Source organism: Tsukamurella sp. NPDC003166, assembly GCF_040611135.1.
Classification (GTDB): domain Bacteria; phylum Actinomycetota; class Actinomycetes; order Mycobacteriales; family Mycobacteriaceae; genus Tsukamurella.
In genome coordinates this window covers 1-91362 of the sequence record NZ_JBEXNL010000018.1, presented here as the reverse complement: position 1 = coordinate 91362, position 91362 = coordinate 1, and the positions used below count along the sequence as shown (strand labels likewise).

At 70.7% G+C, this 91362-nt stretch carries 92 protein-coding genes and 1 pseudogene; 47 read left to right on the top strand and 46 right to left on the bottom strand.

Annotated features, from left to right (window positions below; all coding sequences use genetic code 11):
• Positions 1-393: 393 nt before the first annotated feature.
• Positions 394-1647, bottom strand: a complete 1254-nt coding sequence (serS, locus tag ABZX10_RS18480; protein ID WP_355543111.1) for a serine--tRNA ligase — start codon at positions 1645-1647, stop codon at positions 394-396.
• An 86-nt stretch (positions 1648-1733) separates the two neighbouring features.
• Between serS and ABZX10_RS18475 the strand changes: the two genes are divergently transcribed.
• Genes ABZX10_RS18475 through deoD form a run of 3 tightly spaced genes read left to right on the top strand, consistent with a single transcriptional unit; the run spans position 1734 to position 3807 of the window.
• Positions 1734-2741 (top strand): septum formation family protein, encoded by a 1008-nt coding sequence (locus tag ABZX10_RS18475; protein WP_355543108.1) that lies wholly within the window; start codon positions 1734-1736, stop codon positions 2739-2741.
• A 2-nt stretch (positions 2742-2743) separates the two neighbouring features.
• Positions 2744-3088, top strand: coding sequence for a metallopeptidase family protein (locus ABZX10_RS18470; protein ID WP_068573609.1), 345 nt, complete (start codon positions 2744-2746; stop codon positions 3086-3088).
• A gap of 11 nt (positions 3089-3099) precedes the next feature.
• Positions 3100-3807: a purine-nucleoside phosphorylase gene (deoD, locus tag ABZX10_RS18465; RefSeq protein WP_355543103.1), complete on the top strand. Its 708-nt coding sequence runs from the start codon at positions 3100-3102 to the stop codon at positions 3805-3807.
• Between the two features lie 6 nt (positions 3808-3813).
• Here the strand turns inward: deoD and ABZX10_RS18460 are convergent, their stop codons facing one another.
• Both ABZX10_RS18460 and pheA read right to left on the bottom strand, forming a co-directional pair.
• Positions 3814-4443, bottom strand: a complete 630-nt coding sequence (locus tag ABZX10_RS18460; RefSeq protein WP_355543100.1) for a histidine phosphatase family protein — start codon at positions 4441-4443, stop codon at positions 3814-3816.
• The gene (gene pheA, locus ABZX10_RS18455; protein WP_355543097.1) at positions 4440-5372 is read right to left on the bottom strand and encodes a prephenate dehydratase; all 933 of its coding nucleotides are present in this window, start codon (positions 5370-5372) and stop codon (positions 4440-4442) included. The genes ABZX10_RS18460 and pheA overlap by 4 nt, the downstream gene beginning before the upstream one ends.
• 94 nt (positions 5373-5466) lie before the next feature.
• On the opposite strand from pheA, the gene ABZX10_RS18450 reads away from it, so the two are divergent.
• The gene (locus tag ABZX10_RS18450; protein WP_355543094.1) at positions 5467-6438 is read left to right on the top strand and encodes a hypothetical protein; all 972 of its coding nucleotides are present in this window, start codon (positions 5467-5469) and stop codon (positions 6436-6438) included.
• 8 nt (positions 6439-6446) lie between these two features.
• Here ABZX10_RS18450 and ABZX10_RS18445 read toward each other — a convergent pair whose 3' ends face one another.
• Complete coding sequence (locus ABZX10_RS18445) at positions 6447-6851, bottom strand: hypothetical protein (RefSeq protein ID WP_355543091.1); 405 nt, start codon at positions 6849-6851, stop codon at positions 6447-6449.
• A 90-nt stretch (positions 6852-6941) separates the two neighbouring features.
• Here ABZX10_RS18445 and ABZX10_RS18440 point away from each other — a divergent pair, with 90 nt between their 5' ends.
• Both ABZX10_RS18440 and ABZX10_RS18435 read left to right on the top strand, forming a co-directional pair.
• A complete protein-coding gene (locus tag ABZX10_RS18440; RefSeq protein ID WP_355543088.1) occupies positions 6942-7676 on the top strand; it encodes a DUF2470 domain-containing protein in 735 nt (244 codons plus the stop codon).
• 620 nt (positions 7677-8296) lie between these two features.
• Positions 8297-8890: a DUF559 domain-containing protein gene (locus ABZX10_RS18435; protein WP_355543085.1), complete on the top strand. Its 594-nt coding sequence runs from the start codon at positions 8297-8299 to the stop codon at positions 8888-8890.
• Between the two features lie 16 nt (positions 8891-8906).
• Here ABZX10_RS18435 and ABZX10_RS18430 read toward each other — a convergent pair whose 3' ends face one another.
• Together ABZX10_RS18430 and ABZX10_RS18425 are read right to left on the bottom strand one after the other, a co-directional pair.
• A complete protein-coding gene (locus ABZX10_RS18430; protein WP_355543082.1) occupies positions 8907-10436 on the bottom strand; it encodes an MFS transporter in 1530 nt (509 codons plus the stop codon).
• Positions 10433-10999, bottom strand: a complete 567-nt coding sequence (locus ABZX10_RS18425; RefSeq protein WP_355543079.1) for a TetR family transcriptional regulator — start codon at positions 10997-10999, stop codon at positions 10433-10435. Before ABZX10_RS18425 ends, ABZX10_RS18430 begins: the two co-directional genes overlap by 4 nt.
• Before the next feature lie 78 nt (positions 11000-11077).
• On the opposite strand from ABZX10_RS18425, the gene ABZX10_RS18420 reads away from it, so the two are divergent.
• Positions 11078-11773 (top strand): hypothetical protein, encoded by a 696-nt coding sequence (locus tag ABZX10_RS18420; protein WP_355543076.1) that lies wholly within the window; start codon positions 11078-11080, stop codon positions 11771-11773.
• Here ABZX10_RS18420 and ABZX10_RS18415 read toward each other — a convergent pair whose 3' ends face one another.
• Entirely contained in the window at positions 11774-13234 is a 1461-nt protein-coding gene (locus ABZX10_RS18415; protein ID WP_355543073.1) for an NCS2 family permease, read from the bottom strand.
• A gap of 68 nt (positions 13235-13302) precedes the next feature.
• Here ABZX10_RS18415 and ABZX10_RS18410 point away from each other — a divergent pair, with 68 nt between their 5' ends.
• Entirely contained in the window at positions 13303-14079 is a 777-nt protein-coding gene (locus ABZX10_RS18410) for a CPBP family intramembrane glutamic endopeptidase (protein ID WP_355543070.1), read from the top strand.
• 13 nt (positions 14080-14092) lie between these two features.
• On the opposite strand, the gene ABZX10_RS18405 is transcribed toward ABZX10_RS18410, so the two are convergent.
• Positions 14093-14272 carry a hypothetical protein gene (locus tag ABZX10_RS18405; RefSeq protein ID WP_355543067.1) on the bottom strand — a complete coding sequence of 60 codons (180 nt, stop codon included), beginning with the start codon at positions 14270-14272 and terminating at the stop codon, positions 14093-14095.
• 56 nt (positions 14273-14328) lie between these two features.
• Between ABZX10_RS18405 and ABZX10_RS18400 the strand changes: the two genes are divergently transcribed.
• Positions 14329-15750 (top strand): LCP family protein, encoded by a 1422-nt coding sequence (locus ABZX10_RS18400; RefSeq protein WP_355543064.1) that lies wholly within the window; start codon positions 14329-14331, stop codon positions 15748-15750.
• 10 nt (positions 15751-15760) lie between these two features.
• Positions 15761-16420 carry a TetR/AcrR family transcriptional regulator gene (locus tag ABZX10_RS18395; RefSeq protein WP_355543061.1) on the top strand — a complete coding sequence of 220 codons (660 nt, stop codon included), beginning with the start codon at positions 15761-15763 and terminating at the stop codon, positions 16418-16420.
• Position 16421: 1 nt separating this feature from the next.
• On the opposite strand, the gene ABZX10_RS18390 is transcribed toward ABZX10_RS18395, so the two are convergent.
• The 7 genes from ABZX10_RS18390 to ABZX10_RS18360 all read right to left on the bottom strand — a co-directional run bounded on the left by ABZX10_RS18390 (position 16422) and on the right by ABZX10_RS18360 (position 21240).
• Entirely contained in the window at positions 16422-17324 is a 903-nt protein-coding gene (locus ABZX10_RS18390) for a DUF5926 family protein (protein WP_355543058.1), read from the bottom strand.
• Between the two features lie 9 nt (positions 17325-17333).
• A complete protein-coding gene (locus ABZX10_RS18385) occupies positions 17334-18092 on the bottom strand; it encodes a glycerophosphodiester phosphodiesterase (RefSeq protein WP_355543055.1) in 759 nt (252 codons plus the stop codon).
• On the bottom strand, positions 18077-18910 hold the full coding sequence (locus ABZX10_RS18380) for a DUF4328 domain-containing protein (protein WP_355543052.1): 834 nt from the start codon (positions 18908-18910) through the stop codon (positions 18077-18079). Before ABZX10_RS18380 ends, ABZX10_RS18385 begins: the two co-directional genes overlap by 16 nt.
• Positions 18910-19257 (bottom strand): rhodanese-like domain-containing protein, encoded by a 348-nt coding sequence (locus tag ABZX10_RS18375; RefSeq protein ID WP_355543049.1) that lies wholly within the window; start codon positions 19255-19257, stop codon positions 18910-18912. The genes ABZX10_RS18380 and ABZX10_RS18375 overlap by 1 nt, the downstream gene beginning before the upstream one ends.
• A 165-nt stretch (positions 19258-19422) precedes the next feature.
• Positions 19423-20331 carry a S49 family peptidase gene (locus tag ABZX10_RS18370; RefSeq protein ID WP_355543046.1) on the bottom strand — a complete coding sequence of 303 codons (909 nt, stop codon included), beginning with the start codon at positions 20329-20331 and terminating at the stop codon, positions 19423-19425.
• Positions 20332-20378: 47 nt separating this feature from the next.
• Positions 20379-20798 carry a DUF2752 domain-containing protein gene (locus ABZX10_RS18365; protein WP_355543043.1) on the bottom strand — a complete coding sequence of 140 codons (420 nt, stop codon included), beginning with the start codon at positions 20796-20798 and terminating at the stop codon, positions 20379-20381.
• Positions 20799-20841: 43 nt separating this feature from the next.
• Positions 20842-21240: a hypothetical protein gene (locus ABZX10_RS18360; RefSeq protein ID WP_355543040.1), complete on the bottom strand. Its 399-nt coding sequence runs from the start codon at positions 21238-21240 to the stop codon at positions 20842-20844.
• A 300-nt stretch (positions 21241-21540) separates the two neighbouring features.
• On the opposite strand from ABZX10_RS18360, the gene ABZX10_RS18355 reads away from it, so the two are divergent.
• The 6 genes from ABZX10_RS18355 (at position 21541) to ABZX10_RS18330 (ending at position 25552) form a co-directional block, all read left to right on the top strand.
• Positions 21541-21693 (top strand): hypothetical protein, encoded by a 153-nt coding sequence (locus tag ABZX10_RS18355; RefSeq protein WP_355543037.1) that lies wholly within the window; start codon positions 21541-21543, stop codon positions 21691-21693.
• A 152-nt stretch (positions 21694-21845) separates the two neighbouring features.
• Positions 21846-22448, top strand: coding sequence for a superoxide dismutase (locus ABZX10_RS18350; protein ID WP_068573585.1), 603 nt, complete (start codon positions 21846-21848; stop codon positions 22446-22448).
• A 137-nt stretch (positions 22449-22585) separates the two neighbouring features.
• Positions 22586-23056, top strand: a complete 471-nt coding sequence (locus ABZX10_RS18345; protein WP_355543033.1) for a hypothetical protein — start codon at positions 22586-22588, stop codon at positions 23054-23056.
• Between the two features lie 38 nt (positions 23057-23094).
• Positions 23095-23700 carry a class I SAM-dependent methyltransferase gene (locus ABZX10_RS18340; protein ID WP_355543030.1) on the top strand — a complete coding sequence of 202 codons (606 nt, stop codon included), beginning with the start codon at positions 23095-23097 and terminating at the stop codon, positions 23698-23700.
• Positions 23701-23988: 288 nt separating this feature from the next.
• Positions 23989-24714 (top strand): TMEM165/GDT1 family protein, encoded by a 726-nt coding sequence (locus tag ABZX10_RS18335; protein ID WP_355543027.1) that lies wholly within the window; start codon positions 23989-23991, stop codon positions 24712-24714.
• A gap of 79 nt (positions 24715-24793) precedes the next feature.
• A complete protein-coding gene (locus ABZX10_RS18330) occupies positions 24794-25552 on the top strand; it encodes an SDR family NAD(P)-dependent oxidoreductase (protein ID WP_355543024.1) in 759 nt (252 codons plus the stop codon).
• On the opposite strand, the gene ABZX10_RS18325 is transcribed toward ABZX10_RS18330, so the two are convergent.
• The 3 genes from ABZX10_RS18325 to ABZX10_RS18315 all read right to left on the bottom strand — a co-directional run bounded on the left by ABZX10_RS18325 (position 25549) and on the right by ABZX10_RS18315 (position 27744).
• Positions 25549-26661: an MAB_1171c family putative transporter gene (locus ABZX10_RS18325; RefSeq protein WP_355543021.1), complete on the bottom strand. Its 1113-nt coding sequence runs from the start codon at positions 26659-26661 to the stop codon at positions 25549-25551. The two genes, ABZX10_RS18330 and ABZX10_RS18325, sit on opposite strands and share 4 nt — an antisense overlap.
• Complete coding sequence (locus ABZX10_RS18320; RefSeq protein WP_355543018.1) at positions 26652-27155, bottom strand: hypothetical protein; 504 nt, start codon at positions 27153-27155, stop codon at positions 26652-26654. Before ABZX10_RS18320 ends, ABZX10_RS18325 begins: the two co-directional genes overlap by 10 nt.
• A gap of 106 nt (positions 27156-27261) precedes the next feature.
• Positions 27262-27744 (bottom strand): helix-turn-helix transcriptional regulator, encoded by a 483-nt coding sequence (locus ABZX10_RS18315; protein ID WP_068573578.1) that lies wholly within the window; start codon positions 27742-27744, stop codon positions 27262-27264.
• 198 nt (positions 27745-27942) lie between these two features.
• Between ABZX10_RS18315 and ABZX10_RS18310 the strand changes: the two genes are divergently transcribed.
• The gene (locus ABZX10_RS18310; RefSeq protein ID WP_355543014.1) at positions 27943-29037 is read left to right on the top strand and encodes a hypothetical protein; all 1095 of its coding nucleotides are present in this window, start codon (positions 27943-27945) and stop codon (positions 29035-29037) included.
• Here ABZX10_RS18310 and ABZX10_RS18305 read toward each other — a convergent pair.
• The gene (locus ABZX10_RS18305; protein ID WP_355543011.1) at positions 29034-30620 is read right to left on the bottom strand and encodes a TM0106 family RecB-like putative nuclease; all 1587 of its coding nucleotides are present in this window, start codon (positions 30618-30620) and stop codon (positions 29034-29036) included. The two genes, ABZX10_RS18310 and ABZX10_RS18305, sit on opposite strands and share 4 nt — an antisense overlap.
• 97 nt (positions 30621-30717) lie before the next feature.
• On the opposite strand from ABZX10_RS18305, the gene ABZX10_RS18300 reads away from it, so the two are divergent.
• Positions 30718-31413 (top strand): DUF6474 family protein, encoded by a 696-nt coding sequence (locus ABZX10_RS18300; protein ID WP_355543008.1) that lies wholly within the window; start codon positions 30718-30720, stop codon positions 31411-31413.
• A 73-nt stretch (positions 31414-31486) separates the two neighbouring features.
• Here ABZX10_RS18300 and ABZX10_RS18295 read toward each other — a convergent pair whose 3' ends face one another.
• Positions 31487-31978, bottom strand: a complete 492-nt coding sequence (locus tag ABZX10_RS18295; RefSeq protein WP_355543005.1) for a hypothetical protein — start codon at positions 31976-31978, stop codon at positions 31487-31489.
• Between the two features lie 85 nt (positions 31979-32063).
• Here ABZX10_RS18295 and ABZX10_RS18290 point away from each other — a divergent pair, with 85 nt between their 5' ends.
• The gene (locus ABZX10_RS18290) at positions 32064-32990 is read left to right on the top strand and encodes an SGNH/GDSL hydrolase family protein (protein WP_355543002.1); all 927 of its coding nucleotides are present in this window, start codon (positions 32064-32066) and stop codon (positions 32988-32990) included.
• On the opposite strand, the gene ABZX10_RS18285 is transcribed toward ABZX10_RS18290, so the two are convergent.
• Complete coding sequence (locus ABZX10_RS18285; protein WP_355542999.1) at positions 32973-33734, bottom strand: helix-turn-helix transcriptional regulator; 762 nt, start codon at positions 33732-33734, stop codon at positions 32973-32975. The two genes, ABZX10_RS18290 and ABZX10_RS18285, sit on opposite strands and share 18 nt — an antisense overlap.
• A 93-nt stretch (positions 33735-33827) precedes the next feature.
• A complete protein-coding gene (locus ABZX10_RS18280; RefSeq protein ID WP_355542996.1) occupies positions 33828-35378 on the bottom strand; it encodes a succinic semialdehyde dehydrogenase in 1551 nt (516 codons plus the stop codon).
• A gap of 138 nt (positions 35379-35516) precedes the next feature.
• Between ABZX10_RS18280 and rraA the strand changes: the two genes are divergently transcribed.
• Entirely contained in the window at positions 35517-36008 is a 492-nt protein-coding gene (rraA, locus tag ABZX10_RS18275) for a ribonuclease E activity regulator RraA (protein WP_355542993.1), read from the top strand.
• Positions 36009-36079: 71 nt separating this feature from the next.
• Here the strand turns inward: rraA and ABZX10_RS18270 are convergent, their stop codons facing one another.
• Positions 36080-36298 carry an RNA-binding S4 domain-containing protein gene (locus ABZX10_RS18270; protein ID WP_355542990.1) on the bottom strand — a complete coding sequence of 73 codons (219 nt, stop codon included), beginning with the start codon at positions 36296-36298 and terminating at the stop codon, positions 36080-36082.
• 31 nt (positions 36299-36329) lie between these two features.
• Here ABZX10_RS18270 and ABZX10_RS18265 point away from each other — a divergent pair, with 31 nt between their 5' ends.
• Both ABZX10_RS18265 and ABZX10_RS18260 read left to right on the top strand, forming a co-directional pair.
• The gene (locus ABZX10_RS18265; protein WP_355542987.1) at positions 36330-37163 is read left to right on the top strand and encodes an alpha/beta hydrolase; all 834 of its coding nucleotides are present in this window, start codon (positions 36330-36332) and stop codon (positions 37161-37163) included.
• A gap of 333 nt (positions 37164-37496) precedes the next feature.
• A complete protein-coding gene (locus tag ABZX10_RS18260) occupies positions 37497-38024 on the top strand; it encodes a DUF937 domain-containing protein (RefSeq protein WP_355542984.1) in 528 nt (175 codons plus the stop codon).
• Between the two features lie 87 nt (positions 38025-38111).
• Here the strand turns inward: ABZX10_RS18260 and ABZX10_RS18255 are convergent, their stop codons facing one another.
• Positions 38112-39578 carry a glutamate synthase subunit beta gene (locus tag ABZX10_RS18255; RefSeq protein ID WP_355542981.1) on the bottom strand — a complete coding sequence of 489 codons (1467 nt, stop codon included), beginning with the start codon at positions 39576-39578 and terminating at the stop codon, positions 38112-38114.
• Positions 39571-44178, bottom strand: a complete 4608-nt coding sequence (gene gltB / locus ABZX10_RS18250) for a glutamate synthase large subunit (RefSeq protein ID WP_355542978.1) — start codon at positions 44176-44178, stop codon at positions 39571-39573. The genes ABZX10_RS18255 and gltB overlap by 8 nt, the downstream gene beginning before the upstream one ends.
• Before the next feature lie 228 nt (positions 44179-44406).
• Here gltB and ABZX10_RS18245 point away from each other — a divergent pair, with 228 nt between their 5' ends.
• On the top strand, positions 44407-45189 hold the full coding sequence (locus ABZX10_RS18245; protein ID WP_355542975.1) for an ABC transporter permease: 783 nt from the start codon (positions 44407-44409) through the stop codon (positions 45187-45189).
• 45 nt (positions 45190-45234) lie between these two features.
• Here the strand turns inward: ABZX10_RS18245 and ABZX10_RS18240 are convergent, their stop codons facing one another.
• Positions 45235-46107 (bottom strand): aldo/keto reductase family oxidoreductase, encoded by an 873-nt coding sequence (locus tag ABZX10_RS18240; protein WP_355542972.1) that lies wholly within the window; start codon positions 46105-46107, stop codon positions 45235-45237.
• Positions 46108-46237: 130 nt separating this feature from the next.
• Here ABZX10_RS18240 and ABZX10_RS18235 point away from each other — a divergent pair, with 130 nt between their 5' ends.
• Together ABZX10_RS18235 and ABZX10_RS18230 are read left to right on the top strand one after the other, a co-directional pair.
• Entirely contained in the window at positions 46238-47572 is a 1335-nt protein-coding gene (locus ABZX10_RS18235) for an AAA family ATPase (RefSeq protein WP_355542969.1), read from the top strand.
• 44 nt (positions 47573-47616) lie between these two features.
• A complete protein-coding gene (locus ABZX10_RS18230) occupies positions 47617-48279 on the top strand; it encodes an HNH endonuclease (RefSeq protein WP_355542966.1) in 663 nt (220 codons plus the stop codon).
• A gap of 78 nt (positions 48280-48357) precedes the next feature.
• On the opposite strand, the gene ABZX10_RS18225 is transcribed toward ABZX10_RS18230, so the two are convergent.
• A complete protein-coding gene (locus tag ABZX10_RS18225) occupies positions 48358-48819 on the bottom strand; it encodes a MarR family transcriptional regulator (RefSeq protein ID WP_068573562.1) in 462 nt (153 codons plus the stop codon).
• 65 nt (positions 48820-48884) lie between these two features.
• Here ABZX10_RS18225 and ABZX10_RS18220 point away from each other — a divergent pair, with 65 nt between their 5' ends.
• Both ABZX10_RS18220 and ABZX10_RS18215 read left to right on the top strand, forming a co-directional pair.
• Entirely contained in the window at positions 48885-49781 is an 897-nt protein-coding gene (locus ABZX10_RS18220; RefSeq protein ID WP_355542962.1) for an ABC transporter ATP-binding protein, read from the top strand.
• A complete protein-coding gene (locus ABZX10_RS18215) occupies positions 49778-51358 on the top strand; it encodes a hypothetical protein (RefSeq protein WP_355542959.1) in 1581 nt (526 codons plus the stop codon). The genes ABZX10_RS18220 and ABZX10_RS18215 overlap by 4 nt, the downstream gene beginning before the upstream one ends.
• Before the next feature lie 179 nt (positions 51359-51537).
• Here the strand turns inward: ABZX10_RS18215 and ABZX10_RS18210 are convergent, their stop codons facing one another.
• Genes ABZX10_RS18210 through ABZX10_RS18195 form a run of 4 tightly spaced genes read right to left on the bottom strand, consistent with a single transcriptional unit; the run spans position 51538 to position 55066 of the window.
• Complete coding sequence (locus tag ABZX10_RS18210) at positions 51538-52335, bottom strand: aspartate/glutamate racemase family protein (RefSeq protein WP_355542956.1); 798 nt, start codon at positions 52333-52335, stop codon at positions 51538-51540.
• A gap of 9 nt (positions 52336-52344) precedes the next feature.
• Complete coding sequence (locus ABZX10_RS18205) at positions 52345-53733, bottom strand: ATP-binding protein (protein ID WP_355542953.1); 1389 nt, start codon at positions 53731-53733, stop codon at positions 52345-52347.
• Positions 53734-53757: 24 nt separating this feature from the next.
• Complete coding sequence (locus tag ABZX10_RS18200) at positions 53758-54444, bottom strand: response regulator transcription factor (RefSeq protein ID WP_355542950.1); 687 nt, start codon at positions 54442-54444, stop codon at positions 53758-53760.
• Positions 54416-55066, bottom strand: coding sequence for a hypothetical protein (locus ABZX10_RS18195; protein ID WP_355542947.1), 651 nt, complete (start codon positions 55064-55066; stop codon positions 54416-54418). Before ABZX10_RS18195 ends, ABZX10_RS18200 begins: the two co-directional genes overlap by 29 nt.
• A gap of 136 nt (positions 55067-55202) precedes the next feature.
• On the opposite strand from ABZX10_RS18195, the gene ABZX10_RS18190 reads away from it, so the two are divergent.
• Complete coding sequence (locus ABZX10_RS18190) at positions 55203-55868, top strand: DUF998 domain-containing protein (protein ID WP_355542944.1); 666 nt, start codon at positions 55203-55205, stop codon at positions 55866-55868.
• On the opposite strand, the gene ABZX10_RS18185 is transcribed toward ABZX10_RS18190, so the two are convergent.
• The gene (locus ABZX10_RS18185; RefSeq protein ID WP_355542941.1) at positions 55816-56160 is read right to left on the bottom strand and encodes a helix-turn-helix domain-containing protein; all 345 of its coding nucleotides are present in this window, start codon (positions 56158-56160) and stop codon (positions 55816-55818) included. The two genes, ABZX10_RS18190 and ABZX10_RS18185, sit on opposite strands and share 53 nt — an antisense overlap.
• A 104-nt stretch (positions 56161-56264) precedes the next feature.
• Here ABZX10_RS18185 and ABZX10_RS18180 point away from each other — a divergent pair, with 104 nt between their 5' ends.
• Complete coding sequence (locus ABZX10_RS18180) at positions 56265-57482, top strand: MFS transporter (RefSeq protein WP_355542938.1); 1218 nt, start codon at positions 56265-56267, stop codon at positions 57480-57482.
• Between the two features lie 523 nt (positions 57483-58005).
• Here the strand turns inward: ABZX10_RS18180 and ABZX10_RS18175 are convergent.
• From ABZX10_RS18175 to ABZX10_RS18160, 4 genes are read right to left on the bottom strand one after another with little or no spacing between them, the layout of a single operon-like run.
• Positions 58006-59343: an Ig-like domain-containing protein gene (locus tag ABZX10_RS18175; RefSeq protein ID WP_355543117.1), complete on the bottom strand. Its 1338-nt coding sequence runs from the start codon at positions 59341-59343 to the stop codon at positions 58006-58008.
• Between the two features lie 34 nt (positions 59344-59377).
• Positions 59378-60019 (bottom strand): 5,6-dimethylbenzimidazole synthase, encoded by a 642-nt coding sequence (gene bluB / locus ABZX10_RS18170; protein WP_355542935.1) that lies wholly within the window; start codon positions 60017-60019, stop codon positions 59378-59380.
• On the bottom strand, positions 60019-60564 hold the full coding sequence (locus ABZX10_RS18165; RefSeq protein ID WP_355542932.1) for a GNAT family N-acetyltransferase: 546 nt from the start codon (positions 60562-60564) through the stop codon (positions 60019-60021). Before ABZX10_RS18165 ends, bluB begins: the two co-directional genes overlap by 1 nt.
• On the bottom strand, positions 60561-61187 hold the full coding sequence (locus tag ABZX10_RS18160) for a TetR/AcrR family transcriptional regulator (RefSeq protein WP_355542929.1): 627 nt from the start codon (positions 61185-61187) through the stop codon (positions 60561-60563). The genes ABZX10_RS18165 and ABZX10_RS18160 overlap by 4 nt, the downstream gene beginning before the upstream one ends.
• Before the next feature lie 139 nt (positions 61188-61326).
• Here ABZX10_RS18160 and ABZX10_RS18155 point away from each other — a divergent pair, with 139 nt between their 5' ends.
• The 6 genes and pseudogenes from ABZX10_RS18155 (at position 61327) to ABZX10_RS18130 (ending at position 68840) form a co-directional block, all read left to right on the top strand.
• Positions 61327-61722, top strand: coding sequence for a DUF5313 domain-containing protein (locus tag ABZX10_RS18155; RefSeq protein ID WP_355542926.1), 396 nt, complete (start codon positions 61327-61329; stop codon positions 61720-61722).
• Between the two features lie 80 nt (positions 61723-61802).
• Positions 61803-62885 (top strand): alpha/beta hydrolase, encoded by a 1083-nt coding sequence (locus ABZX10_RS18150; RefSeq protein WP_355542923.1) that lies wholly within the window; start codon positions 61803-61805, stop codon positions 62883-62885.
• A 227-nt stretch (positions 62886-63112) separates the two neighbouring features.
• Positions 63113-63937 carry an IclR family transcriptional regulator gene (locus tag ABZX10_RS18145; protein ID WP_355542920.1) on the top strand — a complete coding sequence of 275 codons (825 nt, stop codon included), beginning with the start codon at positions 63113-63115 and terminating at the stop codon, positions 63935-63937.
• 130 nt (positions 63938-64067) lie between these two features.
• Positions 64068-65593, top strand: a pseudogene (locus ABZX10_RS18140) (aldehyde dehydrogenase family protein).
• Positions 65594-65654: 61 nt separating this feature from the next.
• On the top strand, positions 65655-66491 hold the full coding sequence (locus ABZX10_RS18135; protein ID WP_355542916.1) for a mycofactocin-coupled SDR family oxidoreductase: 837 nt from the start codon (positions 65655-65657) through the stop codon (positions 66489-66491).
• A gap of 66 nt (positions 66492-66557) precedes the next feature.
• Positions 66558-68840 carry a heavy metal translocating P-type ATPase gene (locus ABZX10_RS18130; protein ID WP_355542913.1) on the top strand — a complete coding sequence of 761 codons (2283 nt, stop codon included), beginning with the start codon at positions 66558-66560 and terminating at the stop codon, positions 68838-68840.
• Here ABZX10_RS18130 and ABZX10_RS18125 read toward each other — a convergent pair.
• From ABZX10_RS18125 to ABZX10_RS18095, 7 genes are all read right to left on the bottom strand, one after another.
• Positions 68837-69667: a DUF3800 domain-containing protein gene (locus ABZX10_RS18125; protein WP_355542910.1), complete on the bottom strand. Its 831-nt coding sequence runs from the start codon at positions 69665-69667 to the stop codon at positions 68837-68839. The genes ABZX10_RS18130 and ABZX10_RS18125 overlap by 4 nt on opposite strands.
• 163 nt (positions 69668-69830) lie before the next feature.
• Positions 69831-71669: a cytochrome c oxidase assembly protein gene (locus ABZX10_RS18120; RefSeq protein WP_355542907.1), complete on the bottom strand. Its 1839-nt coding sequence runs from the start codon at positions 71667-71669 to the stop codon at positions 69831-69833.
• Positions 71670-71679: 10 nt separating this feature from the next.
• Positions 71680-72402: a hypothetical protein gene (locus ABZX10_RS18115; RefSeq protein ID WP_355542904.1), complete on the bottom strand. Its 723-nt coding sequence runs from the start codon at positions 72400-72402 to the stop codon at positions 71680-71682.
• Positions 72403-72458: 56 nt separating this feature from the next.
• Positions 72459-72914, bottom strand: coding sequence for a hypothetical protein (locus ABZX10_RS18110; RefSeq protein ID WP_355542901.1), 456 nt, complete (start codon positions 72912-72914; stop codon positions 72459-72461).
• 10 nt (positions 72915-72924) lie between these two features.
• The gene (locus ABZX10_RS18105) at positions 72925-74298 is read right to left on the bottom strand and encodes an O-antigen ligase family protein (RefSeq protein ID WP_355542899.1); all 1374 of its coding nucleotides are present in this window, start codon (positions 74296-74298) and stop codon (positions 72925-72927) included.
• Positions 74295-75044, bottom strand: a complete 750-nt coding sequence (locus tag ABZX10_RS18100; RefSeq protein WP_355542896.1) for a hypothetical protein — start codon at positions 75042-75044, stop codon at positions 74295-74297. Before ABZX10_RS18100 ends, ABZX10_RS18105 begins: the two co-directional genes overlap by 4 nt.
• 75 nt (positions 75045-75119) lie before the next feature.
• A complete protein-coding gene (locus tag ABZX10_RS18095; protein WP_355542893.1) occupies positions 75120-75836 on the bottom strand; it encodes a hypothetical protein in 717 nt (238 codons plus the stop codon).
• A 174-nt stretch (positions 75837-76010) separates the two neighbouring features.
• On the opposite strand from ABZX10_RS18095, the gene ABZX10_RS18090 reads away from it, so the two are divergent.
• A complete protein-coding gene (locus ABZX10_RS18090) occupies positions 76011-77450 on the top strand; it encodes a hypothetical protein (protein ID WP_355542890.1) in 1440 nt (479 codons plus the stop codon).
• 30 nt (positions 77451-77480) lie between these two features.
• On the opposite strand, the gene ABZX10_RS18085 is transcribed toward ABZX10_RS18090, so the two are convergent.
• Positions 77481-78782 (bottom strand): lipase family protein, encoded by a 1302-nt coding sequence (locus tag ABZX10_RS18085; protein WP_355542887.1) that lies wholly within the window; start codon positions 78780-78782, stop codon positions 77481-77483.
• Between the two features lie 269 nt (positions 78783-79051).
• Here ABZX10_RS18085 and ABZX10_RS18080 point away from each other — a divergent pair, with 269 nt between their 5' ends.
• Together ABZX10_RS18080 and ABZX10_RS18075 are read left to right on the top strand one after the other, a co-directional pair.
• The gene (locus ABZX10_RS18080) at positions 79052-79552 is read left to right on the top strand and encodes a hypothetical protein (RefSeq protein WP_355542884.1); all 501 of its coding nucleotides are present in this window, start codon (positions 79052-79054) and stop codon (positions 79550-79552) included.
• 79 nt (positions 79553-79631) lie between these two features.
• Positions 79632-79775, top strand: coding sequence for a preprotein translocase subunit YajC (locus ABZX10_RS18075; protein ID WP_139058039.1), 144 nt, complete (start codon positions 79632-79634; stop codon positions 79773-79775).
• Between the two features lie 12 nt (positions 79776-79787).
• Here the strand turns inward: ABZX10_RS18075 and ABZX10_RS18070 are convergent, their stop codons facing one another.
• On the bottom strand, positions 79788-80414 hold the full coding sequence (locus ABZX10_RS18070; RefSeq protein WP_355542880.1) for a TetR/AcrR family transcriptional regulator: 627 nt from the start codon (positions 80412-80414) through the stop codon (positions 79788-79790).
• An 82-nt stretch (positions 80415-80496) separates the two neighbouring features.
• On the opposite strand from ABZX10_RS18070, the gene ABZX10_RS18065 reads away from it, so the two are divergent.
• From ABZX10_RS18065 to ABZX10_RS18025, 9 genes are all read left to right on the top strand, one after another.
• A complete protein-coding gene (locus tag ABZX10_RS18065) occupies positions 80497-81378 on the top strand; it encodes an SDR family oxidoreductase (RefSeq protein ID WP_355542877.1) in 882 nt (293 codons plus the stop codon).
• Positions 81375-82292, top strand: coding sequence for a patatin-like phospholipase family protein (locus ABZX10_RS18060; RefSeq protein ID WP_355542873.1), 918 nt, complete (start codon positions 81375-81377; stop codon positions 82290-82292). Before ABZX10_RS18065 ends, ABZX10_RS18060 begins: the two co-directional genes overlap by 4 nt.
• On the top strand, positions 82289-83755 hold the full coding sequence (locus tag ABZX10_RS18055; RefSeq protein WP_355542870.1) for an NAD(P)/FAD-dependent oxidoreductase: 1467 nt from the start codon (positions 82289-82291) through the stop codon (positions 83753-83755). The genes ABZX10_RS18060 and ABZX10_RS18055 overlap by 4 nt, the downstream gene beginning before the upstream one ends.
• A gap of 139 nt (positions 83756-83894) precedes the next feature.
• A complete protein-coding gene (locus tag ABZX10_RS18050; protein ID WP_355542867.1) occupies positions 83895-84779 on the top strand; it encodes an SDR family NAD(P)-dependent oxidoreductase in 885 nt (294 codons plus the stop codon).
• Entirely contained in the window at positions 84776-86347 is a 1572-nt protein-coding gene (locus tag ABZX10_RS18045; RefSeq protein WP_355542864.1) for an AMP-binding protein, read from the top strand. Before ABZX10_RS18050 ends, ABZX10_RS18045 begins: the two co-directional genes overlap by 4 nt.
• Complete coding sequence (locus tag ABZX10_RS18040) at positions 86344-87123, top strand: MBL fold metallo-hydrolase (RefSeq protein WP_355542861.1); 780 nt, start codon at positions 86344-86346, stop codon at positions 87121-87123. The genes ABZX10_RS18045 and ABZX10_RS18040 overlap by 4 nt, the downstream gene beginning before the upstream one ends.
• Positions 87120-87851, top strand: coding sequence for a dienelactone hydrolase family protein (locus tag ABZX10_RS18035; RefSeq protein WP_355542858.1), 732 nt, complete (start codon positions 87120-87122; stop codon positions 87849-87851). Before ABZX10_RS18040 ends, ABZX10_RS18035 begins: the two co-directional genes overlap by 4 nt.
• Positions 87848-88645 carry an MBL fold metallo-hydrolase gene (locus ABZX10_RS18030; RefSeq protein ID WP_355542855.1) on the top strand — a complete coding sequence of 266 codons (798 nt, stop codon included), beginning with the start codon at positions 87848-87850 and terminating at the stop codon, positions 88643-88645. The genes ABZX10_RS18035 and ABZX10_RS18030 overlap by 4 nt, the downstream gene beginning before the upstream one ends.
• Positions 88642-89250, top strand: coding sequence for a TetR/AcrR family transcriptional regulator (locus ABZX10_RS18025; protein ID WP_355542852.1), 609 nt, complete (start codon positions 88642-88644; stop codon positions 89248-89250). The genes ABZX10_RS18030 and ABZX10_RS18025 overlap by 4 nt, the downstream gene beginning before the upstream one ends.
• Positions 89251-89490: 240 nt before the next feature.
• Here ABZX10_RS18025 and ABZX10_RS18020 read toward each other — a convergent pair whose 3' ends face one another.
• The gene (locus tag ABZX10_RS18020) at positions 89491-90306 is read right to left on the bottom strand and encodes an MspA family porin (RefSeq protein ID WP_355543114.1); all 816 of its coding nucleotides are present in this window, start codon (positions 90304-90306) and stop codon (positions 89491-89493) included.
• Positions 90307-91362 lie beyond the last annotated feature (1056 nt).

Here is a 91362-nt window from a genome sequence, read left to right as displayed (position 1 = left end):
TTCAGATTCCAGATCAGTACCCGCCGGATCGGCCAAACCATCCACGCCCACTGGGACGAGGCGAGAGTCGTCTTCGCCGACGTTGATCACGTCGTGCTCGCCGAGCACCCCTGGCCACCCGCAGGGACCGTCTACGTTCGCAGCGGCATACCCCAAGGACGACCCCGCAAGCCGAAACCGTCACCGAAGTCCTGAGACACCAACCGTCACCAATGTCCTGATGCAGAACTGTCACCCATGTCCCGAGACATCACACCCTTTCCGGACGACCCTCGGATTCTGTCCGCAACGGACACCTCGTCCGAATCGGACAGGAATCGAGGGTCGACGGCGTGAGCCTACCCACATGACGCCGGCCTCCTGGTCGGCGGCTTCGGCAGATCCGGCCGGGCGCTACGGGCGCAGCACGTCCGTCCCGATGAACGGCTGCAGCGCTGCGGGGACGCGCACGGAACCGTCGGGCTGCTGGTGGTTCTCCCAGATCGCGACGAGCCAGCGCGTGGTGGCCAACGTTCCGTTCAACGTGGCCGCGACCTGCGGCCTACCGTCGGAATCGCGGTACCGGATGCCCAGGCGGCGGGCCTGGAACGTGGTGCAGTTCGACGTCGACGTGAGCTCGCGGTAGCGCCCCTGCGACGGCACCCAGGCCTCGCTGTCGAACTTCCGCGCCGCCGACGAGCCCAGGTCGCCCGCGGCCACGTCGATCACCCGGTAGGGCACCTCGACGGCGGCGAGCATCTCCTTCTCCCAGTTCAGCAGGCGCTGGTGCTCCGCCTCCGCGTCCTCGGGCTTGCAGTAGACGAACATCTCGATCTTGTCGAACTGGTGCACGCGGATGATGCCGCGCGTGTCCTTGCCGTACGAACCGGCCTCGCGCCGGAAGCAGCTCGACTGCGCGGCGTAGCGGACGGGGCCGTCGGACAGGTCCAGGATCTCGTCCATGTGGTAGCCGGCCAGGGGCACCTCCGAGGTTCCGACCAGGTACAGGTCGTCGGCCTCGAGGCGGTAGATCTCGTCGGCGTGCGCGCCGAGGAAGCCGGTGCCGGCCATGACCTCGGGCTTGACCAGCACGGGCGGGATCATCAGCGTGAAGCCGTTCGCCACGGCCTTCTGCACCGCGAGCTGCAGCAGCGCCATCTGGAACAGCGCGCCGTGGCCCTTCATGAAGTAGAACCGCGAGCCCGAGACCTTCGCGCCGCGCTCCATGTCGAGCAGGCCCAGGCCCTCGGCGAGCTCGAGGTGGTCCTTCGGGTTCTCGATCTCGGGGATCTCGCCCACGTGCTCGAGCACCACGAAGTCGTCCTCGCCGCCGGCGGGCACGCCGTCGATGATGATGTTGCCGATCCTCCGCGCGAGAACGTCGAAGGCCTCGTCGGCGCGGGTCTGCTCGGCCTCGGCCTCCTTGACGCGCGCGGCGAGCTCGCCGGCCGCGGCCACGAGGGCCTTGCGGTCCTCGGGCGCCGCCTTGCCGATCGACTTCGACGAGGCCTTGTGCTCGGCCCGCAGGGTGTCTGCCGCCAGCACCGCGGCCCGACGGTCCGCGTCCGCGGACAGCAGGGCGTCGACCAGCGCCGGGTCCTCTCCACGAGCGCGCTGCGAGGCGCGGACACGGTCGGGGTTCTCGCGTACCAGCTTGACGTCGATCACGATCACCAGCCTATTACGGCACCGTCGCCCCACCCCAATTGATATCTGCGCGCCCGCCCGGCCCGGGCCGGGCATGATGGGAGGCGATGGCCGATGACACCGATACCCAGTCCGCGCCCGCCGAGAAGCGCAGCCGCGCCGGAGCCCTACCCGTGCGCGCCGTTCTGGCCGCGGTGATCGTGGGCGCCGTCGCGATCGGCGGCGTGCTCTTCCTCACCGGAGCGTTCGAACCGAAGAACGAGGAGAAGGGACCGCGGCTCGTGGCGAGCGGCACCGTCCTCGCCCGCTCGAAGCCGGGTACGTGCCTGACCTGGGACAAGGATCCGACGACGATGGCGCCGGTCGACTGCCTCGAGTCGCACAGGTTCGAGGTCGCGGGCGAGCCCGCGCGCACGCTGCCCGAGAACGCGCCGTACCCCACGGAATCGGCGATTGCGGCACAACGCGACCAGCTGTGCCCGCCCGTGGTCACCGAGTACCTCGGCAAGCGGCTCGACCCGATGGGACGGTTCCAGACGAACCTGCTCACCGCCGGCCAGAAGGCGTGGGAGGCGGGCGATCGCACCATGCGCTGCGGCATCCAGGTGGCCGACGGTGCCGGCAACGCGCTCGAGACCAAGGGCAAGGTGGTCAACCAGGACCAGTCGCTGACCTGGCCCCCCGGCACGTGCATCGGCCTGAGCGATCGAGGGAAGCCGACCGGCCCCATCGAGTGCACGAAGCCGCACGCGCTCGAGGTCACGTCCGTGATCGACCTGCGGCAGGCGTTCCCGGACGCGTCGTGGCCCACGAAGCAGCAGCAGGAGGACTACCTGGGCCGGATCTGCCCGTCGCGCACGACGGGCTGGTTCGGGTCGCAGGACGGGCTGCGCACGTCGGGGCTGCAGCTGGCGTGGAACACGCTGTCGCAGCCGTCGTGGACCGCGGGTTCCCGCTCGGTGATCTGCTTCCTGGCGTCGTCGAAGGACACGGTGACGTACACTCCGATCACCGGCTCGGCGAAGTCCCCCGGCCTGCTCATCGACGGCAAGCCGCCGGTCATGCCCACCTTCCCCGGCGCGAAGCCGGCCGCGCCCTCGACCGGGCCGAGGTAGCCGTGCACGTCTCCCGCCGCGCGTTCCAGGAGTGGGTGTCCGACGCCCTCGACGATGTTCCACCCGAGCTCGCGACGGCGATGGACAACGTGGTGGTGCTGGTCCGCGACCGCAACGAGGACGAGCCGACGCTGCTCGGCCTGTACGAGGGCATCGCCCTCACCGAGCGCGACTGGAACTACGTGGGCACCCTGCCCGACACCATCACGATCTACCGCGAGGCGCTGATGGACATCTGCGACACCGAGGAGCAGCTCCGGCGCGAGATCCGCGTGACCGTACTGCACGAGATCGGCCATCATTTTGGAATAGACGACCACCGACTCCACGAGTTGGGCTGGGCCTGAAAGGAATCCACATGCCGACCCCGCACAACTCCGCCGCCCCGGGCGACTACGCTCCCGCCGTCCTCATGCCCGGCGACCCGCGCCGCGCCCGCCGCATCGCGGAGACCCTCTTCGACGACGCCCGCCTCGTCAACGAGGTCCGCGGCATGGAGGCCTACACGGGAACCGTGGGCGGGCGGCCGATCTCGGTGATGGGCTCGGGAATGGGCCTGCCCACCATGACGATCTACGCGACGGAGCTCTACCGGGAGTACGGCGTGCGGCGCATCATCCGGGTGGGTACCTCCGGCGGCTACCAGGACGACATGACGCTCGGCGACGTGATCATCGCGACGGCGGCGCACACGGATTCGGCGATCAACGACCCGCGCATCCCCGGGGTGCGGTTCGCGCCCGCGGCGTCGTACCCGCTGCTCCGCGCCGCCGCGGACGCCGCCGACCGAGCGGGCACTCCGGTGCGGGTGGGACCGGTCTACTCCTCGGACCACTTCTATCTGGCCCGCTCGGGCCTGCACGATGGCCTGCGCGATCACGGTGTGCTCGGCGTCGACATGGAGACGGCCGCGTTGTACGCCGTCGCCGCGGCGGAGGGCCGCGAGGCGCTCACCGTCCTGACGGTGACCGATCACATGTTCCGCGACGAGGCGCTCGCGCCCGAGGACCGCGAGAACGGCTTCGCCGCCGCAGCCGCCATCGCGATCGCGGCCGCGTTCAGCTGACGTGCCCTAGCCCATCGGGTCCAGGTGCGACGGGGCGTCGGCCCAGCTCACGAGCTCCCAGCCTGCCTCCCCGACAGGGCGGAGCACGATCTCGCCGGTGTTCGGCAGATGATGCTTGTGGGCGTAGGCACCGTCGACCCCGGACAGGCGGAAGCCGGCGAGCCGGATGGCGGCCCCGTGGCTGACCAGGTAGGCGTCGCCGTGCGGGAGGTGCTCGGTGCGGATGGCGTCGACCGCGGGGAGGTAGCGGGCGAGCAGATCGTCGGCGGATTCGCCGCCGGGCATCGCCGCCGTGGATTCGCCCGAGTACCAACGCTTCACGACGTCCTGGAAGACCGCGATGGAGTCCTCGTCGTTGAGCCCCTCCAGGTCGCCGGCCTGCACCTCGTGCACCCCGTCGACCACTGCCGTCGACACGCTCCACACCTCGGCGATGTGCCCGGCGGTCTGCTGCGCCCGGCGCGCGACGGAGCTGAGCAGCACGGCGGGCGCCGCGTCCGGCCGCGCGGCGCCGAACGCCCGCGCCTGGTTCACACCCTCGGGCGTGAGCGGCGCGCCCGGCGGGCGGGTGTCGAGGATCCGCGCCACGTTCGCGGTGGTCTGGCCGTGCCGGACCAGGTGCAGCAGCCCCGTCATCGCTCGCCCCTGCGCAGCCCGTCGAACCAGGCCTCGGAGTCGCCCGGGTCGACGGGGGCCGTCCCCGGCCCGCCCGGCCGGGGCCAGGACCCCAGGAATCGGAGCTCGTCGCACACCCGGTGCAGGGCGCGCAACGCCTCCCCCACCGCGGGGTCGTCGACGTGGCCGACGCAGTCGAAGTGGAAGACGTAGCTGCCGAAGACCGTCCGCTTCGGGCGCGACTCGATGCGGGTGAGATCGACGCCGCGCAGGGCGAACTCGGCCATCGCGAGGGCGAGCGATCCGGGCCTGCTGGGCACGTCGATCACCACGGCCGTGCAGTCGCTCCCGGTGCGCTCCGGAGCGGGGCCGGGCTTGCCGCACAACACGAACCGGGTGCGGGCGTCCGCCACGTCGGCCACGCCCGTCGCGACCTCGGGCACTCCGTACATCCGCGCGGCGAGCGCGGTGGTCACGCCCGCGTCGACGCGCCCCTCGGCGACGTCGAGCGCGGCGGCGGCGTTGGAGGCGGCCGGAACCACCTGCGCCTGCGGCATGTTCGCGGCCAGCCACGCGCGGACCTGCGCGGCGGCGACCGGGTAGGCGCCCACCGTGCGCGCCTCGGTGAGCGACCCCCGCGAGGCGATCGAGAAGGCGACCGCGAGGTCCGTCTCGGCGAAGATCTGCAGCGGCGCACCGAAGCCCAGCGCGTCCAGCGTGGGCGTCACCGGACCCTCGACGGACGACTCGATGGGCACGCAGGCGAGGTCGGCGGCACCGTCGGACACCAGCTGGAGGGCGGCCACCTGACTGGGGGCGCTGATCCGCTCGGCCCCCACGAGGTCGAACCCGGGCACCGACATCGCCCCCCGCGCGGCGAGGTCCTGGCACTGGAGCAGCGCCATCTCGGTGAAGGTCCCCTCGGGTCCGAAGTAGGCGATGCGCGTCACGCCACGAGCCTAGCCGAGAACCCCCGCCACCCGCGGTGACCGACCTGCACCCAATTCAGTATAGTGACTCAGTTCTTGCAGAAATGGGGGCGAGATGTCGCACGACGACAACCCGCTGGATCGGATCAGTTCCGGGCCGGCGCCGACGGGGCCGAGCCCGTGGCGGTCGAATCGGATGCCGACCGGCAGTCCGTACGCGAACGGGCTCTACGGCACGGGCGAGGTCCGGAACCCGCGGCGCCTCGGCCGTTCCGGGTGGATCACCCTGATCATCGCGGTCGTGCTCATCGCCGGCGCCGTCACCTGGGCCGCCGTGTCGACGCCGGACCGGTCGGATCTCGCCTCGCCGATCGGCACCGCGACGTCCCCGCCCCGACCCCCGAGCGTCGGCCAGGTGACGGGGAGCTCCGTCTTCACCACCGCGCTCGTCTCGCCGCCGGGCTGCGCCCTTCCTCCGCTCGCGACGACCCGCGAGTCGATGGAGGCCTTCGCGCGCGCCGGCACCGTCTGCCTCGAGGCGGTGTGGGGCCTGCGGGCCGCGACGGTCCGCCCGTTCAGCGCCCCCGACGACGTGCCACCCGGCCCCGGCTGCTTCGCGGGCGAGCCGATCACCACCTTCGGGACCTGCAACGATGACATCTACCTGAACGTCGACGCCGCGATCGAGGGCGCCGGCAACCAGGGGCCGCACCTACTGCAGTGGCTCTCAATGGCCGTCGCCGACCGCGCCGAGAACCGCGCCGGCACCGCCGCCGACGCCGCCGCGCTGATCCGCTCCGTCGACGGCGCGAGCCCGCTCGGCATCGAATACCGCAAGCGTGGCCACGCGCAGACCCTGTGCCTGGCGGGCGCCACGATGCAGCGCCTGGTGGACCACGGCATCACCCGGGCCGACATCGGCCAGGCCTCGGCGCAGTCGCGGACCTGGACCCTGCTCGGCGACGGCACGGACGGCCCGAAGGTCCGGGCGGCGACCGCGCAGCAGTGGTTCGACCGCGGCAGCCTGTCGCCGACGCAGGAGGTCTGCCGGACCGCGTGGACGGTCCCCGCCGACCAGGTCTCCTAGCTCGGCCGCTACCGCAGCCCGAGCGCGCGCAGGCGGTCCGTCACGGCCTGCGGGTCGGGCGCGACGATGTGCCGCAGTCGCTCCCGGACGGCGTCCTGCGCCATCGGGTTCAGCGCGGCCAGGCGCGCCTCGTCGGGGGCGGTCGCGGCGGCTTCGATGTCGTCGCCCGTCAGCGCGGCGACGGTCGCGCACAGCACGGCGATCGCCTGCTCCGCGTCGAGTACGGCGATCTCGAAACCCGGCCCGTCGTCGTGCACGCCGCGCACGAGGAACTCCGCGAGCGCGGTCTTCCCGCCGGGCCCGTCCGGCGCGTAGGCGCAGCTCTGCAGGCCCGACGGTGCCGCCACGGCCAGCCCGTCGACCAGGGACATCGGCTCGCGCGGCGGCGCCAGCAACTCCAGTTCGATTGCCATCTCCTCGACCCTAACCCTTGCCCGGGGTTGCCTCCAGCATTAGGTTAGGGTTACCTTCATGGCCACAGTCATCGAGCGAGAGGAGCCGTCATGAGTGCCCCCACCATCGTCGAGCCGACCCCGGCCGAGCGCGTCCGCACCGTCGCGGCCGTCCCCCACGCCGCCGTCCTCGTCGCGGACGGCTACGAGCCGATCACGCTGGCCCTGCATCACGTGCTCGGTGACCGACTCGTCGTGGCCGTCCCCGACGACGCGCCCTGGCTCGAGGGCGTCCGCGCCATGGTCGAGATCAACGACATCTCGCCGCTGGCGCTGCGCGAGCGCACCCGCTCCCTCGTCTGGCTCTCCGGCCGGCTGTCCGAGGTGGCCGACGGTGCCGCGCTCGCCGCCCGGGTCGCCGTCGAGAATCCGCTCGAGGCACTGCTCGACGTGGGCAACGGCACCCGCCTGCTGGTGCTGCCGATCGAGAACGCCGTGCTCGCCGACACCGCCGGCGCGTCGTCGGTGTCCGGCTCGGAGCTGGCGCAGGCGCAGCCGGATCCGTTCGCCGGCTACGAGTCCGCGTGGCTGGCCCACGTCGAGTCCGGGCACCCCGAGATGGTCGGGCAGCTCGCGCGCCGCCTGCCGGGCAAGCTCCGCAACCACCGCATTCGGCTGCTGGGCATCGACCGGTTCGGCATCCGCCTGCGCGCCGAGCACCACGAGCTCTCCGATGTGGACGTGCGCCTGAACTTCGCGCAGCCCGCCGACGACATGGTCGCCCTGCAGCGCGGCATCCGCATCCTGCTGGGCTGCCCGTTCCTCAACGGCCTGCGCGCGAGCTGATTCGCCTCACGATGTCGGGTTGTCGTGCGCGGCGAGCGCACATACCACTTCCGCCCCGCAGAAACCCGAGATTGTGAACCACCTCGGCGCTCGAGGACGTTTCATACGCGAACTGGGGATGGCCGGGCATCTCGGCGGCGTTGCGGTGTGACCGACGGGGCACCGTTGCGCCATGGATCTGATCGCACTCATCGCCGAGCACGCCGACGCCGGCGTCATCTCCCGGACACGGCTGATCGCGCTCGGTGCCGACGCGCGCGAGATCAGCAAGCTGCGGCACGCCGGCATTCTTCGTCGTGATCCGTCGGGGCTGGTACGCGACCGCCGGAGCGGACCCCGCAGTCGTCGCCGCGGTGCGCAGCGGAGGCGCCCTGACCTGCGTCTCCGCGGTGAAGTTCACCCCGGGCGTGTGGGTTCCGCCGGGGATCACGCGAACTCACATCCGCTGGCCGGAACACCTCGCTCCGCCTGCTCGGGCGAAGGTGGGCCGAGCAAAGGCCGGCCGGGCGGCGGCTGGGCGGACGAAGGCAGGCCGCGGAGTGCGACAGCGAGCGAGCCACGGGACGGCGGCCTCGCCGGGTACGACAGACAGGCGTGGCCGCTGCCACTCGCACCGAGGGGTGAGCACGCCGACACGGGCGATCGACCCGCTGGCCGTGGCGCTGCAGCACGCGGCGCACTGCCTCTCGGACGACTACGTGGTGGCGGTCCTGGACTCCACGCTGCGGATGCCGAACCCGTACAGCGAGGCGGATCTGCGGGAGATCTTCGAGGGCGCACCGCAGCGGGTGCACAGGCTCCTCGACCGGCTGGATCCGCTCGCGGGCTCAGGTACCGAATCCGTCACCCGGATCCGGCTGCAGAACGCGCACCTCACGGTGCGCAGCCAGGTCGAGATCGAGGATCTCGGCCATGTCGACCTCCTCGTGGGCGAGCGACTGATCGTGGAGTGCGACAGCAAGGAGCATCACAACAACGAGCAGCGCACAGAGGACAACCGGCGCGACAGGATCGCCGTCCTGGCCGGCTACCGGGTGCTGCGGTTCGACTACGACGACCTGCTCTTCCGCTGGGACGCGGTGTTCGCGGAGATCATGACCGTCGTGCGCGCACGTCGCCACCGCGCGCCGCGGCGCAGGCCGCTCACGATGTCGGCGTCCAGCGCGTCGGACGTGCTCCTGCCACCTCCGGATCACCAGGACCCGACATCGTGAACACCTGGGCCCGCGATCAATGCGCCTGCTGCGTGATGTCGGTGCCCTTCGGGGTCAGCGCGTACACGCCGACCGCGACCGCGAGCAGGATCACCCCGCCGACCAGGCCGGTGGTCTGCAGCGAGGCGGTGAAGCCGGTGGTGGCGTGCTCGGCGAGCGCGGGCAGGTGCGCCTGCTGCGCGATCGCCATCGCGGCGCCCAGGGATTCCCCCGCCGCAGAGGCGATCGCCGCGTCGACGCCGGGGATCGAACCGAAGTCCGCGTCGGCCGTGTAGAGCATCGCCGCCACGCTGCCGAGGATCGCGACGCCGAGCACGTTGCCCAGGTCGTACGAGGTCTCCTCGAGTGCGGCGGCATTGCCCGCCTTGTCCTCGGGCGTGCCGGACATGATCATCGCGGACGCCACCGTCATGCCGCCCATCCCGATGCCGACCAGGATCAGCGGCGCCACGAGGGCACCGTAGTCCAGGTTCGTGGGAGCCGCGAGGAGGACCATGCCGACGGACGCCGCCACCAGGCCGCCGGCGAGCACCACCCGCGCGCCCCGCACATTCGCCAGCAACGGCGCGGCCAACGACGCGACGACCGCGGCCAGCGCGACGGGCAGCAGCCGCACCCCCGTCTCGATCGGCCCGTATCCCGCCACCAGCTGCATCCACTGCGCGAGCAGTAACAACGCCGCGGCCATCGCGAACATGACACCGAGCGCGGCGACGATCCCCGCGGAGAACTGCCGCCGCCGGAAGAGCCGCAGGTCGAGCAGCGGGTGCTCCCGGTGCAGCGACCGCCGGACGAACAGCGCGAGCACCACGACCGCGAGCAGCAGAGCCGCCAGCCCCGGACCCGACAGCAACGTGTGGTCCTTCGCGAACCGCTTGATCGACCACACCAGGGCCACCATGCCGGCGATCGACATGAGCGCGCCGAGCCAGTCCCAGCCGCCGCGCGCGGGGACCCGCGACTCGGGCAGCAGGAAGACGCCGATGATCAGCACGGCCACCATGATCGGGACGTTCACCATGAAGGCAGCGCGCCACGAGAAGTTCTCCAGCAGAACACCGCCCACGATCGGGCCGACCGCGGCACCGACGCCCGAGACCGCGGCCCACAGGCCGAGCGCCTTGGCCCGCTCGGCGGGATCAGTGAAGATGACCCGCAGCATGGTCAGCGTGGTGGGCATGATCATCGCGCCGCCCACGCCGAGGGCCGCGCGCAGGACGATCACCTGCGCAGGGGTCTCCGCCCACAGCACGAGCGCCGAGGCGACGCCGAAGACGACGTAGCCGAGCAGCAGCATCCGCTTGCGCCCGAACCGGTCCCCCAGAGAGCTGGTGGAGACCAGGAGCCCGGCCAGCACCAGCGAATAGACGTCGATGATCCAGAGCTGTTGCGCCGCACTGGGTCGCAGGTCGGCCGCCAGGTCCGGCACGGCGATGTTGAGGATCGTCATGTCCACGGTGATGACGAGCAGGCTGGCCGAGAGCAGCAGGGACGCGGCCCAGCGGCGGGCCGCGGAAGCCACGATCGGGGTCTGGAGGTCGGTCATTGCGTCGTCTCCTGTCGTGGGATCCACAGCGCGGTGATCGCGCGGTCGAGCAGTTCCTTGGCAACCGGCTGCGCGGTCAGGGCGGTGTGCATGGTCGCGCCGTCGGTGAACATCGCCACCGCGTCGGCGCTCTCCGGGGTGATGTAGCGAGCGAGCATCGCGATGAAGTTCGTCGACCAGTGGACCCCCAGCGCTGTGAACTCCGGATGCAGCGGCCCCGCGCACGTCACGGCGAAGTCGGCCCCGACGAGCTGGGGGTCGCACAGGTACCGGTGCAGCGCCGCGACATAGGCCGACGGGGACGCCCCCTCCCGGACGAAGACGGCCTCCAGTTCCGCGAGCCACTCCTCGGCCTCAGCGATGAGCGCGGCCAGCGCCGCGGCCCGCAGGTCGTCGAGGGTCGCGAAGTACTGGGTCGTGGATCCGAGCGGGACGCCCGCGCGGGCGGCCACCTTCCGATGGGTCAGCGCATCCGGCCCCTGCTCGACGACGATCGCAGCAGCAGCATCGACGATCTCGCGCCGCCGGCGCTCGGGGTCCCGGCGACGCGGTGCCTCGGTCATCTCCACCCTCCTGACGTACGTTTGTACATGTACTTTTGTACATTAGCGGCCTCGGCGGACGCAACCTACACTGGCGAAATGAGCGACGAACCGGGGCACGAGACGCCCACGCCGGCCCCCGCGACCGGCGGCAAGCCCGCACAGAGGTCCTGGTCGGATCATGCGAACGAGGTCGGCCAGTACGCCGGTGAGGTGGCCGGGCGCGCGGGCGCCGCCGCGAAGGTCGGGCTGCGCCGGCTCGTGGGCGTGATCGGCGTCGTCCTGCTACTGGTGATCGTGTACTTCGTGGGTGCGGCGTTCATCCCGCGCTGGTGGGGTAACACCGTCGGGAACTGGGTGGACAACAGCTTCTCCCGCGGCATCGGCTACGGCCTGGCCTTCGGGCTCGTGTGCACTGCGGTCCCCGTCTGGCTCCTCGCGTACGGACTCAAGCAGATCCGCAACCACCCCGCCGTGTCCGCCGTGTGCGGGTTCCTCGCCGTGGTGGTCGCGATCCCGAACCTGATGACCGCGAGTATCGCGATGGGCATCAGCGGTGCCGCGCACGCCGGCCAGCGCTCGATGGACGTGCGCGCGCCCGGATTCCGCGGCGCCACGCTGTGGGGCTCGATCATCGGCGCGATCGTCGCGCTGGCCGTCGTCATCGCGATCGTCGTCTGGACGCGCGGCCGTGAGCAGCGCAAGATCCAGAAGGCGGCCGACAAGGCCGCGGCGAAGCAGGCGAAGGCCGACGCCAAGGCCGCCGCGCGCGCCGAGAAGCGCGGCGGCGCCTGATCAGATCCCGAACAGGTTCTCGATCGGCGTCTTCGCGAAGTACAGCAGGAACAGCGCGGCCACGATCCACAGCAGCGGGTGGATCGCTCGCCACTTGCCGCGCGCCACGGCCATCACCACCCAGGTGATGAAACCGATGCCGATGCCGTTCGCGATCGAGTAGGTGAAGGGCATCGAGACCACGGTGAGGAACACCGGCAGGGCGATGTCGAACCGCGACCACTCGATGTCGCGGAGCTGGCCGATCATCATGGCGCCCACGATCACCAGCGCCGGCGCCGCGGCCTCGGACGGCACCACCTCGTAGAGCGGGGTGAAGAACATGGCGAGCAGGAACAGCACGCCGGTCACGATGTTCGCCAGGCCCGTCCGCGCGCCCTCGGCGATGCCGGACGCCGACTCCACGAACACGGTGTTCGACGACGCCGAGGCGCCGCCGCCGACGATCGCGCCCGCACCCTCGACCGCCAGGGCCTTGCCGATGTTCGGGACGGAACCGTCGTCCTTCATCAGCCCGGCCTCCTTGGTGAGGCCGGTGATGGTGCCCATGGCGTCGAAGAAGTTCGACAGCACCAGCGCGAACACCAGCACCGACGCCGCGAGCACACCGATCCGGGTGAACGCACCGAACAGGTCCACCTCGCCGACCAGCGAGAGGTCCGGGGCGCCGCCCAGCGAGGACGGGAGTTCGGGGATGTTCAGGCTCCAGCCGTGCGGATCCTTGAACGACGGTCCGAGGCCCGCCACCTTCTGCACGATCAGGGCGACGATCGTGGTGACGACGATGCCCAGCAGGATCGCGCCCGGCACCTTGCGGACCACGAGGATCCCGATGAGCAGGACGCCGAAGACGAACACCGCCGTCGGCCACGCGGCCACGGAGTTGCCGATGCCGAGGCCGACGGGCACCGTCGTCCCGGCGGCGTCGGGGATGCGCCGGACGAAGCCCGCGTCGACCAGGCCGATGAACGCGATGAAGCAGCCGATGCCCGCGGCGATGGCCGCCTTGAGCTCGGCGGGGATCGCGCGGAACACCGCGGTGCGGAAGCCCGTGACACCGAGGATCACGATGATGACACCGTCGATCACCACCAGGCCCATCGCCTCGGGCCAGGTGACCTGCGGCGCGATGGTCACCGCGAGCAGGCTGTTGACGCCCAGGCCCGCGGCGATGCCGAAGGGGTAGTTGACGATCAGGCCGAAGGCGATGCTCATGACACCCGCGGCGAGGGCGGTCACGGCGGCGACCTGCGCGGTCGGCAACACATGGCCGAGCACGTCGACGTTCTTCGTCTGCCCGACGACGCCGCCGATGATGATCGGGTTGAGCACCACGATGTAGGCCATCGTGAAGAACGTGACGAGGCCGCCGCGGAGCTCGCGGGGCACCGTCGAACCGCGCTCGGAGATGTGGAAGAACCGGTCGAGCGGTCCCAGGCGGGACTCGGTGGGAGCGGACACGCGTGTTCCCCTTCGGGCGGTGGGCTTCGATCGCGCGAATCGTACAACGCCCCCGCTAGGGTGGCCCCGTGACCGTCCCCGAAGCCGCGCCGCGCGACCGCCGTCCGCTGCGCGCCGAGGTCGCGATCGTGCTGACGGTGACCTTCGCCTGGTCGGGGCTGTATTCGCTGGTCCGGCTGATCGGCTATCAGCTCGGGGCCGGGGTCGGGTCGACGACGGTGACCCTCAACCCCGTCCGCAGCCCGCACGCGGTCATCGACTTCCTGCTGCAGGTGCTGGGCGCGGTCCAGCTGTTCGGGTGGGCCGCGCTCGCCCTGTACCTGCTGGTCCGGTCGGGCATCGGGTTCGCGGACATCGGCCTCGCGCTGCGCGGCCCGCGCGCCGCGCTCGCGCGCAACATCGGGCTCGGCACGGGTCTCGCTGCGCTCATCGGGATCCCCGGCCTGGCGCTGTACGCCACGGGGCGGGCGCTGGGCGTGACGGCGAGCGTGGTGCCCGCGTCGGGCGACGTGCAGTGGTGGCGGATCCTCACCTACGTCCTGCTCGCGGCCGGGAACGCGGTGGCCGAGGAGGTCGTGGTGGTGGGCTACTTCATGACGCGACTGCGGCAGCTCGGGATGGGGCGCGCGGGCACCGTCGCGTCGTCCGCGCTGCTCCGCGGCAGCTACCACCTGTACCAGGGCTTCGGCGCCGGCCTCGGGAACCTGGTGATGGGCCTGGTCTTCGGCGCCGCCTACGACCGCTGGCGCAGGCTGTGGCCGCTGGTCATCGCGCACTTCCTGCTCGACGTGGTCGCGTTCGTCGGGTACGCGCTCCTGCGGCCGCACCTCGGCTTCCTGCGGTGATCACCGCCCCCGCTCACGCGAACGGATTGCGGACGCGGACACCGAGGATCGTCTGACCGTCGTTCAGATCCTCGGTCCACAGCTCCTCGCACTCGCCCCGCGACGCCGCAACGACCACCAGCGCGTCGACGATGCTGAGCTGCTGCTCGTCCGCTGCCCGGGCTGCGCGCAGGAGTAGCTCCCGATCCGCCATCACGGTCTCGGCTTCCTACGCTGAATTCTCAGTCACGGCCCGTACAGTCGGACGACGTGAACGACGAACGACCGCGCGGCCGGGACCGGCAGCAGCCGAACCTCGCCTGGTCGCAGGTGCCCGACGGCGATCCGCGCTCCCGCGGGCCCCGGCACCCGCAGGGCATACCGCGCCCGCCGCAGGGCGGGCGGCCCGTGCCGCCCCCGCCGCCGCAGCCCCGTCGCCCGCTGCCTCCGCAGGGCGCGCAGCGGGACGCATCCCAGCCCCGGGCCACCCGCGTCGAGCGGCCCGCGCCGCAGCCCCGTCAGGACTGGGCGCCCCGTCAGGCTCCCGAACCGCTCCCCGCGGACGAGATCAAGCGCACCGTCGGGGCCCGGGGCAGCAGTGGCGGACGCGTCCCGCCGCCCCCGCGCCCACCGCGCGCCACGGACCGGGGTCGACGGTCCGCCGCCGCCCCCGAACCGCAGGCACCGGCGCCCAAGAAGGTGCGCCGCAAGCGCAAGCTGCACCCGTTCCGGTGGCTCGGGGTGCTCGTCGTGCTGCTGCTCGTGGGCACGGTCGCGGGCACCTTCTACTTCGACGGCAAGCTCAAGCGGATCGACGCGCTCGCCGCGTACTCCGGGCGGATCGCCGACACGCCGGGCACGAACTGGCTCCTCGTCGGCACGGACGCGCGCGAGGGTCTCACCCCCGCGCAGCAGAAGGCACTCGCCACCGGCGGCGACCTCGGCGGCGCCCGCACCGACACGATCATGCTCGTACACATCCCGGAATCCGGGAACGCGACGCTGATCTCGATCCCCCGCGACCTGTTCGTGCAGATCCCGGGCCAGGGCGGCTACAAGATCAACGCCGCCTACTTCTTCGGCAGCACCTCCGGCGCCGGCGACGCGGGCGGCGCGCAGCTGTTGGTGAAGACCTTCGAAAAGGCCGCCGGCGTGCACATCGACCACTACGCGGAGATCGGCTTCGGCGGCTTCGCGAACATGGTGGACGCGGTCGGCGGCGTCGAGATGTGCCCGAAGTACCCGATCAACGACCCCAAGGCCGGCATCCGACTCAAGGCCGGCTGCCAGACGCTCGACGGGGCGCAGGCCCTGGGCTACGTCCGCACCCGCGCGACACCGAACGCCGACCTCGACCGCGTCGTCCACCAGCGCGAGTTCATGTCCGCGCTGTTCAAGGAGGCGACCTCACCGACCACGCTGATCAACCCGTTCGAGCTGTGGGGCCTGTCGAACGCCGTCGCCGGTGCCCTCACCGTCGACACCGACACGCACCTGTGGGACCTGGGACGCCTCGCGTGGGCCCTGCGGTCCGGCACGGTCACGACCACCACGCCGACGGGTGGCAGCGAGTCGACCAGCGACGGCGACGCGCTCGCATGGGGGAAGAACACGACCGAGTTCTTCGGGCTCATCGCCGCCGATCAGCCCATTCCCGCTCGCCTCCTCAGTGGGACCCCCGGAACCGGATAAGGTGACTCACATGACTGAACGCGGCCGCATCGGCCGTCCGCCGAAGGTGAACCGCGAGCAGGTGGTCGCCGCCGCCGCGGACATCCTCACCAACGAGGGGCCGCTGAAGTTCTCCATGCGGACCCTCGCCGCGCGCCTCGACATCAGCGCGATGGGGATCTACCACTACTTCGACTCGAAGAACGACCTCCTGGGCGCCGTGCTCGAGCACCAGTCGTGGAACACCCCGATCCCCGACCTGTCCGACGACCCGCGCGAGCGCCTGGTCCAGCTGCCGCTCGCCGTCGTCGAACACCTCACGCAGCATCCGTGGGTGATCGACGTCCTCGCGGGCGACGAGATCATCGACGCGTATTCGGCGTGGTCCTTCGACGAGTTCCTGCAGACCACCGACTGCCTGGGCATCCCCGAGGACGAGTCGCTGCACCTGCTGCTGGGCCTGTGGCGCATCGTGATCGGCGAGGTCACCGTCCGAACGAACCACGCCCTGCGGGACGCCCGCCCGACGTCCAGCGCCTGGTACGAGCGGGAGATCCCGCAGCACGTGATCGACCGGCCGCGGCTCGCCCGCACGCTCGGCGCCCTCGACCCCAGCAGCGCGACCTACGACATCCGCGGCACGATCACCGCGTACCTCCACGGCGCCCTCGGCGACCGCTTCCCGGGCTGAGCTACAGCGACACCTGACGGCCGCGCAGGCCGTCGCGCGAGCGCCGCTGCGCGGCGGTGAGCTCGCTGTCGTCGGCCAGGGCCTCGGCCAGCCGCTTCGCCAGCTCGACGGTGCCCGGCACCCACTCGTCGGGGTGCGACTCGCGGTCGAGGTCGAAGACGGGGACCAGCAGGCCGTCGGACCGGAACGAGCCGGCGAACCGCGAGCCCTCGCCCACCGTCAGGCCACCGGCGGCGTGCACGCGGGCCAACGCGGCCATGAGCTCGTCCTCGGGAGCGGGGTGCACCCAGCGCAGGTGCGCCTTCGAGCCCGTGTCGGCCCACCACGGCGCGCCGATCCCGTCGACGCCCAGGTCCAGGCGGGCGGCGGGCGTGATCAGGGAGTTGGCGTGCTCGACGAGCTGCTGGGTCTGCGCGTCGGTTCCAGCGGTTCCCGCGAGCCACCAGTCGAAGTCCTTGTGCACGGTGATCTCGAGCGGCGCGGCGGCGTCGAGGACCTCGAGCAGCGCACCGTCGGGCGTCTCGGACAGGGCCTCGCCGACGGGCGCGTCCGCGGCGAACCGGGCGGCACCCGCAAGGGCGGCGCCGGGCGCCTCGGGGCGGGCGGCGGTCTGCAACGCGGCGTAGCCGACGACACCGTCGGCCTCCTCGCGGACCAGCGCGTACGCGGCGCCGGGAAGCACCGTCGCGAGGCGGACCTCGCGGTTCGCGCCCGCGACCGTCAGCGGTGCGGTAGCGCTGGGGACGAAGTTCCGCAGCGCGACGATGTCGCACTCCGCGGCGAGGCCCTCGAAGGGCCGTGCGGCACCAGCGTCCGCGGCCTCGGTGCGGGCGCGCTGGGCGGCCAGCTTCTCGGCACGGTTGGATCCCTCGCGGGGAGTGGCATTGCGTTCGCGTCTACCCATGCGGGAAGCCTATCCGCGCAGCCAGGACCGCGTGCGCGCCGGGTGGTTCGTCGCGATCCACTCCACGCCGAGCCCGTTGCACAGCGCGACGTCGACCTCGGAGTCCACGGTCCAGCAGTAGGTGAAGCGGCCTGCGGCCCGCGCCTTGGCGACGGTGTCCGGACGCTCCCGCAGGGATTCCACCGACGGGCCGATGCCCTGCGCCCGGACGGCCGTCGCCGCGCCGCCGCCGAGCAGCCGCGAGGCCTCGCCGAGCAGGACCGCGGGCACGCCGGGGGCGTTGCGGCGCACGCGCCAGATCGCGGAGCCGGAGAAGGAGATGACGGTGACCGGCGCGTCTCCCAGGTCTTCCGGCTTGGCCAGCCCGTGTCGTTGCAGAGCGGCGAGGAGCTTCTGCTCGACCATGCCGCCGAACCGGACGGGATGCTTGGTCTCCACGAACAGCTTGCGCTCGGACGTGCGCGCCAGCTCGATCAGCTCGTCGAGGGTGACGACGGGCTCGGGGTGCCCCGGCCGCTTCCACGAGCCGAAGTCCATGGCCTTGAGGTCGGCCAGGTCGAGCTCGGAGACGGCGCCCGTGCCGTCGGAGGTCCGCTCGACCGTGCGGTCGTGCAGGCAGACGAGGTGCTGGTCCTTGGTGAGCCGCACATCGCACTCGATGGCGTCGGCGCCCTCGGCGACGGCCGCCTCGAACGCGCTCATCGTGTGCTCGGGGTACTCCCCGCTCGCCCCGCGGTGCGCCACGACCCCCGCTACGCCGCCAACCATCGCGTCTTCTCCTCCCGGTGGTGAGCCGTCGGCCACCCGTCGATCGTGCGCACCAACCGCGCGGTCACCAGCAGGAACGCGCCGGACAGCAGGTAGGTCAGCGTGGTGTAGACCATCGCGTCGGCGTCGTGCTGCAGGCCGCCGGCCGCGCGGGAGTACGCCACGCACCCCACGGTGACGATAGTCAGCGCGACCCACGCGCCCCACCAGCGCCGGATGAACATCGCGCGACGATCCGTCCTCGCGCCGGTCGCCCGCCGCTGCGCGTCGACCAGCTCGAGGACCAGCACCGGCGCGGCCACCAGATTGACCACCGGGACCAGGCAGTACACCCACAGTTGCCAGACGGGCCGTGGCTCACGGGTGCCCAGCGCATCGAACGCACGGGCACGGGCCGCCTGCAGCCACAGCGCGAGAACCGCGACCAGCGCGAGCACGGCCAGCACGGCGAGCCACCCGGTGGCGAACACGGCGACCGTCGCCGCGATCGCGAGCCACCCCGGCACCGGGCCCGCCCGGTTGATCACCAGCAGCAGGTAGGCCAGGGCCTCGGCCGCGGCGGCGACGAAGACGATCACCGTGGTCAGCCGGAGCACGAAGGGCGTCACGTCCGCGGCGGCCTGCGCCGCGCTCACCGGCGCGGCCGGCGCGGGCGTGAAGTCCTGGCGCAGCCCCCACCGCGGGACGGCCGGGTAGCGCGGGGTCGGTTTCGGGCCCGACGGTGCCCGCCTCGGCACCGGGAGCGTCTCGGGAGGGCGGCGCGCGAGCCAGCGGATGCGCCGGCGCGGGGCCTCCGTGCGGGCCGGGGTCGGATGCATCAGACGGCCCCCGGCGTGCCGTCCGGGCGCACGACGGGACGCTCCGACGACGCCCACGCGATCATTCCCCCGTCCACCACCACGGCCTCGACGCCGACGGTCTCGAGGTACCGCACCGCCTGCTCCGACCGCCCGCCGCCGCGGCAGATCACGAGCACGTCGGAGTCGAGGTCGAGTTCCTCGAACCGGACCGGCAACTCGGCCAGCGGGATGTGCAGTGCACCGGGCGCGTGGCCGAGGTCCCATTCGTCCTGCTCACGGACGTCGAGCAGGGTGATCGCCGCGGCGGCCACGTCAGCGGGAAGCGCGTCGACGGGAATCGGGCCGTCGCCGGAGTAGTCCGTCATGACACCAGTCTTCCACGCACGAAGGGGCGTTCCCCGGAGAAATCACCGCGCAGGGCACGCCCCGGCGAGGCTCCATCCACAGTTTCCACAGGCTCATCCACAGGTTGAGGGTTGTGCTGTGCACGCTTCACCAGCGCGAATCCTTCGCCCTGTGGATCGATCACGTCACGATCCGTAATTCGCCCACAGGCCGCGGCGCTGGAGGCCCGACAGCGCACCGTCGAGCACCCCGGATGTGAGCGACGCGGCGAGCCCCGCCCCGTCGATCGCGGTGCCGCCGCCGAGCAGGCGGGCGAGCAGCGGCTTCGGGGTGTGCATGGCCTCGACCTCCGCGTCGGGGAAGCGGTCGGCGAGGACGCCGCGCAGGGTGCCGACGCCGTCGGCGAGGCCCACGTCGACGGCCTTGCGGCCGATCCAGACCTCACCGGTGAACAGCGCCGGGTCCTCCCGCAGGCGATCTCCGCGGCGGGCCTGCACCCACTCCCGGAAGGCGGTGTGGATGTCGCCCTGGATGCCGTGCAGCCACGCGAGATCGCCCTCGCGGACGTCCTCGAACATGTCGAGGCGGTGCTTCGCGTCCCCCTCGGTGAACACGCGCCGCTCCAGGCCGATCTTGCCGATCAGCTCCTTCGCACCGAAACCCGCGGAGATCACGCCGATCGATCCGACGACGGACGTGCTGGTCACGAAGATCTCGTCGGCGGCGCAGGCCAACCAGTAGCCACCCGACGCGGCGACGTCCTCGCAGAACGCCAACACCGGCAGGTCGTGCTTCTCGGCGAGCTGCCGGATGCGGGCACCGATGAGCTCGGACTGGGCGGGCGACCCGCCGGGGCTGTTGAGCGCGAGCGCGACGGCGACGGCGTCGTCCGTCGCGAAGGCACGGCGCAGCACCGGCTCGACGCCGGCCAGGTTGAGCGCGCCGCGGCCGAGCCCGCCGGACATCGCGGGCGCGGCGATCGGGCCCTCCAGTCGCACGACGGGGACGACGCCGCCGGCCTGGCCCAGGGCGGCGCGTACGCGGTGGCTCGCGGCCTTGGCCGCGTCCTGCAGATCGGTCACGAGGGGACTCATGCCCCCGACGGTAGCGGGCGGCACCGACACGTCGATGTCAGCGCAGGTCAGGGTGCCAGCGGGGAGCCCGGGAGGTTGCGGGCCACGGTCCACACCGCGACCAGGACGCCGACGGTGACCCACAGGTAGGTGTTCGTCGGCAGCGACGGAACCCGGAACCCGACCTTCCTGCCGAGCCAGCCGATCCACAGCCACACCACGATCGCGGCCGCGGGGTAGACGAGCGCGTTCGACCCGAAGGCGGCGCCGAATGCACCGTTGGTGATGTCGTTGACGGCGCGGAGCCCGCCGCAGCCCGGGCAGTACAGTCCGGTGACCGCATACAGCGGACAGACGCCCCAGCTCCCCTGTTGATGCGGGTCACGCAGATGCAGGGCGAGCGCGGTCGCGCCCACGGCCGCCGCCGTGGCGAAGGGGCCGGCCGCGGCGCGCAGGCTCCACCGGGCGGGCGAGGTGGTGGCCGTCATGGGGTCCAGGCTAGCGCCCCGCGGTCGACGGGGCCGGGCCCGATCAGGCTGCGGCGATCCAGGCCATGCCGCCGAACAGGCAGCCCAGCGAGACGAGCGCGTCCAGCGCCGCGTAGCCCCAGGCGTTGCGGCGGTTGAGCAGGTTGAGCACCGCGTGGGCGCCGAAGGTGGTGCCGAGCAGCATCGAGGTCAGGAACGTGATCGCCAGGACGTCGAGGTCGCCGCCGTAGCTGCAGGCCATCGCGGCGCAGTCGCGGAACGAGGGCAGCGCGCGGACCGCGAGCACGAGGTTCGCGATGGTCGCGGTGAACGAGGCGACGAGCAGTGTCATCGACACGACGATGTCGGCGCGGGTCTGGCGGCCGCCGACGAGGGTGCGAATGCGGCCGGCCCGACCAGCGTGCGGGTGCTGGGTGCGCACCCCGATGCTGAATCCGGTCATGACAACCATGATCCGCCCGAGCACGACGGATGCCAAGCATGCGCGATAGGAACCGCTGTCGATCCTATCGACCGTCGGACCCGCGCCGCAGGTGAGCGCCGTAAAGCAATACTGCGGTCTAATACGTCACATTCATTGACGTGAACAACAAACATCGGACAAACCGGGATCTCAGTCCCCGGTTCCGGATTATCGGGGCGCGACATCAGATCCGATTTCCTACGTCCGTGTAGGTCGGCTATAGTGGTGCACACCACACCTGTGACAGAATTCACAGTTGCAAGCACGGGAGGCGGCGCGATGACGGTCAAGCACACACGATCCATCACGACGGGCACCGATGCCGCGGCCCGCAGTGCGTGCACCGTGTACTTCTCGCGTTCGCTGACCCGCACCGGCCTGACCGTCGCCGCGCTCATGCTCGCCCTCGTGCTCATCATCGCCCTGGGCTGACGCCCCGGTGGGCGGCTCGGCCCTCGCGAACCTCAACAGCACTTCATGCGCATTCGGCCATCCTTATTGCGGAACCATTCCAGATAAGAAAAGCTGGACGAGTACGTAGGACCAATCAGAGGACGATCGTCCTCGCAATCGAAGGGAAAGACGTGGCCGTCTACACTCTGCCGGACCTCGACTACGACTACAGCGCTCTCGAGCCCTACATCTCGGCCGAGATCATGGAGCTGCACCACAGCAAGCACCACGCCGCGTACGTCGCCGGCGCCAACCAGGCCCTCGAGCAGCTCGCCGAGGCCCGCGAGGACGGCTCGATCGCCACCAAGGCGCCGCTGCTCTCGAAGAACCTCGCCTTCCACCTGGGTGGCCACACCAACCACTCCATCTTCTGGAAGAACATGTCGCCCAACGGCGGCGACAAGCCGGTCGGCGACCTGGCCGCGGCCATCGACGACCAGTTCGGCGGCTTCGATAAGTTCCAGGCGCACTTCAACGCCGTCGCGATGACGCTGCAGGGATCCGGCTGGTCCGTGCTCGCGTACGACCACATCGGGCAGCGCCTCGTGATCCAGCAGCTGACCGACCAGCAGGGCAACATCTCGGAGGCCCTCACCCCGCTGCTGCAGCTCGACATGTGGGAGCACGCCTTCTACCTGCAGTACAAGAACGTCAAGGGCGACTACGTCAAGGCCTGGTGGAACGTCGTGAACTGGGACGATGTCGCAGCGCGCTACGCCGCCGCCACCGCCTGAGTCCTCACCTCCTCAGCCTCGGAACCCCGTCCAGCGCACAGGCGCCGGCGGGGTTTCGTCGTCTCCCGAGCCCCGACTGCGAGCACACCGAGTCTTCGCTATCGTGATGATCACCCTGCATTCACGAAAGGCACACCGTGTTCACTCGCACCGCGTCCACCCTCCTGATCTCCGCTTCCCTGGCGCTGTCAGCGCCGGCGCTGGCACACGCCGCCCCCGCGCCGGGTGACGCGGCGACCGCCCGGCGGATCGCCTGCGAGCAGTACGCGGTGAACGCCGCGACCTTCGACTACCGTGACCTCGGCCCGTGGCGGGTAGCGCTCACGCGCGGCACGAGCCCCGAGCTGTCCGCGAAGCTCACCTCGACCGTCCCGTCGATGACGCAGCTGCTCCAGCCGCTGAAGTGGGTCTCGACGGCGCGGCTGTCCGGCGCCGAGGTCACGCCCGTCGGCGACGACGTGTGGAAGGCGAAGTGCTTCGTCGCCGTCCACGCCACGAACGTCCAAGCGCCGAACGGCCGCGACGTGCTCACCGTCTACAACGTCACGCTCGACAAGAAGCGCAACTGGCTGATCACCGACGTGGGCGGCACCCCCAACGGGAAGTAGCCCCCGCCGCGTCGCTGGCGCCTGGCACAGTGGCCGTCATGACCCAGCCCGGCTACGACGCGATGGCGGACCTCTACGCGGAGACGTTCCCGGACCCGTACCAGTTCCCGATCGAGGCGCACGCCGCCGCGGCCTTCGCGGAGGCGGCCGCGGGGCGCCCGGGCCGCACCGTGGACGTCGGGTGCGGTGTCGGGCACGTCGCCGCCGACCTGGCCGCCCAGGGGCTCGACGTGATCGGCGTCGACCCCAGCCCCGGCATGCTCGCCCACGCGCGCAGGCTGCACCCGCACGTCCCCTTCTCCGACGGCGGCGCCTCCCTCGGCACCCTGCCCGCCGGCCCGATCGCCGCGATCCTCGCCCGGTTCAGCCTGATTCACGTGGAACCGTCCGAGGTCCGTTCGACGGTGCGCCGCTGGGCCGCCCTGGTATCCGCCGGAACTCCGGTGCTCGTCGCGTTCCAGGCGGCCGACGAGCCCGGCCCGCCGATCCCCTTCGACCACGCCGTCGCGCCGGCCTGGCGGTGGCATCCGGACGAGTTCAGCGACGTGATGGCCGCGGCGGGTTTCGACGAGGCCTGGCGGATCGTGTACCGCGACAAGAGCTACCGCTTCCCCATGGCGCAGCTGCTCTCCCACCGGCGCTGAGCGGGGCACCGGCACCGTCGGATACGGGTAACCGAAACCCTCGCACCGGAGCCCTGAAGAACCCCGTCAGGGAACCAAAATTATTGCGTTACTTGCGATTCCGGTACGACCTCACTATTCTGGACGACGCACGAAGGGGAGTAGCCCCCAATCGCGCGGTCGACACACTGGCACCCCGATGGCGCCCGGCCCCGCGAACCGCACGTCGCGGTGGGCGAGACCTTTGTGCCACTTGCGCGGTCCGCGAACGTGGATCCGTGTGGCACAGGTCTTCTCGGAGGTTCCATCGTGTTCAACGCCCTGATCGTCGGCTTCCTGGTCGTCTTCCTCGCCGAGCTGGGCGACAAGTCCCAGCTGATGGCGCTCACGTTCGCCATGAAGCACCACTGGGCCACCGTCCTCGCCGGCATCACCGTGGCCACCGTCGCGATCCAGGCCGCATCGGTGGTCATCGGGGCGACGGTCGGCGCGGCACTCCCGACGCACGTCCTGGCGGTCGGCGCGGCGCTCACGATGCTCGCGTTCGCGTTCTGGACCTGGCGCGGCGAGGGTCCCGACGACGAGGAGCAGCCCGACACCGCGGCGTCCGCGCGCTCGAACTGGGCGGTGTTCTTGGCCGTGACCTCGGCATTCGTCCTCGCCGAGCTCGGCGACCGCACCATGCTCGCCACGATCACCCTCTCCACCGGCCACAACGCGCTGGGCATCTGGATCGGCTCGACGGTGGGCATGATCCTCGCCGGCGGCATGGCGATCGCGGTCGGCGCGCTGTTCGGGCACCGCATCCCCGAGCGCGCGGTGCACGTCATCGCGACGGTGCTGTTCTTCGGCTTCGCCGGGTGGATGCTCGTCGATGCGATCGTGGGGCTGACCAGTGGTACAGCGGTGGCCGTGGCCCTCGCACTGACGGCGGCCGTCACCGCCTTGGGCCTGTACGCGGTCCGGCGCGCCCAGGTGGCCCGACGGTCCGCCCCCGCCCCCGTCGACGAGCTGTCCGGCACCCCCGCGCCCTGAAGAACGTCCGCTCACTACTGTGAGACGGGTCGCCCCGCCCACCGGCGAGGGCGCATGTCACCACAGAAGGGAAACAGCCATGGACGTGTCCGGCTCCTCCGTCATCGTCACCGGCGCCGCCTCCGGCCTCGGCGCCGCCACCGCGAAGCGTTTCGCCGAGGCGGGCGCCACCGTCTTCGGCCTCGACCTGCAGCCGTCGATCGACAAGGCGACCCCCGCCGAGAACGTGCACCTCATCGCCACCGACGTGACCAAGGAGGACGAGGTCCTCGCCGCGATCGCCGAGGCCGTCAAGGCCGGCCCGCTGCGTGTGGCCGTCAACTGCGCCGGCGTCGGCTGGGCCGGCCGGATCCTCTCGAAGAACGGCCCGCACGCCCTGGACCTCTTCCAGACGGTCATCAACATCAACCTGGTGGGCACGTTCAACGTCATGCGCCTGGCCGCCGACCAGATGAGCAAGCAGGAGACCGCCGACGCGCAGGGCTCCCGCGGCCTCATCGTCAACACCGCGTCCGTCGCGGCGTTCGAGGGCCAGATCGGCCAGATCGCCTACACCGCCTCCAAGGGCGGCGTGCACGCCATGACCATCACCGCCGCGCGTGACCTGGCGCAGTTCGGCATCCGCGTCAACACCATCGCCCCCGGCATCATCAACACCCCGATGCTCGCCGGCGTGACCCCCGAGTTCAAGCAGACCCTCGAGGCGGGCGTGCCCTTCCCGCAGCGCCTCGGCGAGCCCTCCGAGTACGCCGACCTCGCGTACTTCATGTCGCAGCACGACTACCTCAACGGCGAGACGATCCGTATGGACGGGGCCATTCGGATGGCTCCGCGCTAGATCTGCAGTTCCTCCGCCGGCGTCGCCCCGACCGCGTCCGACAGGGCGAGGAGCGGGGCGGCGTCGTCGTCGATCGAGGTGCCCTCGGGTGGCAGAACCATGCTCGACGGTGCCGGCGCGGCCCTGGCCTCGTTGCGCAGGTCGATCGCCACGAGCAGGTTGTGGACGTTCTCCTCGGGGATCCCGTCGCCAAAGTCGTCCGGCAGGTAGGGGCTGAGCTGGACCAGTACGTCCCGGATCTCGACGACGCGCCGCTGGAACCGCAGGTGCGGGTCCTTCGCGGCGGACCGCGCGTCGAGCACGACCTCGGGCACCGCGGTGGTCAGGAGCTGCCAGAGCGGCTCCAACCGCTTGTAGTCCCGACGGTGCCGCTTGCGGTAGTCGAGCTGCACGAAGAAGCCCCGGACGCCGGGATAACTGAGCCCGATGACGAACAGCACGATCCCCACCGCGGTGCACCCGCGCGAGACCGTGAGTAGGACCGGCCAGGACACGGCGTGCACGATGCTGGTGAGCACGAACACGACCTGCGTGAGCGAACCGATCGACGTCAGGGCGAGGCCCGCGGCCATGAGCCGCAACGAGGTCACGAGGTAGCCGTCCGCGAAGGGCATCAGCCGTGTGAGGGACAGGACGCAGTCCGCGAGGCCGTACATGAGGTAGCCGCCCGCGATCGCGAAGAACACGGCGAAGCCGAGTTCTTGCACGGTGAGCGTGTCCAGGGTGGCGTCGCGCAGGGACGGCGGCATGACCGTCATCGCGACGGACAGGCCGATGACGGACGCGAGGAGCGGGACCGCCTCCATGCCGGCGCGACGCTGGCGCGCGGACTCGGTGGGGCCGTAGAAGAAGGCGACGGCGAGCGCGGCCACGCCCAGTGCGAGGGCCGCGTAGCCGCCGAGGCGGCTGGAGCCGCGCCAGAGGGCACCGTCGATGCTCGAGGCGAGGGGCGAGTTCAACAGGAGCACCGCCATGGTGAGCGCCGCGATGGCGACGGTCACGGCGACGGCCTGGATTCCGGCCTTGGCGCGGTAGAGCCGGTCGACGCGCCAGCACAACACCAGGGTGAAGAACGCGACGCCGAGTACGTTCACGATCTTCACAGCCACCGGGAATGTCCTCCCAACGCGCGCTGGATGCCGCGCAGGCTGTCATGTTTCGCGGTGCGGCCGGCGAGCGCTCCGGCCTCGGACGCCCAGCCGAGGATGATGGAGGCGATCATCTCCGCCTCCCACTCGTTCGCGTCGTCGTAACAGGTCCGGTGCAGGGCGGCGTCGGCCTCCTCGGCGGGCATCTGCTCCGCTCGCGCCGAGGGGCCAGCATTCTGATGACCGGCGATGAGATGGCCGAACTCGTGGATGATGATCTGGTCGCGATGGGTGCGTGAGGTGTTGGCCTGATAGAAGAAGTAGTCCGCGTCGTCACCGACGAGCCACAGCCCGTTCGGCATGCCGACGGGAAGCGGCTGCGAGATCACCAGGATGTCCCGACCGCGGCGCTTGCCGTACTTCTCGCACAACTGCACGGCGTCGAAGGGCAGATCGAGATCGAGACTGCGCACCTCGTTCTCACAGAGGCGGCGAAGGGACTTGACGGAACGCACGCACGCCCCTCCTTCGACGGATCCGGGAGGGACGGCGCGAACCGGCGGCATGCGCGCCCGCGGCCCGTTCTACGAGCCGCCGAGCGGCGAGGTCAACCGGAGAAGGTTACAGTCCCTCAGTTTCGCGCGAGTCTACGGGAAGTTCCGGCGGATCGGCGGGGAGACCCTGCTGCACCCGGAGCACCTTGATGAGCTCGTTGACCATGTTCACCGAGTCGGGCGAGAGGCCTGCCAGGCGGAACGCGGCCATCTGCACCTTGGTGTCGGCCTGGAGCCGCATGAGGTGAATCTGGTCACGCGTGCGCTGCGCCGCCTCGTCCTCGAGGAAGTAGTGCACGTCCACACCGAACGCCGCGGAGATGCCCTCGACGGTGCGGAACGACGGCGACTTCGCCTTGCCCGAGCGCAGCTGGCTCAGGTAGGACTCGCCCAGGCGGAAGCCCAGGGCCGTCGACCGCTGGGCGATCGCCTTCGCGGTGAATGCGCGACCGTTGGGGCCGGGCACCGTGCGGAACAGCTCCTCGAGCCGACTGGCGAACAGACCCTGACCCACCAGGGCGTCGCTGTCGTACTTATTACCTGTGTCCACTTTGTGCCATCCCTCTCTATCACCGGCACGACCTGTCACCCGTGGACCCACCCCGTATTGTTGCGAGTCCACCAAGCTTCGTCACACTATAGCGCACTTTGCCATTAGCCACGACCTCTTCGTGATCGCCTATCGGATCAGTGCATCCATGCTGTATTCTTACTCATAACTATGTGACAACTGCCGAAGGGGTGCGTTGTGTCTCGCCCTACGCATCTTTCCCGCCGCATCCGGGCCCTCGTCGTAACGGCCCTGGCAGTCGGTGCAATCGCATCCGCACCGGCCTGGGCGGACCCGGGCGACGGCAACTCCCCCTCCGGCTCCTCGGACGGCGGCTCGTCGACCTCGCAGAGCGACGGTTCGTCCTCGTCGGGCGACAATGACGGCTCGGCCTCGCGCGGCTCCGGCGGGACGAGCCTCCACACACCGTCCGACGATTCCCGCAGCGGCGGCCTCCGCGGTGACGGAAGAGGCAACCGTCACGGATCCTGGGGCAACGACAACGACAACGGCAACACCGGCACCGGCACCGGCACCACGGGAAACGACAACACCGGCACCACAGGTAGTGGCGGTGGAAACAACGGCCACACCCACGGCGGTGGCATCATCGGCGGAATCCTGGGCGGCATCTTCGGCGGATCGGGCAGCGGATCGACGGGCGGCACGACACCGGCACCGTCCCTCCCAACCGGCTCGACCGGCGGAACCGGCGTCGGGACGGGCGCAACAGGTACGACGGGCACGGGTTCGGGCGGTACGACCGGCGGCGCATCCGGAACCGGCAGTCCGACGAACGGCGCCACGAGCGTCGGCGGCGACCACGACCGTCCCAGCCCGGACGAGGCCGAGGCCGGTGCCCCCGCTGCGGCGCCGCCCGCCCCCGCCGCCGACGTCCCCGCACCGGTCGTCGTCCCTCCCCTCGTGGCGGGTCCCGTCGCTGCACCGGCTCCGGCCGCACCGGCTCCGGCCGCACCGGCTCCGGCCGCACCGGCTCCGGCCGCACCGGCTCCGGCCGCCCCGAAGCCGGCTCCCGCACCGGCTCCGGCCGCGCCGGTGCCGGCACCGTCGGACACGGACCGCCCGACGAGCAACGAGAGCACCCGCCCCCAGGAGACCACGGTGTTCGCGTCGGCGGTCACGTCCGCGCAGCGCGTGGCGCCGGTCGCCGCGGAGACGGCGCGCCAGCTCTCCCCCGCGATGATCGCGATCCTGGGCGGCGTCGCCCTGCTCGGCAGCGGCAGCTTCGCGGACGCGCTCCGGCGCGCCCACCTCCGCCAGGCACAGGCCTAAGCGCCCACCACCGGCAGCGCGAGTACGCGGTCGCTCGACATGAACGCGCGGAGCGCGGCCGTGGCCTTCACATCGTCCTCGTTGTACTCGAGGATCCGCTGCCGCTGCGCCGCGCGCTCGGCGTCGCCGAATCCCACGTCGATCCCGACGCCCACGCGGTACCAGAGCATCGAGGCCTCGCCGCCGGCTTCGGCGTCACGCCAGTGGAATCCGGCGACGGGCGCGACCTTCTTCAGGCCCCGGCCCTCCAGGGAGAGGAAGGAATCGCCGACCGCGTCGAACATGTCGACCCACTCGGGCGAGGCGATGAACTCCTCGACGGCCCGGCGCGCGGGCACGCCGGGCTCGCCCGCGAACCTGTCCGCCGACGCCAGGAGCCACTTGTTCTCGGCGTTCTGCGAGTAGCAGTACGCCGCGAAGGTCCTGCCCGTGGCGTGCGCCTCCGCGCGCCGATCCATCAGGAAGGCCCAGAATTCGGCGAACGAGCGCGCCTCGTCGCGCGTGGGCACCGGATCCCAGGTGACGAACGGCCGGTACCCGAGCTCGACGCCGTCGCTCCGTAGCCAGGTGCCCCAGAGGTACGCGCCGTACTCCTGGTAGCTCTCCATGTCGACATCCACCTCGACATCGGCCCGGCGCACCGTCACCTCCGGGTACCGCCGCACGAGTACCTGCCCGTCGCGCCAGGCGCGAGCCATCGCGCGCAGGTCGGCGATCGGGACGGGTACGTCCTCGGGTTGGGGACCCTCGTACTCGGCCAGCTGGTCGACGGTGACGACGCCCGCCGCGCGCAGGCCGGGTGCGGAGCGGCCGTCGGCCACCAGGCTCACGTCCCGCGCCAGGGTCAGGGTCTGCGCGCACTGCGGCCACCAGGGGCACCGCCGGCACTCCGCCACGCGCACGGGCTCCGTCTCCACCGTTCCGGCGAGCACTGCCCGACGGTCCGCGAATCGCTCGTCGTAGGCTGGCAACAGCGGGCCGACCTCGTGCACGACGATCCGCGCACCGTCGACCCCGATGCTCCCGCCGAGCAGCGTGCGCGACGCGAACCCCGTGTCCTGCAGCATGCGGGTGAGGTGGGCCAGGCGCATCTGGTCGCCCCGGTGCTGGCGGACCCGCACCGTCTGGTCTTCGCGGGGCTCCCAGCGCTCCAGCGGCGAGGTCACGGGCCCGCGGGGCGCGCCGTCCGGTCCGGCTGCCGGGCGCGAACCGGCGACGGGGTCGCAGGTCTTGTGGTTGACGACGATGACGGGGATGTAGCCGTCGGCGAGGCGAACCAGGAGTTCGCTGTGGCCGCGGCGATCGTGTGCGGTGGGCAGCACGGCGTTCCAGATCCGATCGGCGCCCGCCGCCATCGCGGCCAGGGTGCGCCGGACCGCTCCTTCGCCCTGCTCGATGATCGTCAGTCCCGGCAGACCGTCCCGCACCGATGCGCGGAACACGGCGGCCGCCTCGACCCGCAACTCCATGCCCGGGTCCGGCTCGCCCTGCGGGGCGCGGGCCTCGAGCGCCAGACGGTGCCGGCAACCGGTGAGCGACCGTGCGCTCACCGGATTCGTCGTGGTTGCCTCGTTGATGTTCACTTCCCTAGCAGTATGGCGGGCGGCACCGACAACTCGCGGAGCCGCGCTGTGCAATGCTGTACCGGACGGCAGTACTGACCTACAAGGACGTGCACTGATGGGTTTGTTCGGCAAGAAGAAGAAGTCCTCCCGCGCGGAGCGCCGCGCGCAGGCCAAGGCGCTCAAGTCCAAGGCGCGCCTCGAGGCGAAGCTCGCCGCCAAGAACGCGGATCGCGACGCCAAGCGCGTCGTGAAGAGCGCGTCGAAGAGCGAGCGCAAGGCACTGAAGGCCGATCTGCAGCGCTCGAAGATCGTGGCGAAGGCGCAGGGGAAGGCCGACGCTGCGAACCTCAAGATCGCGGAGACCAACGCTCGCGCGGCGGTCGAGGGCAAACTGCTCTCCGAGGCGCGGCTCAAGCGGTACATCTCCACCGCGCGCCTGCTCGCGCCCGTCGTGGTGCCGATCGCGTACCGCGCGGCGCAGGCCGGCCGGAACCAGCTGGACGCGGCGAAGGCCTCGCGCCTGGGCGTGCCCGTCGACGAGGTCGCGGCGTTCGCAGGCTACGGCGGCGGGCTCTCCGCCCGCGTCGCGGCGGCACGCCGCTCGCTGGACCAGCTCGCGGCCACGCATCCCGACGCCGAGACCAAGTCCTTCACGGCCTCCGTGGCGCAGCGCCTCGACGACCTGGGCACCGCCATCACCGCGTCCGAGTCGATGCCGCCCGCGCGGCGCCGCCCGGCGCACCAGGCCATCGCCCGCGAGCTGGACGGCATCGACGCCGACCTGCTCAACCGCCTCGGCGTCAGCTCCTAGCTCACCGCTGCCGCTCCGAGGCGTCGGCGACGGTCCGCCGCCCCGTCCCGGTCGGTCGTGCCCCGATCCGGTCTCACCACTGCAGTACGAGTTCACCGCCGTCCGGAAGGGCCGCCCAGCGCGGGGCGAAGTCGTCGTAGCGGGCGAAGATCCGCTCTCGCAGGGTGGGTTCGACATCGGCGTCCTCGAGCGCACCGGGCCAGGCCGGCTCCGCCCTGCGGTGCCCCCGCTCGACCTCCCACAGCGCCGCGGTCAGCGAGGCCAGATACTCGGAGCGCGCCATATCCGCGGACTGTGCCGGGGTAGGCCGCCTGTTGCGCCGGGAGGCCTTTCGGCGCTCCGCCGGATCCGCCGGCCAGAACAGCCCGTCGAGGCCGTTGGCGTCGGCGAGCCGCCCGAACACCCCGCCGCGCAGGCCCGCCTCGGACTCCACGATGAGGTGCGCGGCGTCGTGCGGCACCGGCGGCCTGCCGCCAGGACCGCCGCGGGGCGCGAGTTCCGGCCCCCTCGCACGGGCGATCCGCACGTCGTATCCGTTCCGGCGCTTGACGAACGTGACCTCCATGCCCTCATGGTCGCGCCGTCGGCGCCGCACCGCAACGGGATTTCGACGGACTGCGGTCGACGGCCGCGCACAATACAGTGACGGCATGTCGATGCGCATCCGTCCGTCCCTGTTGCTGGTCGGCGCAGCGGTTCTCGCCTCGACGGCCGTGCTCGGCGCGGCACCGGCGGTGGCGGCCACGCCCGCGCCGGAATATGTCGCGCTCGGGGATTCCTACTCATCGCTCCCCGCCGACGCCACCGTCGGCGCCTCCCAGCAGGAGCGTGCGTGCGGGCGGTCCACGCACAACTACCCGAAGCTGGTGGCAGCGTCGCTGGGCCTGTCTCCGGACGCACTGCGGGACAACACCTGCGGCGGCGCGAAGACACGGGACGCCTTCGCGAGCCAGCGCGCCGGGTCCGCGAAGACCGGCTACTACTCCGCCGCACCGCAATTGACCGGCATCGGCGCGGAGACGGAGCTGGTGACGATCTCCCTCGGTGGCAACGACGGCGACCTGTACTCGAGCATCCTCGAATCCTGCGCGGTCGCACCGCGATCGACCGCGGGGCGGTGCGCCGCCGACGAGCGCACCCGGCCCGCCCGTCTGTCCGACGGTGCCGTCGCCGCTCGGCTCGCCCGGATCACCGCGGCGAACGAGCGCATCATCCGCGCCGCGCGCGAGCGGTCGCCACGCGCACGGATCCTGGTGGTGGGCTATCCCTCGGTGTTCGCCGGCGACCGGACCTGTGCCGCGATCCACCCCTTCCGGTCCGCCTCGATCCCGTGGATGCGGAGTGTCCTCACCGAGCGGCTCAACCACGCCGTCCGGCAGGCCGCCACGAACACCCGGGCCGAGTACGTCGACATGGAACCCGTGTCGAAGGGCCACGAATTGTGCAGCGCCCGACCGTGGATCAACGGCGTCGACGACGATCCCCGCGCCGCCGAGATGCACCCCTTCCCCGAGGAGGGGCGCGCCGTCGCGGCGGCGATCACCACCGCGCTGCGAGCGTCAGGGCCGCGCCTGTAGCCGTTCCCGGGTCGCCTCGTCGGCGGGCAGGAAGGTCTCCAGGTGCAGCTCGTCGACGCAGGCGTCGTGCGGCGTGAGCACCGCGCTGAGCACGCTGAACAGCCGCAGGTGCGGCGCACCGTCGGGCATGCGGAGCACGAGCTCGACGACGGGGCCCGAGGGCTCGGGACCCGATGCACCGGCCGGGTACTCCCGACACTCCGCGAGCAGCGCCGCGAGTCGCGGGTCGGCGGTCCGGTCGGCACGCGCGGACACCTGGTGCAGCAGGTGCGCGCGCCACGCCCCGAGGTCGACGATGCGCGACGCCAGCCCCTGCGGGTGCAGGCTCAGCCGGACGACGTTGATCGGCGGCTCCAGCAGGTGCGCCGCACATCCATCGAGGAGCGGCGGCACCGCGTCGTTGGCGTCCACGAGATCCCAGTACCTGTCGAGCAGCACCGCGGGATAGGGCGCGTGCGCGTCCAGGAGGGTCCGGAAGGACGCGAGCACCCCGACTGCGTCGACGGGGCTGTCGTGGCGCGGCGCGAAGCCGCCCGCGACGAGGAGCGCATCACGTTCGCGCGGCGGCACGTCGAGGTGTTCCGCGAGCCGCAGGATCATCTCGGCGCTCGGGCGCGAGCGGCCGGTCTCCACGAAGCTCACATGCCGCCCGTTGACCTCGGCGCGGTTCGCGAGCTCGAGCTGGCTGAGCCGTCGTCGCTGCCGCCAGGCGCGCAGGAGCGGGCCGACCTCGGTGGTCGTCATGGACGCGAATCTAGCCGCGCGGGGGAAGCACCACCATGACCTCGGAGGTAATCGTCACGTGTACCGCGTCCCCGCCTGACGAGAAACGGCGGACTACCGGCCGAGCAGCTTGAGCGCCTTGACCGCCGAGGGCATGACATTGAGGAAGAGGTTACGGGGCACGCCCTTGATGCCGCCGATGCCGATGACCCGCTGCTGCGCGATGGTCTTCGACTCGCAGTACTTGAGCAGCCCCTCGGTGCCGTGGCGACGCCCCACGCCCGAGATGCCCATGCCGCCCATCGGCGCAGCAGTCGAGCCCCACGCCGCGGCATAGCCCTCGTTGATGTTGACGGTGCCGGCGTTGATCCGCTCGGCGATCTGCTGCGCCTGCTTCGTCGTGCCCGCGAAGACCGACGCGTTGAGGCCGTACTCGGTGTCGTTGGCCTTCTCAATGGCCTCGTCGACCGAGTCGACGGGGTAGATCGAGACCAACGGGCCGAAGGTCTCCGACTTGAAGCAGACGGCCTCTTCCGGCACGTCCTTGAGCACCGTCGGCTCGTAGAAGAACGGGCCGAGGTCGGGGCGGGCCTTGCCGCCGGCGAGCACCGTCGCGCCCTTGGCGACGGCGTCGTCGACGTGCGCGGCCACGGTGTCGATCTGCGACTTCGATGCGAGCGAGCCCATCTCGTTGGTGAAGTCGTAGCCTGCGCCCAGGGCGAGCGTGGCGGTGCGCTCGGCGAAGGCGCGGGCGAACTCGTCGGCGATCTCCCGCTCGACGTAGATCCGCTCGATCGAGATGCACAGCTGGCCCGAGTTCGAGAACGCGGCGCGGGCGGCACCGTCGGCCGTGTGCGCGATGTCGGCGTCCTTGGTGACCACCATGGGGTTCTTGCCGCCCAGTTCGGCGGAGAAGCCGATGAGGCGCTTGCCGCACTGCTCGGCGAGGGTGGCGCCGGTGGCGGAGGAACCCGTGAACATGAGGTAGTCCGCGGCCTCGACGATCGCGGTACCCACGACGCCGCCGGGGCCCGGGACCACGGCGAACAGGTCGCGTGGCAGGCCGGCCCTGTACAGCAGCTCGACGGCGGCGAGCGCGCAGTACGGGGTCTGCGAGTCCGGCTTGAGTACCACGGCGTTGCCCGCGGCCAGCGCGGCGATGCCGTCCGACACGGCGAGGGTGATGGGGTAGTTCCACGGCGCGATCACGCCGACGACGCCCTTGGGCTGGTAGCGCACGCGGGTCTTGGTGAACACCGGCAGCATGCCGTCGGTGCTCTTCTCCGCCAGGATCTTCGGCGCGTTCTTGCCGTACCAGCGGGCCGTCATCGCGACGTCCAGCGCCTCCTCCTGCGCGTACTGGCGGGCCTTGCCGGTCTCCAGCTGCACCATGTCCATGAGTTCGGCGCGGTTGTCCCCCACCAGCTCCGCGAACTTCAGCAGCACCTTCGCGCGGTCCTGCGGCGTGCGGGCCGCCCACTGCTTCTGCGCGAGGCGGGCGCGCTCGAAGGCCTTGGTCACGTCCTCGGCGGTGCCGACGGGGATCGTGGTCACCTTCTCGCCGGAGAACGCCTCGAGGACGTCGCGCGATGTGCGCTCCTCGGGGTGGTCGATCGCCGAGAGGGCGCGAAGACGGTCGAACGTGGCCTGGGTGGGTGCTGGCATGGGCCCAGGCTACCCGCTTGTTGATGACCACTCAATAGCGCGTTTCTTCAGGATCTCGGGTTCTTCGCAATCGGACGTGCACCCCGACGTGTCCACCGCATCAGATGGCGAAATCGTGAGCGCCGTTATGATCGCGGCATGAGCAACGTGCAGTTCACCCCCACCGCGGACCTGGTCGACGAGATCGGCCCCGACGTGCGCAGCTGCGACACGCAGTTCCGGCAGTTCGGCGGCCGCAAGCAGTTCGCCGGCGAGGTCGTCACGGTGAAGTGCTTCCAGGACAATGCCCTGCTCAAGTCCGTCCTCGGCGAGCCCGGCGAGGGCCGCGTGCTGGTCATCGACGGCTCGGACTCGAGCGGCGTCCCGTCGCTGCACACCGCCCTGGTCGGCGACCTCATCGCGGAACTGGGCCGCTCCAACGGTTGGGCCGGGATCGTGGCCTACGGCGCCGTGCGGGACGCAGCGGTGATCGGAACGCTCGACATCGGCGTCAAGGCGCTGGGTACCAACCCGCGTAAGTCGACGAAGACCGCCGAGGGGCAGCGGGACGTGCCGGTCACGTTCGGCGGGGTCACGTTCACCCCGGGCGACACTCTCTTCAGCGACGAGGACGGCATCGTCCTGAGGTAGGGCCTCTCACCACCGGAGCCACCCACGTTCAGCGCCGCGACGACATCGTCCTCATGTGACGCGGGACGCGATCACCGCGCGACGCGGGCGGACCGACCGAAGACCTCCACCACATCGCCGACGGCGAGTTGCCGGCCCCGCCGGAGGTCGACCTCGCCGTTCACCGTCACCTCACCCTCCGCGATCACGGCCTTGGCCTCCGCTCCGGAGTCGATCAACCCTGCGAGCTTGAGGAACTGACCCAGGCGGATCACCTCGTCGGAAATGGCCACGTCGATCGCATTGTTCACGCCCTCATCATGCCCGACTACTCTTCGTATCGTGCTGCTCGAACTCGCGGGTACCCGCACTCACGTGGTGGTCGACGGTCCGCGCGGACCCGCCTCCGGGCCGCCCGTCGTGCTCAACTCCGGCCTGGCCGGCAACTGGTTCGACTGGGACGCCGTCACCGAACTCCTGACCGTGGGCCGCACCGTCGTCCGCCTGGATCGGCCGGGCTACGGCCTCTCCGACCCCTGGCCCGACGGTGCCGTGCCCACCCTGGAGTCCGAGGTCGCACGGCTGCGCGAGCTGCTCGACGCGCTCCGACTGGAGTCCGCGGTCATGGTGGGGCACTCGATGGCGAGCTTCTACGTCGAGGCCTTCGCGCGCGAGCACCCCGCGCGCACGGCGGGTGTGGTGATCCTCGACGGCAGCGTCGAGTCCTCGCCGCCGCGGTGGGTACTGCCCGGCGACCTTCGAAACGAGCTGCTGCTGCGGTCGGCGGAGGCGGGGGCCGCGGTGGGCCTGAACCGGGTGGGCCCGGCCGCGCACCGATTGCTCGGCGGCGCGACCCCGCCCCGCGAGTACGCGGACATCCTGAAATCGGACGGCTACTTCAAGGCCGCGTTCCTGGAGAACGGGCGGTACCCGGTGCTGGCGCGCGACCTGGCAGCACTGCGCGAAGGCCGGGAGCTGCCGCCGGGGATCCCGATCACGGTGGCCGCGGCGTACGGCGGGCACCGCACTCCGCTGTCGGCGTCGTGGCTGAAGGAGCAGCGGGGTCTCGCGGACCTGCTGCGAGCCCGCTACGCGGTGATCTCGCCCAGCGGACATCAGGCGATGGTCGATCAGCCCGCACAGGTCGCGGCGCTGGTGCTCGACACCGTCAGCTGACGCGCAGACTCCGCAGATCAGAGGGGGTGACGAGGCGCTCGCCGTCCTCCGTGAGCAGGAGCGCGAGACGCCGATTCCGCAGGCGGGTGAGGGTTCGTGAGCCCAGGAGCGAGGGGCGGCGGGTCAGCTTCACGGCGATCTCCGAGGGTGCGATCTCAATGCGGAACGATTGGTTACGGATACTGTATTCCTTCCTGGGAGCGGGGTCCAGCGCTACGGCCGCACGCGTGTCCCGCCTCACAGCCGGGTACCGCGAAGACCGTCCGGCGGCGCGGCTAATCTGTCATTGTTCGATCGCAGTTTTGCTTCCCCACACATCCGCCAAGGAGAACCGTGTCCGATCTCGACGACCTGCTCAAGTCCATCCCGCTCGCCGACATCGCGGCTCAGCTCGGCGTCTCCGAGGACGTCGCCTCGGAGGCCGTGAACCAGACGGTGCCCACCCTCCTCGCGGGCCTGCAGCACAGCGACGCCACCGATGCCCCCGCCGATCTCGCCCAGGCCGCCGACAACGGTGACGGCCAGGAGATCGTCGCCAGCCTCTTCGGCGAGAAGACCGACGACGTGGCGGCGGCCGCGGCCGCTCCGCTGTCCTCGGGCGTCACCGACGGCCTGGTCAAGCAGCTCCTGCCGATCCTGGCGCCGATCGTGATCAGCTTCGTCATGAAGAAGCTCACCAGCGGCGGCGCCGCGGCCCCCGAGCAGCAGCAGGCCCCGGCCCCGCAGCAGGGCGGCGGCGACCTGCTCGGCAGCATCCTGGGCAACATGCTCGGCGGCGGCAACTCGGGCGCGAGCGCCGGCGGCAACGCCGCGGGCAACGTGCTCGGGAGCATCCTCGGCGGCCTGCTCAAGGGCAAGTAGGCCCCGCGAACGCAGAAGGCCGGCTCCCGTGCGGGAGCCGGCCTTCTGCGTGTTCCGGGGCGTACCGTCGGGCGGCCCGACGGTGCCCTACCGCTGCGGGGCGGCGGTGGGCACGATCGGCGCGGGCAGCGCGGTGTCGCCCATGAGGAAGCGGTCGACGGCGGCCGCGGCGCTGCGGCCCTCCGCGATCGCCCACACGATGAGCGACTGGCCGCGGCCGGCGTCGCCCGCCACGAACACGCCCGGCACCGTCGACTGGAAGTCGTCGCCGCGCGCGACATTGCCGCGCTCGTTGTACTCCACGCCGAGCTTGTCCAGCAGGTCGTCGCGCTGCGGGCCGACGAAGCCCATCGCCAGGAGCACGAGGTCGGCCTCGAGGGTGAAGTCGGTGCCCTCGACCTTCTCGAACCGGCCGCCCTCCATCGTGACCTCGTAGGCCTTGAGGCCGGTGACCTTGCCGTCCTCGCCGATGAACTCCTCGGTGCTGACGGAGAACTTGCGCTCGCCGCCCTCCTCGTGCGCGGAGCTGATGCGATACATGAGCGGGTAGGTCGGCCACGGGGTCGACTCGGCGCGCTCGCGCGGCGGGGTCGGCATGATCTCGAACTGGTGCACGATCTCCGCGCCCTGGCGCAGCGAGGTGCCCAGGCAGTCGGCGCCGGTGTCGCCGCCGCCGATGATGACGACCTTCTTGTCCTTGGCGTGCAGCGGCGGCAGGCCGTTCTCGTCGAGGACGTCGTCGCCGACCGCGGCGCGGTTAGCCCACGGCAGGAACTCCATCGCCTGGTGGATGCCGTCCAGCTCGCGGCCGGGGATCGGCAGGTCGCGCCAGACCGTGGCGCCGTTGGCGAGCACGACCGCGTCGAAGTCCTCGCGGAGCTGCTCGACGGTGACGTCCACGCCCACGTTGACCCCGGTCTTGAAAACCGTTCCCTCGGCGTTCATCTGGGCGAGGCGGCGGTCGATGTGCCGCTTCTCCATCTTGAACTCGGGGATGCCGTAGCGCAGCAGGCCGCCGATGCGGTCGGCGCGCTCGAACACGGTCACGGTGTGCCCGCCCCGGGTCAGCTGTTGCGCGGCGGCCAGGCCCGCCGGGCCCGAGCCGACGACGGCGATCTTCTTGCCGGTCAGCTTGGTCGGGTGCTGCGGGGAGACCCAGCCCTCGTCGAAGGCCTTGTCGATGAGCTCGACCTCGACCTGCTTGATGGTGACGGGATCCTGGTTGATGCCGAGCACGCACGACGCCTCGCAGGGCGCCGGGCACAGCCGCCCGGTGAACTCCGGGAAGTTGTTCGTGGCGTGCAGCCGCTCGATGCCGTCGTGCCAGCGGTCCTTGTACGCCAGCGTGTTCCACTCGGGGATCAGGTTCCCCAGCGGGCAGCCGTTGTGGCAGAACGGGATACCGCAGTCCATGCACCGGGACGCCTGCTTGCGCAGCGAGGTCCCGTCGAAGGGCTTGTAGACCTCGTTCCAGTCCAGCAGACGGAGCGGGACCGGCCGGCGGACCGGCAGTTCGCGGGAGTTGTGCTTGAGAAAGCCTTGCGGATCAGCCACGAGCGGCCTCCATCACTGCGTCGTCGATGTCGCGGCCGTCCAGTTCGGCACGCTTGATGGCGGTGAGCACGCGCTTGTAGTCGCGCGGCATCACCTTGGCGAAGAGCTGGCGCTCCCGGCCCCAGTTGGCCAGGATCCGCTCCGCGATGGCGGAGTCGGTGTACTCGTAGTGCTTGGTCACGGCCTCGAGGACGAACTCGATGTCGTCCTCGCCCAACGACTCCAGCTCCACCAGCTCGGTGTTGAGGTCGCGCTCGAACTGACCGTCGGCGTTGTAGACGTACGCGACGCCGCCGGACATGCCGGCGCCGAAGTTGCGTCCCGTGTCGCCGAGGACCACCACGCGGCCACCGGTCATGTACTCGCAGCCGTGGTCACCCACGCCCTCGACCACCGCGACCGCGCCCGAGTTGCGCACGGCGAATCGCTCGCCGGCCTTGCCGCTGAGGTACACCTCACCGCCGGTCGCGCCGAACAGGATCACGTTGCCCGCGATGATGTTCTCCGCGGCGACGAAGCCCTCGGGGGCGTTGCGCGCCGGCCGGACCACGATCTTGCCGCCGGAGAGGCCCTTGCCCACGAAGTCGTTGGCGTCGCCCTCGAGGCGCAACGTGATGCCCTTCGGCACGAACGCGCCGAAGCTGTTGCCCGCACTGCCCTTGAAGGTGATGTCGATGGTGTCCTCGGGGAGCCCGTCGGCGCCGTGCGCCTTGGTCACCTCGTGGCCCAGCATCGTGCCCACGGTCCGGTTGACGTTGGAGATCGGCGTCTCGATCGTGACCGGGGCGCCCGTCTCCACCGCGACCCGCGCCTGCGAGATCAGCTGCTGGTCCAGGGCCTTCTCGAGGCCGTGGTCCTGCGGCTGGCTGCAGAACGGATCCTGCTTCATGAACGGCGAGTCGACCTGCGCCAGGATCGGCGAGAGGTCGAGCTTGCCCGCCTTGGCGTTCGCCCAGTGGGCCTGCGCCGCCGCGGTGTCGAGGATCTGCGACTGGCCGACGGCCTCCTGCAGGGTGCGGAAGCCCAGCTCGGCGAGCAGCTCGCGCACCTCCTCGGCGATGTAGAGGAAGAAGTTCTCCACGAACTCGGGCTTGCCGGTGAAGCGCCGGCGCAGCACCGGGTTCTGGGTCGCCACGCCCACCGGGCAGGTGTCCAGGTGGCACACCCGCATCATGATGCAGCCGGAGACCACCAGCGGGGCGGTCGCGAAGCCGAACTCCTCGCCGCCGAGCAGCGCCGCGACGATGACGTCCCGGCCGGTCTTGAGCTGACCGTCGACCTGCACGACGATGCGGTCGCGCAGACCGTTGAGCAGCAGCGTCTGCTGGGTCTCGGCGAGGCCGATCTCCCAGGGCGCGCCCGCATGCTTGACGGAGGTCAGCGGGGTCGCGCCGGTGCCGCCGTCGTGGCCCGAGATGAGCACCACGTCGGCGTGCGCCTTCGAGACGCCTGCCGCCACGGTGCCCACGCCGATCTCCGAGACCAGTTTCACGTGAATCCGCGCCTGCGGGTTCGCGTTCTTCAGGTCGTGGATCAGCTGCGCGAGATCCTCGATCGAGTAGATGTCGTGGTGCGGGGGCGGCGAGATCAGGCCGACACCCGGCGTCGAGCCACGGACCTCGGCGACCCAGGGGTACACCTTGTGCGGGGGCAGCTGGCCGCCCTCGCCGGGCTTCGCTCCCTGCGCCATCTTGATCTGGATGTCGGTGCAGTTGCTCAGGTAGTGCGAGGTCACGCCGAACCGGCCCGACGCGACCTGCTTGATCGCGCTGCGCCGGAGATCGCCGTTCTCGTCGGGCGTGAAGCGCGCCGGATCCTCGCCGCCCTCACCGGAGTTGCTGCGGCCGCCGAGACGGTTCATGGCGATGGCGAGGGTCTCGTGGGCCTCCGCCGAGATCGAGCCGTAGCTCATCGCGCCGGTCGAGAACCGCTTGACGATCTCGCTGGCGGGTTCCACCTCGTCGATGGAGATCGACGGGCGGTCGGAGGCGAAGCGGAACAGGCCGCGCAGGGACGCGAGCCGCTCGCTCTGGTCGTTGACCAGCGCGGTGTACTCCTTGAACACCTTGTACTGCCCGGTGCGCGTCGCGTGCTGCAGCTTGAAGACGGTGTCCGGGTTGAACAGGTGGTACTCGCCCTCGCGGCGCCACTGGTACTCGCCGCCCACCTCGAGCTCGCGGTGCGCCAGCTCCTCGGGACGGTCGTTCATGGCGCGCTTGTGCCGCGCGGCCACGTCGGCGGCGATCTCGTCCAGGCCGACACCGTCGAGCTGGCTCTGCAGCCCGGTGAAGAACTCGTCGACGATCTCCTGCGAGAGGCCGATGACCTGGAACAGCTGCGCGCCGGTGTACGAGGCGAGCGTGGAGATGCCCATCTTGGACATCACCTTGAGCACGCCCTTGCCGGCCGCCTTGACGTAGTTGGCGTTGAGCTTCTCCAGCGGCGTGCCGTTGAGCTCGCCGCGGATGTGCATGTCCTCGATGGTCGCGAAGGCCATGTACGGGTTCACCGCCGCCGCGCCGCAGCCGATGAGCGCGGCCATGTGGTGCACCTCGCGGGCATCGCCGGACTCGACGATGAGGCCCACCTTGGTGCGGCTGCGCTCACGCACCAGGTGATGGTGCACGGCGGAGGTCAGCAGCAGCGACGGGATCGGCGCCAGCAGCCGGTCGGAGTTGCGGTCCGACAGGATGATCAGGCGCGCGCCACCGGCGATGGCCTCGGAGACCTGCGTGCGCACGGTGTCGAGCGCCTCGCGCAGGCCCTTACCGCCCTCGGCGACGTGGTACAGGCCCGGGATGACCACGGACCGGAACTCGGGCAGCGTGCCGTCATCGTTGACCTTGACCAGCTTGATCAGCTCGTCGTTGTTGAGGATCGGCTGGTCCAGGTGGATCTGACGGCAGCTGCCCGGCTGCGGGTGCAGCAGGTCGCCCTCGCCGCCGATGGTCCCACCGAGGCTGGTGACGATCTCCTCACGGATGGCGTCCAGCGGCGGGTTGGTCACCTGCGCGAACAGCTGCTGGAAGTAGTCGAACAGCAGACGCGGGCGCAGCGACAGCACGGCCACCGGGGTGTCGGTGCCCATGGAGCCGATCGCCTCGGCACCCGTCTTCGCCATCGGCGTGAGCAGCAGGTCCAGTTCCTCGGTCGTGTAACCGAACATCTGCTGCCGCTGGGTGACCCGGTCGTGCGGCATCACGGGGTGCGGGCGGTCCGGGAGCTCCTTGAGGCGCAGCAGGCCCTCGTCGAGCCACTGCTGGTAGGGCTCCGCCGCAGCCAGGTCGCTCTTGATCTCCTCGTCGGAGACGATGCGGCCCTGCGCCGTGTCCACCAGGAACATGCGGCCCGGCTGCAGGCGGGTCTTGTAGACCACCTCGGAGTGATCGATGTCGAGCACGCCGACCTCCGAGCCCAGCACGACGAGGCCGTCCTTGGTGACCCAGATCCGCGACGGGCGAAGGCCGTTGCGGTCCAGCACGGCGCCGATCAGGGTGCCGTCGGTGAAGCAGACCGACGCCGGCCCGTCCCACGGCTCCATCAACGAGGAGTGGTACTCGTAGAACGCCCGGCGCGCCGGGTCCATGTCCTGGTGGCGCTCCCACGCCTCGGGGATCATCATCAGCACGGCGTGCGGCAGGCTCCGACCACCCAGGTGCAGCAGCTCGAGCACCTCGTCGAAACGTGCGGTGTCGGAGCCGCCCTCGGTGCAGATCGGGAAGATCTTGTCGGCCGCGTCCTCGCCGAACGCCGAGACGTCGAGCAGCGCCTCACGGGCCCGCATCCAGTTCTCGTTGCCGCCGACGGTGTTGATCTCGCCGTTGTGGGCGACCCGCCGGTACGGGTGGGCCAGCGGCCAGCTCGGGAAGGTGTTCGTGGAGAAGCGCGAATGCACCAGGCCCAGCGCCGATTCCACCCGCTCGTCCTGCAGGTCCAGGAAGAAGCCGCGCAGCTGCGGGGTGGTCAGCATGCCCTTGTAGACGAAGGTCTGGCCGGACAGCGACGGGAAGTACACCGACTCCTCGCCCTGCGAGCCGGCGCCCGCACCGTCGGTGCCGAGCTCGCGCTCGACCCGCTTGCGGATCACGAAGCAGCGACGCTCGAGGTCCATGCCGGAGAGCGGCGCACCGTCGGAATCCGTTCCGGCGATGAAGATCTGCCGCATGGTGGGCATCGCATCACGGGCGAGTGCGCCCAGCGAGCCGTCGTCGGTGGGCTGATCGCGCCAGCCCAGGACCGTCAGGCCCTCCTCGGTGACGATCCGCTCCACGCCCTCCGCGGCGGCGGCCGCCTCCGCGGCGGCCTGCGGGAGGAAGGCGATGCCGGTGGCGTAGGCGCCCTGATGCGGCAGCTCGAAGTCCACGACCTCGCGGAAGAAGCGGTCCGGCACCTGGATGAGGATGCCCGCGCCGTCACCGGTGTTGGGCTCGGCACCCGCGGCGCCGCGGTGCTCGAGGTTGACCAGGGCGGTGATGGCCTTGTCGACGATGTCCCGGGACTTGCGCCCGTGCATGTCCACCACGAAGGCGACGCCGCACGCGTCGTGCTCGTTCGCGGGGTGGTACAGGCCCTGCGGGCCCGGGGGGACGAATCGGCTCATCGAATACCTGCCTTAGCGCAGCGCCTCACGGCGGAACGGACGGATCAAGGGCGGCGATCGGCTCGCATCCATCGGACACGGCTCGCCTCAGGCATCGTTGGCTGTACGTAAAACTGTAGTTTCCCCCGCCCGGATCACCAAATGAAAGGCCATCCTTACCGGCCGTGACCTGCGGGAATCCGCAGTCACATCGCCGCGGGCAGCGTGTTTCGACTAGGTTTCCTGCACGTGACCGGTGGTAGTGATCCGGGCGAGCTGCTGAGCGTCGGGCCGGGCCTCGCCGTCGCGCTCGTGGCCCTCGCGCTGACGGGCGCCGCAGTGGCCTGGCTCGGGCGCACCGGCTACGGGCCGGCGGTACTCGGCGCCGCGGCGCGGGCCACCCTGCAGCTGGCCGTCCTGGGCACGGCGCTGAGCCTGATCGTGCGGAGCCTGTGGTTCACGGCGGCGTTCACCGTGCTGATGGGGTGCACGGCGGGCTGGACCGCGGCGGGACGCATCGTGGGGCGCCGGCCCCGCTGGTCCGAGTTCGCGGTGACGACGGTGACCGTCGCCGGCCCGGCAGCCGTCCTGACGGTCGCGCTGATCCTCTCCGGCGTGCTTCCGGCGCGCGGGATCGCCGTGATTCCCGTGGCGGGCAGCGCGATCGGGGCGGCGATGGCCGCGGCGGGGTTGGCGGGCAAGCGCGCGCTGGAGGAGCTCGCCGCGCGGCGCGGCGAGCTCGAGGCGGGCCTGTCGCTGGGGCTGGACCCGATGTTCATCCGTCTCGACCTGACCCGCTCCGCCGCGGCGACCGCGCTGATCCCCGCGCTGGACCAGACGCGGACCGTCGGGCTGGTGACGATCCCGGGCGCCTTCGTGGGCATGGTGCTCGGCGGTGCCTCGCCCGTGGCGGCGGCGGTCATGCAGCTCTACGTGCTCGTCGCGATCCTCTGCGTGACCCCGATCGCCGTCGTCGCCGTCACGGGGCTGGTCGCCGACGGCCGGTACGAGACGGGGCCGCGGAACTACTGAGCTTCTGTGTGATCGACCCCGCTCAGCGGGGTCGATCACACACACCTACTGGGCGCCGATGGCGTTCAGCTCGGCGAGGGCGTCTCCCGGGAGTTCCAGCGCGGCGCCGGCGTAGTTCTCGCGCAGGTGCACCACCGACGATGTCCCGGGGATGAGCAGGATGTTGGGCGAGCGCTGCAGGAGCCAGGCCAGTGCGACGGCCATCGGGGTGGCCTCCAGCCGCGCGGCGACGGCGTTCAGCGCGTCGGACTGCAGCGGGCTGAACCCGCCCAGCGGGAAGTACGGCACGTACGCGATCCCCTGCGCCGCCAGCGAATCCACGAGCTCGTCGTCCACGCGGTGCGCGATGTTGTAGAAGTTCTGGACACACGCGACCGGCGCGATCGACTGCGCCTCACGCACCTGCTCGGCGGTCACCGTGCTGATGCCGAGGTGTCGGATCAGCCCCTGCTGCTGCAGTTCGGCGAGCACGGTGAAGGGCTCCGCGATCGAGCCGGGAGCGGGCGTGTCGAAATCGCCGACGCGGAGATTCACCACGTCGATCGCGTCGAGCCCGAGCCGCTCGAGGTTCTCGTCGACGGCGCGGCGCAGATCGTCCGGCTCGAGGGCCGGCGGCCAGCCGCCCGTGGCATCGCGGCGGGCCCCGACCTTGGTGACGATGTGCAGCGAGTCCGGGTAGGGATGCAGCGCCTCGCGGATGATCTCGTTGGTGACGAACGGCCCGTAGTAGTCGCTGGTGTCGATGTGCGTGATGCCGAGGTCGATCACGTCGTGCAGGACCTCGATCGCGGCCTCACGGTCGGCCGGCGGGCCGAAGACGCCCGGGCCGGCCAGCTGCATCGCGCCGTAGCCGAAGCGGGTGACCGTGAGGTCACCGCCCAGATCGAAGGTCCCGCCGGGCGGGGTGGGTGCGGTCATGAGGGGGACTCCTTCGTGGCGAGGACGTGCGACCCCTCCAGGATTCCAGTTTCCCGCCCCCGCCGCCGAATATGATCGCGCCCTTGTTGACCACTGCGCCCAAGCGACACGGTCGACTACCCTGAACAGTGTGAAGATCACCCAGATCACGATCGAGGGAATCCGAGGATTCCCCACGGGCGACGACGCCACCGACCTCGTCTTCGATGACGGCGGCGACGTACCTCAGTGGATTGTGATTGCGGGACGAAACGGGGCAGGCAAGTCCACCTTCCTCCGCGCGGTCGCATCCGCTGTGGTTGGGCCTACCGCCTCTCGGGTCCTCGCGGGATCGTTCGCCGACTGGATCCGCGTCGGCGAGAACACCGCACGTGCGGGCGTCCGGCTCGAGTTCGACACCGAGTATGACCGACTGACCGGCCCAGGCCGCCGCCCGACCAAAGACACATGGACTGGCCTCAGCTGGTCACGCGACGGTGGCCCTGAACCCACCGTCGGAGCATACGTGGCGGGCACAGGATGGGACCCCGAGCGCGGGCCGTGGTCCTCGAATCCACAGGGTTGGTTCATCGCCGGGTACGGCCCTTTCCGGCGACTGTCGCCGGCACCAACGGACGCACAACGCTTGATGATGTCTCCTGGACGCCCACCCGCACTGGCGAGCCTGTTCCGCGAGGACGCGTCACTGTCTGAAGCGATTCAATGGCTGAAGGAGATATACCTCCGCAGGCTGGAGAACCGTCCGGGCGCAGAAGGTATTGAGAATCTACTGCTCCAAGTCCTGGACGACGGACTCCTACCCGAGGGAGTCCGGGTACGGAAGTTCGACTCCGATGGCCTCTGGGTATCAACACCGGAGGGGCACGATCTCAAACTCACCGAGCTCAGCGATGGCTACCGTACCGTCGCCGGTCTCGTGCTCGACATCATCAAGCAACTCGACGCTGCCCACGGCGACGTGTGGTGGGACGAGAAGGACGGCGATCTGCAAATCCTCAACAGTGGTGTCGTCCTTATCGATGAGGTCGATGTGCACCTGCACGTTGAGTGGCAGAAGCGGATCGGCTTCTGGCTCAAGAGCCACTTCCCTCAGATCCAATTCATCGTTACGACACACAGCCCGTTCATTTGCCAAGCGGTGGACGAAGGCGGTCTCGTCCGACTCAGCCCAGCCTGGGAGGACGGACCCGCCGCGCAGATTGTGACGGGCGAACAGTTCAATCGTGTTGTCCGCGGAACACTCGACGATGCCGTGATGTCCGATATGTTCGGGCTCGACCACGTCCTTTCAGAAGATGCGACCTCCGTACGAGAACGGCTGGCCGACCTCGAATCCATCGCAATGGACCGTGATCTCACAAAGAGCGAGCAGGCAGAGATCGCCAGTCTCCGGCGAGAGCTTCCGCACACCCAGTCCGAACGGGCGCAGGCGGTCGCCCGAGCACTCCAGGCGAGTAACGGATGATCAGCTTGGAGCGGCTCGGCCTGCTCCCCCGCACGGTCACTCGGATGGCAGAGAACCAACGTAAGGTCGATTCCGCGACGGAACCCGCCAAAGTTACGGGAACGCAATGGAAGACATTCAGTCGCACGCAGGCAGCCTCGAATGTTCGCGAACGGCTCGCAGAGATGTGCTCGGGGTACGAACGCTGCATGTACTGCGAGGACGGCCAGGCAAGCCACATCGATCATTTCCGGCCGAAAGTGCACTATCCCGGAGCCTGCTTCGCATGGGAGAACCTCCTGCTTGCCTGCGAGCGATGCAACAGCAACTTTAAACGCGACGTGTTTCCACTCGGTCCGGGCGGCCGTCCCCTCCTAATCGATCCCACTGTGGATGATCCGACAAACCACCTCAGGCTTTCACTAACCACCGGACGATACGTCGGCATTACCGCGAGAGGCACTACGTCGATCGACGTATTCGGACTCAATCGCGAGATCTGCATCAATGGCAGACTGGACGCATGGGAGGTGTTCCAAGCGATGGTCCACTTCTACCAAGCGAGCGATGTCCGACACCGCGAATTCATCCTACGCGCAATCCGAAATCACCCGTTCCAAGGCGTCCGCGCTACCGTTGCAGCGACTCGGGAAGCGGGAGATCGATCCGGCATGATTCCCATCACTGTCGGGAGCCTGCTCGATCAATATCCGGAAGTCTTGGAATAGATCGCTCAGCAGGCGAGCCGGTGCGGTGCCAGTCAGCGGCCGCGATACCCCGATGGACCTGGTCCGGTGTCCCACAGCTCAGTACCCGTGCTTGTCCTGCCGCACCTGCCGCCAGCGCTCCATCATTTCGGGGAGCTCGGTGATCATGAAGTCGAAGAAGTCCCGCATCACGGACAAGCGCTCCGCGGCGGGACCACCCGCGGGGAGTTCCTCGATGCCCTCGATCGCCACCTCGCGCCACCGCTCCAGGATCGGGTTGCGGGAGGCGAAGGCCTCGTACCAGATGTCGTCGCCGAGCGTGATCAGGCTGTGCCGCGACCCCGGGACGTGGGTGCGCCGGATCATGGACGTCTGCTCGAGGTACCCCACCGCGCCGGACACCGCACCCGCGGACACCTGCAGCTGCGCAGCGATCTGCGACGGGGTCAGTGCGGCCTCTGGCGAGGTCAGGACCGCGGCGAACACGCGGGAGGCCATCCGCTGCATCCCGGCTTCCACGAACGCGGCGGCCATGTTCTCCACGAAGTTCGGCGCGTCCATATCGCGCAGATTATACGAATTTTTAACACTTCACAAATTTGTGAAACCCGCGTAGCGTCAGCACCATGACATCCGACGTCATCCGCGCCGAGGGCCTCACCAAGACCTTCGGCAGCGCCCATGCCCTCAACGGACTCGACCTGACCGTGACCCCCGGCGAGGTGCACGCCTTCCTCGGACCCAACGGCGCCGGCAAATCCACCACGATTCGAATCCTGTTGGGGCTCCTGAAGAAGACCTCGGGCACCGTCGAACTGCTGGGCGGCGACCCGTGGCGGCAGGCGCCCGAACTGCACCGTCGCCTCGCGTACGTCCCCGGCGATGTCACCCTGTGGCCCAACCTCTCCGGCGGCGAGATCATCGACCTGATGGGCCGACTCCGGGGCGGCCTCGACGAGGCCCGCCGCGCCGAGCTCATCGAGCGGTTCGCCCTCGACCCCGCTAAGAAGGCGCGCACCTACAGCAAGGGCAATCGGCAGAAGGTCGCGCTCGTCGCGGCGTTCGCTGCTCGGGCCGAGCTCATGATCCTCGACGAACCGACCTCCGGCCTCGACCCGCTCATGGAGGAGGTGTTCACGCAGTGCCTCACCGAGGCGAAGGCCGCGGGCACCTCGATCCTGCTCTCCAGCCACATCCTGTCCGAGGTGGACCGGGTGGCCGACACGGTCACCATCATCAAGGACGGTGCGACCGTCGAGACCGGTTCCCTGGCCTCGCTCCGGCACCTGTCCCGCACGCGCGTCGAGGCGACCCTCACGCGGACCGTCGACCTGTCCGGCGATCCGACGGTGCACGACCTGCAGACCGACGGTGACCGGATCTCGTTCAGCGTCGAATCCCGCGATCTGGGCCGGGTTCTCGGAGAGGTCGCGGCCGCCGGCCCCACGTCGCTGACGAGCCGCCCGCCCACGCTCGAGGAACTGTTCCTGCGGCACTACGACACCGCGGCGGCCGTGCGATGACGGGCCTGGCCCCCACTCTCCGACTGGTGCTGCGGCGCGACCGCATCCAACTGGTGGTGTGGCTGTTGCTGTACGTGGCCATGGCCGCGTCGGCGTACTCGACGGCGAAGACCAACTACGCCGACCCCGAGTCCCTGCGATCGGCGGCGCGCGCCGCGAGCGAGAACCCCTCCCTCGTCGCCATGTTCGGCCCCGTGTACTCGGCGACCGTGGGCGCCGTCGGGATGATCAAGATGGTCGTCATGATGGCGGCCGCGCTGGGCCTGCTCACCGGCCTGCTCGTGATCCGGCACACCCGCGCCGACGAGGAGTCCGGCCGCCGGGAGATGCTGGGCGCCTCCGCGATCGACCGCACCGCTCCCCCGATCGCCGCGCTCGTCGAGTCCATCGCGCTGAGCCTGGCGATCGGCGTGCTCAGCGCGCTGGTCCTGATCGGCATGGGTGCGGACGCGCGCGGCAGCCTGAACTTCGGTGCGCTGTGGGCGTTCACGGGCATCGTGTTCGCGACATGGGCACTGCTCTGCGCGCAACTCACGGAGGGCGCCCGGGCGGCCCGCGGGCTGTTCGCCGTGGGCCTCGGCGCCGCCTACCTGCTCCGGGCCGTCGGCGACGTCTCCGTCATCCGGACCGACGGTGCGCTGCCGGCCGAGCCCGGCTGGGCGTCCTGGCTCTCCCCGCTGGGCTGGGCGCAGCAGATCCGGCCCTTCGCCGAGGACCGGCCGTGGCCGATCCTGCTGCTGCTGGCGCTGTCGGTGGCGTTCGCCGCGGTGGCGCTGCGGCTCGCCGCGCAGCGCGACCTGGGCGCCGGGCTCATCCCCGTGGGCCGCGGAAAGGCCCGCGCCGGGGCCCTGCTCGGCACCGTCCCGGCGCTGACGTGGCGGCTGCACCGGGGTCAGGTGGTCGGCTGGAGCGTCGGCTTCCTCGCCGTCGGCCTCGCCTTCGGCGGCATGGGCAGCGCGATCGACTCCCTGGCCGGCAACAGCGGCACGCGCGAGATGCTCGAGCGGCTGGGCGGATCCGGCTCGAGCCTGCTCGACGTGTTCTTCGGCGCCGAGTTCTCGATCATGGGCATGGCGACGGCCGCGCTGGGCATCTCGATCGTCAACACCGCGTGCGCCGAGGAGACCTCGGGCCGGGCCGAATACCTGCTGTCCGCTCCGGTCCGGCGCCTGCGCTGGTACGCCTCGCACCTGACGGCGGCCGTGATCGCGACCTCCGTCGCGACCTTCGCCCTCGGCGTCGGGGTCTCGCTCACCGCGGGGCGCCAGCTGATCCTGCCGGCCATGGGCGCCCTGCCCGCGGTCTGGGTGATCACCGCGATCGCCGCCCTGGCCGGCGCGATCTCCGCGCACTGGTCCTCGGTCGGCTGGGTGGTCCTCGCGCTGTGCGTGCTGACCATGGTCGCCGATGTGCTCAAGCTGCCCGACTGGGTGGCGAAGGTCTCGCCGTTCAAGCACGTCGCGACGCAGCCGGGAGCGACGGTGCTCACAGGCGCCACCCTCACACTGGTCGTGATCGCCGCGGCCGCGCTCATCGCCGCAGCGTTCTCCGAATCGCGACGGGACCTGGCGTCGTAGGGCCGGTTCTCACGCACTGAGACGCTTGAGCTTTCACCTGAGAGACCCGGGGCTAACTTGAGAGATCAAAAGCCCTGCAAATGACTACTGACCGCAGCGAGCGAGTCAGCTGCGGTCAGTGCACTCTCAGGATAACAGGACAGTTGCGATCATGCATATATCCCGTCGCGATATTTCTGTCACGTGTTTTTCGCACCGCGAGCGCAACGCTCCAGCAGCAGCCGGCCCGCGGGGTAGGCGGCCAGCGCGGCGGGCAGCGTCCCGACCCGGCCCGATTCGAGCACGGCCACCACGTCGCCCAGTTCCGACGGTCCGCCGGGCTCGGCACCGAGCCGTCGGAGTGTCTGCCGCGCGACCGGCTCCGGCGAGTCGAAGACGGCCACGTCGCGCCCCGTCCGTTCCCGCAGGGCGGCCACGATCGGCTCCCTGACCAGGCCGTAATGGGTGCAACCGAGCACCACGGACTCGATGTCCGCGGGCGTCGCGGCGGCCGCGGCCGTGATCGCCGCCGCCACGCGAGACGGCTCGCCGGAGTCGATCGCCTCGGCCAGGCCGTAGCAGGGGATGCGGTGCGCGAGCGCCGGGTCGGCGAAGGCGTCGATGAGCGAGGTCTGGTAATCGCTCACCGTCGCGGCCGCGGTGGCCCACACTGCGAAGGGACGCCCCGTCGACCCCGCCGGGCGGATGGCCGGCACCACCCCGACCACGGGGATCGCGGGTTCGAACCGGGCGCGGGCCGCTTCCAGCGCGTACATGGAGCCGGTGTTGCAGGCGACGATGATGGCGTCCACGTCGTAGCGCGCCGCGGCGCCGGCCATCGCCACGACGCACTCGGAGATCCGCGCGGGTTCGAGCAGCCCGTAGGGCATGTTGTCGGGGTCGCGCGCCAGGACGAGCTCGGTGTCGGGGCGTACGCGGGAGAGAGCGTCGGCGTAGTTGACCATCCCGAAGCCCGAGTCGATCACCGCAACACGCATGCCTCGAATTTACCGGGCGAGCCGCAGCCGGAAGACGGTGGTCGCGCCGTCGCGGCGGTAGTCCACCTCGCCGCCCAGCAGCCGCGCGTTGTCCCGGGCGATGGCCAGCCCGAGCCCCGCTCCCCCGCCGCCGCCCCGCGACCGCGCCTCCTGCCCCTTGGCGAACCGTCCGAACACCCGCTCGGCGTCGCCCTCCGGCACGCCCGGGCCCGCATCGCGCACCTCGACGACGACCTCCCCGGGGGCGGTGCCCACGGTCACCGCCACCGGCGGCGCCCCGTGCCGGATCGCGTTGCCCACCAGATTGGTCACCACCGCGACCACCCTGCGCCGGTCGGATTCGACGGTGAGCGGTGCACCGTCGAGCTCGACGGACCGCCACCCGCGCGCGGTGAGCGCCTCGCGCAGGGCCCCGACGAGCTCGAAGGGCTCGCTCCGCACCTCCGCCGCACCCGCGTCGAGGCGGGTCATCTCCAGCAGGTCGTCGACGAGGCCCGCGAGGGTGTCGACCTCGGCGGCGACCAGCTCGGACGCGCGCCGCAGGTCGTGACCGGGTTCCAGCGCGGCGGCCTCCTCGCGCAGCACCTCGGCGGCGGGGACCAGCGCGGCGAGCGGGCTGCGCAGCTCGTGCGAGACATCGCCGACGAACCGCCGCGACCGCTCGTCCTGGCGGCGCAGTACGTCGATCGACTCGTTCTGCCGGTCCAGCATGGAGTTGAAGGTCTGGGTCAGGTCCCGCAGCTCGGTGACGGTCGTCCCGGGCAGACGGGCCTCGGGGTCGCCGTCGGTGACCCGCGCCGCCACCGACTGGATCCGGCTGAGCGGCCGGATCACGATGCGCGCCACGACCAATGCCACCAGGATGCCCAGCAGCGCACTGCCGCCCACGGCGACGAGCACCACCAGCGTGAGCCGGTCGAGCCGCTGCTGCACATCGTCGAGGGGCTGGACGCTGTACACGACCAGGGTGTCGGCGTCGACGGCGTTCGGCCGGTTCATGCTGTGCGCCACCAGCACCCGGCCGCCGGAGAGCCGCTGGAAGCGGTACAGGGAGGGCACCCGCTCCAGCTCGGCGCGCATCTGTGCCGGGATGTCCTGCGGGCGCACCGTGCCGGCCTGGACGGTCCTGCCGTCGACCTCGACCGCGTAGTCGGACGGCAGCCCGAGGGACTCGGAGGGCGTGGCCCACTCCTGGCCGCCGCTCCCCGGCACGGGCCGCATCGGCCGGCCCTCGAAGCTCTGCATGTCGTGTCGGAAGGCCGTGAGCACCGCGTCCTGCGCGTCCTGGTACACCCAGTCCCGCACCACCACCGTCACCGCGATCCCCGTGACGCCGGCGGTCAGGCAGGTGACGACCGCGATGATCGCGAGGATCCGGGCGCGCAGGCCCTTCAGCACGGCGCCCGCCTCATGGCACGCGCCTCACGGCGACGTCCGGAACCGGTAGCCGAAGCCGCGCACGGTCTCGATGTGGCTGGGGCCGTCGTCGGAGTCGATCTTCGGGCGCAAACGCAGGATCGCGTTGTCCACCAGGCGGGAATCGCCCAGGAAGTCCTGGTTCCAGGCCAACGCGAGCAACTGCTCACGGCTGAGCACCTGGCCCGGATGGTCCGCGAAGGCGTACATCAGCCGCTTCTCGGTGGGCGTGAGCGGCAGGGGCACGCCGTCGCGCAGCACCTCCGCGCCAGCCCGGTCGATCACGAGCGGACCGTCGTTCGACGGTGCCGGGCCCGCTTCGGGCGGCGCGACGGGCACTGCGCGGCGCAGCGCGGCCTTGATCCGGGCGTCGAGCACCCGGGGACTGACGGGTTTGACCACGTAGTCGTCGGCGCCGGCCTCCAGCCCGGCGACCGTGTCGATGTCGTCCGAGCGCGCCGTGAGCATGAGGATCGGAACCGTGCTGGAACGCCGGATCCGGCGGCACACGGCGAAGCCGTCGTCACCGGGCAGGCCCACGTCGAGGATCACGGCGTCGACGGCGGCGACGCGCTGCTCGAGGTCGTCGGTCGCGGCGCCCAGGTGCTCGACGACGTGGTCGAGGCGGCCCAGCGACAGCACGAGGGCGCCGACGATCGACGGATCATCCTCGATGAGCAGCAGCCTGACCACCCGTGAGGCCCCCTTCCACGTCGGACGTCCAGGCCCAGGCGGCCTGGCCGACCCGGACCACCGCGGCGGTCCCCACCGCCACCAACCATGCTCCCAGGACATCGCCCGGGCGGTGCCACTGCTGGGCGACGACGAGCACGGACACAACGACGCCCGCGCTGCCCGCGATCAGGATCGCGAGGCCGCGATAGGGACGCGCCGCCGAACCGACCAGGATCACCGCCAGCGCGGCCACCACGGCCACGGTGTTCGACGGGAAGGAGTTCAGTTCCGGGCCGATGCCGAACGACGGGCGGTCCAGCAGGGCCTTCAGGACGAAGGCGACCGCCACCGTCGCCGTGAGGACGAGTGCGGCGGAGACGGAGACCGTCTTCGAGCGGCGGCTCGCGACGACCGCGGCCACGAGGAGACCGCCGACCGCGAGCATCGGGAGCTGGTAGCGGCCCAGCGCGCCCTCGACCGGGTTCTCCACCCCGAACGCCGCGGACACGATCCGCATGAGTTCGTGGTCGACCTGCTGTCCCAGCGGGGTGCCGACGACCGCGAGATAGAGCCCGCCGAGCGCCAGCGCGGCGACGACGGCCGTCGTCGCGGCGGTCCAGGGGCGTGTGGTTGCGAACATGACGCCGAGCATTCTCCCCCATCGTCGCCTGCTCTCCTCCGTTTCGCCCCACGAATGTCACAGCCGTGTCGCAATCCGCTGCGCACGCCGAACCGGGACGCGGCTGAGATCCGATCGCCGACGGTAACCTGGCCCCATGCGCCGCGCCCGCCTCATCCTGATCGGTGGCGCCGTGCTCTATTCGGCGTGGTTGATCGCGCCCGTGCTCGGCTCGGAGCTGAGTCCGCTGACCTCCTTCGTCAGCGAGGTCGGCGCGTCGGGACAGCCCTCCGCCAAGCTCTTCCGCGCGACGGACCTCCTGGCCGGCACCGCCGTCGTCGTGGCCGCGGCCCTCGCGTGGCGCGCCGCACGTCCGGCCCCGTGGGCGGCCCGCGGGGCGCTGCTCGGCCTGCTCGTCCTGGGTGCCGCCACCATGTGCGACGCCCTGATGCCGCTGTCGTGCACCCCGACCGCGGACGCCGCGTGCGCGGCTCGCGAGCTCGCGGGGCAGGTGCCCTTCACGCACCTCGGGCACGCGGTCTCCTCCGGGATCGCGGGATTCGGCGGTGTGGTCGCCGTGCTCGGCTGGGCGCGCTGGCGCGGGACGGAGGGGGCCGGCGGGCGCAGCCCCCTGCTGCGGCGGTTCGACGGTGCGCGGCTCGCCCTGGGCGCCGGCGCCGCGTTCCTGCTCGCGACGGGGTGGACGCTCCTCGCGATGCTCGCACCGGCGCTCTACCTGGGCTTGGCGCAGCGGGCGCAGATCCTCGCGCTCACGCTGTGGTTGGTGCTGGTGGCGCTGCCGCCTCGCGCTCGGCCGCGCTGATCACCGAGTCGAGCAGGCCGGGGTAGGCGCGCTCCACGTCGTCGACCCGCAGTAGCTGCCGGGTGTGCGCACCCACGTCCTCGCGGCCGGTGATCCCGGCCTCGCGGAGCACCTTGAAATGGTGGCTCGCCGTCGCCTTGGTCACGCCGTCGTACAGATCCGCACAGGCCATGGGGCCCCGCTCGCGGTGCAGGCGCCGGACCATCTCCAGGCGCACCGGATCGGCCAGCGCACTGAGCACGGTGTGCAGCGAGGCGACCTCGATGCCGGACGCGACTGTGACCTCGTTCATGGTTCTCGTTCCCTGAGATAATGGTTTGATCTCCGTCGAACCGGGTGTAGTCTACGACATGGTTCGATGATCGTCGAACCCAACCGTACACCGGAGGCGTCCCGATGAGCATCACCGAGCAGATGGCACCATCGTCGACCCATGCGCACCCGCAGCGCTGGGCCTTCGCGCTCCTGCTCACCCTCCTCGCGCTGGCGCTGGGCGTCTCGGGCCTCCCCTCCCCGCTGTACCCGCTCTATCAGGAGCAATGGCACCTGTCGGCGCTGTCGACCACGGTCGTCTTCGCGGTCTACGCCATCGGTGCGCTCGGCGCGGCGCTCACCGTCGGGCCGATCTCCGACGCGATCGGCCGTAAGCCCGTGCTGCTCGTCGCGGTCGCGACGATCCTGCTCGGGCTGGTGTTGTTCCTCTTCGCGGGAGCCGAGTGGCAGCTGATCCTGGCACGGTTCCTGCACGGCGCGGCGATCGGCTCGATCACTGTGGTCGCCGGCGCCGCCCTCCTCGACGTCCGGCCGGACGACGGTGCCCGCAACGGCATGCTCTCCGGCGTCGCGCTCAACGTGGGCATCGCCGCCACCGCGCTCGGCGCGGCGGCGGTGGCCCAGTACGCGCCGCACCCGCTGCGCACGCCGTTCGTGACGATGGGCGTCGTCGTGCTCGCGATCCTGCTCGGCGTGATCGCGCTGATCGAGCCGCACAGCGGGCGCACCGGCGGCCGCGTGCGGCTGAGCCGGCCCAGCGTGCCGGGCGAGATCGCCTCCGACTTCTGGTTCTCCGGCATCGGGATCATCACCGCATGGTCGGTGCTCGGCGTGTTCCTGAGCCTGTATCCCGCTCTCGTGCAGCACGTCACCGGGCACCACTCCGTGATGTTCACCGGCGGACTCGTCGCGGTGATGGCCATCGCGTCCGCGATCTCGCAGTACATCGGCGGCCGCTACCCGGCGCGGCCCACCGCCGTCGTCGGCGACATCGGTCTGGCGATCTCGCTCGCGCTGGCGGTGTTCGCCGTGCGCGACGGGCAGACCTGGCTCATCGTCGTCGACACCCTCCTGCTCGGCGCCACCTTCGGCCTCGCCTTCGGCGGTTCGCTGCGGCACCTGGCCGCCGTCGCTCCGGCGCACGCCCGCGGCCAGGTGATGAGCGCGTACTACCTGCTCGGGTACCTCGCGATGGGCGTCCCGACGGTGATCGCCGGCTACCTCGCCACCACCTACAGCACCGCCACGATCTTCCCGTGGTTCGCCGCCGCCGTCGCCGGTGCGTGCCTTCTGGCCGCCGCCATCGGTGTCCGGGGCCGACGGTCCGCCGTTCCCGCGTAGGCACCGAACGTGGTCGTCGGCCGCGCCGCTCGACGGCTGGCGGCACACGGACCGTGGGATCGGGTTCGGCGGGGGGAAGACGAACGCGGGGACTCGACGATCCGCTGACTCTCGGATTCTGACCGACTCGGACACGCTCCCGGATCGCCCTGCACTGCACGGTATCTGGAGTTGCATGAGGGAATCGGCGCCTCATGGGGGACTGCGTCTCCCACACCGAACGCCGCGGCGCGACATGGGGGACACGGCGCCGCGTGAGGGACAACGCGTCCCTCGTGAAACGCCGGGCGTCCGATGGGGGTACTAACGCCCGGCGCTCCTTTCGGCGCTGCGCGGGGGACGAAACAGAACCGCGTGATCCCGCCCCGTGCCGACCCACCGGCGCTGTCCAACTCGGTCAGGATCCGAGAGTCGCGAGATCGGCTGCGTCTCTCTGTCGGCGCGGAACGCACGAAGCTATCGCGTGGGTCGCGGAAGAAGCACCGACACCTGCCTCGCGGCGGCCGCCGGCGGAGTCCGCGGATCAGCCGCCGGGCGTGCTCGTCCCCGGCTCGCCGGTGGGCGGCACCGTCGACGACGGCGCGGCGGACGAGGTCGGCGCGAGCGGGACACCGTCACCGTCGACGGGCACGGCGCTGCCGGCGATCCAGGTGGACCACGGGACGGACCAGTCGCCGTTCTGCCACTGCTCGAGCGCGGGGCCGCCGGTGTTGCGGACCTCCACCACGTCCCCCGGCTGGGAGAGCCCGAAGAACCACTGCGCATTGGCCGGGCTCAGGTTGAGGCAGCCGTGCGACTGGTTGCTCACGCCCTGCGCCCAGATGTTGTCGAGCGCGTGCAGGTAGATGCCGTCGTTGCTGATCCGGGTGGCCCAGCCGATCGACTGCTTGTAGCCCAGCCGCGAATTGATCGGCAGACCGTACGTGGACGAGTCCATGATCACGGGATTCGCCTTGTCCAGCACCGTGTAGACGCCGCGCTGCGTCCAGAAATGGAAGGTCTTGCCGTTGATCACCTGCTCGCCGCCCTGCCCCATCGACGTGGGCATCGACCGGACCATCTGACCGTTCACGAAGACCTGCACCTGCTTGGTGGTGTCGTCGGCGATGGACACGTGCGACTCGCCGATGGTGAACGAGACCGAGACGTCCTTCTCACCCCAGAGCCCGGGGCTGACCTCCTTGCCGAAGACACCCGCCTCGATCGACACCTTCGTGCCGGCCGGGTAGTAGACCTTCGGCCGCCACGCGACGGTCTTGTCGGTTGTCCACATCCAGGCACCCGGCACCGACGGGGTCGTCGTGACCTTGAGCAGCTTCTGCGCCATCGCGCGGTCCTTGATCGGCTCGTCGAAGTGGACGACCGCGACCTGCCCCACGCCGTAGACGGCACCGTCGTTCAGCGACATCCCGCCCGTGTTCTCGAAGTACGGCTGTGTCTTGTTCGTCTCGTCGACCTTCACCGTGGAGAAGGTCGCGCGCTTCTCGCGCGGCTGGCCGAGCGTCTCGTACTTCGCGACGAGAGTGTACACGCCGTTGTAGGCGAGCGGCTTCGTCGGCTTCCACGACAGCATGTCCGTCGAGAGCTCACCCTCGACCGCGACGCCCTTGTCGTCGGTCAACGTGACCGATCCCAGCTTCGCCTTGGCGATGGAGATCGTGACCGGGGCGACCGGGCTGACGTTCGTGGCACCGTCCGCGGGACTGACGGTGACCTCCGCCGGGTCCGCGGGCGGACCGGACGGCCCCGCGCTCGCGCCCGAGCCACCCGTTTCGCCGATCGTGCAGCCCGCGACCACCACGGGCACCGCGGCCGCGGCACCGATCAGTACCGCGCGCCGGCCGACGCGCTCGTTGAACATGCTCACTGGGTTCCCCTCGTCAGATGCCCGCAGTCTAACGATCGGGACCGACATCGCCGTTCGGGTAATGCTCCCGATGCACCGCCTCGGAGAGGGGCCGCCGCTGCCGCCAGCCGAATCGCTCCAGGTCGGGGACGGTCTGCAGCCTGGTCACCGGCCCCACGCAGAGCCACGCGACGACGTGCACGTGGTCCGGCACGTCGACCAGTTCCCGCAGGAAGGGCTCGCGGTAGAACGACACCCAGCCCACGCCGATACCCTCCGCCGTCGCGGCCAACCACAGGTTCTGGATGGCCAGCGCCACCGACAGGTGTCCGGTCTCGTCGATCGTGTGCCGGCCCAGGATGTGCGTGCCGCCGCGGGTCGGGTCGTAGGTGACCACGACGCCGGTCCGCGAGGACTCGATCCCCTCGATCGAGATGGGATTGAAGGTGTCCTTCCGGTCCTCGGGGAGGGAGCGCGCGAAGTCCTCGCGGCAGTCGCCGACGTGTGCTGCGAACCGGGCGAGCGTTTCCGGGTCCTGCACCACGACGAAGTCCCAGGGTTGCGTGTTGCCGACGCTCGGCGCGCTGTGCGCGGCGCTGAGGATGCGCAGCAGGCGGTCGTCGTCGATGACCTCGCCCGCGAACTCGTTGCGCACGTCGCGACGGCGCAGGATCGCCTCGAAGACGTCCATCAGGCACCGTCCGCCGAGCCGGACCGCGCGTCCGCCGAACCGGACCCGGCGGCACCGTCGGCGACGGCGGCCAGGGCCCCGAGCGCCGGGCCGGTGAGCCGCTGCGTGGTCCACTCGTCCATGGGGACGGCCCCGATGGACCGGTAGAAGCCGATGGCAGGCGCGTTCCAGTCGAGGACGGTCCACTCGAGCCGCTCGTAGCCGTTGTCCCGGCACTCCTGCGCGAGGGTCGCCAGCAGCTGCTTGCCGTGCCCGCCGCCGCGCACGCCGGGGCGCACGTAGAGATCTTCGAGCCAGATGCCGTGCGTGCCGGTCCAGGTGGAGAAGGTGCGGAAGTACACGGCCATGCCGACGACGGTCTCGACGCCGTCGGCGCCGACCTCAGCGGCGATGCGGGCGAAGACGGCCGGAGCGGGACCGAACAACGCAGCGCGCAGCTGCTCGGCGGTCGCGACCGCGGCGTCGGGCTCCTTCTCGTACGCGGCGAGCTCGGCGATCATGGTGAGGATCTCCGGCACGTCCGCCGGTGTCGCGGGCCGGATCACGAGGCGCCGCCCGATGCCACGCCGCCGGCGGCCGCGGCCTGCGCCGCGATCGCGGGCATCAGGCACTCACGGACCACCCGGCCGGCGGCGTAGGGGTCGTCGAAACTGATCAGACCGTCCGGCGCGAGCAGCACCGAGTGCCCGACCCGCGCGAAGATCTCCGCGATGGGTTTGGCGTCGAACTCGGGCAGCTCGCCCTTGGCTTGGAACCCCTCGATGATGTGCGCGGCGAACTCACGGCCGATCTCGATGAGCATGCCGCCGCCCTGCGCGATCATCGGCAGGCCGACCACGACATTGCCGTCGCCGATGCCTCGGATCAGGGGCCGGCGGTGCGCCTCCCGCAGGAACGCGACGAACCCCTCCGTCAGCGCCTCCTCGACGGTGCTCAGGCCCTTGACCTGCTGTTCGACCGCGCTGAGCAGTTGCTCCGCCTCGTACCGGATGGCCTGCTGGACGAGGTTGTCCTTGCGATTGAACCGGCGGTAGACCGTGGCCACGCCGATGCCGGCGAGGTTCGCGACGTTCTCCATCGTGGTCCGCGAAATGCCGACGCTACCGATGCTCGACACCGCCGCAGACAGGATGCTCTGCGCGGTCTGATCGTTTCTGCCGGGACTCACAGCAGCCGATTCTATGCGGTGCGCCGGTCCCGGGGGTTCCCACTAACGGTCCACGGCATCGATCTTCTATTATTACAAGTGGCGCTCGTAGAAATAGCCCGGAGAGGTCGTGCGTCGGAACCGAGAGGAGCATGGAGCGATGAGCGAAGGCCGGAGCAAGCCGAACCTGCTGCAATTCATTCCGTACGCCTACGGCCGCACGGTCCTGCCGCCGTCGATGCACCCCTGGGTCGCACACGACCTCGCCGGGCCCGGGGCCGCGATGCGCACGATCGTGCGGTTCGCGATCCCCTGCTTCCTGATCCTCGTCCCGTTCTGGTTCATCGACACGTCGGTGCTGAACCGGATGACCATGACGCTGCCGATCTTCATCCCGTTCATCTACTTCTCGATCGTCCTGAACAAGATCTACCGGCGCGGACGGCTGCGGCATCACGGCCTCGATCCCGAGCTCGTCGACGTGATCGCGCGGCAGAAGGAGGCGGACCTGCACGCCGACTACATCGCCAAGTACGGTCCGCGCGACGACGACTGACCACCCGCGCCCCGAGGGCCGGAACACCGGAGGCCGCCGCGCCCTCCGGGAAACGTGACGCACGTCCTACTATCGGGGCCATGGCGCTCACCGACCTCCTCCACACGCTCTCCCAGAAGATCCCGACGCCGGTCGTCGCGGGCGGCGCGAAGCTGCTGTTCGGACTGCCCGTGGCCGTCAAGCAGCGACTCGGGACCCCGCAGACCGTCGAGGGCAACGAACTCGGCATCGACTCGCAGATCACGCTCCTATTGCTGGGCCTGCAGGGCGTCGACGGGCTGTCCGGCAACCGCGATGTCGCCGTCTCGCGCGCGTCGCTGACCAAGCTCGGCCAGGCCGTCGGCACCGGCGCCGGTCCGACGGTCGGCGCCCGGGGCCTCATGGTCGACGGTGCCGCGGGCCCCCTCCCGGCGCGGCTCTACACCCCCGCGGGGCTCGAAGCCGGATCTGCCCTGGTGGTCTTCTTCCACGGCGGTGGATTCGTGCTCGGCGACCTGGACTCGCACGACGCGCCGTGCCGGTACATCGCCGACCGTGCGCGCGTGCGCGTGCTGTCGGTCGACTACCGGCTCGCTCCGGAGGCGACCTTCCCCGCGGCCGCCGACGACGCCGTCGCGGCGACGAAGTGGGCCCTCGAGCACGCCGATCAGCTCGGCGCCGACCCCGCTCGGGTCGCCGTGTCCGGCGACAGCGCGGGCGGCAACCTGGCGGCGGTCGCGGCCCGCGAGCTATCGCTCGAGGGCGGCGCACAGCCCGCCTTCTCGCTGCTGTTCTACCCCGTGACGGGTGCCGATCCGGCGAACCGCAGCCGCGACACCTTCGCCGAGGGCTACTTCCTCACCAAGGCCGACATCGAGTGGTTCCGGCAGCTCTACACGCCGGAGCCCGGCCAGGACACGGACCCCAGGTTCGACGTGCGGCACGCCGACAGCCTCGGTGGTATCGGGCGGACCCACGTCGTGGTGGCCGGCTTCGACCCGCTGCGCGATGAGGGCGCCGCCTACGCGCAGCGTCTGCGTGACGCCGGGGTCGACGCCACCACCCAGTTGGCGCCCGGCTCACTGCACGGATTCATCAACTCGGTCGGCGTGAGCGCCGACGCCCGCGTCGAGGTCGACGCCGCTCTCGACGTGCTGCGCGATGGCCTTGCAAAACGGTCGTGACAACCGGCCGTGAGCTGCTGCGCATCGACACGGCGCGGCGCATCGCGGGAAAGGTGGCGCGCGTACGCGTACACCACGTATCGTAAGTTCTGCGGCCGCCATATGACGTCTCCCCCCACGTCGGTGGCTGCGTGATTGAGCCTTGATACCGGTTCCCCCTCCTCCCCCCATTCCGGGAGCCGGTATCAAGGCCTTTCGCGCTTCTCCGGCGGGGTTGGGAGGCGAGCATGTCCGAGCCCGGCGAATCGATGATCTCCCGGGTGGTCCGGGTTCTCGAGGCGTGCAAGACGGCGCCGGGGCCGCTCACCGCCACCGACCTGGCCCGCCGCACCGGGATCCCCGTCCCGTCGACGCATCGGATCGTCGGCGAGCTCGTGGATCTGCGCTTGCTCGCACGGGACGCCGACCGCCGCGTCCGCATCGGGGACCGGCTCTGGGAGATCGCCGAACGCGCCCGGCCCGATGTCCAGCGGGTGCGCGCGGTCACTCGGCCGCACCTCGAGCAGCTCAGTGCCACCGTCGGCGCCGCAGCCCTGCTGTCCGTGCTCGACGGTGACGATGTGCTCAATGTGGACACCGTCCACCCGCGCGCCGCGGCAGCGCTCAACATCACCCACCCCGGCGTCCGGCTGCCCGCACTGGCCAGTTCACCAGGGCTGCTGCTGGTGGCGATGGGTCCGCCGCGCGTGCGCCAGCGGATCCTCCGCAGCGCGCGGCTGGTCAGGTTCACCCAGCACACCGTCGTCGACACGGAGAGCCTCGGCCGCATCCTCGACGAGGCCGCACGGCGCGGGCACGCGACGGTCTCGGAGTGGATCACGGTTGGTTCGGTGGGCACCGCGGTTCCGGTGCACGACGACGCCGGGCGCGTCATCGCCGCAGTGTCGGTCACCACCGCTTCCGCCGGACCTCCGGTCTCCGCGCTACTTCCCCCCTTGCACGCCGCCGCGTCCGCGATCGGCCTCTCGCTGAGCACGATGACCGCGACCGCCGACCCCCGGGTCGAGTACCTCCTGCGGCAGGTCCAATACGCGACCGGCACCACCGACTAGACGCAGATCACGGACACCGGTCCCGTGAGATCGAGGACACATATGCGTTCTCGGTGAGCGAGAAACGTGTTCCGCACCACTCGAGTTATTGGCACTGTGTGCCACAACCTCAGTGAAACGGAGCCCGACGATGCCCACCACCCCAGCGGCGCACCCCATCCCGCACTACCGCAACTTCATCGACGGCCGATGGGTCGATACCGACGCGCGGTACGACATCGTCTCCCCCGCCGACGGGGCGGTGGTCGAGACGGCGGCGCGCGCCTCCGTCGAACAGGTGGACGAGGCCGTGGCGGCGGCCCGGCGGGCGTTCGAGACCGGCACGTGGCGACGCACGTCTCCCGTGGAGCGGGCAGCCGTCCTCGATCGCGCGGCGGACGCGCTCGAAGCACGGTTCGACGAGATCGCGGCGATCGGCTCCCGGGAGACGGGCATGCCGATCCGGACGGCGTCGGCGCTGGGCGTCGGCTTCCCGCTCATGCACCTGCGCTACTACGCCGACCTGCTGCGCGGCTACGAGTTCACCCGCTCCGCCCCGGTGTCCGGTCAAGTGCTGCACGGCGGGATCATCCGCAAGGAACCGCTGGGCGTGTCGCGGGGATCTGCCCGTGGAACTTCCCCGCGAGCACCGCGGTGTGGAAGTCGATCCCGGCGATCGCGACCGGCAACAGCGTGGTGCTCAAGGTCGACGAGCGCACGCCCAGCTTCGCGCTCGAGCTCGCCACCCTGCTGCGGGATGCCGGCCTGCCGGACGGCGTGCTCAACGTGCTGATCGGCGACGGGCCCGTCGTGGGCGAGCATCTGGTGAACCACGACGACGTCGCACTGATCACCTTCACCGGCTCGACCGCCGTCGGCAGCCGGATCATGGCGAACGCCGCCCGGTCGATCAAGCGGGTGCTGCTCGAGCTGGGCGGCAAGAGCGCCAACATCGTGCTCGACGACGCCGACCTCGATACCGCCGTCGACGGCACCATCTACGGCTTCGCGCTGCACGCGGGCCAGGCCTGCGAATCCGGCAGCCGACTGCTGCTGCCCCGATCCATCCACGACGAGTTCGTGGCGAAGCTGGTGGCGCGGCTACAGACGTTGCGCCTCGGCGATCCCGCCGACCCGGCCACCGACCTCGGCCCGCTCGCGAGCCCCGCGCAGTTCGAACGCGTCACGGAGTACATCCGGGTGGGGCGCGCGGAGGGCGCGACCATCGTGACCGGCGGCGAAACCCCGACGGTGCCGGGCTTCGAATCCGGTCACTGGGTCCTCCCGACAGTGTTCACCGGCGTCACCAACGACATGCGGATCGCCCGCGAGGAGATCTTCGGCCCCGTCCTGTCCGTGATCGCCTACGACACCGTCGAGGAAGCGATCGCCATCGCCAACGACAGCGACTACGGACTGGCCGCCGGCGTCTGGTCGACGGACAACCAGCGCGCATTGGACGTCGCGGCCGAGCTCGAGGCCGGCTCCGTCTGGATCAACGACTGGCACAACATGTCGCAGTACCTGCCCTTCGGCGGCTACAAGCGCAGTGGCATCGGCCGCGAGCTGGGGCCGGACGCGCTGGACGAGTTCGTCCAGGACAAGTCGATCACCGTCGATCTCTCCGGCGATCTGAGCCGCCGCGCCTACGGGATCGTGCTCGGCACCCCCGCCTGAACTCCGGCTCACCGATCTGCACCGATTCACCCTTCCAGCACCGATAACGAGGAGATTCATCATGGGACGTCTCGACAACAAGGTCGCCTTCATCACCGGCGTCGCCCGCGGCCAGGGCCGCGCGGAGGCACTGAAGCTGGCATCGGAGGGCGCCGACATCATCGGGGTCGACGCGTGCGCGCCGATCGCCACGAACGTCGCCGAGGGCGCCACGCTCGCCGACCTCGAGGACACCGAACGTGCCGTCAAGGAGCTGGGCCGCACCATGGTGTCGGCGCAGGTCGACGTGCGGGACTTCGCGGGGCTCAAGGCCGCGCTCGACGAGGGCGTGCGGCAGCTCGGCCGCCTCGACATCGTGGTCGCCAACGCCGGCATGTGGAACTACGGCCTCACCGAGGACATCACCGAGGAGATGTGGGATGTGGTGCAGGACGTCAATCTCAAGGGCGTCTGGCACACCGCCAAGGCCGCGATCCCGATCCTCAAGCAGCAGAACGAGGGCGGCTCGATGATCTTCACGACCTCGTCGATGGCCACCATCGGCGCGCCGAACATGTCGCCCTACTGCGCGGCGAAGCACGGTGTGTCGGGCCTGGTGAAGACCATCGCGATGGAGCTCGCGCCCTACAAGGTGCGGGTGAACAGCGTTGCGCCCACGACCGTCAACACCAAGCTGATCCACAACCGGCCGACCTACGCGCTGTTCGCCCCGGACCTCCCCGAGGACCAGCTGACCCGCGAGAACGTCGAGCCGCGGTTCGCGACGATCCCGCTGTTGGACCTGGCCTGGATCGAGCCCGAGGACATCGCGAACGCGGTCGCCTACCTCGCCTCCGACGACGCCCGGTACGTGACCGGCCTCGACCTGCGGGTCGACGCCGGCCAGATCCTCAACTGATCTCCTCGCCCGCGCAGGTCCGAGCCGGTTTTCGCGTCGGACCGCGCGGGCGCGGATACTGGAGGGGTGACGGACCTCGATCAGGCCGCCCCGGAGACCGCTGCGGCGGTGGAGCCGGGGCAGGCGCAGCGCACCTTCCTCGACGTCGGCGGCATGACCTGCGCCGCGTGCGTCGGGCGGGTCGAGCGCAAGCTCAACAAGCTCGACGGGGTGCGCGCCGTGGTCAACCTCGCGACGCGGACGGCCACCGTCGAACACGCGCCGACGGTCACCGTCGAGCAGCTGACCGGCACCGTCGAGGCCGCGGGGTACACCGCGGCCCCCAAGTCCCCGAACCCCCGGCGCGCGATCCTCGCCGAAGAGCGCGAACGGCGCGACGTCCTGCGCCGGCTGATCGTCTCGCTGGTCCTGTTCGTGCCCGCCGCGGACCTGTCGATCGTGCTCGCGACCATCCCTTCCACGCGGTTCACGGGATGGCAGTGGGTGCTGCTCGCGCTGAGCCTGCCCGTCGTGACGTGGGGCGCCTGGCCGCTGCACAAGCGGGCCCTCCAGGGCGCGCGGCACGGCGCCGCGACCATGGACACGCTGGTGTCGGTCGGGATCACCGCGGCCACAGCGTGGTCGGTGGTCACCGTGCTCACCCCGGGGCGGCAGCGCCCCGACCCGCACGGCTTCTGGAACGCCGTGCTCCAGTCGGACCCGATCTACCTCGAGGTCGCGATGGGGGTCACGGTCTTCGTGCTGGCCGGCCGCTACTTCGAGGCGTCCGCGCGGGCGAAGGCCGCGTCGGCGTTGCGCGAGCTCGCGGCGCGCGGCGCCCGCGAGGCGTCGGTGCTGGTCCGAAGCGGCGCCGGGAGCGCGGAGAGCGGGCCGGATCAGGTCTGGTCCGAGCTCCGTATTCCCGTGGGGGAGCTGCGCGAGGAGCAGGTCTTCGTGGTGCGCCCGGGCGAGACCTTTCCGACGGACGGCATCGTCGAATCCGGGTCGGCGTTCGTCGACAACTCGGCGATGACGGGCGAGTCCCGGCCCGTTCCCGCCGGGCCCGGCGACCGGGTCGTGGGCGGCACCGTCTGCCAGGACGGCCGCCTGACGGTCCGCGCCACCGCCGTCGGCGAGGACACCACCTTCGCGGCGATGCTGCGGCTCGTCGAGGACGCGCAGGCCACCAAGGCGCGGATGCAGCGCCTCGCCGACCGCGTGTCCGCCGTCTTCGTGCCCTGCGTCTTCGTCATCGCGACGCTCACCTTCGTGGGATGGCTGATCGGGAGCGGATCCCTCGACCACGCCGTGAAGGCCGCGATCGCCGTGCTGGTGATCGCCTGCCCGTGCGCGCTCGGGCTCGCGACGCCGGTCGCGTTCATGGTGGCGTCGGGGCGGGGCGCGCAGCTCGGCGTGTACATCCGCGGCCACCGGGCCCTGGAGGCCACCGAGACCATCGACACCGTCGTCTTCGACAAGACGGGCACCGTCACCACCGGCGCACTCTCGGTGGCGACCGTGACCGTCGCGCCGGGGTTCACCGAGGACGCGGTGCTGCGGCTGGCCGGGGCGGTCGAGGACGCGTCCGAGCACGCCGTCGCGCGTGCCGTCGTCGCGCGCGCGGGCGCGGGCCTCCCCGCCGTCGAGGACTTCCGGGCCGTGCCCGGGCTCGGGGCGTCCGGCACGGTCGACGGTGCCTCCGTGCGCGTCGGATCGCCCCGCTTCGCCCCGCCCGGGGCGCTCGCCGGGGCCGTCGCCGCCGCGGCCGAGGCCGGGCGCACCGTCGCCGTCGTGGAGGTCGACGGTGCCGTCGCCGCCGTCCTCGAAGTGGCCGACACGATCAAGCCCGACGCCGCCGCCGCGGTCGCGCGGCTGCACGGGGCCGGGATCCGGACGGTGCTCCTCACCGGCGACAACGCGGCGGCCGCGGCGAAAGTCGCGGCGCTCGTCGGGATCGACGACGTGCGCGCCGACGTGCTGCCGGACGGGAAGGTCGCCGCCGTTCGGGAGCTGCAGGCAGCGGGCCGGAAGGTCGCCATGGTGGGCGACGGGGTGAACGACGGCCCCGCCCTGGCCGCCGCGGACCTGGGCCTGGCGATGGGCACCGGCACCGACGTGGCGCAGAGCGCCGCCGATGTCGTCCTCATGCGCGAGGAGCTGTCCGCGGTGCCCGACGCGCTGGGCCTGGCCCGCGCGACTCTGAAGACCATCAAGACGAACCTGGTGTGGGCCTTCGGCTACAACGTGGCCGCGATCCCCGTCGCCGTCGCGGGCCTGCTCAACCCCCTCATCGGCGCCGCCGCGATGGCCTTCAGCTCGTTCTTCGTGGTGTGGAACAGCCTGCGCCTGCGGAAGTTCGGGACGCGCTAGTCACGGAACAGCAGGTGCGTCCCGCGACGCGCGACGCGATCCTCAACTTGGAAACCTCCCCGCCGCACTCCGTCTCGATCAACGAACCGATACTCGAGCGCCTGTAACCGTCGACCGAAACGTTCCTTCAGAGCGCCGTACTCGGAGCGAACATGCGTGTTCCAGTCAAGATCGCCGCAATACTGCAGACACGCGGCCGGAAACACGATTCCCGAGGCGATGACGTCGACGATCTGCAACGGCACATGTGTATCGCTGTGTCCGAACAGTGGCGCCTCCGCGAGGTGCGGAAGAAGGTCTCCGCCCGACTTGAATCGTTGGGTGGTAATCCTGTGCACGTTTCCAGCGTTCTTCACCTTCGTACGCGAGTCCAGAATCATCACACCAGGGTCATTGCTGGCAGCGAGTAGGCTTTCGAACGACGCGGCCAGATCCGACACAGCTCGCGGGTAAACGGTCGCATCGACGATCGGTTGATCGACACACTTGACGACAACCTTGCCGAGCAACTGGCAGCCGTGTTCCTCCACCAGTCGCAGGGTGCGCTCGAGTTTCCCGATCGCCGCACGCCGTGTGTTCCGGTTGTGGCTACGAAGGTCCCGGCGAATCGAGCTCCCCTTGACCTCCACGCGGATCAACTCGGACAGCCGCACCCGCGCCAGACGGGGTTCGAATTCTTTCTTCAACTGCAGGAAGTCCCAGATCAGAGACTTCTGCTGCGATGACGGGACAGTCATTCCCACCAGGGCGAAGACAGGTGGCTGATCGGGCAGATCAACCCCGAACCGCTCGGCGTCACCTGCCTCGTCGACATAGCAGAAGTGCACTCCAAGACCCCTCCCCCGCATCCGCCCCCGGATACAACTATGGCCCCCGAGGGGGCCATAGGACTCGTTGAGCATCTAGCCCAACAGGTGCGTCAACGACGCACCTCCATCTTTTCAGAATCCGTCAGTGCCCGCAAGATCACCACGCGGTCCTCACCTCGTATCAGAGCAGCTCGGGCTCGGAGTCCTCGTCGCGGTTGCGCCAAGCCCAGTGCAGCACCAGTCCCAGCGTCACGAGCGCGATGGCCGCCTCGTCGGTCGCCCAGGCCACGACGCCGCCCACGAACTGGTCGCGGTGCAGGTCCGTCATCCACGGGAAATCGAGGTACAGGTACAGCCGCGAGCCGACCAGCCCGTCCATCGTCATGACGATGAGGGCGTACACCATGGTGATCGGCATCATCGCCAGCAGCATGCCGATCCGGCCGATGAAGGGCAGCTCGGTCGGCACCGGATCGATCTGGAACACCCGCCAGTAGAACAGGAACCCGGTGAACAACAGCGCGGCGTAGATGGCCAGGTGGCCCCAGTGGAAGCGACCGATGCTGTCGAACAGCGGTGTGAAGTACAACCCGTACAACACGCACGCGAACAGCGCCAGTTGCACGGCCGGCCGCATCAGCACCGCGAACGACCGGGAGTCGAGCAGCATGGCCAGCCACCGCGCGGGGGCGCCGCGCAGCGTGTCGCGCAGCAGCGTCACGGGCGCCCCCAGCAGGAGGAACACCGGGACGATCGAGGTCATCAGCATGTGCACCACCATGTGCACGCTGAACATCGCATTGGAGTAGGTGCGCAGCCCGGAGCTGGTCAGGGTGAGCAGCGCGGCGCAGCCCAGCAGGAACAGCACGGTGCGGTACCACGGCCAGTTCGCCGTCCGCCGGACCAGGATCAGATAGCCGACGGCGAGGGCGATCGCGAAGGGGGCGAGGTTCAGGTCGGGACGCCAGTTCCCGAGGAAGGCCATCGCACTCGGCGGGTCCGGGAGGTCGTAGCCGAGGAAGTTCTCGCCCACGGTGGGCCGGCTGCGCAGGAAGGGCGGCGGGGTCAGCTCGGACGCCGCGATCGCGGTGCCGAACGCCGCGGTCAACAGCGCAGCCGCGGCGGGCAGCGCGCGCAGCCAGTGCGCCGCGCCCGCCGCCACGAGGAGCACGCCGGTGGCCAGCAGCAGCTGGCCGTACCACGTGACCCAGAGGTCGGAGCCGGGCGCCATGATCAGCGCGATCACCGCGCCGTTGACGAGCGCGAGCGCCGCGAACACCGGGCCGATCCAGCGCCGCTCCGGCCGCGCCGGCAGGCGCACCGCCGACCACAGCCCGCCGAGCCACAGCGCCGCGACGACGGCGAGGGTGGTCACGGCCGCGGTGGAGTAGTCGTGGTTCCAGTTCTGCGTCTCGTTGGCGGTGACGACCGTCGCGAGCAGGCCCACCACGGCGGGCAGCAGGATCCACAGGTGCGCGACCCAGGTGTACGCGGTGCGCAGCGCCACGTACACGGCCACCGCGCAGACCAGCGAGACGATCCACCCCTTCGCGGTCTCCGATGCCGAGATCAGCACCCCGAGCCCGCCGACCCGGTACGTGGCCACGAGGTCCTGGGCGGCGTTCTCCGCGGCCGCGAGGAACACCATCGGGACGGACACGACGGCCCAGACGGCGGCGTACCGTCGGGCCTGCAGTTGCGTGAGGTAGCCGCGCAGGCCGAGCTCGCCCGAGTCGAGAGCCCTCGTGCGGAACACGGCGTAGCCGATCGACCCGAAGGTCAGGGCCGCGGCGACGGTGCCGACCAGCCGGCCCACGGCCGCCCCGTACGCGGTGAGCGCGCCCGGGTAGGCGTTGCCGTTGACGAGGTAGCGCAGCTCGCCCTCGCTCGCGACGAGCCAGAGCACCACCGCGAGGGCGGCGGCCGAGCCGATCAGGAGTGCGGCGAGCCCGCCGCGGGGCGCCGCGACCGGGCGCTGCTGCTCCGCCTCCGCAGCGGCTCCCGACTGCTCCTGCGCCACCGCCGACAAGCTACTTCGCGTCCTTGATCTTCTTCACGGACTTGTCGAAGAACGAATCGAACTCGCCGCGATCGGGATCGCCGCCCAGCTTGGTGCCCTGCACCGCGACGGTGTAGCCGCGCAGCGAGGCCACGCCGACCAGCACCTTCTGGTGGATCGGGAAGGAATCGGTGCCCTTGGTGCGGGTGCCGTCGAGAGCGATCTCGAAGGTGGCCTTCTGCGTGTCCGAGGCCACCTCCTTGGTGATGGCGCGGGCCTTGATCGTGCCGCCGCGCGGGTCGCCCGTCTCGATGGTCACGTCGGAGCACATCTTGAGCAGCCCGACCTTGAGCGTGTCGACGTCGACGTCCTTGGCCACCAGCGACGCGCTGAGGCTCTTGCGGTCCTTGTCGTTCACGCCGGCGATCGTGTTCGCGTCGCCCTCGGAACTCTTCAACGCGGACAGCAGGTTCTTGCACTCCGGCGGGTTCACCTTCGCCGACGATGCGAGGGTCAACGGGTCGGCGCCCAGCTCGTTCGCCAGCCGCTGCTGCGGCGCGGGCACGATGATGTAGCCGCCGGGGAAGTCGCTGGAATTCGCCAGCAGGTCCGACGCCGGCGCGGTCGGCTTGGCGGTGGCATCGGGGTCGGCGTGGGCGATGCCCCCGGACAGGCCCACGACCAGTGCGGTCGCGGCAGTCAGGGTGGCGGCGCGACGCAGGCCCGCTCGCTTGAGGTCAGTCTTCGCGTTCATCTTCCACTTATCTCCGGTCCCGGAACCTTCGTTACGCAGGTCGACGGTGACCGTGGTCACCGCGCGGCCCGCCTGCGCAGGGCGATCATGCCGAGGGCGGCCACGGCGACGGCGATCTCAGCGGCCGCGAACACGATCATCAAGGTCATCCACGGCTCCATCGAGCCCATGGAGTGGCTCATCGAGCCCATGTCCATGCCGGGCATCGAGTGGTCCATGCCACCCATCGACGAGCTCATCGCCGACATCAGGACCGGGTGGAGGGCGATCATGATCGCGCCCATCGCGCCGGTCAGCACCCAGGCGCTCACCGTCGGATTGCGGAACAGGCAGACGGAGCAGTGCGCGCACCCGATGAGCATCGCCGCAACGAGGATGGACACCACCCAGCTGTGCTCGCCCAGCATCGGCAGGTGCACGAGCGACGTGGCCAGCGCCACGGCGGCACCGACCCAGCCCCAGATGCGGGCGGTTCGGGACGTTCCGGCGGCGTCGGCGTGCACGTGGTTCACGACCGTGATCCTACCCGGCGGGATCGATACCGGAATCCGGCGGCGGCCGCTCACCGGAAAGGCGGTACGCCGCCCCCGCGAGCGCGGCGAGGATCCAGGTCAGGTACCAGATCTGCAGGAAGCCGGAGGTGTCGAGGATCAGGCAGATCACGATCAGTGCGGCGATCGCACCACTGATGCCGCTCGCCAGCTCGGCGGTGGGCCCGGTGGCCCGGGCGGACGCGCGGATCGCGAGGTACAGGGCGAGCGCGAGCGCGGCGACGAAGGTGACCAGACCGAAGATCCCCGCCTCCATGAGCCGCGAGAGGTATTGGTTGTCGAGCACCGGCTGCTTGAGCGTCGGGTACGCGCCCACGCCCTGGCCGAACCAGAGACGTTTCCACACGTTCTCCGCGACGAACGCCTGGCCCACGGCCCGCGATTGCAACGACGAGTCGTTGCCCGAGCCGGCGAAGGTCTCGATCAGCGCGAGGATCACCTTGATCTGGAACACCGTGCCGACGACGAACAGGCCGACGGCACTCGTCACGATCACCAGGAGGCGTCGCACCGGCCAGCGCCAGCACATCACGGCCACCGCCGCGGCGCCGCCCACGATGGCCGACCGGGACAGCGACGCGAGGTCGGCCGCCACGATGATCGTCGTGCACAGCGCCCACGGCCACACCTTCGCGCCGCGCTTGCGGGCGCTGAGGATCAACACCACGCCCAGTGGAGTCAGCACCGTCAACACGGCGCACAGCTCCAGCGCGTGCCCCGCGCTGCCCTGCGGCCGATTGAGTCCGGCGCGGGTGAAGTTCTTGATCAGGACGAAGTCACTGGCCTTGGTGATCACCGGGATCCGGAAGTTCGGCGCGAGGTCGAGCCCCGTCGCCGCGTACACGAGCGCGAACAGGGCGCTGACCGTTCCACCGAGAACGAGTCCCCCCAGCACCAGCCGCAGCGCGTGCTCCGACCGCACCACCGCGAGGATCAGCAGCACCATTCCCACCAGGAGCATGTCGACCATGACATAGCGATCCATGGCGTCGACGGTGATGCCACTCGGGACGCCGCGCGCCATCGATCCGCCGTAGGAGACGAAGGATGCGAACGCGTACGCGAGCACCGCCGCGACGATGGTCCGGTCGCGCACCATCGGGGCGTATCCCGTGAACGCCGCTGTCCCCCAGACCGCCGCACCGATCGCGAACAATGTCTGCGCCAGGGTCAGGCCGTAGGTCGCGGGCACCAGGATCGACTGTCGCATCGACAGCAGCGCGAACCCGCCGGCCGCGACGAACACCGCGCCGGGCGGGCCGATCGTCTGCGCGATCCGCCGCGTCACCGTCGACCCGACCTCGACGGGGTCGACCGCGGGCAGCGAGTCCCGCAGTTCGCTCACAGCGGTACCCGGTCCGGGAGCCCGGACCGGGTACCCAGGTCCGACGGTGCCTCCGACTCACAGTCCGACGGTGTGTCGGCCCCGGACCCCGGCGGTGTCCCGGACCGCGGTTGGCCGTCGCCCCGCTGTCCGCGGACCGCGCTCCGGAGGCCCGCGAACATCACGAACACGAACATCGTCAGCAGCACGCCGCCCATCGCGTACCCGACGGCCGCGCGCACCGGATCGGCGCCGCTCAGGACGCCCGGCCGCGGTTCAACGCTGACACGCAGGTCGGCGAGCGTGCCCGGCAGCGCGCCGGCCTCCTGCTGCATCGTCTGCAACCGCGTGCGGAGGAAGTCGATCAGCGCGACGGCGGCCTCTCGGGAGGTCCACTGGTCCGGGGCGCGGACGGCGAACAACACCTGCGGCGAGAGCAGGGCGGACGAGCCCTCGCCCGCCACCGTCGAGACGACGTAGTCGGGCGAGCCGCCCTTGGCCTCCACGACCTTGCGGGCGTCCTCGCTGAGCGCGACCGTCGAGAGCACATGCGCGAGCTGGGCCGTGTTGGACAGATTGGTGAACGGGTTCAATGCCGGGTTGGGGTTACCGGCGCCGGGCGGGATCGCGACGACGGCGCCGACCGACTCGTACTCGACCGTGACGGATTTCCACCCCGCAGCGCCGCACACGACAGCAGCGATGACCGCCACGGCCACCACGACGCGGCGGAGGAAGACCGCGCGAACCATGCCCGCGATGTCCATCTCGTGTCCTTCCTGCCGCCGGTCCGGGCGCGCCTCCAGTTCTGTGCGATCGCAATGATAGCCGGGGTGGCCGACTCATTCCGAGGCCGCGCCCGCGGTGTCCCGGTCCGCCATGGGCATCCGCGGCGACTGCGGTGAGCCCACCCGGGCCCGGCGACCACCCGCGCGCGCGTTCCGGACGAACCGCCAGACCAGCAGCAGCGCGACCACGATCACGGCGGCGATCCCACCGTCCTTCAGCGCCGCGATGACCAGTCCGCCGGTCACCTCGTGCGCGGCGGGTGCAGGCACGGCGACCTGCAATTGCGCCATCCGCTCCGCAGGCACCCCGGCATCGGTCTGGATCGTGCGGATGGCGTCGCGGATCGCGGCGACGAGCGCATCCGCCCCACGCGTGGCCGCGTCGGGATCGGGAGCGTTGATCGTGTACTCGATCTGCGCGGCGTTCTGCGCGAAGTTCGCCCGCACCTCGCGGGCCACCGTCTCGATGACGTAGTCGCGCCGGGCACCGGACGCGGTGGCCACTCGCTCACGCGTGGCCTCCGACCGGACGTTGGTCGCCACGACGGCGGTGAACTGCGTGGAGTTGTAGAGGTTCGCGAACGGATTCTGGCCGGCGTCCGGGTTGCCCGCCCCCGCGGGCAGCACTACGACCGCGCCCTGCGTCGCGTAGTACGAGTCCGTCGTGCTGTACCCGACGGCCCCGCCGGCGACGGCCGCGATCACCACCAACGCCGCGGCGAGCAGCCTGCCCCGCAGGCCGCGGAGCCATCGGGCGAGATCAGTCCACACGTTGCCTCAGCCCTCAGTCGGTCTTCACGATCGCAACCGACTCTAGCGTGCGGGGGCCCCGCGCCCAACCCGCGTCGCTTGACCGCCCCGGACCGTCACCCGCAGACTGGTCGCTGGTAATCGGCGTTACGAAACCAGCGCTTGTGCAGTCCGACCGATCGGAACGGATCCGTCATGAACGCGAAGCACCTGGGCGCGATGGCCGCCGCCCTCATCACCGTCGCGGGCCTCACCGCATGCGGTTCGAACGACAAGGCCGCGGACAGCTCGATCGCCTTCTCCCCGACCACCGGGGACGACTTCGGCTCGAACCCGGGGGCCTGGCAGACCGACGGTGTGCCCGTCCCCGGCAAGGGCGTGACGATGGTGGGCGATCCGGTCGCGGCGCAGGCCGTGGCGAACGCCGGGCTGCAGCAGGGCACGATCACCGCGACGGCGGGCGACGCCACCGTCTACTACCCGAAGGCCCCGGACGTGCCCGGCCTGCCGGTGGCGCCGCAGGACGTCGCACCGCCCCCGCCGCAGCTCACCCGCCCCGTGAACACCCGCCCGTGGAACTACACACCGCACCAGATCGACGTGTACCGACAGATCTGCGAGACGGGCCGGTGGAACGACTGGGTCGCCGGCGTCGAGGTGCAGTCGCAGACCTGCTGGACCGTGTACGGCCGCCAGTTGGGCGTGCGGCCCTGGTACCCCGGGCAGCCGAAGCCGTGGGAGCGGCCGAGTTGGCCGAAGCCGTGGTTCGAGACGGACTTCCGCGCCGACGTACCCGTGATGTGGGTGTACCCGCGGGACTGGTCACAGCCCCGCCCGCAGCCGCTGATCTCGGTGTCCATCGGCATCGACGTGCCGCAGAACCCGCACGCGCGGCCCAACCCGCGCTTCCGGGACCAGCCCTACTACCCGGTCTGGGCCGCCACGCCGGGCCGCCCGGTCGCGGTGCACGACCAGGGGCGCGTCGTCGGGCCCTGGCTGCCGGCCTATGGCTCGGCGACCGCCGGCTACACCGCCGCACCCGTCTACCCCGGGGTCGTGCTCGCGCCGATGCCCACCTCGGATCGGGCGGAGGTGGTGACGGCCGTGCCGGGCACGCAGGTCGTCGGCAATCCGTTCCGGGATTCGACGGTGCTCGCCCCGACCGCCGCCGCGATCGCCGGGGCGACGGTCTTCAACGGCACGCGGACCGAACTCGTCCGGGCCCTGGGCGAGGACGTCGACGTGCGGGTCCCGACCACCGGCCGGGTGTCGGTGTCGGCCCGGGCCTCGGACGGAACGACGAGCACGACGACGACCCGGTCCGCGGCGAAGAAGACGACCTCCGAGCCCACCACCGCGGAGAAGACCACGACCACGTCCGGGAGCACCACGGACCGGAGCTCCGACGCGGCCACCACCACGACCACGAAGCGCGCCACCACGACGCAGCCGACGACGACGGCACCGTCGGCCACGCGGACCACGACGACGGCTCCGAAGACGACCACGACCGAGAAGACAAGCACCACCACCGAGAAGCCCGCGACCACGACGGCTCCCACGACCACGCCGGAGACCACGACCACCACGAAGAAGGTCACCACCACCACCACGACGACGAAGCCCGCGCAATAGCGCGGGCTCCGGGGTCGAGGGGTCGAGCGGTCAGATCCGGCGGGCGAGGCCCACCCGGGCGAGGGTGCCGACGAGACGCAGCGTGCGTCCGACCTGCCGCGGCGAGGCCATGATGGTGCGCTTGTGCGTGTGTCCGGCGTCGGCGACGGGCTTGCCGTCGAGGCGGTCGGCCAGCCAGCCGAGCAGCAGGGGTGCCGACAGGAAGTGCATGGAGAAGTGGTCGCTCCACTGGTCGGTGCGGTACTCGACGTGGGTGCCGCCGTCGGCGTAGCGCGCGACGTGCGCCTCCGCGTCCGTGACCGGTGAGATCTGGTCCTTCGTGGACTGCACGACGAGCATGGGCACCGTCGGCGCGGACTGCCCGGGCCGGATGTCGTCGAAGATCTCCAGCAGCTTCGGCAGCCGCGCGACCTCCTCGAAGGTGAGGTCGGGGCAGTAGTAGCCGAAGTCCTTGTGCGCCATCTTGCGGATCGCGCGCTCGGGCGACCACTCGAGGGCGTCCTCGTAGAACAGCTTGCGCCCCTTGTCGTCGACGTGCTCGGCGAGCACCTCGCGCAGCGTCGGGTACTCGCGGGCGAGCGCGGCGATGACCAGCGTCGGCAGGCCCGTGAACAGGGTGTTGTTGAGGTAGACGAACACATTGCCCGGGTCGGAGACGGGCGCGCCCACGGCCCCGGCGATCAGGTTCAGTTCCGGCGCGTACGACGGTGCGATCTCCGCGGCCCAGGAGGTGGCCAGGCCGCCGCCGGAGTAGCCCCAGACGCCGAGGCGGGTGTCGGCCGCGAGGCCCAGCGGCTCGTGCGAGAGCGCGGCGCGCAGGCCGTCGAGCACCATGTAGCCGGGCTCGCGGGGGATGCCCCAGCGTCCGGTCTGGCCGCCGTGGTCGGGCACGGAGACGGTCCAGCCCTTGGCCACCGCCGCCGCGATGAACAGGTACTCGATCTGCGGGAAGGAGGCGTCCTCTGTCCGTACGCCGTGCTGGAGCACGTAGGAGGGGAAGGTCTTGGGGTGCAGCGAGTCGATCGCGCACTGGTAGCTCACCAGCGGTGCGCCGGGCTTCGCGCCGCGGAGCGGGCTGATCACGGTGGTGACGGTGACCTCGGGGACGCCGTGCATGTTGACGGTGCGGTACAGCAGCTGGGTGGCGCGCACCTTCTGCTTGACGCGGCCGAGGAAGCCGATCGACACGTCGCGGTAGCGCAGGACGGTGCCCTCGGGTGCGTCCTCGAAGCCCGACGGGGCCTCGAAGAACGGGTCGACGCCCACCATCTGCGGCTCCGCGGGCGCGGGCCACTGCTCGGCGAGCTCCGTGCGGTTCTGCACAGCCGTCATGTCGGTCCTCCTGATCGGGGGTTCGGAGCGACTGTACACGCATATGGGACAGATCTGAAGAATCTGTGTCACGGACGTCTCCGCACGACAAATCCTTGCGACTCGCGCCTGCCGTATGATCAGCCTATGGTCGCCACCAAGCCCGACACCAAGGGAATCGACGTGACTCGCGTCAGTAGCCGCGAGTTCGAGCGCATGGTTTCGGCTCCCGCGCGCCCCTCGACGCGTCTACAGACGGCCATGGCGAATCGACGGGCTAAAGCCGGCCGTTGACGCACGAGCCCCAGCGGCTTTCTGAAGAGCACAGTTTCGACTTCTTCGAGTGCGGCGAGGAAACACTCGACGCATGGGCACGAACGCACGCACTCATCGATCAGCAACAAGGCAAGTCGGCGACGCACGTCTGGACGGACGAGGGCGGCGTCTATGTCGTCGCGTACTTCACCCTGCTGCCGACGGTCACTCGCGCTGACGACGGTTGGTTCGCCGCGATCAAACCGCGGCGCTACCAGGGTCGTGAGCTGCCGGGTGTACTTCTGGGGAAGATCGCCCTCGACTCGTCGTTGCGCGGTCAGGGGCTTGGCATCGACCTCCTGGCCGACGCGATTCTCACAGCGTCGGACGCGATGCTGCTCATCGGCGGTATCCACGTCGTCATCGACCCGATGCCAGGGCGCCCAGGTCTCCGAGACTGGTATCGAGCGGCGGGTTTCCAAGAGATCGACGGGACCGACCGCATGTATCTCACGATCCGCGGCCGAACCCGGTGAACATCGCGTGAACCGGCCCCGCTTGCCTTTGCAAGCGGCTAATCTTCATCTCGCTGAATGAACGATTGAGGTGAACGACGTGACCCCAGGTGACCGCGTGCAGTTGCGCGACGAGGTGCTGAGCTACGGAACCGTGCTCAGTGCCGACGATGAGGCGGTGTCGGTCAAGCTCGATGACGGACGGGCCGTGGCGGTGCACCGCGAGGCCGTCGTCCTCCTCTAGACGCGCCCGCCGTCAGTACACACCCGCCCCGAGCAGCGTCAGCGTGTTGCGCATCGATGCGATCACCGGCTCCGGCGAGATCCTCGGGTCGACGGCCCGCTGGATCCCCAGCCCGATCGCCGCGGCCAGCATCAGATCCGCGGCGGAATCGAGCGCGTACAGCTCGGCCTCCGCGTCGGCGGCGGCGTCATCGGCGGCGCCGCGGAGCATGTCCCGCAGCATGTCGACGACGGTGCGGTGCGCCGCGGAGCGCAGCTCGACGACCATCGCGAGGAGCGTCGGGTCCGTCCGCGCGACGGTGACGAACTCGAGCTCGAGCATCGTCCACCCGACATCGCCTGCGGTCCGCTCCACCCAGGACGCGAGCACGTCGATCCGGTCCTGCAGGTCACCGGGCCCGCTCATCAGTGCACTGAGCTCTGCGACCTTCTCCTCGTGGATGGCCTGCAGCACCTCGCGGCACAGATTCGGCTTGTCGACGAAGTTCGAGTAGACGGCACCCTTCGAGTACCCGGCCCGGTCCGCGATGTCCTCCAGGCTCGCCGCGGCGTAGCCGACCTCGAGGAACCGGTCCCGCGCGGCGTACAGCAGGTCGGCGCGCGTCTGCGCGCGCTGCTCGACGCGGGTCAGCCTGGCCATGTCGAGAAGAATACCGCTAGCGGTATTCAAAAACTATGAGTATTCGAATACTCTGGGTCCTACCTGATCGAAAGGATCCACCATGGCTCTGTTCTTCGGCCCCTCCGACCGCCACCTCGCGCAGCTCGACGGTGCGCTGGTCGTGATCACCGGCGGCGCCCGCGGCATCGGCGCCGCCACCGGCCGCCTGTTCGCGCAGCACGGCGCCCGCGTGGTCCTCGCGGATGTCGACCTCGACGTCGCCGAAGCCACCGCGGAGACCATTCCGGGCGCACGCGCCGTGCGGCTCGACGTCACCGACCGGGAATCCTGGCGGATCGCACTGGCCGAGATCGGCGACGACATCGACGTCCTCGTCAACAACGCCGGCGTCATGCCGCTCGGCCACTTCGAGGAGGAGTCGGAGCGGACCACCGATCTCATCCTCGACGTGAACATCCGCGGCATGCTCAACGGCATGCGCGCCGCGATCCCCGGCATGGTGGCGCGCGGGCGCGGCCACGTCGTCAACGTCGCGTCGATGGCCGGCATGATCCCGATCCCCGGCATGGTCACCTACAACGCCAGCAAGTACGGGGCGCTCGGCGCGTCCCTCGGCGCGCGCCGGGAGTACGACGGGACCGGGGTCACCGTGTGCGCGATCCTCCCCTCCGCCGTGCGCACCGAGCTCAGCTCGGGCGCGCAACTGGGAGCGGGCATGCCCACCGTCGACCCCGAGGACGTCGCCGCGGCGATCGTCGACACGCTGCGCACCGGCGCGGCCCGGACGTCCGTGCCGAAGTGGGTGGCGCCGGGCTGGAGCCTCGTCGAGGCCTTCGTGCCCGAGCCGGTCGAGCGACTGGCGCGCAAGCTGATCGACGACCGGCGCACCCTCGACCTCGACGCGGCCGCGCGGAAGGCCTACACGGACCGCATCGACCGCCATGCCGCTGCCCACGCCCTCGACGAGGAGGCCGCCCGATGACCCGCGCCCTCGTGATCGGCTGCGGCGGCACCATCGGCGGCGCCTGGACCATCGCCGCACTCGCCGCGCTCGAGGAGCAGCTCGGCTCCGACCTCCGTGACTTCGACGTGCTGCAGGGCACCTCCGCCGGCTCGGAGATCATCACCGCGCTCCAGCGCTTCTCGGTGCAGGACCTCGTCGCGATGCAGGAGGGACGCGCGGAATCGCCCGTGCTGCAGCACCATCTGGCTGCGACCCCGCCCTCGTTGCCTCGCATTCCGTTCTCGCTGCCGTCGAACCCCGCCACGCTGTGGACCCGGCGCGGCGGGCACGCGCCGCTCACGGGCATCGCCCCGCGCGGCCGCGGCGACGCGACCTGGCTGGCGGAGCTGGCCGACGCCACCGTCGGGCCCGGCGCGCTTGTGCCCCCGAAAGCCCGGCTCGTGGCCTACGAGCCCGCCACCGGCGAACGCGTCGCCTTCGGGGCGCCCGGCGCGCCGAAGGCCACTGCCTCCGAGGCACTCCGGGCGTCCTGGGCGATACCCGCGTGGATGCCGCCCGTCGAGATCGAGGGTCGCACCTACGTCGACGGCGGCGCCGCCTCCACGGCCTCGGTCGACCTCGTCACCCGCGAGGACGCCGACGAGATCGTCGCGGTCGTGTCCATGGCCTCCGCCCCCGGCGTCCGCGGCCCCGGGCTCGGCGGACTGCTCGAGCACGCCGTGCTGAGAAGACCCATGTCGCAGGTCTTCTGGTCCGAGGTCGCGGTGGCTCGAGCCCGGGGCCAGAGGGTCACGGTGATCTCGCCCGACGGTGCCGATCTGGCCGGGCTGGGTGCGAACTTCATGGCCCGGGGCCATCGCGCGCAGGCCTTCGAAGCCGCGCAGTGGACCGCCCCGCTCGCCGTCCGGCGCGGACTGGAGGCGGCGCGATGACCGAGCCCCGCATCGTGGTCATCGGCGCCGGCGTGGCCGGCATCTCGACCGCACACGTCCTGCAGGAGCAGGGTTTCACCGACTGGGTCGTGCTGGAGAAGGGCGCCGACGTGGGCGGCGTGTGGTTCTGGAACCACTACCCCGGCCTCACGTGTGACGTGCCCTCGCAGATCTATCAGTTCGCGTTCGCGCCGAAGCCCGACTGGGAACGGATCTGGGCCACCGGTCCGCAGATCCAGCGCTACCATCGCGAGGTGGTCGAGGATCTCGGCATCGCGGACCGGATCCGCTGCAACACCGAGGTTCTCGCCGCGGAGTTCGACGACGCCTCGGCCACCTGGGCCCTGACGCTGAGCACCGGCGAGACGATGACGGCCGACTTCGTCATCTGCGCGACCGGCGTGCTGCACAACCCGGCGATCCCCGACATCGAGGGCCTCGCCGACTTCGACGGCGACGTCGTGCACACCGCCCGCTGGGACGACGCGCTGATCACCGAGGGCCGTCGGATCGCCGTCATCGGCACGGGATCCACAGGCGTACAGGTGGTCTCGGCGCTGCAGCCGCGAGCGAAGCACCTCACACACTTCGTCCGATCGCCGCAGTGGGTGCTGTGGGCACCGATGCGGCTGCCGCAGATCGCGCCGATCACGACCCTGTTCGAGCGCGTTCCGGGGCTGATCGACCGGGTGCACCAGGGCCTACTCTGGGGCTCGGGCATCCTCGCGGACATCGCGACGAAGCCGTCGTGGCGGCGCAGCGCGGTGCAGGCCTACGCCCGGCTGTCGCTCCGCGCGCAGGTGCCGTCCGCCCTGCGGCCCGGCCTCACGCCCGAGGACGAGCCCCTGTGCAAGCGACAGGTCGTCTCCGGCACCTACTACTCGGCGATCAAGGCGCGCAATGCCTCCCTGGTCTCGGAGGGCATCGAGCGGATCGAGGCGAAGGGCGTCCGCACCGCGGACGGGACGCTGCACGAGGCCGACGTCATCGTGCTCGCCACCGGCTTCCGGGCGCACGACTACATGCGGCCGATGCGGGTCACGGGCAGGGACGGGGTCACGCTGGACGACGCCTGGTCCGGCGGCCCGCGGGCCTACCGGATGACGGCGATCCCGGGTTTCCCCAACCTGTTCACCGTCCTGGGCCCGAACTCCCCGACCGGCTCGATCTCGCTCCAGTTCTCCGCCGATCTCACCGCGCGGTACATCGCGCAGTGGCTGGACCGGTTCCGCCGCGGCGAGGTCACCTCGGTGGAGGTCACCGAGGCCGCGACCGACGCCTTCAACGAGCAGGTGGCCGAGGCCATGGGGCCCACGGTGTGGAACACCGGCTGCAACTCGTGGTACTTCACGGAGAGCGGCACCATCGACCTGTGGCCGTTCGACCGGAAGACCATGGTGCGCATGCTGTCCGAGCCCGACGAGGCGGACTTCCACGTCCGACGGTCCGCCGACCACCGCTGACGATCAGGCGCCCGGACCGGGCGCTGGGACCCCGAGGGCCCGGTACCGCACGCGCGGTGCCGGGCCCTTGACATGACAGGACGTGCACGGCATTCTGAACATAGTTCATATATGAACAACGTTCAGATTGGAGCGATCCATGACCTCTCCCTCGTTGGCGGGACGCCTGTCCAGCCCTCGCCGTGAGACCGACCCGCGCCGCCTCGCCGAGGCCGTCTCGGGACGCACGGTCCTCATCACCGGAGCCTCGTTCGGCCTCGGCGCGGCCACAGCCGAACTGTTCGCCGCCGCGGGCGCCACGGTGCTCCTCGTCGCCCGCACCGCCGACAAGCTCGACGAGGTCGCCTCCCGAATCCACGGGAACGGCGGCGCCGCCCACACGTTCCAGGCGGATCTCTCCGATCCCGCCGGCGTCGAAGCCCTGGCCACGTCGATCATCGAGCAGCACGGCGCGCCGGACATCGTCATCAACAACGCGGGCAAGTCGATCCGCCGCTCGCTGGACCTCCAGCTCGACCGGCCGCAGGACTTCGTCCGCACGATCGACGTGAACTACCTCGGCCCGGTCCAGCTGCTGCTGCGGCTGATCCCCGCGATGACCGAGGCCGGCGGTGGCCGGATCGTGAACATCTCCACCGTCGGCGTGCGCATGTATCCGGGGCCGCGCTGGGGCGCCTACCAGGCGTCCAAGGGCGCCTTCGACACCTGGTTCCGCAGCGTGACGCCCGAACTGCACGCCCGGAAGATCGCCACGAGTTCGGTCTACATGGCCCTGATCCGCACCCGCATGAGCGCGCCCACCCCGAGCATGCGCAGGCTCCCCGGCCTGGACCCCGAGCACGCCGCGCAGGTCGTGGCCGCCGCCGTGGTCGACGGTCCGCGGGTCCTGGCTCCGTGGTGGTCGTGGCCCCTCGACACCGCCTCCGCGGCCGCCGGCGGCGTCTTCGCCGCCGTCTACACCCGCGCTTTCCGGTTCACCGCCGACTCCGCCTCGGCGCGTCCCCGGCACGAGGTGCTCCGGTGAACGCCGCAGTCGCCGCGGCTCTCGCCGCGGCACGGTCCGGGCTGCTCGTCCCGCCGCCCCCGACCCGCTGGCCCCGAGTGCTCGACGCGCTGCGCGCGGGCCCGCGGGGCATCGGCTCGCTCGTGCGCCTGTCCGCAGCGCGGCACCCCGACCGGGTCGCGATCGTCGACGACGAGGGCACGCTCACCTACCGGGAGCTGCTCGCCGAGGTCGATGCGGCTGCCGCTGCGCTCCACTACGGCGCGGGCGTGGACGCGTCCGCCACGGTCGGCATCATGTGCCGCAACAGCAGGCGGTTCGTCGTCGCGCTGCTCGCCTCCACCACCCTCGGTGCCGACGTGGTGCTGCTCAACACCGACTTCCGGGACCGCGCGCTCGCGGCGTCGCTGGAGGGTCACGACATCTCGCTGGTGATCTGCGACGCCGAGTTCGACGCGATCGTCGGCGCCGTGCCCGCCACGCGCACCGCGTCGGCCGGCGTGCGCGATCGGTGGCGCCGCGCACCGTCGTCCCCGCGCGAGGGACGCCTGATCCTGCTCACCTCGGGCACCACCGGCACCCCGCGCGGGGTGCCGCGCGACCCGGACGTGCGCACCGTCCTCGGGATGACCGCCAGCGTGATCCTGCGCACCGGAGCGCGCACGGGCATGCGGACCATGGCGTCCGTGCCCTTCTTCCACGCCTTCGGGTTGGCGGGTCTGCTCATCACGCTCGGCCTCGGCGGCACCCTGCTGACGTGCGCCCGGTTCGACCCGGTCGCCGCGCTGGAGCGTGCCACGGTGCACGAGGCCGACGCGCTGCTCGTGGTGCCGGTGATGCTCAGCCGCATCCTCGACGTCGTTCCCGAGAGCTCCCAGACGTACATGCCGCGCATCGTTCTCAGCGGCGGCTCCGCGCTGCTGCCGTCGGTCGCGGAGCGCTTCACCGACCGCTTCGGCGACCACCTGTACAACGGCTACGGCTCCTCCGAGGTCGCCCTCGCCACGCTGGCCACGCCGGCGGATCTCCGTCGTTCGCCCGGCACCGTCGGGCGGGCCGTTGCCGGCGCCACCGTCGCGATCCTCGGGGACGACGGTGCCGCCGTCACCCCCGGCAGCACGGGCCGGATCCACGTCGGCGGCGCGCCCGCCGTCGGTACCTACACCAGCGGGCAACGCAAGGGCGAGGTCGCGGGGCTGATCGCCACCGGAGACAAGGGGTTCATGGACCGCGACGGGCTGGTGCACGTGACCGGTCGCGAGGACGACATGATCGTCAGCGGCGGCGAGAACGTCTACCCGCGTGCGCTCGAGAACGTCCTCGCCGGGCACCCGGACATCGTCGACTCGTGCGCGGTCGGCGTGCCCGACGAGCAGTACGGACAGCGTCTCGCGGCATTGATCGTCGCCGACGCCGGGCTCTTATCCGAATCGGATCTGCGCTCGCACCTGAAGGATTCGCTGTCCCGGTTCGAGCAGCCACGCGACATCCACTTCGTCACGGCGGTCCCCCGCAACGCCGCGGGCAAAGTCGACCGGCGCGCGACCACAGCCCTGCTCGTCCAACTCGCCCGGGAGACCGCATCGTGACCATCCACCTGTTCGACGTCGCCACGTTGCGCCCACTCGCCGGCGGCGAGGTCCCCACGCTGTGCCTCGTCGTCGTCGGCGAGGACCGCGTGACCGCGATCGACGCCGGCTTCCCGGTCTCGGTGTTCGAGGACACCTCGCTCATCGGTTTCGAGCGCCACTTCCTGCGCCTGCGCCGCACCCCCGAGATGGCGCTGGTGAACCGCTTGGCATCGATCGGCCTCCGCCGCGAGGATCTCACCGACATCGTGCTGACCCATCTGCACAGCGAGCACGCCGCCGGTATCGTCGACTTCCCCGATGCAACGGTGCACGTCTCCGCCACCGAACTGGCCTCGTCGCGCTCGCGCTCGCCCCGCGCCCGGATCTCGTACCGGTCGCGCTTCTTCGAGCACGGCCCGAAGTGGGCTTCCTACAACGGTGCCGCGCAGTGGCTGGGCGTGCCGGGCTGCTCGTACGTCACCGACGACGTGGTGCTGGTTCCATTGCCCGGGCACACCGTCGGGCACTGCGGCGTCGCGGTGCGACGCGGCGACCGGTGGCTCCTGCACACCGGCGACGCCGGGTACCGCGATCCGCTCACCGGCTTCGACGCGTCCTTCCCGCTCGGGCTGTACGAGCGGGTAGTCAAGGCCGACGGTGCCCTCCAGGCCGAGACCTGGCGCACGCTGGAGCGGCTCTCCCTCCGCCCCGACGTCGACACGATCTCGTCCCACCGCTTCCCGCCGCGGCTGCCGCTCTCGCTCGCGGACACGACCGAAAGGAGTTCCCGATGACCCGGCCCGTGACGATCGAACGGATCACCGTCGACGGGGGCCCGGCCCCCTTCGAGGCCCTCATCGCCCGCCCCGCCGAGCCCGCCGGGCCGCGCCCGTCCGTGCTGCTCGTGCACGACATCACGGGCGCCGAACCGGACATCGAGCGCAACCTCCGCATCGTCGCCGGGCACGGCTACCTCGCGATGGCTCCGCTGATGTTCACCGCGGGCACCAGCCGCGCCGGCTGCATCGTGTCCACCATGCGCTCCCTCGCCACCGGGAAGGGCTCCTCGTTCGGCGTGCTCGAGCGGGCGCGCTCCGTGCTGGCGGGCGACGCTCAGTCCACGGGCGACGTCGCGATCACCGGGTTCTGCATGGGTGGCGGATTCGCCCTCCTGGAGGGAGACGCCCGCTACGTCGCGGCGGCGCCGTTCTACGGCGCACTCACCACGTACCGGATGGTCGCCGCCGACACGTGCCCCGTGGTCGGCTCGTTCGGCCGCCGCGACGCCTTCATCCCGTTCGGTGAGCAGCGCCTGCAGCGGGTGCTCGACCGGCACGGCATCGACTCCGACCTCAAGACCTATCCCGGTGTGGGGCACAGCTTCGCGAACCGGATCGAGCTCGCGCCCGACGCGGTGCTGCGCGTGGCCGGCATGCACTACGACGAGGCGGTGTCCGCCGACGCGTGGGCGCGGGTGTTCGCGTTCTTCGACGCGCGCTTCGCGGCGGGGGATGCGGCATGACGGTTCGCGTCCACCACCTCAACTGCGGCACCCTGCGTCCACCGGGGGCGCCACCGATGGTGTGTCACGTCCTGCTGGTGGAGACGGACGCGGGCCTGGTCCTCGTCGACACCGGACTCGGCACGGCGGACATCGCGAGTCCGAGGGCCCGGCTCGGCGTCATCGCCCCGGTCATCCGCCCTGCCCTCGACGACGCCGAGACCGCCGTCGCGCAGGTCCGCGCGCTCGGCTACTCCCCCGCCGACGTCACCCACATCGTGGCCACCCACCTCGACTCGGACCACACCGGCGGGATCGACGACTTCCCCGGGGCGAAGGTCCACGTCACCACCACCGAGTACCGCTCGGCGGGCCTCGCGGACGGCCCGGCGGCGGCGCTGCGGTACCGGCCCTGGCGATCGTCACCGGTGCCCGCCACCGTCACCTACGACCGATTCCCGGTCGACTGGTTCGGTTTCCCGAGCGCACCGCTGTCCGCGATCGACGAGGATCTGCTCCTGGTGCCGCTGCCGGGGCACACCCCGGGCCATGCCGGGGTCGCGGTGCCGACCGGCGACGGCTGGCTCCTCCACTGCGGCGATGCCTTCTACCACCGCGCGGCGGTCTTCGGCGGCCCCGTCCCCGCGGCGCTCCGGCTGGGCCAGTTCGTCTCCGCGACGCGACGGCGGGAGACCCGCGCCACCCGGGACCGGCTCGCGGAGGCCTTTTCCGACGGTGCGCCGAACGTGACGCTGGTGTGCGCGCACGATCCGGTGATGTACGCGGATGCGGCACGGGGCAGTATCGGGGGGTGAACACGAGCAGGCCGGCCACCCAGTGGGGCGATCGCGACCAGCGCCGGATCGACATTCTCCGCGCGGGGGAGCGGCTGCTGCGCGAGGGCGGCTACTCCGCGCTGCGGATGCGCGATGTCGCCGACGGTGCCGGCATCTCGCTCGGCACCGTGTACACCTACTTCGCGAACAAGGAGAACCTGTTCATCGGCGTCTTCGCCGAGCAGGTGGTCGATCTCACCGAGCGGCTGCGCCCCCGGATCGAGAGCGCGGCCGACTTCACGGAGGTGTTCACGGCAGCCGCCACCGAGTACCGCGAGCAGTACCTGAACTTCGGGCGCCAGTTCGACGCGCTGGGCCTCGTGCACGATCCCGGCACGCTGCAGCCCGCGGTGGAGCAGCATCTCCGGGACGCGACGGGCGGGCTGATCGGCGTGCTCGGCGCCGCCCTCGTCGATCTCGGGTACGAGGGCGATCCGCGCCCCGCCATGGCCCTGCTCTGGTCCACGGTGACCGGCCTCGCCAACCACTACACCACCGCCCGGCAGGACTTCCTCGGCGTGCCGTGGGACGACGAGATCGCCTTCGCCGCCGAACGGTTGGGCCGCAGCCTCGGCGTCCTGTGACGGGGTTGTATCCCTATCCCTGAACGCAAGTCGGACAAGTCGCCGGAAGCCTGGTCAGCGCGAAGAGCGCGCACCCGGCGGGTGCGCGCTCTCGTGGTGATGATCGGTGTCCCAGAAACCGGCCCGTTCTGGGACACATGACCTGATGCCTTCGGCAGAAGTCTCGTCATACGGCTCGTCCGCCCCTCACACGACGGTGGGGAGCGGACGAGGGGGTAGGGTCACCGGGCCCCCCGAGGCCTACTTCTGCGGGGCAGGCGCGGGAGCTGCGGGCTTGCCAGCAGGTGGTACCGGCAACGCGGCCGCCGGCTTCGCAGAAGTAGGCGGTGCAGGCCTGGCCGCCGGGGCGGGCTTGGGATCGGGTTTGGCGGCGGGGGCAGTCACGGGCTTGGCCTCGGGTTTCGCGGCGGCCTGGCCGGGTTGCACGGGCGCTTCCTTGACCGGGGGTGGGGTCTTGGCCTCGCCGGGCTTGTCGCGTTCGATGAACAGGACCTTGCCGTAGGTGGTGATCGAGGAGGTGCCGGCGTCGGTGACGATGGTCGCGGTCGCGTAAGCGCGGACTTGCGCGCCGCCGAGGCAGCCGTCGACGCTAATGCGGGTCTCACGGGAAATGACGTACGCCGTCTGCCCGCCAAGGTCCTTCTTGGCGATCGGGAAGTCGCGGGTGACACCGGGCCCGAGGGTGCCGGTGATCGATCCGCCGATGGTGACGGTGTTGCCTACCGTGGCGGATACGCCCGCGGTGCCGGAGGCGTTGACTGAGCCGCCGCCCTGACCGCCTGAGGATCCGCCGGAGCCGGTACCGGAGACGCCGACTGTGCCGCTGACGCTCGGGGTGACGCTGGTGGAGACGGCATCGGAGAGGTTGCCGCCGATTTGGAGGCTCTGGGCCTGTGAGGCGCACCCGAGTTGGACCCCTGTGGTGATGTTGCCGCCCTTGACCGCGACGGCCGGCTTCTTCTTCGGGTCGGTGTAGGTGATGGTCGCGCTCCCGGCGAGGCGGCTGAACGCTTCGTACGAGTTGAGCGCACGGCCAAGCGGCAGAACAGATCTCAGGGTCCTCGCCGTATTTCCACACCCGGATCGTGTACCCCTCGGGGATCTCCAGGGCTCGGGAGGTGTCGGCGAACAGGCCGCCTCGGATGGCTCCCGGTACGGGGGCCTTATCGGCTGCCGGCGGTGCAGCGAACGCCGATCCCGTCATGCCGGCGATCGCTACACTGCCGAGCGCCAGGAGTGCGCCGCTCTTGCGGACCCGGCGACGGGCGCCGCGATCGCGCCGCGCCTGCTCCAGGTTCCCGAGGCGCTGGCCCTGTTCACGTCTTCTGCTCATCGGTCGGACCTCTCCCCTTCAGTTCCCACACGTCACTTTTGTCACATACGTAACATTCAGGATCGAAACAGTCATCCGAGGGTTGTGTCAGCTGGCGTTACGCAACTGTGACCACTCTTTGGTGCACCGGCCCATCGATTCGCCATGTCGATGGACATGGGTTTAAGGCGCAGGTAGCGTCCCGATGTGCGAGTCATCGGCCAGTGCTCCAACTGGCCGGCAGCACGCGGTCGTATCGAGCAGCGTCCAGGTGCGTGGAGGGTGGGATGGTTCGGCATGGCGGATAGATCTCTACGAGAACTACGGAAACGAGCGCGGGCTGCGACAGCGGTGATAGTCGCGCCGATCTTGGTCGCGGCAGGTCTCACCGTGTTCGGTGCGGTCGAGTACGCACCCGCGGCTTCGGCAGCGCCGTGTCCGCCGGGTGCTACGACTTGCGCGCCCGGTCCCGGGCCAGGACCGACGGTCGAAGTGCCGACGGGGCCGCCCACGACAGCTCCGCAGGCGCCGACCACCACCGTCCCGCCGGCACAGCAAACCACCGGAAACTCTGCGCCGACCCCCAACCAGGGTGGCGACGGGATGAACGTCCAAACGCCCAACCAACCCACAACGACGAACCCGAACGGCATCTTCGGCCCAACAACCGCCGCGCCTCCGGCAACCGGTCAGCCGACGGCTACTTGAACCGCCCCGGGTAGTCCGGAGACTCCGAATGTTGGAAGGTTGGAGTCATGGCAGGGAGCACATCGAATCGGTATCCGGCTGAGTTGAAGGCG

What these genes read in the sequence shown, in the direction of transcription:
- deoD (WP_355543103.1), top strand. Translation starts at nt 3,100, where the DNA reads ATGCCGACCCCGCACAACTCCGCCGCCCCGGGCGACTACGCTCCCGCC.
- ABZX10_RS18175 (WP_355543117.1), bottom strand. Translation starts at nt 59,343, where the DNA reads ATGTTCAACGAGCGCGTCGGCCGGCGCGCGGTACTGATCGGTGCCGCG.
- ABZX10_RS18030 (WP_355542855.1), top strand. Translation starts at nt 87,848, where the DNA reads ATGACGGTTCGCGTCCACCACCTCAACTGCGGCACCCTGCGTCCACCG.
- ABZX10_RS18225 (WP_068573562.1), bottom strand. Translation starts at nt 48,819, where the DNA reads ATGGACGCGCCGAACTTCGTGGAGAACATGGCCGCCGCGTTCGTGGAA.
- ABZX10_RS18155 (WP_355542926.1), top strand. Translation starts at nt 61,327, where the DNA reads ATGAGCGAAGGCCGGAGCAAGCCGAACCTGCTGCAATTCATTCCGTAC.
- ABZX10_RS18055 (WP_355542870.1), top strand. Translation starts at nt 82,289, where the DNA reads ATGACCGAGCCCCGCATCGTGGTCATCGGCGCCGGCGTGGCCGGCATC.
- ABZX10_RS18070 (WP_355542880.1), bottom strand. Translation starts at nt 80,414, where the DNA reads ATGGCCAGGCTGACCCGCGTCGAGCAGCGCGCGCAGACGCGCGCCGAC.
- bluB (WP_355542935.1), bottom strand. Translation starts at nt 60,019, where the DNA reads ATGGACGTCTTCGAGGCGATCCTGCGCCGTCGCGACGTGCGCAACGAG.
- ABZX10_RS18430 (WP_355543082.1), bottom strand. Translation starts at nt 10,436, where the DNA reads ATGACCGACCTCCAGACCCCGATCGTGGCTTCCGCGGCCCGCCGCTGG.
- ABZX10_RS18035 (WP_355542858.1), top strand. Translation starts at nt 87,120, where the DNA reads ATGACCCGGCCCGTGACGATCGAACGGATCACCGTCGACGGGGGCCCG.
- ABZX10_RS18340 (WP_355543030.1), top strand. Translation starts at nt 23,095, where the DNA reads ATGACCCAGCCCGGCTACGACGCGATGGCGGACCTCTACGCGGAGACG.
- ABZX10_RS18355 (WP_355543037.1), top strand. Translation starts at nt 21,541, where the DNA reads ATGACGGTCAAGCACACACGATCCATCACGACGGGCACCGATGCCGCG.
- ABZX10_RS18475 (WP_355543108.1), top strand. Translation starts at nt 1,734, where the DNA reads ATGGCCGATGACACCGATACCCAGTCCGCGCCCGCCGAGAAGCGCAGC.
- ABZX10_RS18280 (WP_355542996.1), bottom strand. Translation starts at nt 35,378, where the DNA reads ATGCCAGCACCCACCCAGGCCACGTTCGACCGTCTTCGCGCCCTCTCG.
- ABZX10_RS18050 (WP_355542867.1), top strand. Translation starts at nt 83,895, where the DNA reads ATGACCTCTCCCTCGTTGGCGGGACGCCTGTCCAGCCCTCGCCGTGAG.
- ABZX10_RS18145 (WP_355542920.1), top strand. Translation starts at nt 63,113, where the DNA reads ATGTCCGAGCCCGGCGAATCGATGATCTCCCGGGTGGTCCGGGTTCTC.
- rraA (WP_355542993.1), top strand. Translation starts at nt 35,517, where the DNA reads ATGAGCAACGTGCAGTTCACCCCCACCGCGGACCTGGTCGACGAGATC.
- ABZX10_RS18190 (WP_355542944.1), top strand. Translation starts at nt 55,203, where the DNA reads ATGCGCCGCGCCCGCCTCATCCTGATCGGTGGCGCCGTGCTCTATTCG.
- ABZX10_RS18380 (WP_355543052.1), bottom strand. Translation starts at nt 18,910, where the DNA reads ATGCATCCGACCCCGGCCCGCACGGAGGCCCCGCGCCGGCGCATCCGC.
- ABZX10_RS18210 (WP_355542956.1), bottom strand. Translation starts at nt 52,335, where the DNA reads ATGCGTGTTGCGGTGATCGACTCGGGCTTCGGGATGGTCAACTACGCC.
- ABZX10_RS18295 (WP_355543005.1), bottom strand. Translation starts at nt 31,978, where the DNA reads ATGGAGGTCACGTTCGTCAAGCGCCGGAACGGATACGACGTGCGGATC.
- ABZX10_RS18385 (WP_355543055.1), bottom strand. Translation starts at nt 18,092, where the DNA reads ATGGTTGGCGGCGTAGCGGGGGTCGTGGCGCACCGCGGGGCGAGCGGG.
- ABZX10_RS18290 (WP_355543002.1), top strand. Translation starts at nt 32,064, where the DNA reads ATGTCGATGCGCATCCGTCCGTCCCTGTTGCTGGTCGGCGCAGCGGTT.
- ABZX10_RS18360 (WP_355543040.1), bottom strand. Translation starts at nt 21,240, where the DNA reads ATGACCGGATTCAGCATCGGGGTGCGCACCCAGCACCCGCACGCTGGT.
- ABZX10_RS18285 (WP_355542999.1), bottom strand. Translation starts at nt 33,734, where the DNA reads ATGACGACCACCGAGGTCGGCCCGCTCCTGCGCGCCTGGCGGCAGCGA.
- ABZX10_RS18195 (WP_355542947.1), bottom strand. Translation starts at nt 55,066, where the DNA reads ATGTTCGCAACCACACGCCCCTGGACCGCCGCGACGACGGCCGTCGTC.
- ABZX10_RS18240 (WP_355542972.1), bottom strand. Translation starts at nt 46,107, where the DNA reads ATGACCGCACCCACCCCGCCCGGCGGGACCTTCGATCTGGGCGGTGAC.
- ABZX10_RS18300 (WP_355543008.1), top strand. Translation starts at nt 30,718, where the DNA reads ATGGGTTTGTTCGGCAAGAAGAAGAAGTCCTCCCGCGCGGAGCGCCGC.
- ABZX10_RS18460 (WP_355543100.1), bottom strand. Translation starts at nt 4,443, where the DNA reads ATGACGGGGCTGCTGCACCTGGTCCGGCACGGCCAGACCACCGCGAAC.
- ABZX10_RS18425 (WP_355543079.1), bottom strand. Translation starts at nt 10,999, where the DNA reads ATGACCGAGGCACCGCGTCGCCGGGACCCCGAGCGCCGGCGGCGCGAG.
- ABZX10_RS18185 (WP_355542941.1), bottom strand. Translation starts at nt 56,160, where the DNA reads ATGAACGAGGTCACAGTCGCGTCCGGCATCGAGGTCGCCTCGCTGCAC.
- ABZX10_RS18365 (WP_355543043.1), bottom strand. Translation starts at nt 20,798, where the DNA reads ATGACGGCCACCACCTCGCCCGCCCGGTGGAGCCTGCGCGCCGCGGCC.
- ABZX10_RS18220 (WP_355542962.1), top strand. Translation starts at nt 48,885, where the DNA reads ATGACATCCGACGTCATCCGCGCCGAGGGCCTCACCAAGACCTTCGGC.
- ABZX10_RS18440 (WP_355543088.1), top strand. Translation starts at nt 6,942, where the DNA reads ATGAGTGCCCCCACCATCGTCGAGCCGACCCCGGCCGAGCGCGTCCGC.
- ABZX10_RS18375 (WP_355543049.1), bottom strand. Translation starts at nt 19,257, where the DNA reads ATGACGGACTACTCCGGCGACGGCCCGATTCCCGTCGACGCGCTTCCC.
- ABZX10_RS18445 (WP_355543091.1), bottom strand. Translation starts at nt 6,851, where the DNA reads ATGGCAATCGAACTGGAGTTGCTGGCGCCGCCGCGCGAGCCGATGTCC.
- ABZX10_RS18230 (WP_355542966.1), top strand. Translation starts at nt 47,617, where the DNA reads ATGGCAGAGAACCAACGTAAGGTCGATTCCGCGACGGAACCCGCCAAA.
- ABZX10_RS18370 (WP_355543046.1), bottom strand. Translation starts at nt 20,331, where the DNA reads ATGAGTCCCCTCGTGACCGATCTGCAGGACGCGGCCAAGGCCGCGAGC.
- ABZX10_RS18065 (WP_355542877.1), top strand. Translation starts at nt 80,497, where the DNA reads ATGGCTCTGTTCTTCGGCCCCTCCGACCGCCACCTCGCGCAGCTCGAC.
- ABZX10_RS18150 (WP_355542923.1), top strand. Translation starts at nt 61,803, where the DNA reads ATGGCGCTCACCGACCTCCTCCACACGCTCTCCCAGAAGATCCCGACG.
- ABZX10_RS18330 (WP_355543024.1), top strand. Translation starts at nt 24,794, where the DNA reads ATGGACGTGTCCGGCTCCTCCGTCATCGTCACCGGCGCCGCCTCCGGC.
- ABZX10_RS18060 (WP_355542873.1), top strand. Translation starts at nt 81,375, where the DNA reads ATGACCCGCGCCCTCGTGATCGGCTGCGGCGGCACCATCGGCGGCGCC.
- ABZX10_RS18135 (WP_355542916.1), top strand. Translation starts at nt 65,655, where the DNA reads ATGGGACGTCTCGACAACAAGGTCGCCTTCATCACCGGCGTCGCCCGC.
- ABZX10_RS18085 (WP_355542887.1), bottom strand. Translation starts at nt 78,782, where the DNA reads ATGACGGCTGTGCAGAACCGCACGGAGCTCGCCGAGCAGTGGCCCGCG.
- ABZX10_RS18180 (WP_355542938.1), top strand. Translation starts at nt 56,265, where the DNA reads ATGAGCATCACCGAGCAGATGGCACCATCGTCGACCCATGCGCACCCG.
- ABZX10_RS18215 (WP_355542959.1), top strand. Translation starts at nt 49,778, where the DNA reads ATGACGGGCCTGGCCCCCACTCTCCGACTGGTGCTGCGGCGCGACCGC.
- ABZX10_RS18115 (WP_355542904.1), bottom strand. Translation starts at nt 72,402, where the DNA reads ATGAACGCGAAGACTGACCTCAAGCGAGCGGGCCTGCGTCGCGCCGCC.
- ABZX10_RS18395 (WP_355543061.1), top strand. Translation starts at nt 15,761, where the DNA reads ATGACTGAACGCGGCCGCATCGGCCGTCCGCCGAAGGTGAACCGCGAG.
- ABZX10_RS18420 (WP_355543076.1), top strand. Translation starts at nt 11,078, where the DNA reads ATGAGCGACGAACCGGGGCACGAGACGCCCACGCCGGCCCCCGCGACC.
- ABZX10_RS18405 (WP_355543067.1), bottom strand. Translation starts at nt 14,272, where the DNA reads ATGGCGGATCGGGAGCTACTCCTGCGCGCAGCCCGGGCAGCGGACGAG.
- ABZX10_RS18390 (WP_355543058.1), bottom strand. Translation starts at nt 17,324, where the DNA reads ATGGGTAGACGCGAACGCAATGCCACTCCCCGCGAGGGATCCAACCGT.
- ABZX10_RS18100 (WP_355542896.1), bottom strand. Translation starts at nt 75,044, where the DNA reads ATGGACATCGCGGGCATGGTTCGCGCGGTCTTCCTCCGCCGCGTCGTG.
- ABZX10_RS18450 (WP_355543094.1), top strand. Translation starts at nt 5,467, where the DNA reads ATGTCGCACGACGACAACCCGCTGGATCGGATCAGTTCCGGGCCGGCG.
- gltB (WP_355542978.1), bottom strand. Translation starts at nt 44,178, where the DNA reads ATGAGCCGATTCGTCCCCCCGGGCCCGCAGGGCCTGTACCACCCCGCG.
- ABZX10_RS18090 (WP_355542890.1), top strand. Translation starts at nt 76,011, where the DNA reads ATGAACGCGAAGCACCTGGGCGCGATGGCCGCCGCCCTCATCACCGTC.